This window comes from Streptomyces rimosus, from assembly GCF_008704655.1.
Taxonomy (GTDB): domain Bacteria; phylum Actinomycetota; class Actinomycetes; order Streptomycetales; family Streptomycetaceae; genus Streptomyces; species Streptomyces rimosus.
This window is the reverse complement of record NZ_CP023688.1, coordinates 4,240,125-4,354,896: the sequence shown is the minus strand read 5'-3', so window position 1 is coordinate 4,354,896 and position 114,772 is coordinate 4,240,125. Positions and strand designations below refer to the sequence as shown.

Genomic DNA, 114,772 nt, shown 5'->3' with positions numbered 1-114,772 from the left:
AAGTGCGCGGCGCAGCCCATGACGGTGCCGGTGGTGCCGGCGCCGACGAAGAGGTAGTCCACGGTGCGGATCTCGCGCAGCACGGCGGCCGCGGTGCGCGCCGCGTGCACGGCCGGGTTGGCGGGGTTGGCGTACTGGTTGAGCCAGGTCAGCGTCGGGTCGAGGTCCAGGGCGCTGCGGATCAGCGCGATCCGGCTGCCCAGGTAGCCGCCGTTGCCGTCGCGGGTGTCGACGGTGCAGACGTGGGCGCCGAACGCGCGCATCAGGGCGACGCTCTGCCGCGGTACGTGCGGGTCGGTGACGCAGGTGAAGGTGTAGCCCTTGGCCGCGCAGACCGCGCTCAGGGCGATGCCCAGGTTGCCGGAGGACGATTCGATCAGCGAGCCGCCGGGGCGCAGCACGCCGCGCCGCTCGGCGTCCTCGACCAGGCCGGTGGCGGTCTTGAGCTTGACCGACCCGGCCGGGTTGAGCCCTTCCAGCTTCAGGAACAGCTCGGCGTGCGGCAGCAGTCCGTCCAGGCGCAGGAAGAGGTCGTCGGTGACCAGGTCGTAGGCGTGGTCGACGATCATGGGCCCGCGGTCCCTCGGTCGCCCCGGGGGCCGCCGGTGGGGCACGGGCCCGCGGAGCCGCCGTCCCGGGGGTCGCCCGCCCCGGGCCCGTACGGCACCTCCATCTCCTCCGCGACGTCCGCGATGCCCGCCACCATGGGCGCGATCCGCAGCGCGTTCGCGGCGATCGTCAGCGCCGGGTTGACCGCCGCCGAGGACGGGAACCAGGAGCTGTCCGCGACCCAGAGGTTGTCCAGTTCGTGCGCCTTGCAGTCCGGGCCGACGACGCTGGTCGCCGGGTCCTCCCCGGCCACCGCGGTGCCGCACTGGTGCGAGTTGACGGCGATGCCCATCCGCCGGGTGAAGACCAGGGGGAAGCCCGCCCGGCGCATCATGGCCGTGGCGCGGCGCACCAGTTCGCGGTGCGGCGGCAGGTTCACCGGCCGCCAGTGCACCTCGACCCGCTCCCTGGGGCCGACCGTCACGCGGTTGTCCGGCACCGGTAGGTCCTCGCTGGTGAGGTAGAGGTCCATGCTGCGCCGGGTGGCGGCGGCGAGCAGCGGGCGCGGGGCCCTGGGCCACAGGCCGCCCGCCGAGGGGGCCCGCAGCTTGCCCAGGGCCTGTACGTTGCCGAGCGGGCCGTGGGTGCCGTTGCCCAGGTACCAGTCGTTGACGCCCAGCGTCTTCTGGAACACCACCTCGTCGGCGCGGCGCGGGTCGACGGCCATCAGGAACGTCGAGTTGTGCACCATGTAGTTGCGCCCGGCCTGCCCGGAGCCGTTGGCCAGGCCGGTTTCCCGTACGGGGCCGGTGCGCAGGGCGCCGGGCTCCGAACGCAGCAGCAGTGCGGCCGTGTTGACCGCTCCGCAGGCCAGCACGAAACGCCCGGCCTGGATACGCAGCTCCCTCCCCTCGTACTGGGCCAGCGCCGTGGTCACCCGCCGTCCGGACGGGCCGGTCACCAGCCGGGTGACGGTGGTCCGGGTCAGCAGCGAGACGTTGCCCGCGGCCAGCGCGGGACGCAGCGCGCACACGTCGGCGTCGCTCTTGGCCTCGACCAGGCACGGGAAGCCGTCGCAGGTGGCGCAGCGCAGGCACGCGCCGTCCGCGCGCAGATCGACGCCGGTGGGCAGCGCGAACGGCTTCAGACCCTGGGCGCGCAGCGACTCCGCGAGCGAGGCGACCGGGGGTTCGTGGGCCACCGCGGGCCACGGGTACTCGCCCGAGCGCCAGGGGTCGGTCGGATCGGCCCCGCGCGCGCCGTGCACCCGGTAGAGGCGTTCGGCGCGCGCGTAGTGCGGCTCCAGCACGCCGTACGGGAACGGCCAGCCGCGCGAGACGCCCTCCGCGTGCTCCACCGGACCGAAGTCGGCCTCCCGGAAGCGCGGCAGGGTGGCGCCGAAGACCTTGGTGTTGCCGCCGACGTAGTAGTGCACGCCGGGGTCGAAATAGCGGTCGGCGCCGGCGTCGTACCAGGGTTCGGCGTTGCGGTAGCGCCCGGCGGTGAAGACCGCGGGAGCGGACCAGTTCTGCCACTCCCGGGGGAGGAAGTCGCCGCGCTCGACGACCAGGACCCGCGCGCCGGTGCCGCGCAGGGCGTACGCCAGGGTCGCGCCGCCCATGCCGGAGCCGATGACGGCGATGTCGCAGTCCACGACGGGACCGGTGGGGCGGAGCAGGCCGCGCGGGCGGCCTTCGGCGCGGTGCCGCGCGCCGTCGGTATCAGGATGGGGTGTCGCTGTCACAGTGCCTCCTCGTGGGGACCTGAGGGGGTGAGGAGAGGTAGCGGGCGGCGATCTCGTGCGCGAAGGCCATGACCGTGCCCTGCGGGCTGAGCCCGGCCGGTCCGGGCAGCACCGAGGCGTCGCACAGCCGGAGGTTCGTGAAACCGTACGGGCGGCCGTGCTGGTCGCAGACCCCGCCCAGCGCTGACCACCCCATCGGGCAGGACGCCATGGCGTGGACGCACACCAGGTCCCAGCTGCGCGGGTCCGCGCGGACCGCGAACTCCCGTGCCGCGCTCTCCGAACGCAGTACGCTGGTACAGGGCGGGTACAGCTCCACGGCACCCGCCCGGAACAGCAGCCGCGCCGCCCGGCCGAGCGCGAAGCGCAGCAGGCCGCGGTCGTACGGGGCCATTCGGTGCCTCAACGAGCGTCCGCCGCCCGGCAGATGGCGTACGGCGACCCGTCCGCTCATCCGTACCTGCACCGTGTACACCGCGACCCGCGGCAGGTCCGCCAGCAGCGGGTTGACCACCGCGGGGCCGTGCCCGGCGAGCGCCGCCGCGAGCGATCCGGGGGTGAGGTTGGCGGGCATCACGTGGATGCCCAGGTCCTCGAACTCCCGCAGCTGGGCCGTGAAGATCGTGCCCCGCCCGGCGTGCACCGGGTCGGCGAAGCGGGCCACCAGACGGAAGTTGACGTGGAAACCCATGGCCCGCCCGGCGGTGCGGGCGTGGATGCCGCTGCGCTGGAGGAGGAGGGCGCTGCCGACGGACCCGGCGGCGAGGAAGACCGTACGCGGCCGGTAGTCGATGCGGGTACGGCCGTCCGGACCGCCGAGGGCCGAAACGCGGTGCACGGTGCGGCCGTCGTGCCGCAGCAGCACGGCCCGCGTCCCGGGCTCGATGACCGCCCCGTACCGCTCCGCCTCCGGCAGATAGCTGACCAGCATGCTGCGCTTGGCGCCGCCGGGGCAGCCGGTCGGGCAGCGGTTCAGGTGGCGGCAGCCGGGGGCGGCCCGCCGGGCGGCGGACCACCGCCAGCCCAGGGCGTCGGCCGCCTCGGCGAGCAGCCGCGAGTCCGCGTTGCCGTCGCCGTGCGGCTGCTCGCCGGCGCCGAGCCGTTCGGACACCGTGCTCAGGTGCCCGGCCAGCCGTTCGGCGCGGTAGTCGGTGGTGCCCATGACCCGCGCCCAGCGGTCCAGCAGCGCGTCCGGCGGTGCCCACAGCAGCCCGCCGTTGACGACCGTGCTGCCGCCCACGCAGCGGCCCTCGCCGTACGGGATGACCGGGCTGCCGAGGATGGGGGTCAGCCCGGCGTCGCGGTAGAGGCGGCGCAGGTTCGCGGCAGGGGCGGACGCGGCGAGTTCGGCGGTGGTCGTCCGGGGGCCTTCCTCCAGGACGACGGTGGGGTGACCGGCCCGCGCCAGCTCCAGCGCGGCGACCGCGCCACCGGCTCCGGAGCCGATGACCAGGGCGTCGCAGGAGACGGTGCGGGCGGGGGCGCGGCGGCGGGTCATGAGGCGGCGGTCCATGGGTCCGGTTCACCGTCCAGCCCGCCGTACAGCGCGAGGGAGTCGGTGACGGCCAGGAGCCGGCCGAAGCCGGGCAGCCGGTCGTATGCGGTGTGCGTTGCGGAACACATCGCCAGGACCAGCCCGGACGTACGCAGAGCGACCTCAGCCCCGACGCGGTACGCGACCGGCAGCCGCCCCAGCGACCCGCTGACATGCGCGGCAGCGCGCGCACCCGCGAGCGGGTCGGCGAGCGCCGGATAGCGGTCCGCCCAGAGGGCAGGCAGCCCGCTCGCCCGCAGGGCCCGCGCCATCCGCCCGCCGTCCACCAGGTGTCCGCCGCTCACCGCGCCACCACCTGCTCTTTGGCCTCCTTCCCCCGTACGGGTACGTGCTGCGCCAGTACGTCCTTGGCGAAGCGGGCCAGCAACCGCGCGGCCCCCTGCTCCAGCACCGAGTCCAGCGCCTGGAGGAAGACCTCGACCTCGGTCTCCTCGGCCACCAGCGGCGGTGAGGCGATGAGCGGCAGGCCGTGGTTGGAGCCGTAGTAGGCCAGGACGCCGAAGTCGCGGTAGAGGGACGCGATCACCGCGGCGGTGACGAGCTTGCGGCGGGCGCGCGGGTCCCTGGCGAAGGTCGAGGGCACCAGGCGCAGCAGCCGGTCCAGGCCGGGGTTGCCGTCCTTGAGGAACAGGCCGTGCAGCGCGCCCCGGCCGAAGGTGCCGCTCACCAGGGAGCGGTGGCGGGCGGCGAGGTCGGCGAGGCCGCCGCCCAGCCGCTCGCCGATCCGCACGGCGCGCGCCGGATAGTCGTCCTCGACGGCGATGGAGACGGCCTCCAGCGCGGTCGCGGTCTCCTCGCCGAAGCCGTAGTACGTGGTGCTGTGCAGCGTCGCGTCGGCGTGGTTGTCGTACGCGGCGCGGAAGACCGGCTCGCGCGCGGTGTAGCCGGAGATGGAGGACTTGCCGCCGCCGAACGACTTCGAGGTGGTCACCACGTCGGGGACCAGGCCGGGGTGGCGCATGAAGTGGAAGAGCGTGCCCGTCCGTCCCCAGCCCGTGTACACCTCGTCGAAGACCAGGACGATGTCCTGCTCCGTGCACAGCCTGCGGACCTCGCGCAGGAACCCCTCCGAGCACTCGCGCACGCTGGACGCGCTGAACGGCTCCAGCACCACCGCGTACACATCGCTGCCGCCGCTGCCCGTCCGGTGCCGTTCCAGGGCGAGCGCGAAGGACTCCAGGTCGTCGTAGGCGAAGTGGTCGGTGCCGGGCAGGCGGGGGTAGGGGAAGTCCACCTCGGGGGAGGCGGTGAGGCTGCCCGCGCCGAGCAGCTTGCCGTGGAAGGAGATGTCGCTGTGCAGCACCGTGCCGCGGTGCCCGCGGTGGTACTTGTACGCCAGCTTCACGGCGCCCTCGACGGCCTCCGCGCCGGAGTTGGGGAAGTAGCTGACGTTCAGGTCGCCGGGCAGCAGCCGGGCCAGGTTGTGGCTGAGCGCCGCCACGTACGGCGACAGGAAGTTCTTGTGGACCTCCATCGCGCGCCGCTCGCCGAAGCGGCGGCGGGCCGCCAGGAGCCGGGGGTGGTTGTGCCCGTGGTTGAGCACGCCGATCCCGCCGGTGAAGTCCAGGATGCGGCGCCCGTCCCGCAGCGTGATCCAGCAGCCCTCCGCGTGGTCGACCAGGTCCTGGCCGAAGCCGAAGGAGCCGAGCAGCGAGACCTGGGAGCGGCTGACATAGTGCCGGTAGAGGTCGTGCACCTGTTGGGCGGGCATGCGTTCGCAGTCCTCCGTCGTGAACAGGGGCGGTAAGGCCCGGGGGTCAGTCATGGTCCGCTCCGATCCGTGGGGCGACGTCGTGGGGCGTGGCGGTGCGGTCCGTACGGCGCGCCGCCGTACGGACGCGGTCGGCGATCAGCCGGCCGGCGTACTGCCCGCCCCGCAGCGCGTAGTTGGTGCCCCGGTCCTCCGGGAAGACCTGGGCCATCGAGGCCAGATAGAGGCCGGGTACGGCGTTCTCGACGCCGGGCACGGCCCGCGAGTAGTGCCGGGTGATGACCGGCTGCGCGTGGTCGGCGCGCCAGACGTGGTGGGCGCGCACCCAGTCGGCGCGGAACGCCGGGAACATCCGGCGCAGGTGCGGAAGGCTGTGACGGAAGACCTCCGCGTCGCTCATCCGGTAGAGCGGGGCCTGCGCCGGCAGGTAGGCGGACAGATAGACCAGGTGCCGCCCGCCGTAGTGCTCCGGCGCGTCGAGGTTGGTGTGCTCGATGACACCGACGTACGGGAAGCGCGGGTCGGTGACGTTGAGCCAGTACGTGTCCGACAGCGGCCGGTCGTTCTCCAGCACCAGGCACAGGTTGGCCAGGTACGGGATCGCACCGAGCCGGCGGCGCAGCGCCGGGACCCCGGAATGGCCGGACCCGGCGAGCAGGGCGGCGGCCGGGCCGGGCGCGCAGGTCAGCAGCGCCCGGGGCGCCTCGATGACCTCGCCGCCGCACCGGACACCGGTCACGCCGTCCGGCCCGGTCAGCACCTCCGACACCGGGCTGCCGGTCCGTATCCGTACGCCCAGCGCGGCCAGCCGGATCAGCCAGGCGTCCAGCAGGGCGCCGCAGCCGCCGTGCAGGTAGTACAGGATCTCGCGGCCCGACCGGCTGCGGCTGCCGCCCCGCAGGTGCAGCTTCGTCCACATCCAGGTGGCGCCGACCTCGGGCGCGTACGGGCCGAACTTGCCCTCCAGCAGCGGCCGCCACACCCGGTCGTACACCCGCTGCCCGCCCAGCGAGACCAGCCATTCCTCGGCGGTCAGCGCCTCCAGTTCGCGCCAGTGCCGGACGCGCCCCGCGCGCAGCACCGAGCGGCCCAGGCGCAGCCGGTCGGCGGGCGGCAGCGGCGCGAAGCGCAGCACGTCGAGCGGGGAGGACAGGCGGTGGATGCCGCCCGCGTAGTAGAAGCCGGTACGGCCGTGGTGCCGTCGCACCAGGTGGGCGCGGCCGAGATCGGCGCAGAGCCGGAAGATGTCGGTGTCGGAGGCGAACCAGTGGTGGTAGAAGCGCTCCAGCTGCCGGTCGCCGACGGTGAACGTGCCCGCCAGTCCGCCCACCCGGTCGTCCGACTCCAGGACCAGGCAGCGCAGCCCGGCCCGCGCGAGTTCCTGCGCGGCGGCCAGGCCGGTGAACCCGGCACCGACCACGATCACGTCCCAGGGCCCTCGCGCGTCCCCGGCGCTCACCGGGCGCTCCCGGCGGCCCACGCCTTGGAGTGCTCGGCCATCTCCACCGGGACCACCTCCACCGGCGTCGGCACGCCGGCCGCCCACCGCTGGCGGACCACGTACGGCGGCCGTCCGCGCACCTCGCGGTGCACCAGCAGCAGGTATTCGCCGAGCAGTCCGAGCAGCACCGCCTCGCAGCCGAAGGTCCACGCGGCCAGCGGCAGCGGGCGGCCCCGCACGGCCGAGGCCGTGGCCGTACCGCCGAGCCAGGCCAGGCCGACGACGGCGGGCACTCTGGCGGGGGCCGACGAGCAGGCGAGCAGCCCCCGCCGGGACAGCCCGGCCATCTTGCGCAGCGTGTACTTCGTCCGGCCGGCCAGCCGCGGCAGCCGCCCGTACTCCAGGCTCGTCTCGGGAAAGCCCGCCCAGCACACCGAGCCGCGCAGGTACAGCTCGCTTTCCGGCAGCAGCGAGAGCGTGCGGACGACCTCGCGGTCCAGCAGGCGGAAGTCCCCGGTGTCCAGGTTCACCGGGTGGTCGGCGACCGCGGCCAGCAGCCGGTAGAAGACATGCGCGGTGCCGGTCTTGAAGCGGCTCTCGCCCTCCCGTCCGGTACGCCGGGCGGAGACCACCGCCCAGCCCGCGCGCCAGCGCTCGACCATGTCGGCGATGAGGCCCGGCGGGTCCTGGAGGTCCGCGTCGATGGTCACCACCGCGTCCCCCGCCGCTTCGCGCAGGCCCGCGAGGACGGCCGGCTGGTGCCCGAAGTTGCGGGTCAGCCGCACCAGCCGGACCCGCGCGTCGTCGGCGGCGAGTTCGGTGAGCCGGTCCCAGGTGGCGTCCCCGCTGCCGTCGTCGACGTACACCACCTCGTACTCGCACTCCGGCAGGCCGCGCAGGACGGCGCTGAGCCTTCGGTGCGTCTCCCCGATGACGGCCGCCTCGTCGAAGCACGGCACCACGACGCTGACCAGGGGCCTGGTGGCTCTGCCGGGCAACTGCGCGGTGGTTCGGGTCGCGGGCATGAGGGTCCTTTCCTCGGGCGGGGGCGGCGGTCCGGGGGGAGGGGAGATCGGACGTACGGGGCGGGGGGTCGGCTGTACGGGGCGGGCCCGCGGCGCCGGTCAGCCGAGCACTTCGTCGGCCGTCTCGCGGAACCGCTCGGCGACCTCGGCGATCTCGTCGCCGCCACTGAAGACGTTCACCCCGAAGTCGGCGCCCAGATACGTGTCGGACAGCCCGACGGTCAGCGCCAGCGACCGGCTCAGCACATCGTCGGTACGGGGCAGCGCGCCCGCCCGCCAGCCGTCCCGGCGCCAGACCTCGGCGGGCTGGCGGAAGGGGCAGGAGGAGCCGTCCGGGGCGGCCAGCGCGGGCAGTTCGGGCAGGCCGCCGTAGTAGTGCTTGGGCGAGTGCAGCAGCGTCTTGGTGCCGAGGCGCTTGGCGACGGCCTCGGCGTCGGCCCGCTCGTCGAAGACGTACACGAGCACGGAAGCGCAGTCCCCGTCCGCGTCGTGCAGGTAGCGGCGCACCATGCCGTCCCGCTCCGGAATCTGCTCCAGCAGCTCGTCCCGCAGCCCGCGGGTACGCGCCAGCACGGCGTCCAGGCGGCCGAGCTGGGCACGCGCCACGGCCGCCGTCAGCTCCGTCATCCGCAGGTTCAGGCCCCACAGCCGGTCGCCGGGGCCATCCTCGCGCCGGTACGGGAACCAGCCGTGGTCGTGGAAGCCGTACGCGCGCTGGAAGACCCGCTCGTCGGAGGTGAGAAGGAAGCCGCCGTCCCCACCGGTGATGATCTTGAACATATTGAGCGAGAAGGCCCCCGCCTGCCCGAACGTGCCCAGCGGCCGCCCCCGGTAGGTACCGCCGCACGCCTGCGCCGCGTCCTCCAGCATCAGCAGCCCGTGCTCGCCGGCGATCCGCCGCAGGGCGGCCAGGTCGCAGGCCGCGCCGAGGATGTGCACCGGCATCAGCGCCTTGGTGCGCCCGGTGATCCGCTGCCGTACGTCGCCGGGGTCGAGGGTGAGCGACGCGTCGACCTCGGCGAGCACCGGGGTGGCGCCGCTGTAGACGATGGCCGCCAGGCACGCGCTGTACATGTAGCCGGGCACGATGACCTCGTCGCCGGGGCCGATGCCGAGCGCGGCGAGGGCGGTCAGCAGCGCGGAGGTGCCGCTGTTGACGGACAGGCAGTACGGGCTGCTCAGCCGGTGCGCCGCGGCCTGCTCGAACAGTCTGGTCTGGGTGAGGTCGCCCAGCGGGTAGGAGTGCGCCGCGGTCGTCCGCGACCAGGTTTCCAGCACCTGCTCGACGTTGTCGCGCTCCTCGTCACCGAAGAAGGCATAGCCGGGTCCGGGCATGGGGGCTCCTAGGGAAGGGTGGGTGGGGACGCGCCTGAGGGCCGTCGGGAACGCCGGAGGCGGCGGTCCGGGGGTGACCGGCTTACGGCCTCAGAACGCCATCGGACAGAACGGCGCCGGGTCGTGGCGGAAGGCGGCGGAGGCGGCGCGCAGCGCGCCCGGCCGCAGCTCGGCGACCCGGCCCGCCTGTGCCAGCTGCACCAGCGAGCCGCCGCCCAGCAGTACCGCCCCTACCTCACGGGCGGTGAGGGCGAGATCGGCCGCCGCCCCCGTCCGCGTGCACTCGGCGAATCCGTCGGCGTCCGCGGTGAGCTGCCAACGCCCCGCGTTCCAGGGGCACATGGCGTCGCTCACCTCCAGCACCACATCGACCGGCGCACTGTACGTGCGGGCGGTCAGCGCCCGGTCCAGGTCGACGGCGCGGGCGTAGAGCTGGTCGCGCAGGGTGGGCGCGGCGCTGCGCGGGTCGTCGAGCAGCGCCAGCAACGGGTCGTCGACGGGGCGGGTCTGCGCCCTGACGGTCCCGGTCAGATCGGTGTCCAGCAGCGCGCGCCACACGAAGGCGTACGCGGCCGCGTCGCGCGCGAAGAGTTCTCGTACGGTCAGTTCGTAGCGCGGCCGGGACCGCTGCCAGGCGGGCCGCATCCGGTACAGCGCATAGCCGCGGGGTTCACCGTCGGGGCCCGACGCCACCAGGCACAGCAGCCGCCCCGCGCCGTGCCGGGAGGCCGGTTCGTCCTCGACGGCGCGGCGCTGCCAGGCGGCGTCGCGCCGCAGCATGCCGGGACGCTCGGGCAGGCAGGCGTCGTAGACGGCGGCGACGGCGGCGCTCGCGTCCTCGGGTGAGAGGACCTCCGGCGTCAGGCCGTCGCCGTCCGGCTCGTGCGTGAAAGCGCGTGCCTCGGGCGGTACGGACAGTTCGACGGCCTGGGATGCCAGGCCGAACCCGAACCGCCCGTAGATGCCCGGCTCGGTCGAGTGCAGGACCGCGACCGGCTCGCCCCGCTCCTCGTGCAGCGCGGTGAGCGCCCGCCGCAGCAGCTCGCGCATCAGGCCGCGCCGCCGGTGGGGCGGCGCCACCGCGACATATCCGATGCCGGCCACCGGAACCGGGCCGCCGGGCAGCGTCATTTCCAGCGCGTATCCGGCGAAGGTGGCGCACGGGCGGCCGCCGTAACACGCGACAAGGGAACGTTTGGGTTCGAATAACGCACCGACCACGGCGCTGTGCGCGGGGGAGTGCGGATGGCCGCCGTAGGCCAGATCGATCACCGCACCGAATTCCGCCCATTCCGCGGCGGCCCGGAATTCATACCGGGCGTCCGGTCCGTTGCCGGCGGCCACCGGTACCCTCGCCCGCGAATTGATCCGCGGGTTTCGCGTCGCATCGTCCCCCGCACCTGTCCTCGACTCCTTCGGCGCTGCCACAACCCTCTCCAAAAGCCCGTCATCGGCCTCGTGCCGGGGAAGCGGTGCGGCGAGCGCGGCACGGGACGTCGTCGGCGTTCGACACAGAGGCCGTATCGGCTGCTCCGGTGCGGCATATGCGCCGCGGTACCGGAGAGATCCATGTCGCGAGGCCCGGATCGCGAATTCCTCATGCGTCGATGGTGCCGGGGCCGCCAAGCAATGGCTGCGTCCAAGGTTTGTAAGACGGCCGGGGGCTGTCAACCCCACCCGAAAAGAATCATGAAGCCCGTCGGACCTCCCGACTAGGCCCGTACGGCCCCCGGGTCAACCCTCCGAACCGGCCACCGGGCCACCACCCGTTCGCACTCCCCACATCTGGCCAACTCTGTCGAACGGCCTTGCTAATGCCCAACTTTCGGGCACAAACTGCCAGGGCCGCCGATCAGTGGATCGCCGGTCCGCATTCCGACGAGGACGCGACAGGAGCAAGCAATGCAGAACGGCAAGTTCCTTTCCGGCAGGACGGCCCCCGGCGAAGGCTGGCAGAACTATCCCGACCGCAATGGCGACGGCGTTTACCTCGACGTCGACACGAGCGAGGGCGGGTTCACCGACACGCCCGCGTATATCGCCGCCCTCACCGGCGACGACCGCATGTGGATGACCACCGGCGGAAACACCGTGTACAACGCCACCCCCACCGGCTTCCGCATCTACGTCCGCCGCGTCGACCGCCAGCCCATCGACCCCGCATACGCCGCCAAGAACGGCTGGCACATCGCCTGGATCGCCGCCGAGGTCTGACCTCCGGCACCCATGGGGTCCCGCCCCGCCGGTCTTCGCGGAAAAACCGCGGAGACCGGCGTTGTGTGCCGGACAATTCCCGGCGCGGGCGGGAAACGGGCCTTTCCCCACACCATTCGGGCACGGGCTCTCAGCCGAGGGCGGCCGCCTCGGACGCGGCGGTGCGCCGCACCGGCCGGCGCTCCGGGCCGCCGGACTGGGTGAGGTGGGCGACGACGCTCGCATAGAAGCGGTCCACGGCCTCGTCCACACTCCTGATGAAGCCGGACTCCGCGTTGCCGCGCGTACTGCCCATGCCCTTGAAGAGGGAGAGCCGGAAGCCGGTGATGGCCGCCCCGTCCTTGGGCAGCAGGTCGCCCGGTTCCGGGCGCAGCCGTTCCAGCGTGCCGCGCGGGCCCCGGTTGCCCTCCACCAGCGACTCCACATGCAGATCCGCCGGCGCCTCGGCGAGCTGCCGGACCAGGCGCTTGACCCAGCTGAGCGGGTACCCCTGCTCGGGGGCCGGGATCTCGATGGAGGTACGCAGCTTCCCGGTCCGCAGATCAGCGGTGATCGCCAGGATGCCGGGCGTCGTGTCGATGCGCAGCTCGGCGGACAGCCGGCCCTCCTCGCACAGCCGGTCGGCGAGTTCCGCGCGGCGGCTCGCCTGGTCGGTACCGCGCTTGGCCCGCTGTACGGGCAGCACCTTCTGCCCCAGCTCCCCGCCGAGCCGCAGGCAGACCTGGCGGATGAGCCGCTCCCAGCTCTCGACGACGGCCACGGCGCGCTCGTCGCCCTGGCAGAGCGTGTCCGTATCGATGCCGTTGCGGACCGGCACCCAGGCCGGGCCCATGTTCTGGAAGCCGTGGCAGCCGGAGTTCTCGTGCTGGAGGTAGTGCAGCAGCTCCTGGAGCAGCCAGGCGTGCGCCGCGTTGCCCACGCCCTCGTGCCGGATCAGCAGCTGCGCCTGGTGCGCCACCTCGGCCCAGGACAGGTGCCACAGCGACACCTTGTGCTTGCGGCGCCCGTCGGTCTTCACCTCGACCAGCGGACTGCCCTCCAGCGCCACGTCGTTGGACAGCGTGATCACGGCTTCGTAGCCGCGCCGGGCCGCGATGTCCATGTAGTCCTGGACCTGCTCCGACTTCAGCGGGTTGCCGTTGGTCTTCGTCTCGACCAGAGCGGTCCACAGCTTTCCCGCCCGCTCCACCCGGATCACCCCGTCCGGGCGCCGGGGCGTGTCCCCGTTCGGCAGCGTGACCTCGGTGAACGTCTGCATCCGGCCCGCCGGGGCGCCGAACGCCGCGGTGAGCCGCCGGCCGAATTCCGGCACCTGCGCCATCACCGCGAGCAGCACCGAGGTCGCGCGCATCTCGCGCTCCCGGTCACTCTTGAGCGTGGGCGCCGGAAAGAGCCGGGCCTGCCGCCAGGAGTCGTTCTCGGCGAGCGACTTCTTCGCCACCTTGGGGAGGGTGACCTTCTTCTTCGCCGTACGCGGGCCACGGGACCGCCGGGCCGGTTCCGCGGCCGGTTCCGGTTCCGGCCGCTGGGCGGGTACGGGGGCCGGAGCATCGGCCGCAGGCGCGGGAGCCACCACCGGGGTGGCCGGCACCGGCTTCTCCACCACCGTCTCCGCCTGCGCCAAGGGCGACGGCGGAGCCTGCGGCTCCGCGTCCTCCGGCGCCACCGGCTCCTCGTCGTCGTCCACGGTGATGCCGAAGTCCGTGGCCAGCCCGGCGAGGCCGGTTTCGTAACCCTGCCCGACCGCGCGGAACTTCCACTCCCCGCCCCGCCGGTACAGCTCCCCGAAGATGAACGCGCTCTCCGCCCCGGCGTCGTTGATCGAGAACCCGAGCAGCGGCTCGCCCGTACGGTCGGCCACCGTCACCCGCAGATCGTCCAGCTCTCCGAACCGCGCCGAACCGTACTGGCTGGCCGCCACCACCAGGCGCTCGACATCGGCGGGCACGGCCGTCAGATCGATGCCGACCCGGTCCTCGCTGCCGTTGGCCGTCGGCGTCTTGCCGAGTAACTGCACGCTGCCGTCGTCTGCGGCCGGATTGTTGTAGAAGAAGAAGTCCGCGTCGCTGCGCACCTTGCCGTCCGCGCCCAGCAGCAGAATGGAGACGTCCGCGTCGCCGTCTCCCGACGCGCTGCTCCAGCTGAGACTCACTACGAGCGAGCCGGTGTCCTCGCTCAGGGCGGCCAGACCGACGTTGCCACCCTTGACCATTTCGTGCATGGAGCCCCCACAAATGCCGCCGCATCGCGGGGCACAGCACACCCGGCAGGCTGCTCCGTGGTGACCTGCGATGCAGCACAACTCAGTGTGTACGTCGCGAAGATTAACCCCGTATCGAAGGCTTCGGGGAGGTGTCGGTACCGGTGGAAGTCCGGAACTTCCGGATCTTGGACAACCTCCGGAGGTCCACGCCCGAACCGCCCCGGTTCCGTAATGCGCGCCGGGCCCGGCGACCGAAAACCACTCGCCCCGCGCGGCCACCGCCCGCTACCCTCGGCCCCATGTCGACCCCCCGGATTTCTTAGCTCGGACACCCGCTTCCACGCCACCCGTGTGTCCTTGAGCTGTTCCGGAGTGTTCACCCATGATTACCGTTCGTGGTGCCGACGTGCGCGTCGGTGCCCGGCTTCTGCTGTCCGGCGTTTCCTTCCATGTCGCCCCCGGTGACCGGATCGGCCTGGTGGGCCGCAACGGGGCGGGAAAGACGACGCTGCTCGACACCCTGGCGGGGCGGGTGCGGCCCGCTGCCGGGGACATCATCCGTACGGGGAGCGTCGGCCACCTGCCGCAGGAATCCCGTGCGGATGACCCGGCCGTCACCGTCACCGGCCGGATTCTTTCCGCGCGCGGTCTGGACCAGGCCGTACATGACCTACGACGCGCCACGGAGGCGCTGGCCGACGCCGTGGGGGCCGCCGCGCAGGAGAAGGCGATGGCCGCTTACGCGCGGGCCGAGGACGCCTTCCAAGCGTGCGGCGGGTACGCGGCCGAGGCCGAGGCGGCGCGCGTCGCGGCCGGGGTGGGGCTGCCGGAGCGGGTGCTGCACCAGCCCGTCGGCGGGCTGTCGGGCGGGCAGCGGCGGCGGGTGGAGCTGGCCCGCATCCTGTTCGCCGGGCACGGCACGCTGCTGCTGGACGAGCCGACCAACCACCTCGACGCCGACTCGGTCGCCTGGCTGCGCGGCTTCCTGTCCGCGTACCGCGGCGGGCTGGTGGTGATCAGCCACGACACCGGGCTGCTCGCCGACACCGTCAACCGGGTGTTCCACCTGGACCCGGCGCGCGCCGCACTCGACGTGCACAACACCGGCTGGCACACCTACCTCGCCCAGCGCGCGGCGGACGAGCGGCGCCGGACGCGGGAGCGCGCCAACGCGGAGCGGAAGGCGGCGGCGCTGCACAGCCAGGCCGACAAGACGCGCGCGCACGTCGCGACGGCCGCCTCCGCGAAGAACATGGCCCGCCGCGCCGACCGCATGCTCGCGGAGCTGGAGCCGGTGCGGCGCGCCGAGAAGACCGCGCGCATCCGGCTGCCCGAGCCCGCGCCGTGCGGCCGGGTGCCGCTGGGCGCGGTCGGCCTGGCCAAGGCGTACGGGGAGCACCGGGTGCTCGACGGCGTCGACCTGGCCGTGGACCGGGGGAGCCGGCTGGTCGTGCTCGGGCTCAATGGTGCCGGGAAGACGACTCTGTTGCGGCTGCTGGCCGGGCGGGAGACCCCTGACGCGGGGCGCGTGGTGGCCGGGCACGGTCTGCGGCTGGGCTACTTCGCGCAGGAGCACGACACGCTCGACCCGTCCCGTACGGTCCGCGAGAACCTGGCCGCCGCCGCGCCGCACCTGACCGACGGCGAGGCCCGGCACGTCCTCGGCGCGTTCCTCTTCTCCGGGGACGACGCGGACAAGCCGGTACGGGTGCTGTCCGGCGGCGAGAAGACCCGGCTGGCGCTGGCCGGTCTGGTCCACTCGCGCGCCAACGTCCTCCTCCTGGACGAGCCGACCAACCACCTCGACCCGGCCTCCCGGGACGAGGTGCTGGCCGCCGTCGGCGCCTACCCCGGCGCGATCGTGCTGGTCAGCCACGACCCGGGCGCCGTCGAAGCCCTCCGTCCCGACCGGGTGCTGGTGCTGCCGGAGGGCACGGAGGATCTGTGGGGGCGGGAGTACGCGGAGTTGGTGGAGCTGGCGTGAGGAGTACGGGGCGGCCGTGACCGCCCCGTACCCCGGGCTCTCAGGCGGGCTTGCGGGCCTCGATGAGGAAGCGGGTGGAGTGGGCCACGAACGGCCCCTCCGCCCGGATCTTCGCGTCCAGTTCGCGCAGGCGGTCGCGGTAGCCGTCGACCGTGAAGCCCGGCACCATCCAGATCACCTTGCGCAGGAAGTAGATCACCGCCCCGATGTCGAAGAACTCCATGCGCAGGGATTCGGCGCGCAGATCCGCGATCTCCAGGCCGGCGGCCTCGGCGTCCCGGCTCTCGTCGTCGGGGTGGCGCTTGCGCCGCACCTCCTCGGGCTGTGGGCCGAGGAAGTACTCGACCAGCTCGAAGACGCTGGCCGGGCCGACGTGCTGGGCGAAGTACGTGCCGCCGGGGCGCAGCACACGGGCGATCTCCGACCACCACACGGTGGCCGGATGGCGGCTGGTGACGAGGTCGAAGGCGCCGTCGGCGAACGGCAGCGGCGGCTCGTCCGGGTCGGCGACGACGACCGCGCCGAGCGGGTGCAGCAGCGCGGTCGCCTTCGCGACGTTCGGCGGCCAGGACTCGGTGGCCGCCATGACCGGCGGCAAAGGACCGGCGCCCGCCAGGACTTCGCCGCCGCCGGTCTGGATGTCCAGCGCGGCGGTGGCGCCCGCCAGCCGCGTGCCCAAGGAGCGCTGGTACCCCCAGGAGGGGCGTTGTTCGGTGGCCCGGCCGTCCAGCCAGGAGAAGTCCCAGCCGGCGACGGATACGGATTCCGCCTCGGCCACCAGGTCGTCGAAGGAACGTGGGGTCATGAGGCGATCGTCTCAGGAGGGGCGTATGGTTTCTACCTATTTTGACTGGATTGCCGCGTTTGCGAGCCGAGGGGCCGGGAGTCAGGCGGCGGGAAGGGCGTCCAGGGCCGCCAGGATGTCCGCCGGTTCGGCACGCTTGACGTAGTCCGGGTCGGCGAAGGTCCAGCGGACCGTGCCCGTACGGTCGATGACGAAGGTGGCGGGCAGCGGCAGCGTGCGCGGATGCCCGCCGTTGACGCGCTGCATCTCGAAGCCGAAGGAGTCGTACACGGCGGCCAGGTCCTCGGGCAGGTCGAAGGCGATGCCGTACCGCTCGGCGACCTCGGAGCCCACGTCGCTGAGCACGTCGAAGGCCAGCTCGTGCTTCTGGGCGAGGGTCAGGGACTCGTCGGGCACCTGCGGCGAGACGGCCACCAGCCGGGCGCCGCGCGCGATGATGGCGGCGTGGTGCTCCTGGAGGGAGCGCAGCGCGAGATTGCAGTACGGGCACCACGCGCCGCGGTAGAAGGTGAGCACGACCGGCCCCTCGGCCAGCAGGCTGCTCAGGGTGACCTTCCGCCCGTCCGCCGCGGGCAGCGTGAAGTCGGGGGCCGGCGTGCCGGGACCGGGCGCCCCGGCGGCCTGCCCGGACTCGGCCAGTTCGCGTCCGGCCCGCTCCATGACCGCCCGCGCGGCGGCCGGGATCTGCGGGTAGCGGTCCGTGAAGAAGGCGTGCAACTCGGCGTTGAGGCTCATGGGTTGGCCCACCTGTCCTGGAAGGCGTGCGGGACGCACGTAACTTGGAACGGTCGTTTCAAGTTACGGGTGCGGGCCCCTCTTGCCAAGGGCTGCGCGGGGTTATCTTGGAACGGCTGATTCAAGAAGTCGGCGCGTACCGGCGAGTGCGGACGCGGACGAACGCGAACGGAAGGCGGCGGGCCCGGGCATGCCGGACATCAAGCACTTCGACCCGGACGCGGCCCTGGAGGCCGTGGTCCGGCTGTTCTGGGAGCGCGGCGTCACCGCGACCGGCATCCAGGAGGTCGTCGACCGCACCGGCGTCAGCCGCTCCAGCCTCTACGCCACCTTCGGCGGCAAGCAGGACCTCTACCTCGCCGCCCTCCGCCGGTACGTCGAACAGTGGTCGCGGCCCGCCTTCGCCCGGCTGGCGGCGGACCCCCGCGGCCTGCCCGCCGTCACCGAGTTCTTCACCGAACTGATCCGGCTGCGCTGCCACGGCCCGTACGCCCGCTGGGGCTGCCTGATCGCCAACGCCCACACCGGCCCGTCCAGCGCCGACCCCGCCGTACGCCAACTGCTCGAAGAACACCACCAGTCACTGGTCGACGCCCTGCGGTCGGTGCTCCACACCGCCGCCGCACACGATCAACTCGCCTCGGGCACAGACCCGGACGCCGTCGCCGGGCTGCTGGCCCTGCTTGCGTACGGGGTCAACTTGCGGTCGCGTACGGGGGCCGATCCTGCGGCGCTGGAGGCGACGGTTATGGGCGCGTTGGCGCTGTACGCGAAGTAGCGTGAGGCTCGGGGCCGATCCGTCAAGTGTTCCCTTGCCCCGGGCGGTCGATGCCCGCCGCCGGGCACGGCCAACTCGCCCCGGGCGTGGACCCGGACGCCGTTGCCGGGCTGCTGGCTCTGCTCGCGTACGGGGTCAACTTGCGGTCCCGTACGGGGGCCGATCCCGCGGCGCTGGAGGCGACGGTTACGGGGGCGTTGGCGCTGTACGCGAAGTAGCGTCAGGCTCGCGGCCGGTCCGTCAGGTCGGTGTTTCCCCCGCCTCCGGACGGGTCGACGCCCGCACCCGCAACTCCCACTCATGGTGGCGGACGGTTTCCGGTGCCGCCCGCCCGGCCAGGATGTCGCAGAGCAGGGCTGCGCAGGCCCGCCCGTACGCGTCCGGGCGCAGGTCGATTGCCGTCACGGGTGGCGCGCTGCCGCGCAGGGCCGCGCCGTCCACGCAGGACGCGACGAGCAGGTCCCGCCCAGTCGTCCGGCCGCTCTCGGAGACGGCTCGTAGTACGCCGATGGCGGCCCCGTCGGGCGCGCACAGCACCGCGTCCACGGCCGGATCGTCCGCCAGCAGATCCGCGGTGGCGCGTGCCGCCTCGTCCGGGGTGGCGGCGAACGGCACGGTCCGTACGGCGACGTCGCACCCGTGCGTACGGCCCCAGTCCGCCGCCGTGTCCCGCAGCGCGGTGGCCCACGCGGAGGTGCCGGCGGGCGCGAGCAGGGCCGGGCGACGGGCCCCGGCCGCACGTACATGGTCCAGCAGTGCGGTCAGCGAGGCGGCGTTGTCGCAGACCACGGCCCCGGCCGGGGCGGTCGCCGGACCGAGGTAGCGCTCGCCGGTGACCACCGGCACGCCCGCGTCGAGCAGCCCGGTCACCGCGTCGTCGGCGGCCTCGGGGTCGATCACCAGCAGACCGTCCACGCGCGAGGCGAGCCGCCCGGCGGCCCCGCCGTCGGGCGCCAGCAGTACCACGTCCAGGCCGTCCTCCTGGGCGCGGGTCACGGCGCCGAAGGCGAGCGTCATGTAGTAGTCCAGCCGGGTCGCGGTGCGCGGCAGATGCAGGCCGAGCGCGCCGGTACTGGCCCGGCGGAGGCGGCGGGCCGCGCTGTTGGGCCGGTAGCCGAGCCGGTCGGCGGCGTCGCGGACCCGGCGGCGGGTCTCCTCCGCCACCCGGCCGGACCCCTGGAGCGCGTCGGAGACGGTGCTCTTGGAGACCCCGGCGGCCCGTGCGACATCGAGCAGGGTCACGGTGCGGCGGCTGGTCACGGGGCGCAAGTTTAGAGGGCGCTTTCCCCGGGGCACCTGCACGCTCCCCCTTTGCCGGGCAGGCGCGGCGTCCCGAAGCCCGCGGACGGGCCGGCGGGAGCCCGCACCGTACGCACCCCTTGCCGGAACGTTCCGGCACTCGTACATTGCTCCCTGCCGGAACGTTCCGGCAGCCCGCGTACCCGCTCTGCCGCACCCCGGGAGCCCCGCCATGCGTGTGATCACCGCCCTCACCCCGCCCGCCTCGCCGGCCCGCACCCGCCCGGCCGAGCGCGGCCCGCTGCGCGTCGCCCTCGTACAGCAGCGGTGGCACCGTGATCCCGACGAGCACCGCGCCGCCCTCAAGGAGGGCATCCGCCTGGCCGCCGCCGAAGGCGCCCGCGTCGTCTGCCTCCAGGAGCTGACCCTCTCGCCGTACTTCGCGGTGGTCCGCAAGGACGACCACCCCGAGCCCGCCGAGCCGGAGGATCTGCGCACCGGGCCGACCGTCTCCTTCGCCGCCGAGGCCGCGCGCGAGTACGGCGTGTACGTCCACGCCTCGCTGTACGAGCGCGCCGACCCCGAACCGGGCCCGGACGGCACCGTGACGCCCGACGGCCTCGGCTACAACACCGCCGTCCTCGTCGCCCCGGACGGCACCCTCGCGGGCCGTACGCGCAAGACCCACATCCCCGTCACCGAGGGCTACTACGAGGACCACTGGTTCCGGCCCGGCCCGGCGGGCGCCGACGCCTTCCCCGTCCACACCGTCGAGCACGCCGCTTTCGGCCTGCCGACCTGCTGGGACCAGTGGTTCCCCGAACTGGCCCGCGCCTACTCGCTGGCCGGTGCCGAAGTGCTGGTCTACCCGACCGCCATCGGCTCCGAGCCGGGCCACCCGGGCTTCGACACCCAGCCGCTGTGGCAGAAGGTGATCACCGGCAACGCGATCGCCAACGGCACCTTCATGATCGTCCCGAACCGCACCGGCACCGAGGGCCCGCTCACCTTCTACGGCAGCTCCTTCATCGCCGACCCGTACGGCCGCGTCCTGGCCCAGGCGCCCCGCGACGAACCCGCCGTGCTGGTCGCCGACCTGGACCTGGACGCCCGCCGTGACTGGCTGGAGCTGTTCCCGTTCCTCACCACGCGCCGGCCGGACGCGTACGGGGCGCTGACGGAAACGAGCTGACCGGCGTTACGCCTTCTCCGCAATCAGCTTCGGCAGCGCGGCCAGCGTCTCCGGCAGCCGGTCGGCCGGCAGCCCGCCGCCCTGGGCCAGCTCGGGGGAGCCGCCGCCGCGCCCGTTCAGCAGGCGCTTGACCAGGTCCGACGCCGAGGCGCCCGCCTCCTTGCCGCTCTTGTTCAGGGCGACCACCAAGGCCGCCTTGCCGTCCGTGGCCGAGCCGACGGCCACGGCGGCGGGCTGACCGGCGGGCATCCGGTCCCGTACGGCCATGGCCAGCGCGCGGGCTTCGTCGCCGCCGTCGGCGGTGGCGGTCACCACCCGGAAGGCGCCCGCCTGTACGGCGGAGTCGGCCAGCCCGGCGGCGCGCGCCACGGTGGCCTGCTGCCGCAGCCGCTGGTTCTCCCGGTCGGTGGCCTTCAGGCGCTCCAGCAACCCGGCCACCCGGTCGGCGAGTTCGGCGCGCGGAGCCTGGACCTGCTCGGCGATCTGGGCGACCAGATCGCGTTCGCGGGCGAGGTAGCCGAAGCCCTCGATGCCGACGGAGGCTTCCAGGCGGCGCATTCCGGCGCCCACGGAGGATTCGGCGGTGAGGGCGACGACGCCGACCTGGGACGCGTGCTCAACATGCGTACCGCCGCACAGCTCACGCGACCAGGAGCCGCCGATCTCCACGACGCGCACCTTCTCGCCGTACGTCTCGTCGAAGAGCGCGAGCGCGCCCAGCTCCTTGGCCTCCGGGAGCGTCATCCACTTCACCCCCACCGGCAGGTCGCGGCGGAGCGCCCGGTTCGCGGCCTCCTCGACCTCGCTGCGGACGGTGGCGGACAGACCGCCGCGCCACGGGAAGTCCAGACGCAGGTAGCCGGGCCGGTTGTACGAGCCGGACTGGAGGGCCGTCGGGCCGAGGATCTCGCGGAGGGCGGCGTGCAGTACGTGCGTACCGGAGTGGGCCTGGCGCGCGCCGAGCCGCCACTCGGGGTCCACGGCCGCGTGCAGGGCGTCCCCCAGGGCGAGTTCACCGGCGGTGACCCGGATCTGGTGGGCGACCAGGCCGGGGAGCGGGCGCTGCACGTCCAGCACCTCGGCCTCGACCGAGGTGCCGGAGAGGCGGCCCGCGTCGCTGTCCTGGCCACCGGACTCGGCGTAGAAGGGGGTGCGGTCGAGGACGACGGTGACGATGTCGCCTTCACGGGCCACCGGCACGGGGCCTTGAGCACCGAGGACGGCCAGCACCTTGGAGTCGGTCTCCAGGGTGTCCCAGGCGCGCCAGTCGGTGGGCCCGTGCTCGTCCAGGACCGTGCGGAGCGCGGACATGTCCACGGCGCCGCCCGACTTGCGGGCCCGGGCGTCGGCACGGGCCCGCTCGCGCTGCTCGCGCATCAGCGCGGCGAAGCCCTCGCGGTCCACCTCGACGCCCTGTTCGGCGGCCATCTCCAGGGTGAGGTCGATGGGGAAGCCGTACGTGTCGTGCAGCAGGAACGCCTGCTTGCCGGGCAGCGAACGGCCGCCCTCCGCCTTGACCTTGCCGACGGCGGTGTCCAGGACGGCGGTGCCCTGGCGCAGCGTCGCGCGGAAGGCGTCCTCCTCACCGGCCGCCTGGCCGGCGATCCGCTCGTAGGACTCGGCGACCTCCGGGTAGCTGGGCGCCATGCAGTCGCGGGCGACCGCCAGCAGCTCGGGCAGCGCGCGGTCCTCGTAGCCGAGCTGGCGCATGGAGCGGACGGCGCGGCGCAGGATGCGGCGCAGGACGTAGCCGCGGCCCTCGTTGCCGGGGGTGGTGCCGTCGGCGAGCAGCATCAGGGCCGTACGGACGTGGTCGGCGACCACGCGCAGCCGTACGTCGTTGTGCTCGTCGTCGCCGTAGCGGACCCCGGCGAGTTCGGCGGCGCGGTCCAGGACCGGGCGGGTCTCGTCGATCTCGTAGAGGTTGTCGACGCCCTGGAGGAGGGTGGCCATCCGCTCCAGGCCCATGCCGGTGTCGATATTGCGGCGGGGGAGTTCGCCGAGGATCGGGTAGCCGGACTTGCCGGTGCCCTCGCCGCGCTCGTACTGCATGAAGACGAGGTTCCAGAACTCCATGTACCGGTCCTCGTCGACCTCCGGGCCGCCCGCCCGGCCGTACTTGGGCCCCCGGTCGTAGTACAGCTCCGAGCAGGGACCGCACGGTCCGGGCACGCCCATCGACCAGAAGTTGTCCTCGTCGCCGCGCGAGACGATGCGCTCCTCGGGCAGGCCGGCGATCCGCCGCCACAGGTCCCGTGCCTCGTCGTCGGTGTGGTGCACGGTGACCCAGATGCGGTCCGGGTCCAGGCCGTAGCCGCCGTCGGCGACCGGCCCGGTGGACAGCTCCCAGGCGAAGCGGATGGCCTCTTCCTTGAAGTAGTCGCCGAACGAGAAGTTGCCGTTCATCTGGAAGAACGAGCCGTGCCGGGTGGTCTTGCCGACCTCCTCGATGTCCAGCGTCCGCACACACTTCTGCACGCTGGTCGCGCGCGGCCAGGGCGCCGCCACCTCACCGGTCAGATACGGCTTGAAGGGCACCATGCCCGCGTTGACGAACAGCAGCGTCGGGTCCGGCGTCGGCAGCGGCGCGCTGGGGACGACGGTGTGGCCGCGCTCGGCGAAGAAGTCGAGGAAACGGCGGCGGATCTCGGCGGTACGCAAGGGGGGGCTCCGGGGCGGTCGGGGAGGCGGAAGGGCGGTTGCGGCGGCCGTTACGCGGCGGCCTGCGCCGCCCTGGCCACCGGGTGCAGGGCCGCGTACTCCAGCGGCGCCGACGGGTCGATCGAGAGGTTCAGCGGGGCCGGTTCGGCGCCCGCCCGGACGAGCAGGTCACCGACGGCGGCGATCATGGCGCCGTTGTCCGTGCACAGCCGCAGGGGCGGTACCCGCAACGTAATGCCCGCCGCCCGGCAGCGCTCCTCGGCGAGGGACCGCACGCGCGAGTTGGCGGCCACGCCGCCCACCACCACCAGAGTGCCCACGCCGTGCTCCTTGCAGGCCGCGACGGCCTTGCGGGTCAGCACGTCGGCCACCGCCTCTTGGAGGGAGGCCGCGCCGTCCGCGACGGGCAGTTCGTCGCCGGCGTGCCGTTCGGCCCAGCGCGCGGCGGCTGTCTTCAGGCCGGAGAAGGAGAAGCCGTACGGATCGTCGCGCGGCCCGGTCAGCGGGCGCGGGAACGCGACGGCCTTCGGGTCGCCCTCGCGCGCTGCCCGGTCGATCGCCGGACCGCCCGGGTACGGCAGGCCGAAGACCCGCGCGACCTTGTCGAAGCACTCCCCGGCGGCGTCGTCGAGAGTGTCGCCGAGGTGCACGATCGGATCGCGCGCCAGGTCCCGTACGAGGAGGAGGGAGGTGTGCCCGCCGGAGACGATCAGCACCATGCAGGGATTCGGCAGCGGGCCGTGCTCCAGGGTGTCGGCGGCGACGTGCCCGGCCAGGTGGTGCACCCCGTACAGCGGCACGCCCAGCCCGTACGCCAGACCCTTCGCACCGGCCAGGCCGACCTGGAGGGCACCCGACAGGCCGGGCCCGGTGGTCACGGCCACCGCGCCGATGTCGCCCATGGTCAGGCCCGCCTCGTCGAGGGCGCGGCGTACGACGGGCGTGAGGGAGTGCACGTGGGCGCGGGCCGCGATCTCCGGCACGACGCCGCCGTACCGCGCGTGCTCGTCCATGCTGGACGCCACCGCGTGCCCGAGCAGCCGCCCGTCCCGGACGAGCCCGGCCCCGGTCTCGTCGCACGACGACTCGATCCCCAGCACCACTGGAGAGCCTGGAGATGCCACCGCACCGCTCCTTCGTGTCCCTTGCACGCGTGTACCGGTGTACCCGCGTACCCGCCGGATTCGTTATTGCGAGCTATGTGCAATAACGGGTTCCGTCCAGGATACGGCGGTCCGTGCGCGCGGTTAGGGAGCCTGGGGTGGCGTCGCCTGCCCGGGGCCCCCGGCCGCCTGTCCGGATTTGCGGATTCCCCTCCCGGATTCCCTGGCGTCCTGCCCGAGGTTCCCGGCCGCCTGTCCGGGTTCTCGGGTCCCCTGCCCGGCTCCCTGCCCGGAGCCCCCGGCCCGCTGCCCGAGCTCCCCCGCCACCCGGACGTTCCACCGCCCGTCCCGCCCGCTCAGCGCCGTCACGGTCAGCGGCGGTACGTCCACCCGCCAGAAGGACGACGGCGGTGCCCCCAGGGCGCACACCACCGCCGCACGCACGACGTCCGGTTCCACTACGGCCACCACCCGGCCGCCCTCCGCCGCGAGGCCGGTCAGCCAGTCCGTCACCCGGCCGAGGAACCGCGTCAGCGGCTCGCCGCCGTGCGCCGCGCTGTCCGGGTCGGCGAGCCAGGCCGCGACGCCCTCCGGTTCGGCGGCCAGCACGTCCTCCAGGGCCAGTCCCCGCCAGCGGCCCATCGCGCACCCCGCCGCGCCCGGGTCCGGCGCCGCCCGCAGGCCGAGGGCTTCGGCCGTCTCCCGGCAGCGCGCGGACGGGGAGGTCAGGGCCCGGTCGGCGGGCAGCGCGGCAGCGGCGGGGCGGGCGGCGCGGGCGCGGCGCAGCCCGGCGGGCGTCAGGGCTTCGTCCGCCGGGAAGCGCACCGCGTGCAGGGCGTCGTCGAAGGACGGTGAGACCAACGTCACCCGGGTTGTCATGCGCACCTCTCCTCGTCGCGTCCTGGCCGCACACATCTGATGGCGCACAAGGGGTACGGCGGGGCGCCCGCCCGCCGCCGTGCGCCTGTCCGGGCGCCGGGGCCCCTTGGCCCGGCCGCCGCCACGCGGTACGTTCCCGATGATATTGACGATGACATGACGGAAGCCGGTGGAATTCCGGCGCGGTCGCGCCACTGTGAGCCCGGACCGGTCCCGTACGGGGCCGCCGGACGAGCCAGACCCGTCCTGTCGTGACGACCCACTGTCCGGGACGCGTGATTTCCCAGGAGGTTCTGCCATGGCCCAGTCCGTCGCGCCGCCGACCACCGGACCCGCCGCACCCGCCACCCTGCCGATCAGGACCGTCCTGCCCTGGGCGGTCTTCGGCGGGCTGCTGATGCTCGTCCTGCTCTACTTCGTCGGCGCCGAACAGGGCGCCACCTCACTGCTCTCCGGCACCGACGTGCACGAGTGGGTCCACGACGGACGCCACCTGCTCGGCTTCCCCTGCCACTGACCGGGGGCGCGCACATGAACTCCGCCACCGTCAGATCCCTCCTGGTGCGCGGCATGCTGGCCGGCCTCGCCGCCGGCCTGCTCGCCCTGCTCGTCGCCTACCTGCTGGGCGAGCCCCAGGTCGACGCCGCCATCGCGTTCGAGGACGCGCACGCCCACGGCCACGAAGACGCCGTGGAGGTCGTCAGCCGCGGCGTGCAGTCCACCCTGGGCCTGGCCACCGGCGTCCTGGTGTACGGCGTCGCACTGGGCGGGATCGCCGCCCTGGCCTACTGCTTCGCGCTGGGCCGCGTCGGCCGCTTCGGCCCCCGCGCCACCGCGCTGCTGCTCTCCGGCGCCGCCTTCGCCGCGGTCTACTTCGTACCGTTCCTGAAGTACCCGGCCAACCCGCCGTCCGTCGGCGACCCCGACTCCATCGGCCAACGCACCGCGCTGTACTTCCTGATGATCGCCCTCAGCGTGCTGCTGACCATCGCCGCGGTCATCCTCGGCAAGCGGCTCGCACCCCGCCTCGGCACCTGGTACGCCACGGTCGTCGCGCTGGCCGCCTTCGCCGTGGCCGTCGGCCTCGCCTACGCGTTCCTCCCGGCCGTCAACGAACTGCCGCACGACTTCCCCGCCCTCCTGCTGTGGAAGTTCCGCGTCTCCGCACTCGCCGTCCAGCTCGCCCTGTGGGCCGCCTTCGGCCTGCTCTTCGGCGAACTGGCCGAACATGCCGTACGGCCGCGCGAGGCCGCCGCGCCGAGCGGGCCGGATGGGGCGGCTGTGTCGTCGGTGCACTGAGCGCACTGAGCAGGGGCCTCGTCCGCGCGATACGGGGCTGCCGCCGGGGCAGCCCGCCTGCCCGAAAGGGCCTTCCCATGGAGGAGTGAGGTCTGCCCCGGCGTCGGTAGGAAGGGCGGGAGTTCCCTGGCGCCTCGGAGGAGGAAGTGTGCGGTCGCATGGGCACGAGCACGAGTCCGGTCGAGGCGGTGGGCCGGGTTCCTCGCGCGTAAGCCAGGATCCGGTCGGTCTGAATGCGCACTGGCTGCGGCATTCGCAGCGGGTCGCGTCCGGTGGTGTTACGGCGGAGGAGACCGAGGACCACGCGCAGGTGCAGCCGGCCGCCGTCGACAAGGCCATCCGGTCCGCCTCGCATCCGCTCGACGCCGCCTTCCGGCAGGACATGGAGGCGCGCGGCATTCAGCGCGCGACTCTCGACGCGATTCAGGTGCACAGCGGCCTCGAGGCCCGCGATGCGGCGGCTCTGGTGAATGCCAAGGCATTCACCACCGAGCATCACATTGTCGACGGCGGCAATATGACCCGAGCGCCTCTACCGGCCGAATGGCGTGGCCGATGCCAAGAAGTCGCTCAAGGCGGTCAAGGACATGCGTAAAAAGGGCATCGTGGTGCACGTTCTCGAGTGAGCTTGCTGCTTCCGGGCGGTGGTCGTGGGGCGTTACGTCCCGGGGCCCGGCGCTCCCGCCGCGCCCGGCCGGTGGCCGTGGACGCTACGCCCCGGGGCCTGCCGTCACGACGGAACGGCCAACAGCAGCGTCCACCACGGCCCGCGCCCGTCGGTGCCGGTGTCGATCCCCACGCCCGCGTGCCGGAACGCGCAGTCGGTCAGCACCACCCGGTGTTCCGGACTGCGGACCCAGTCCCGCACCACCTCGGCCGCCCCGCGCTGGCCGCGCGCGATGTCCTCGCCCGCGCGGCGCCAGTCGTAACCGACGGCCGAGAGCCGGTTGCCGGGCCCGGAACCACCGCGCTCCCGGTGGGAGAGCGAGTCGTCGCGGGCCATGTGCCCACTGTGCCGCTGGGCCGCCTCCGTGACCGTACGGTGCGACCGCACGGGCCGGCACCCGGCCCGCGCCCGCTCGCGGTTGACCAGCCGGATGACCGCCTGCCGGGTGGCTTCGACGTTACGGGGGAGACGGGCGGCGGCGTGCACTGCCTGTACGTCGTGGGCAGCGAGCGGCGCGCCAGGCGGGGCGGCCACGGCGTTCCCACCTGGAGGGGCGGCCATGGCACGCCCGCTCGGAGGGGTGGCCACAGTGCGCCCGTCCGGGGGAGTCGCCAGGGCGCGGCTGCCCACCATGAGCCCCGCCAGGATCAGCAGGGCCACCAGGGCCCGTACCGCGTACCAGCCCGTGCGTTGGCCTGCGGCGCGTCCGCGCCGCTCGCTCGCCGTCGTACGCCGCCCCGCTGTGCGTCCCTGCGGCTCGCTCGCCGTCGTGTCCCGGCCCGCCATCCCGCCCAATTCGGCCCCTGTTCCTCGCCTGCCAACGGCTGCGGTGACCCGTCGTCCGGCTGCTGCCGTGCCCGCCGTGCCCGCCGTACCCGATCCCGTCTCCGTCGTACGGTCCGGCTTCGTCGGACGGTCCGGCTTCGTCGTACGGTCCGGCACGGCCCGGCGGTCCGGTCACCCGCTCACAGTCTTGCCGTCCCCGCCCCCACCTCTGTCGCCCGCGGCCGATACCCGACCCGTTCGGCTGTACCGGGAGCCGCCTGGCTGACGTAACCCACGTACACCGGTCCGTTTCCGCCCGGAACGGGTACGCGCCCGCACATGACCACCAGCACGTCTGCCGCCGCTTCCGCACCCACCCCGGCCTCCGCCCCCACCGCCGTCCGCGGCCCCCTCATCCGCTTCCGCGCCGACCCCTTCCGCACCGGCAACGCCGACGCCCTCGTCCACGAGGCGGACGGGCTGCTGATCTGCGAGGGCGGCCGGATCACCGCCGCCGGCCCGTACGCGGCCCTGCGCGACCGGCTGCCGCCCGGCACCGAACCGGTGCACTACTCAGGCCACCTGATCACCCCCGGATTCATCGACGCCCACACCCACTACGTGCAGAAGGAGGCCATCGCGGCCTTCGGCGCCCAGCTGCCCGACTGGCTCGACCGCACCTATGTCACAGAGGAGCGCTTCGCCGACGGCGCCCACGCCCGCCGCGTCGCCTCCTCCTTCTGCGACGAGCTGCTGCGCAACGGCACGACCACGGCCCTGGTCTTCGCCTCTGTGCACGCCGACTCGGCCGACGCGCTGTTCGAGGAGGCGACCCGGCGCGGCATGCGCGTCGCGGCCGGCAAGGTGTGGATGGACCGCAACGCGCCCGACGCCCTGCTCGACACGGCCCAGCGCGCTTACGACGAGTCCTCGTCGCTCATCCAGCGCTGGCACGGCAAAGGCCGCAACCTCTACGCCATCACCCCGCGCTTCGCCCCCACCAGCACCCCGGACCAGCTCGAAGCGGCGGGCGCCCTGCGCGCGGCCCACCCCACCACCCTCGTACACACCCACATCTCGGAACACCGCGACGAAATCCCCTGGGTCTCCTCCCTCTTCCCAGACCGCGACGGCTACCTGGACGTCTACGACCACTACGGCCTGCTCGGCCCCCGTACCGTCCTCGCACACGGCATCCACCTCACCCCCGCCGAGCGCGACCACTGCGCCCGCTCCGGCACGGCGGTCGCCCACTGCCCGTCCTCCAACCTCTACCTGGGCAGCGGCCTCTTCCCCCTCCGAGAGGCCAAGGAAGGCGACCACCCGCTCACCGTAGCCCTGGGCACTGACATCGGCGCCGGCACCAGCTTCGCCCTCCTGCAGACCATGCGCGACGCCCACCAGGTCGCCAAGCTGCGCGACCACACCCTCGACGCGGTCAAGTCCTTCTACCTCGCCACCCGCGGCGGCGCGGAGGCCCTGGGCCTGGCCGACACGATCGGCTCCCTGACACCGGGCCAGGAAGCCGACTTCACCGTCCTGGACCCCCAGGCCACACCCCTCCTCGCCGACCGCACCACCCAGGCCGACACCATCGAAGACCTCCTCTTCGCCCTCACCATCCTCGGCGACGACCGCGCCGTACGGGCCACCTACACGGCGGGCAAGCTCGCGTACGACCGGGACGCGGAGACGCCGTTCATGGCGGACTGAGACCGGAAGCCGGCGACACCGCTCGGGGCGGGCTGAGACGGGCCACCCGCCCCACAACTGAGCACCGGCCCCGGACGACCGAGGGCCTCCCGCCTACAACCGAGGCACCTCCCGCGCATCACAGCTCCCGCGCGAAGCGAAGTAGCGACTCAGCCACGCCCGCCGCCGCTCCTCGCCCATCGAGGCGAGGCGCCGAAGGGCCCGCGCGCCCGCTTCGGACCGGGCGACGGCCTGCTCGTCACCCTGCTCCCGGGCCAGCCGCGCCCACGACGCCCGCCGCCGGTCACTGAGTCCGTTGGAGACCAGCCAGTCCCGTACGGCACTGTCCATACGATCGAATTGGGCGGCCTCACAGGCGTCACCGCGCGCGGTCAGCTCGGCCGCCGCCTCCCAGGCGAACCGCTCCGGGTCGGCCAGCTGCCCCCGTACGACGCTCTGACCTCGGAAGAGCTGCGGCAGCTGGGCCTCGTCGGGCCCGGGCGCACGACGCAGGTCCTCGAAGCGGACCGGCGCGTTCCGTACGCCCGCCAGGCGGCCCGTGATGCCGGACAGGGCCCGCGACACCTGCGGCAGCAGGTTCCTGTCCAGCGCGTTGACGCACACCCGCGGCGCCGAGTCGTCGCACACCTGGCGCGCGGCCACCGGGTCCGGCCGCCACGCGCGGTCTCCCGCCTGTACGAGGAGTACGGCTGCGCAGGCCGCGGCGGCGAGCGGAAGCAGCCCCGCCCAGCGCCGACGGGCGGCGTACGCGAGAACGGCCGCCACCGCGAGCCCGCCCGTCCACCCGGCCATCGCCACCGGCTGCCACCCGGCGGGCAGCGCCTCACCGATCCCGTCCTCCACGGACGGAATCAGGAAGCGGACGGCCGTCCCCCGGTAGGTGGGCAGGGCCAGAACCGCGTACGTCAGCCCCGCGAGCACGGGCGCCGCGGGCCGCCACCGTACGAGCCGCCCGACGACCATCGCCCCCGCCGCCGTCGCGGCCAGGAACACCGCGTCCGCCATGATCGGCAGCACGAGGGGCGGGAGCGACGGCCCGGCCGAGGCGTACGGCCATGAGGCCGCCACCGTGCCGGCCGCGGCGAGCACGTAGCCGACGACGACGGCGAGCATGACGGGCAGCGCGGCGACCGCGAACTGCGCGAGCGGGCTCCGGGCCGCGGCGATCCGGAGAGCGTCCGTACGGCACCGCCGCTCCCGGCCGCCGTGCCAGCAGCCGATGGCGGCGACGAGGGGCCCGCCGAGCAAGGTGGCAGCGGAGTGCAGCGAGATACGGGTCGTTCCCCAACTTCCCTGCCACTGGTCCGCCTTCGACACCATGACGATCGCCAGGGTGAGGAAGACGGCGATCGCGGCCCAAGGGGCGACGCTGTGGCGCGATTCGGCGCGGAGGGGACGGGGGCAGGGGCGCGGGAGGACGGTGGTGGTCATCGGCGAGCCCCCGGGGGAGTGGAGGTCGCGGCGCGGTGGGCACGGAGTACGGCCGTATAGCCGCGCTCGGCGGGACTGCCGCCCAGGTCACCTGCCCCGTCGTCCGTACCGTCCGCAGCCCCTTCCCCCGCAAGCGACTCCGGCGTACCGCGATAGACCACCCGGCCGCCTTCGAGCAGCGTGACCCCCGTGCACGCCACCGCGACGTCCTCCACCAGGTGCGTCGACACGACCACCGTCCCGGAGGTGCCCAACTCCCGCAGCAGAGCCCGAAACTCGACACGTTGCTCCGGGTCGAGCCCGTTGGTCGGCTCGTCGAGCAGCAGGATCTCCGGATCGTTGACGATGGCCTGCGCGATGCCGGCCCGCCGCACCATGCCACCGGACAGCGTCTTCATCTTCGCGTCGATACGGTCCGCCAGCCCGACCCGCGCCACGGCCCGCTCGACCGCCGCCCCGGCCCGCTCGCCCGGCACTTCCTTCAGCCATGCCACGTACGCGACGAACTCCCGCACCGTGAAGCCCGGGTAGAACCCGAAGTCCTGCGGCAGGTAACCGATGCGGCGCCGGACGGCGGTCAGCTCCCGGTGGCCCGATACCTCGCGGCCCAGAAGCATGACGCGTCCGGCGGTGGGCCGGGAAACCGTGGCCAGCACCCGGATCAGCGAGGTCTTCCCGGCCCCGTTCGGGCCGAGGAGACCGTGCACCCCTGGGGCGAGATCGAGGTCGATCCCGTCGAGGGCGATGCTTCGGCGGTGCCGGACGGTGAGGTTGGAGATGTGGATGGTGGGGGTGTTCGTACTGGGCTTGGTGCCGTGCCCGGTCTCGGGGTCATGCTCGGCCTCGGATCCGTGCCCGGTCCCGGTTCCGTGCCCGGTCGGGTCTTCTTTCTCGGTACCGCTCGCCGCGTCGGCCTGCATGGCGTCGATGCCCCCGATTCTCATATTCACGGATTCCGTGTGCGCGGATCTCGTATTCACAGGTTCTCCAGCCGATTGCGGCGCAGGAGTACGAGCCCGGCGCCCAGCACCGCGACCGCGGCCCAGCCGCCCTGCGCCGCGCCCCCGGACAGGTACCGGGCCAATTGCTCGGCGAGCGCCCGCGCCGGAAACACCCCGGCGCCTCCGCGGCCCCCGGCCTGCGCCGCGAGCACCGGCAGCAGCACGGCGGAAGCCCACCCCGCCGCGATGATCCCGGAAGCGATACGGCACCCGACATACGACCCGAGCGCCAGCGCCCCCACCGTCAGCGCCAGGCCGGGCAGCAGCCAGGCCGCGGCGCCGGGCAGTCCGGGCGTCCCCGGCAGCAGCGCGCCCACCGCCGTGAGCAGCGGCAGACTCACCCCGAGGACGGCCGCGGCCCTGGTCAGCAGCAGCCGCAGCCCGCCGGACGGCGACGCGGCGCTGATCTCGTACATCGGGTCGGCGCGCGGCCCGTACGAAAGCGCCACCCCGGCCACCGGCAGTACGGGCGCGAGCGCGAACAACAGCGGCCGTGCCCCGGCGAAGCCGCCCCCGAAAGCGAGCCCGGCGGCCACCGCGCACACCAGCAGCAGCGCCACCAGCCACGGGCCGCGGAGCGCGGGCCCGGCGGCCCAGAGGGCGCGGGTAAGGGGGGCAGCCGGTTGCCGGGGTGCGGCCGGTGCCTTAACCCCCGCAGCGCGCGCTCCTGAGGCCCCCGTCGTCTCCGCCACCACGGTTAGCAGCGTTCCCCGTACGCCCTCCAGCACGTCCCCGGCGGACGCCGTCGCCCGGACCGCCGCCGAGACCGTGCCCGCACACCGAGCACAGCCCTCCACATGCTTCTCCAGCGCCCACGCCTCGGGCTCCGGAAGCGCGCCGTCGGCGTACCGCGCGCTCGCAGCCACATCCACATGCCGACTGGCCGGGGCTGCTTGTCGACTGGCGGGGCCCCCGGGCTGACTCGCCAAGCCCACGCGCCGACTGGCCAAGCCCGCGCGCCGACTGGCGGGGCCCTCACCCATACCCTTTACGCCCGTCACGCGAGCCCTCCCATCGAACCCATCGAAACGTGGCTGCTCCGCAAGCGGTCGATCTCCGCACGCAGTTCGCGCCGGGCGCGCATGGCGCGGGTCTTGACCGTGCCCTCCGGTATGCCGAGCAGGCGGGCGGCCTCGCGGGTGGTCAGCCCGTCGACGACCGTGGCGCGCAGCACTTCGCGCAGCTCGGGCGCGATCCGGTGCAGGGCGGTGCCCACCTCGCCGTACTCCAGCCGGGACAGGACGCGCTCCTCGGCGGACGGCTCGGCCCCCGGCGGCTCGTGCCGGACGTGGCCGGCCCGCTCGGCCTGTTCGGCCCGTTCTGCCCGCGCGTACGCCCGCTGCGCGTCCACCAGCCGACGCGCGGCGATCACCCAGAGCCAGCCGCCGGACCCGCCGTCGCGCCGGGGCGCCCCGCGGTAGGAGGCCGCGGAGCGCCACACGGTGACGAACGTGTCCTGGAGGACCTCGCGTACGGTTTCCGGATCCGCGCAGCGCCGCGTGAGCCGCGCGTGCAGCCACCCGGCGTGCCGGTCGTAGTACGCGGCGAGCGCGGCCTGGTCCCCGCGGGCGACGGCGCGGAGCAGGGCGGTGTCGTCGTCATCTCGGTCTGCCCTCGCGGGGCGGAACAGTCTCACTCTCTCTCTATCGCCCCGCCGCGCCCGCGCGGTTCATGCGTACGCACACGTATGTAAAGCCCGACTTTTGGAGCCCTCCCGCCCCGGTGGCCGCAAGCTCAGGAAACCAACGCCGCTGCCAGCTCCCTCGCCTCCTCCAACCACGCCTCACGCTCCCCTTCGGTGGAGTCCGAGACCGTACGGAAGACATGCCGCCGTACGTCCGTGACCCCCACGTACGGCAGGACGCACGCTGCCCAGATCCGCTGCAACGGATCGCCGAACTCCCGCTCCTCCCGCTCGGCGGGCGTGTCGGACGTGTTCAGCACCAACGCCCGGCTGGCTGACAGCAGCCCGACGGGCTCACCGTCCGCCGTACCCAGCTTGTAGGCCACACCGGGCGCCATCACGCGCTGCACCCACCCCGTCAGTACGGCCGGCGGCATGCCCCACCAGTTCGGATGGACGAAAACCAAGGCGTCCAGCGTCGCCAGCTCGGCACGGTGCCGCGCCGTCCAGGTGTCGTGCGGATCGCCGGCCGCCCGCACCGTCTCCGTACCGTCCGCGGGCAGCAGCGGGTCGAACCCCTCGGCATACAGGTCGTGCGTGACGACCTGGCATCCCCGGTTGCTCAGCTCCGCCGCGACGGCACCGGCCAGCGCGTGGTTGAAACTGCCCGGACGCGGATGCGCGAGATATACAGCGGCCTTCATCGGCCCGCCCTCCCCCGTAGCTCGATCACTGATTCGGCTGTGCGGCCTTCAGGATGCCGTGCCCCTCACGTCTTTTCGCCGGCGGCCCATTTCTTCAGCGCCTCCCGGTTCTCGAACCGCGCCACGTTCTTGTCCACCGGCCGGTTGGCGTGCTGATGAACCAGCCATTTCCCCTTGATACGCGGCTTGCCGGGGGAGACGTAGTCGGCGATCCAGAGCCCGTCCCCGGCGTACGACGTGGTGTCGTGGCCCTTCCAGAACGACACGTTGGTGTACAGGAGCACGCGGTGATGCGGCCGCAGCCTTTTCACCTCGCGCAGGAACTCGTCCTTCTGCGCACCGCTCGCGTGCGTACCGGAACTCGTCGTCTCCCAGTCGACGGCGAGCAGTTCACCCTCCTTGGCCCCGCACTTTTCGACGAAGTACTCGGCCTGCGCGGCGATGTGCCCCGGCCAGAGGAAGTGGTAGAAGCCGACCACACACCCCGCTTCCCGGGCTTTGGCCGCCTGATCGGCCCGGTGCGGACTGGCGTACGAACGCCCTTCGGTCGCCTTGATGAACACGAAGTCCTGACCTGCGGCATCGAAGGAGGACTGATGGGCGGAGATGTCGATTCCGTGCAGCATGACGTGCCTTTCGGTGGGGAGCGAAGAAAGACGGCGGTGAGGGATGGCGGCTGCGGAATCCGTTCCCAGTTGCGGGAGTTATGCCTAGGTACGGGAAATGCGCCTACGTACGGGAGCTGCGCCTACGTACGGGAACGGCAACCGATCACGCACCAACGCGCACGTGCCCGCCACCTGCTACCCGCTGCCCTAGCTATCCCCTACCCCCGCGAATCCCTCTCCCCCCACTACCCACTTCCTCTTCCTGTCTCAAGTGGGTACACGGCGGGGCGGCGCGCGCGATCCGGTAACGGCGCCGATGCCCCACCGGTCCGCCCCTTCACCCCCATCACCGCGCTTTCCTCAATACGTTCTCCCTCTTACATTCCCCACGATCCCCGCCCTTCACCCCCCACCAGTCACCCACCCGGGGCATTCGCGCGCGCCCCCTTCTCCCACTCCGCCCCCGTCACTCACTCCGCCCCTCCCCCCTACTCCTGGTACGTCTGACCGAGCAATCGCCGCATCGATTCCGCCGCCCGTACGGCCGCGTCACCACAGCAGTTGTTGAACAGCACGTGCACCACATCGGCCCGCTCCGCCATCTCCCGCACCCGCGGTACCCATTCCCTCAACTCTTCCTCTCCGTACCGGTGCCGGAATCGCTCCTCCTTGCTCCCGGTACCCCAGGCCGCATTACGCCCATGAAGTCGCACCACCGCCAGCCGGTCATCCGTAACGGGAGCGACGGGGGGTATGGAAGCCGGCAACGCCTGTGCCATGTCCACGGCCACGGCAGCCACCCCCAACTCGCGCAACAACGCCGCCGTGTCAGCCTGCCGACCCTCGCCCCGCCACCACTCCGGATGCCGGAATTCCACGGCGACCGGCCAGCCCTCCGTACGCTCCCTGCACCGCGTAAGGAACTCCTCGGCCCGCACGCCCGGCGCGAACCACGGCGGAAACTGAAACAACAAGGCCCCGAGCCGCCCAGCCGCCCGCAACGGCTCCACCGCCGCACTGAACCGTCGCCAGACTTCGTCCAACAGCCCACTGTCCGCCCCGGCTTCGCCACCCCTCCGCCGTACGAACGCGGACCGCAAATCATCCGGCAACGCCGCGGGCCGCGTCGGGTGACCGGTCAGCAAGGAAAACGCCTTCACATCAAACCGGAACCCGTCCGGCGTCCGCTCGGCCCACAGCCGGCTGTTGCGCTCACTGGGCAGCCCGTAATACGTGGAATCAACCTCCACCACCGGAAACTGCTCCGCGTAATGCCGCAACCGCCCCTCGGCATCCCGCCGTCCAACGGGATACCACCCACTCCCCACCAGCGCCCGATCCGTCCACGAACAGGTCCCGACCAAGATTTCACCCATGGTGATGCGGGTACCCAGAGAAGGGGATGGCACCGGAGGGAGCAGCACCTGTAGGGAGCCTCGCCGCGACGCGCTCGCCGAACGCAGCCCTTGGGAGGCAGAAGGCGGGCGCCAGGCGTGAGCGAGATGACGCCCGCCAGTGCGCGCTCACTTGGAGCCTGACGCACAAAACGCCGCGACCCAGCAGCCGACCCACCGGCTTTCCCGAACCAGCCCCCGGCCCCGGACCACGACCTGACGCAATTCCGTCACCCCCCTCCGCCATCCGTTACCGCGCCTTCCGGCATCTACGGATTCCTGCCCACTGACAGGAGGGGCTTCTACGGCCGGAACGGAAAACCACCTCATCCAGTGGTCATGAGAAATTCCCGGCACCGCGGCCACTCGCCGCCCCGCCCGGTCCGGAGAACGACGAAGGCCCCGACCGGAGTGCTTTCCGTAAGAGGCCGCGCCGCGGTTTTCGTGGTGGTCAGTTGGCGATGCCGACCGGGTGGACCTGGATCTTCTCGTCGTAGGGGCCGGCGAGCTTGGGGGCGTTGGCGGGCCACTTGAGGGAGACGCTGTGGGTCTCGTTGGGCGGGGTGACGATGAGGTGGGTGGGGGTGGCGAGGTTCCCACCACTGGTGTCGACCTTGTAGGAGATGCTGAAGGTGGCGGTGTCGCCGGGCTTGAGGTTGGTGATGCGGGGCTGCTCACCGCCGCGGTGGACGGGGGCGGAGGTGCCGTCGGCGTCCTTGAGGTCGACGCCGGCGAAACCGGTCACCGAGCAGGTCCGCCCACCCTTGTTGGTCATCTGAACGGTGACATCGCCGGTCTGCTGGTCGGGGGAGCTGTCCACGGCTTCCATGGTGAGCTCGGTGGTGCGGCAGAACTTGCCCTTCGCCGCGCTCTTGCCCGTGCTCTTCCCCGCACTCTTCTCCGTGCCCTTGGCGGCGCCGTTTCCGGATCCGCCGGTGGTGTGGGACGTGGTGCCGTCGCCGGCGCCCGGCTGTGCCTCGGTCACCTGCGTGCCGGCGGCGGGGTCGTTGCCGCCGGTGTCCGCCTGGGCTGCGGGCTTGGAGGCGGCGGTGTCCGAGCCGGAGCAGGCGGTCAGGGACAGGGCGGCGGCTGCGGTCAGTGCTGCGGCGGCGGTGCGGACGATGCGGCGGCGGGTGGAGGCGGTGGCGCTCATGTGGGGTCCCCCGGAGAGAGTCGGTGTCGGGTGCGTTTCCGTACGACATCGACTGTGCGTGGGCCCGCTACCGCCCGGCTGCCGCCCCGCTAACGCCCAGCTAACACCGGCACGACCAGGACAACGGACCGGGCCGGAGAATGACGAGGGCCCCGACCGGTGATCCGGTCGGGGCCCTCGTCTGCCCTGATGGGCGGGTGCGGAGGATACGAGATTCGAACTCGTGAGGGGTTGCCCCCAACACGCTTTCCAAGCGTGCGCCCTAGGCCACTAGGCGAATCCTCCGCCGCAAACAATACAAGACGTTGAGGGGTGCTCGCGAACATGGGCTCGGGGGAGGGGGTGCGGGTGGATCTTGGGTGGGGTGGGGTCGTGTGTGGGGGGCGGAATCCGCTAGGGTTGGGCGCAGCCCCTCACGTGGCGCTATCTCACCGAACTCCCCCAGGGCCGGAAGGCAGCAAGGGTAAGTGAGCTCTGGCGGGTGCGTGGGGGGCGTTTGCGTTCCGGGGATCGGGGGCGGCCCGGTTGTCAGTGCGGGCCGATATCGTCGTATGCGTGTCGTCCCTCGCGCTGTACCGCCGCTACCGCCCCGAGACCTTTGCTCAGGTCATCGGGCAAGAGCACGTGACCGATCCGCTGCAGCAGGCCCTGCGCAACAACAGGGTCAACCACGCGTATCTGTTCAGTGGGCCGCGTGGCTGCGGCAAGACGACCAGTGCGCGCATCCTGGCGCGCTGTCTGAACTGTGAGAAAGGTCCCACTCCCGATCCGTGCGGGGAGTGCCAGTCGTGTGTGGATCTCGCGAGGAACGGGCGGGGAAGCATCGATGTCATCGAGATCGACGCCGCTTCGCACGGTGGCGTCGACGATGCGCGTGAGCTGCGGGAGAAGGCGTTCTTCGGGCCGGCCAGCAGCCGGTACAAGATCTACATCATCGACGAGGCCCACATGGTCACGTCGGCGGGCTTCAACGCGCTGCTCAAGGTGGTCGAGGAGCCGCCGGAGCATCTGAAGTTCATCTTCGCGACGACCGAGCCCGAGAAGGTCATCGGGACGATCCGTTCGCGTACCCACCACTACCCGTTCCGGCTGGTGCCGCCGGGGACGCTGCGCGACTACCTGGGTGAGGTGTGCGGGCAGGAGGACATCCCCGTGGAGGAGGGTGTGCTGCCGCTCGTCGTACGGGCCGGGGCCGGGTCCGTGCGTGACTCGATGTCGGTGATGGACCAGCTGCTCGCCGGCGCGGGCGATGCCGGTGTGACATATGCCATGGCCACGTCCCTGCTCGGGTACACCGACGGGTCGCTGCTGGATTCGATCGTGGAAGCGTTCGCCGCGGGCGACGGGGCGGCGGCCTTCGAGGTCGTGGACCGCGTCATCGAGGGCGGCAACGACCCCCGGCGGTTCGTGGCCGACCTGCTGGAGCGGCTGCGGGACCTGGTGATCCTGGCGGCGGTGCCGGACGCGGCGGAGAAGGGTCTGATCGACTCGCCTGCCGATGTCGTCGAGCGGATGCAGGCCCAGGCGTCGGTGTTCGGGGGCGCGGAGCTGGCGCGCGCCGCCGACCTGGTCAATGTCGGATTGACGGAGATGCGGGGGGCCACCTCGCCGCGGCTGCAGCTCGAACTGATCTGCGCGCGGGTGCTGCTGCCTGCCGCGTACGACGACGAGCGCTCGGTGCAGGCGCGCCTCGACCGCCTGGAGCGCGGGGCGAGCACGGCCGGGCTGAACCTCGGTGGCGCGGTGTCGACGGGCATCGGCGGACCCGAGGTCGAGTACGTACCGGAGCCGGGGCCCGGCAGCCATGCCGCCGCGCCGCCTCCCGCGGGCCCACCCGCCGGGCCGTCCGGCCCGGCCGCGGCGCGGGCCGCGGTGCGGGGGATGGGTGCGGGGAGTGCCCCCGCGTCGGCGTCCGTGGGACCTTCGGAGCCCATGGCGAGCCCGCAGTCCATGGCGGCAGGTGCACAGTCCACGCCGGCAGGGGGTCAGCCTGCGGGAGGGGGCGCAGGAGCGGGAGCGGCACCGGCGGCACCCGGTGGGCCCGGTGAGCAGGCTGCTCACGGGGCTGCTGCTGGTGCGCCTGGAGGCGGGGCGGCTCCCGGGGCTTGGCCCGGTGCCGGTTCCGGTGCTGCGTCCGGGGCGTCCGGTGGGGCGGCGGCTCAGTCCGGCGCCCAGCCCGGGGCCTGGCCTGGTGCTGGAAGCGGCCAGGGAGTCGGCCAGAGTGGAGCCGGAGCCGGGGCCGGGGCCGGGGCCGGACAGCGGCAGCCCGGTGCCTGGCCTGGGCAGCAAGGGGCCGGTGGTGCGGCCGCTGGGCGACAGCCTGGTGGGTGGCCCACGGCTGCGGCGCCCGGGCAGGGTGGTTCGGCCGGTGGCGGTGCGCCGTCCGCGCCGGGTCAGTCCGAACCCGTACAGCATGGGCAGCAGGCCCCGTACGGACAGCAGCCCCAGTCCGGGCAGCAGGCCCCGCAGGGTGGCGGCAACATGGCGCAGGGGGCCGCGCAGGTGCGGCAGCTCTGGCCGGAGATTCTGGAGGCCGTGAAGGGCCGGCGGCGTTTCACCTGGATTCTGCTCAGCCAGAACGCGCAGGTCGCCGGGTTCGACGGCACGACGCTGCAGATCGGTTTCCCGAACGCGGGCGCTCGCGACAGCTTCGCCAACGGCGGCAGCGAGGACGTGCTGCGGCAGGCGCTGGCCGAGAAGTTCAACGTGCAGTGGAAGGTCGAGGCGATCGTCGATCCTTCCGGCGGCACCAATCCGCCCGGCGGTGGCGGAGGCGGTGGCGGTTTCGGCGGAGGCGCGCCGCAGGGCGGCGGCTTCGGCGGCGGCCCCTCGGGCGCGCCCGCGCAGGGCGGCGGCCAGGGCGGGTCCGGTGGACCGTCCGGCGGGTACGACGGCGGTTCCGGGTACGACGCGGGTGGTGCCACGGGCGGCGGCCAGGGCGCGCAGATGGCGCGGCAGGCGGTCGCGCCGACGGGCGCCCCGGCCGGAGGCGGCGGTTACGGGTCCGTCGGCGTCGGCACCGCCGGTGGCGGCGGGAACGGTGGTTCGTACGCGTCCGGAGGCGGTGCCGCGGGCGGTGCCGGTCCGGAGACCGGGTATCGCGAGCCGGAGCCCGCGCCGGTGTCGATAGAGGACGACATGCCGGCCGAGGACGACCCCGACCTCGTCGACTCCGCCCTGAGCGGACACGATCTGATCGTCCGCGAGCTGGGCGCGACGGTGGTCGAGGAGTTCAACAACGAGTACTGACGACGAGCGCCGACGACGAGCGCCGACGACGAGCGCCGACGACGAGCGCCAGCGATGAGCACCGGCGATGAGCACCGGCGATGAGCACCGGCGACGAGCACCGGCGACGAGCGCCAGCGACGAGCACCGACCACGAGTACCCCCAACAAGGACTGGCCGCCTCCGGGACGGCACCGCCCACTGACCGCGGACGGACGGCCGGGCGGGGAGCCAGGCCCAGGCCGGCCACCAGGACGTGTCCGCCCCGGTGACGGTGCGTGCCGCGCCCGTACCGCCGTGCTCCTCCGTACGGCGTAGGGCGTAGCGCCGTTCGAGCACGTAGGCTCGGGCTACCGCACCAATCGTTGTCGTACGGCAGGAGTCACGTAGTGATCCCCGGTGGTCAGCCCAACATGCAGCAGCTGCTCCAGCAGGCCCAGAAGATGCAGCAGGATCTCGCGGCGGCCCAGCAGGAGCTGGCCGAAACGCCCGTCGAGGGCTCGGCGGGAGGCGGCCTGGTCAAGGCGACCGTGAACGGCTCCGGCGAGCTCAAGGGCCTGGTCATCGACCCCAAGGCGGTGGACCCCGAGGCGGGGAGCGCGGAGGAGAACGCGGAGACCCTCGCGGACCTCGTCCTGGCCGCCGTACGGGACGCCAATGCCAGCGCCCAGCAGCTCCAGCAGGAGAAGCTCGGCCCGCTCGCCCAGGGCCTGGGCGGCGGCGGCATCCCCGGCCTCCCCTTCTGAGCCACCCGGCCTCGGGCCCGGTCCGGGCCTCGGACCAGGCCCTGGCCACGGCCCCGGGCCCGTCCCGGTCACCGGGACGGGCCCGGGGAAGAGTTGGGTAAACGGGGCTCCCTTTCCGGGGAGCAGCCAACTAGCGTACGCAGCACGGCAGAAGAGAGAGAAGACGTTCCGTGTATGAAGGCGTGGTTCAGGACCTGATCGACGAGCTGGGCAGGCTGCCCGGCGTCGGTCCCAAGAGCGCGCAGCGGATCGCCTTCCACATTCTTCAGGCCGAGCCGACCGACGTACGCCGGCTCGCGAACGCGCTGATGGAGGTCAAGGCGAAGGTGCGGTTCTGCAGCGTCTGCGGCAATGTCGCGCAGGACGAGCAGTGCCGGGTCTGTCTGGATCCCCGCCGCGACCCGGCGGTCATCTGCGTCGTGGAGGAACCCAAGGACGTCGTGGCGATCGAGCGGACCCGCGAGTTCCGCGGCCGCTATCACGTGCTCGGCGGGGCGATCAGCCCGATCGAGGGCGTGGGCCCCGACGATCTGCGGATCAGGGAACTCCTGGCCAGGCTCGCGGACGGCACGATCACCGAGCTGATCCTGGCCACCGACCCGAATCTGGAGGGCGAGGCCACGGCCACGTACCTCGCGCGCATGGTCAAGCCGATGGGCCTTCGGGTGACGCGGCTGGCCAGCGGACTGCCCGTCGGGGGCGATCTGGAGTATGCCGACGAGGTCACGCTCGGGCGGGCCTTCGAAGGGAGGAGACTTCTCGATGTCTGATGCCACGCTGCACGACGCGACGCAGAACCCGGACGATTTCGCCGTACAGATCTCCGACTCGATCGAAAGCTTCATCGTCGCGGTCACCGAGGTGGCCAAGGGCGACGAGCCGGACAGTGCCGTGCCGTTTCTGCTGCTGGAGGTCTCCCAGCTGCTGCTGACCGGCGGCCGGCTGGGCGCGCACGAGGACATCGTGCCGGACGAGCGGTACGAGCCCGACGTCGGCCCGGAGCCGGACGTGGACGAGCTGCGGGAGCGTTTCGCCCGGCTGCTGGACCCGGTCGACGTGTACTCCGAGGTCTTCGACCCGTACGTACCGCGCAGCGAGCCCGTCGCGTCCCGGATCTCGGACGATCTCGCGGACATCATCACGGACCTGCGGCACGGGCTGGCGCACTACCGCGCGGGCCGGATCAGCGAGGCGCTGTGGTGGTGGCAGTTCTCGTACCTGTCGAACTGGGGGCCGACGGCGAGCGCGGCCCTGCGCGCGCTGCAGTCGCTGGTCGCCCACGTACGCCTCGACCAGCCGCTGGACGCGCTGGACGGCCTGGACACGGACAGCGGCGCGGTGGACGGCGACGAGGAGCGGCTGGCCGAGGAGGCCGGCAAGGTCATGGCGGCGGAGATCGCCGGGCCGCTGGGGCTGCGGCGGGTGTGAGACGGCCCGGTGGGCGGGTACGCGTTTCCCTGACGCGGCCCACCCGTGCGGCCGCCATGCCGGTGTGACCTGGCTTACCTTTCCGTGTGCCCCCGGGAGAAGCGGGCATGTGCTGGCCGAGCGGGCGCAACGGCGCGCCCACGCCGGTCCACGACAACGCGTGACGTGAGCCAGATGTCTCACCATGTGGTATTGGCGAGGCGGATTCCGCCTGCTCGTTAGACTGAGCCGACCGCAGTACCCCCGTGTCAGGGGGTCCGGGAGGAAACTCCCGAAGAGACAGTTGCGAGGAGCGCACGTGGGCCTTGTCGTGCAGAAGTACGGCGGCTCATCCGTTGCGGATGCCGAGGGCATCAAGCGCGTTGCCAAGCGAATCGTCGAGGCCAAGAAGAACGGCAACCAGGTGGTTGTGGTGGTCTCCGCGATGGGCGACACGACGGACGAGCTGATCGATCTCGCGCAGGAAGTGTCCCCGATGCCGTCGGGGCGCGAGTTCGACATGCTGCTGACCGCCGGAGAGCGGATCTCCATGGCCTTGCTGGCGATGGCGATCAAAAACCTCGGTCACGAGGCGCAGTCCTTCACCGGCAGCCAGGCCGGTGTCATCACCGACTCCGTGCACAACAAGGCACGGATCATCGATGTCACCCCGGGCCGCATCAAGACGTCCGTGGACGAGGGCAACATCGCCATCGTCGCCGGTTTCCAGGGCGTCTCCCAGGACAAGAAGGACATCACCACGCTGGGGCGGGGCGGCTCGGACACCACCGCCGTCGCGCTGGCCGCGGCGCTGGACGCGGATGTCTGTGAGATCTACACCGACGTGGACGGCGTCTTCACCGCCGACCCCCGGGTCGTGAAGAAGGCCCGGAAGATCGACTGGATCTCGTTCGAGGACATGCTGGAGCTGGCCAGCTCCGGTTCCAAGGTGCTGCTGCACCGCTGCGTCGAGTACGCCCGCCGTTACAACATCCCGATCCACGTCCGCTCGTCCTTCTCGGGGCTGCGCGGCACCTGGGTCAGCAACGAACCGCAAGGGGACCAGCCCATGGAGCAGGCGATCATCTCGGGCGTCGCGCACGACACCTCCGAGGCGAAGGTCACGGTCGTCGGCGTGCCGGACAAGCCGGGCGAGGCGGCGACGATCTTCCGCGCCATCGCGGACTCCGAGGTCAACATCGACATGGTCGTGCAGAACGTGTCGGCCGCCTCGACGGGCCTGACCGACATCTCCTTCACGCTGCCGAAGGACGAGGGCCGCAAGGCCGTCGCGGCGCTGGAGAAGACCAAGGCGTCGGTGGGCTTCGACTCGCTGCGCTACGACGACCAGATCGCCAAGATCTCGCTGGTCGGCGCCGGTATGAAGACCAACCCCGGGGTGACGGCGACCTTCTTCGAGGCGCTGTCCAACGCGGGCGTGAACATCGAGCTGATCTCGACCTCCGAGATCCGCATCTCGGTCGTCACCCGTGCCGACGACGTCAAGGAAGCCGTGCAGGCCGTGCACAGCGCCTTCGGTCTCGACAGTGAGAGTGACGAGGCCGTGGTGTACGGCGGCACCGGTCGATGACGTCCCCCTTCTCGGGTACGGCTACGGGCCGCGCGGGTGACCGCGCGGCCCGTAAGCCGCAGCTGGCCGTCGTCGGCGCCACCGGCGCGGTCGGCTCGGTGCTGCTCGGCATCCTCTCCGAGCGGGCCGACATCTGGGGCGAGATCCGGCTCGTGTCCTCTGCCCGCTCGGCCGGCCGGAAGCTGACCGTACGGGGCGAGGAGGTCGAGGTCCTCGCGCTGGCCGAGGAGGTCTTCGGCGGTATCGACGTCGCGGTGTTCGACGTACCCGACGAGGTCGCCGCGCAGTGGGCGCCGATCGCCGCCGCCAAGGGCGCGGTGGTCGTGGACAACTCGGCCGCCTTCCGGCTGGACCCGGACGTGCCGCTGGTGGTCCCCGAGGTCAACGCGCACGCGGCGCGGGTGCGCCCGCGTGGCATCGTCGCCAACCCGAACTGCACCACGCTCTCGATGATCGTCGCGCTGGGCGCGCTGCACGCCGAGTACGGGCTCAGCGAGCTGATCGTCTCCTCGTACCAGGCCGTCTCGGGCGCGGGCAGGGACGGCGTGGACACGCTGCGCTCGCAGCTCGCCGCGGTCTCGGGTACGGAACTGGGCACCACCCCCGGCGACGTACGGCGGGCGATGGGTGACACCCTCGGGCCGTTCCCGGCGCCGGTCGCGCTGAACGTCGTGCCGTGGGCCGGGTCGTTGCAGGAGGACGGCTGGTCCTCGGAGGAACTCAAGGTCCGTAACGAGTCGCGGAAGATCCTGGGGCTGCCCGGTCTGCGGGTCTCCGCCACCTGCGTACGGGTTCCCGTGATCACCACTCACTCGCTGACCGTGCACGCGCGGTTCGAGAACGAGGTCACGGTCGCCGGGGCGCACGAGATCCTGGCCTCCGCGCCGGGCGTCGTGGTCTGTGACGATCCGGCGCAGGGCGAGTTCCCCACGCCCGCCGATGTGGTCGGCACGGACCCGACCTGGGTCGGGCGGGTACGGCGGGCGCTGGACGACCCCCGTGCGCTGGAGCTGTTCGTGTGCGGGGACAATCTTCGCAAGGGCGCGGCGCTGAACGCGGCACAGATCGCCGAGGTGGTCGCGGCGGAGCTGACGGCGTAGGACGCCGGAGCCCGGTCCGGGGAGGACCGGTGTCCGGTAATCGGTGCTCCGTGGCCGGGAACCGTCGTCGGCGGTCCCGGTGGGCCGCTTCGGGCCGGGCTCTGACCCGATTGGTGCTGTCACTGATCCGCTCAGGAGATACCTTGTGAGTCGTGTGAAGGTCCTGTGAGCGAGTCGTTGGTCCAAACCACTTGAACTGGCCCGACGGCGTGTTCGACCATGCGCTTCCCCCCTTGCTGCAACCGGTAGTTGGGAGGGAAGCGTCTTTGTGGCCGCCCCTCGCGGGTGGCCATGGCCGTGCGGGACAAATGGGGTATTTGGGGAGCAGCTGGTACGCATGAGGGCATTTGACTCACCGTCAAAAACGGTGTCTTGCGCGTACAACCCTGATGGGGGGAAACGTGTCCAACAGGCGTGGCAGAGGTACTCGGCATCACGATCGCCCCAGGGGGCTCCGGTGGCACGGCGGTGCGGCCGTTGCGGCCCCGGCTGCCCGGGGGCATGCCGGTGATCGCCCCGTGGCCCGCCGCGCAGCCCGCGCAACCCGCGCAGCTCTCTCCCCAGCGTGGGGACACTGACGACGCGATGGCTGCGGGCACGACTGTCGACCATCTCACCGAGACCTACCGCGCGCACTACCGTTCGCTGCTGGGGCTGGCCGCGCTGCTGCTGGACGACACCGCCTCGTGCGAGGACGTCGTCCAGGAAGCCTTCATCCGGGTGCACTCCGCCCGGGGCCGGGTGCGTGACCCCGAGAAGACCCTTGCCTATCTGCGCCAGACCGTCGTCAATCTCTCCCGCTCCGCGCTGCGCCGCCGCATCCTCGGGCTGAAGCTGCTCTCCAAGCCGATGCCCGACATGGCCAGCGCGGAGGAAGGCGCGTACGACCTCCTGGAACGCGACCAACTGATCAAGGCGATGCGCGGGCTGCAGCGTCGCCAGCGCGAGGTCCTGGTCCTGCGCTACTTCGCGGACATGACCGAGGCACAGGTCGCCGAGACCTTGGGGATATCGCTCGGTTCGGTGAAGGCGTACGGCTCACGGGGTATCGCGGCGCTGCGCGTCGCCATGGAGGCTCCCGCATGAGTGGCAAGCAGTTCGGCCCGTACGACCCGCATGATCCGCAAGGCCCGCACTACCGGCAGGACCCGCACGTTTCGCACGAAGAGAACGACCCGCGCCGCTCCCAGAAGGCCGGCGACGCGGATGATCCGCGTGCTGCCCGCGACCCGCAGGGTCCGGAAGGTGACGGCTCCGGAGCCGGTTCCGGCGTAGGCGAGGACGAGCTGCGGCGGCTGCTGCGCTCCGCCGTCGACGACCTGGAGCCCGCTCCCGACGCGCTCGACCACCTGCGCCGCGCCGTCCCGGCCCGCCGCCGGCGCCGCCGCCATGCCGTGGTGGGCGCGGCCGCGGCCCTCCTGCTCGGCGGTACGTCCATCCCCGCGATGGTGCACGTGGCCAGCTTCAGCGACGGCCCCGAGGACCGCCCCGCCAACGCCGCCAGCACGCAGCGCACCCCGGGCGGCACCACGGGCTCGCACGGCGAGGGCACGGAGCGTACCGGCAAGCCGCCGACCGGCAACGGCGGCAAGAAGACGGAAGAGGGAACCAAGACCGCCGAGCCGGGCAAGGGCCCGGACAAGAACGGCAAGCAGCCCGGCACCGGCGTTGGAACCACCCCCGATCCGTCAGCCACGATGGACGTCACCTCGCCCGCCTGCTCACGTGCGCAGCTTGGCAACGGTGTCAGCCACGTCGGTCCGGCCGACTCGGCGGGCCGGGTCTACGGCGCGTTCCGGGTGGTGAACACCTCCGACACCACGTGTTCGGTCGAAGGCGGCGGCCAGGTCGGCGTCCTCGCCCAGGGCAGTACGAACAGCTCGCGCATCAGCGTCGTGGACCACACGGCGGGCGACGCGGCCCCCGGTCTGCCCGACCCGATCACGACGCCGGACCAGCTGGTGCTCAAGCCGGGCCAGGCGTACGAGGTCAAGTTCGCGTGGGTGCCGGCCGAGGGCGGCGGGGTCACCGGCTGCGCGGCGCCCCCGCCCTCGCCGTCCCCGGGCCCGTCCAAGGCGCCCGGCGAGACCTCGCCCGGCGCCTCGGCGGCCGCCACGGACGGCGGCAGCAGCGGCGGCACCACGGGCGGCGGCGGCCAGGCCGGTGGCGACGACGGCACGCCGGGCGGCGGTTCCAAGCCGCCGGGCGGTGTCGTGCTCAACCACACACCGGAGGCCGGGGAGCCCGCGGCGGCGGACGCCAAGATCCCGGACGCCTGCGCGGGCACGGTCTACCGCACCGAGGCGCTGCCCGCCAAGTAACCGGTGGTCCCTGCCGGGCGCATGGCGGTGGGGCGGCTCGGCCCCGCCGTCCGGTCCGGGTGGCTCTCCCCGTACCGTTGGCCATGTGTACCGGTTCCTGCTGACCCCGCGGTGGTGGGGAATCAACGTCTTCGCCGTACTGGCGATCCCTTTCTGCGTCTTCATGGGCAGCTGGCAGCTGAGCCGCTTCGAGGACCGCGTCGACACCCACCACCAGCAGGAGGACCGGTCCGCCGAGGCGAAGACCGCGGCCGCCAGGCCGCTCGCCGAGCTGCTGCCGGTGGACAAGGTCACCTCCGGCCGGCAGGCCACCGCGACCGGCCGCTACGACACCGCCCACCAGCTGCTCGTACCGGACCGCCGGCTCGACGACCGGCGCGGCTTCTACGTGCTGACGCTGCTGCGCACGGACGGCGGCAAGGCCCTCCCGGTCGTACGGGGCTGGCTGCCCGGAGACGCGAACGCGCCGGAGGACCGGGCGAAGGTGCCCGCGCCGCCGAGCGGTGCGGTGAAGGTGACCGGCGCCTTGCAGGCGTCGGAGAACCAGGGCACCGACGGGGTGCACGCGGGCGGCGGGCTGCCGGCCGGGCAGCTCGGCATGATCAGCGCGGCGTCGCTGGTCAACATCGTGCCGTACGACGTGTACGACGCCTGGATCACCGTGACCGAGGCGCAGGCCCCGCTGCGTGCCGTACCGCCGACGGCGGCGGAGGGCAGCGGCCTGGACCTGAAGGCGTTCCAGAACCTGGGCTACACCGGGGAATGGTTCGTGTTCGCCGGCTTCGTCCTCTTCATGTGGTTCCGGCTTTTCCGCCGGGAGGCGGAGGCGGCCAGGGATGTGGCGCTGGGGCTGGTCCCGGGGGAGGGGACGGACGGGGCGGACAGTGCTGCGTCCGGGGAGAAGGCGGACGACAGCGCGCCCGCGGAGAAGGCGGGCGAGGCGGAGAACGGTGCGTCCGGGGAGAAGGCGGCCGGGGCGCCGCGGCCCTGACCGCCCTGCCGGGACGCGTCCCGGCTACTTCCAGTGAGCCGGTCGGCTCAGGCCCGTCGGCAGCTTGGTCGCCGCGTCGCCCTTGGCCGCGTTGAGCTGGGCCTGGGTGACGAAGATCGCGCCGGTGAGGTCGGCGCCGCTCAGGTTCGCGTCGCGGAAGTCCACGCCGATCAGGTCGGCGGTACGCAGATCGGCGCCCGTGAGGTCGGCGGCGATGAGGTAGGCGCCGCGCAGATTGGCGCCCCGCAGGTTGGCGCCCGCGAGCCGGGCGCCCATCAGGTCGGCGCCCCGGTGGTTCTTCTTGCGGCCGGGCACGGCGGCCCGCACCAGTTCGCTGGTACGCAGCAGCAGCGCGTTGACCTCCTGCCGTACGGCCGCGACGTCCACCTGGGCAAGCTCCTCGGCGCTGCCCCGGGTCAGCCGGTCGGTCTCCTTCAGGGCCCGGCGGAGGTCCTTGTGGACGGGGCGGGCGGGCGGCAGCGACAGCGCCTCGGTCAGGTACCAGAGCAGCTCGTGGAGCTGGCGCATGACGGGGAACACGTCGAACATCGGCCGCGCGGTGTCCGGCGCGCTGCGCCAGTCCGTACCGCCGAAGGTGATCTGGGAGACCTTCTGGCCCGCGCCGAAGCAGTCGAAGACCGTACAGCCGGAGAAGCCCTTGTCGCGCAGGCGGGCGTGGATGCCGCAGCTGAAGTCCGCCTGGAGATTGCCGCACGGCTTGCCCGCGGGCTTGTCGACCGCGAAGTCGGCCGAGGCGGCGAAGGGCAGCGCCACACAGCACAGCCCGAAGCAGCTGCCGCAGTCGGCCTGCAGGTCGAGACGGCCGTCACCGGCCGAGGGGGCTTCCTGCTTCTGGGACACCGCGCGTGATCTCCTGCCACAAGACGAGCAGGAGCACGCTCCTGCCACACGATGAGCACCGCGTTCGCGATTGCCGTGGCAACCTGCTTCGCGACCGCCGTGGCGCCGCTTCCACGACTGCCGTCGCGATTGCCGTGCTCCGTACAAACCTCCATTGTCCCGGATGGGGAGGGGAGGCGGGGTGGGGGAGAGGGCGCGGGGTGGGGGCGGGGGGAGGGCTTGGGCGGCTGCTCCGGGGGCCCCTCCCCTCCCCCCCCCGCCCCACCCCCACCCCCGCACCCCCCTGAGTTCCTACTCCTTGAGCTCCCCATCCCCTCCCAGCCCCAGATACCGCCGAGTGAAGTCCAGCTCCAGGCGGACCTGCTTGATGCGCTCTTCGACGACCAGCGAGCCGTGGCCGGCGTCGTAGCGATAGACCTCGTGCGGGTGGTTGCGGGCCTTCAGGCGGTCGACGTAGTTCTCCACCTGGCGGATGGGGCAGCGCGGGTCGTTGACCCCGGCGGAGATGTAGACCGGCGCGCGTACCGCGTCCACGTACGTCAGCGGGGAGGACGCCTCGAAGCGCTCCGGGACCTCCTCCGGTGTGCCGCCGAGCAGCGTGCGGTCCATCGCCTTCAGGGCTTCCATCTCGTCGTGGTACGCGGTGACGTAGTCCGCCACCGGGACCGCGGCCAGGCCGAGCGCCCACGCCTCCGGCTGGGTGCCCAGTCCGAGCAGCGTCAGATAGCCGCCCCACGAGCCGCCGGACAGCACCAGCCGCTGCGGGTCGGCCAGCCCGGAGGAGACGGCCCATTCCCGTACCGCCGCGATGTCCTCCAGCTCGATCAGCCCGACGCGGTGCTTGAGCGCGTCCGTCCACTCGCGGCCGTAGCCCGTCGAGCCGCGGTAGTTCACGCGGACCACGGCGAAACCGTGGTCCACCCATGCCGCGGGCCCGGACGCGAAAGCATCGCTGTCGTGCCACGTCGGGCCGCCGTGCACCTCGAACACGGTCGGGAACGGGCCATCGCCCTCCGGCCGCTGGACCAGCGCGTGGACCGTGCCGCCGGGGCCCTCCACCCACGCGTCCGTCACCGGCACCGACCCCGGCGCCTTCGCCCCGGGCGGGTCCAGGACGACCGCCCCGCTGGTCGAGCGCACCTCCGGCGGCTGCGCGGCCGACGACCAGAGGAACTCCACCGCGCCGTCCGGCCGGGCCGTCGCCCCGGAGACCGTCCCGGTGGGCGTCTCGACGCGGGTCAGCGTCCGCGTCAGCGGTTCGTAGCGCCACAGCTCGGCGCGCGCCCGGAACTCGTGCTCCACCAGCAGGGCCGCGCCGTCCGGATACCAGTCGGCGCCCACGTCGCCCGGCAGGTCGATCGCCAGGGCGCTCTCCTCGCCCGACAGCGGGTCCCAGATCATCGGCTCCCAGCGCCCGCGCCGCTGATGGCCCACCAGCAGCCGGGAGTCGCCGTCCACCGGCGCGAAGCCCATCACCGAAAGGCCCAGCTCCTCGGTGCCGCCCTTGGTGTCGTCCAGCTCGGCGACGGTCGAGCCGTCCGGCCGTACGACGCGGATCGCGGAGTGCATCGCGTCACCGTGCTCGGTGTGCTCGACCGCGATCAGGGAGCCGTCGTGCGACAGGGCACCGACGCCCGCCGATTCGCGGTGCCGGTAGATCTCCACGGGCGGCTGCCCGGGCCGTACGACATGGATGGTGGTGCCGTCCTCGTCCGTGGACCGGCCGATCACCGCCGTGCCGTCCCGGCCGAGCGCCAGGCCCGCCGGGTACGAGGGCTCCAGACCGGGCGCGGCCGGCTCGTCCGCGCCGCCGCCGAACGGCTGCCGCATCCAGACGCCGAACTCGTCGCCGTCGGTGTCGGAGAACCACCAGATCCACTCGCCGTCCGGCGTCAGGGTGCCGTCCGTCGTGCCGTTCGGACGGTCCGTGACCTGCCGCTGCTCGCCGGTCGCCCGGTCCCAGGCGTACAGCTCGAAGGTGCCCGTCGCGTTCGAGACGAACAGCGAGCGGTCCGGGGCGTCCTCGGCCCACTCGGGCAGGCTGACCCGCGGCGCCCGGAAGCGCTTCTCCCAGTCCGGCGCGGCACCGGGGGAACCGGCCGCCCGCGGGGCGCACGCCGCCCCGGAGCTGTCAGTGTTGGCAGTGGTGGTCTCGTCAGTCATGGCCCCATTCTGCGCAGGGTCGGGAAAAATCCGCTGGCGCGGCCCCCAGCCTGTGGATAACTTCGGCGGATGCTGACACACAAGGGACCCGAGGACTGGCGTGCGGCCAACCGGGCCATGTGGGACGAGCGCGTTCCCCTGCACCTCGCCAGCGACTATTACGACCAGGACGGCTTCCGCCGGCGCCGCGATGTGATCCGCGACTTCGAGGTGGCGGAGGTCGGCGATGTCACCGGCAGGACGCTGCTGCACCTCCAGTGCCACATCGGCCAGGACACCCTGTCCTGGGTCCACCGCGGCGCCGCCCACGCCGTCGGCCTGGACTTCTCCGAGCCCGCCGTCGAGGCGGCCCGCGCGACGGCCGCCGAGCTGGGCATCGGCCCGGACCGCGCCACGTTCCTCGCCGCCGACGTGTACGACGCGGCCGAGGCCGTCGCCGCCTCCGCGACCGCCCCCGACACGTACGACGTCGTCTACACCGGCATCGGCTCGCTGTGCTGGCTCCCGGACATCCGCCGCTGGGCGGAGACGGCCGCCTCGCTGATCGCCCCCGGCGGCTTCCTCTACCTCGCCGAGTTCCACCCGCTCACCGACGCCCTGGACGACGAGAGCGGCTCGCGTATCGCGCACGACTACTTCAGCCGGGACGCGTGGGTCGACGAGAGCCCCGGTACGTATACGGACTTCTCGGCCCCCACGGTCAACAACCGCCGCGTCGAATGGCAGCACACCCTCGGCGACGTGGTCTCCGCGCTGGCCGCGACGGGCCTGCGCCTGGAGTTCCTGCACGAGCACGACATGACGATGTTCCAGCGCTTCGGCTCGCTGGAACGCGGGGACGACGGCTTCTACCGCCTGCCCGCAGGCCGTCCCCGCGTCCCGCTCATGTACTCGCTCAAGGCGACGCGCCCGTAAGGCTCACGCCGGGCCCGTGGTGCGCACCGCGCCCGGTCGTCGCCTTACACGAACTTCTGCGGCCGGTGCCACAGCGCGTCGTCCGTGCCGCGGAAGAACAGCTCCAGCCGTCCGTCGCGGTTGGTGCCGATGACCGGGTCGCCGCCGACGTTGCGTACCAGCTCGAAGTGGCCGCTCCAGTCCACGCCGTTGATCCGCGACTCCTCGGCCGCGTACATGTGGCCGTTGGTGCTGTGGTGGAAGACCACCAGCCGTCCGTCGGACGCGCGCGCGAGCGCCGGTGTGCCCTGGACGCCGCCGCCCAGGCTGGACGCGGAGGTCCAGGAGTCGTAGCCGGCCTTCTGCTGAATGTGCCACAGCTGGGTGTCCGTGCCGCGGAAGAAGACGTGGATGCGCTGGTCGGAGTCGAGACCGGCCTCGACGCCGCCGCCTATGTTGCGGACCAGTTCGAAGTGCCCGCTCCAGGAGTCGCTGGAGTCGGGGACCTTCTGCTGGTTGTCGTACAGGTTGCCGTTGGTGCTGTGGTGGAAGACCTCCAGCTTGCCGTCGCCGGCGCGGGCCACCGCCGGGTTGCCCTGCACGCCGCCGGCCAGGCTGGACGGCGCCACCCAGCTCTCGTATTCGACGTTGAGCTGGTAGACGTGCCACAGCTGGGTGTCCGTGCCCCGGAAGAAGACGTCCAGGCGCCCGTCGGCGTTCATGGCGGGGACCGGGTCGCCGCCGATGTTGCGTACGAGGACGTCGTCCGGGCTGAAGCCGACGTTGATGGCGCCCTGCCGTACGTGGTGCAGATGCCCGTCGGCACCCTTGTAGAAGACGGAGATCCGGCCGTCCACACCGCGGATCGCGTTGGGCTCGCTGCCCAGCACGCCGCCCAGGTTCTCCCAGTCGCTCCAGCCGCCGTCACGCTTCTGCCAGATCGTCCACAGGGCCTGCTCGCCCTTGCCGCGGGCGAACACCTGGAGCCGGCCGTCGGCGTTGGGGGCCACGGAGGGGTTGCCCACGATCTGCCCGTTCAGGGACGAGACCTCGTCCCAGGCCATGCCGGGCGTGGTGGGGATGTCGACCATGATCGCTCTCCTTCGTGCGTACGAGTGGAGCAGGTCGGCGCACAGGCTAGCCACGGGAACCCGGTCCGAGAACGCGGTGCGGTCGATTGACCGGAATCGCCCGCGAATACCCGGCCAAGAGCGGTATCGACGGCCTCGCGGGCGTACGCGCGCGAAGACGCCCCCGCATGCCGGCCCCGGAGCCCCCGCCCGCCTCAATCACCCCCCCGGGCCCGCTTGAACCGCGCCAAACCGTCGGCCAGATCGACCACCGGTTCCGGATAGTCCAGCTTCGCCCGCGCCGCCGCGGGCGACAGCTTCCACGGCTGGTGGACCGCCCCGCCTTCCAGGCCCGGCACGCCCGCCAGCTCCGGCACCCAGCGCCGTACGTACGCGCCGTCGGCGTCGAAACGCTTCGCCTGCGCCAGCGGGTTGAGGACCCGGTTGGGGCGCGTGTCGGTGCCGGTGCCCGCCGCCCACTGCCAGTTCAGCTGGTTGTTGGCGAGATCGCCGTCCACCAGGAGCGACAGGAAGTGCGCCGCGCCGAGCCGCCAGTCCAGATACAGCGTCTTCGTCAGGAAACTCGCGGTCAGCAGGCGCGCGCGGTTGTGCATCCATCCCTCGTGGGCGAGCTGCCGCATCGCCGCGTCCACGATCGGGTAGCCGGTGCGCCCCGTACGCCACGCCTCGGCCTCCTGCTCGTCGCGGCGCCAGCGGTCGTGCCGCGTCCGGTAGTCGGCGTGCGCCGCGGAAGGGCGCGCGGCGAGCACCTGATGGTGGAAGTCCCGCCAGGCCAGCTGCCGTACGAAAGCGTCGCCGCCCGCCCCTTCCCCGCCGGCCTTACGGGCGCGCTGGACCAGTTCGACGGCGGACAGCGTTCCGAAGTGCAGATGCGGGGAGAGGCGGGAGGTCGCGTCCCCGGCGAGATCGTCCTGCCGCTGCGCGTAGCGGTCGAGCGGGCCGCGCAGCCACGCCGTCATCCGGCGGCGGCCCTCGGTCTCGCCGCCCGCGGCCAGCCCCGGCGACACCCCGGGCACGTCGCGGCGCCGGGGCACGGGCCGCGAGCCGGCCCCGTCGGGCACCCGCAGTCGCCCCGGCGCCCGCAGCACGTCGCGGTGGCGCTCGGCCTGCCAGCGGCGGAAGTACGGCGTGAAGACCGCGAAATGGTCGCGGCCGGCCGGGGTGACCGTGCCCGGCGCGAGGGCGGTGATCACCGCGTCGTGCACGTGCAGCCGGCGCCCGTCGGCCTCCAGCGCGCGCCGCAGCCGCTCCTCCCTGCGGTGTGCGTACGCGCTGACGCCGCCCGCGATGTGCACGTCACGGGCGTCCGCCGCCGCGGCCGCCTTCGCCGTCTGCTCGACGACGTCTCCCGTACGGACGACGAGCCGGCCCCCGCGCGAGCGCAGCGCCTCGTCCAGGTCCGTCAGGCAATCGGCCAGGAAGGCACGGCGGTTGGGCGCGGCGAACCCCGTGGCCCGTACGCCGTCGTCCTCGACGAACAGTGGCACGACGCCGCCGTCGCCCTTGGAGGCGGCGTTCAGCACGGGGTTGTCGTGGACCCGCAGGTCGGAGGTGAACAGGGCGACCGAGGGGGCAGCGGGCATGTGGGGGCTCCGGGCAGAGGGGGCGGGTGGTGCAGGGGCGCTGCGGAGTGCGGGTGCTGCGGCGTACGAGCGGAGTGGCGTACGGGTGGGGCGGTGTACAGGTGGAGTGGCGTACGGGTGGGGCGTGCGGGTCATGCGCCCTGGGCGGCCCGCCCGGCCGTCGGCCACAGGAGTCCCACGACCGACAACGCGCCCCAGCCCACCGAGACGGCCACCGCCGCACGCCGCCGGGCCCGGCCCGGCAGCGTCACGCCCAGGAGGGCCGCGTCACCGAAGTCCGCCGCGATCCGGACGCAGGCGGCGGTCCGCAGGGCCGGGCCCGTCGGCGCCAGGGCCAGGGCGAGGCCGCCGGCCGCGTCACGCCAGGCCAGCGGGCGCAGCGACGTACGGGTCGCGGAGGCCACCCGCCCGTCCGCCTCCGCCAGGCCGGAGGGCTTGGCCAGCAGGGCGGGCCAGGCGGTGACCGCCAGGCCGTACACCGCCGTTGTCGCGCCCACCGCGCGCAGCAGTCCCTCGTGCATCGTCCGCCTCCTTCGTCGCGGGCTCCGGAGGCGAGCGCGGCACCGCGCTCCACCGCCGCCTCTACCGGTGCGTACCCACTCTTCCCCTTTCGTCCCGTTCCGGCGGCACAACGCGCCCGGAGGGACGGACGGCTCAGACGTCCAGCTCCGACTCGACCTGCCGCAGGCGGTCCCGCGCCGCGTCCAGATCGCCGCAGGCCCGGTCCAGGACGAGGTAGACGAAGATGCCCTGGCGGCTGCGGCGGGTGAGCGGGCGGATCAGGTGCAGCTCGTCGTCGAGCGTGATCAGGATGTCCTGGACCCGCTCCGGGCGGTACCCGAGGAGTTCCAGCGTGAACAGCTTCGCCCGCACCACGTCGGTGTCCCCGCGGGCGGCCGTTTCGAGGTCGGGCCCGGCCGGGTCGCCGACCGCGCCGAGGGTGAGGCGGCTGAAGTAGTCGACCACCGAAGCGCCGAGAACACCCTTGAGCTGAACCAGGTCCCGCAGCGTCTCATCGATGCCTGCCATGGCCACCTGCCCCGGACGCCTGGGCCCGCTCGCCTGCCGGACCACTCGCCGGCCAAACCTCTCCGCACAACAGGAGCGCGGTGTGGCGGCCCCTGACATTATCTTGGCACGGATGGCCGGAAAGTGACGTCGAATCAGCAGAGGTGGTGGGTGGGGGAGGGGGGATGGGTGGGGGTGGGGTTTCGGGGGGTGGCGGGGCGCCGAGGGGTGGCGGAGTGCCGGGTGGGGAAGAGGCGGTGGGTGGTGGAGAAGTGGGGCGTGGTGGGCAGGTGGCGTGGGAGGGCGCGTACCGATCCCATGTGATGGTGGCGGGGGTAGGCGCGTAGCGGCTCGGGGCGAGGGCGGCGTAGGGCGTGTACCGGTCCCGCGTGACGGCGCCGGACGAGGGCGCGTACCGGTCCTGGGCGAGGGTGGCGGCGTAGGGCGCGAGCCGGTCCCGCGCGACGGTGGTGCACGAGGGCGCGTACCGATCCCGTGTGATGGTGACGGGGGTAGGCGCGTACCGGCTCGGGGCGAGGGTGGCGGCGTAGGGCGCGTACCGGTCCTGGGCGAGGGTGGCGGCGTAGGGCGCGAGCCAGGCCCGCGTGACGGTGGCGCACGAGGGCGCGTCCCGTTCCCATGCGACGGCGCCGGACGAGAGCGCGTACAGGCCCTGGGAGAGGACGGCGGCGTAGGGCGCGAGCCAGTCCCGTCTGACGGTGGCGCGGGAGGAGGCGTGCCGGCCCCATGCGGCGGCGGATGAGGGCCGGTCTCGTCTGACGGTGGCCCGCAAGGGCGCGCACCGATCCCAGCCGCCGCTGCCGGACGAGGGCGCGTCCCGGCGCCGTATGACGGTGGGGCGGACGCGCCCGATGTGCTCAGTTTGCCGCCTTGGCAAGGGGTTCGTCTGTCGTTTTCAGGCGGCTGCCGTGGCGATGATTTCGTCTGCCGCGCGCTGGCCGCTTGCCACGCAGTCGGCGACGCCTACTCCGTCGTACGCGGCGCCGCACAGGCGCAGGCCCGGCAGGCGGGACAGTCCGTTGCGTACCCGCGTCACGCGTGCCGGGTGTCCGACCGCGTAGTGCGGGAGTCCGCCGATCCACCGCGTCACGTCCGTCGCCACCGGCCGCGCGGCCAGCCCGGTGGCCTCGCCCAGGTCGCGCAGTGCGGCGCCCGTTAGATCGGTGTCGTCCAGGTAGAGGACCTCTTCCTGGCCGTACCGGCCGATCGAGGTGCGCAGGACGAAAAGGTCCTTGGCTCGTTCCGACAGCCAGTCCCACTTGCGTGTCAGGAACGTGGACGCCTTGATGGTGTGCCCGTCCCCCGGCGGTACGAGGAAGCCGCACCGGCCGTCGAACGCGGTCAGCCCGGCCAGGTCGGAGCGCCGGAACGCCATCGTGACCAGCGCCATCGACGCGTAGGCCACCTCGGACAGTTCGGCTGCCGCGAGCGGCGCCTCGGCGGCGAGCAGGGTGGCCGCCGTCCAGGCCGGGGTCGCCAGCACGAGGCCGTCGCACAGCAGGGTGCGGGCGGCGGTGCGCACTTCCCAGCCGTACGCGGTACGGGTCAGCGCGAGGGCCGGAGTGTTGCGCAGGATCGCCCCGCCCGCGGCGCGTACGGCATCGGCCACGGCGCCCGCCAGGGTGCCCGCGCCGCCGTCCAGGCCCAGGTAGTCGGGCCCGCCGCGGGACAGGTCGGGGATGGTGTGGGCGGTGGCCCGGTCGCCGGCCCCCGTACGGGCGAACTCGGGGCGCGGGCGCGGGATGAGCGGCCCCGAGCGCGGCCGGTCGGCGATCCGCCGCTGCTCCGCGAGCCGCCGCTCCTCGGCGATCTCCCGTTCCAGGGTCCGGCGCCGCGCGTCCGCGGTGCGCTGTTCGGCGAGGCGCCGCTGCTGTTCGGCGGTCCGCCGCCGAACCCGCCGTACGCCGGTCAGCAGCGCCCCGTCGTGCCGCGCCGTCTCGAACAGCTGCGGTACGGCGGCGCGCAGGGACACCTCGTACGTGTCGGCCGTCCGGGTCCGGCCGAGGACGTCGCGCCCGCGGCAGCTCGGGATCGGCCGCAGCCCGCCCCGCGTCCACAGCGCGGCGTCCGTCGCGGCCGGGACCCGCAGCCGGTCACCGAGTCCCACCTCCCGCGCCAGGTCCACCGCTTCCGGCCGGGGCACGCGCAGCGCCTCGGCCCCCAGATCGACGGGCACCCCGGCGATCTCGCCGGAGCGCAGCTTGCCGCCGAGCCGCCCGGTGGACTCCAGCAGCGTCACGCGCAGGCCCGCGCCGGTGAGCCGGTGCGCGGCGGCGAGGCCCGCGATGCCGCCGCCGATGACGACGACGTGCCGGGCGAGCGCCCGCCCGGTGCCGGCCGCCCCGGCGGGGGCGTGGGTACGGGGCGCCGTGGCGCTCCCGGCGGCATCGGCACTCCGGTACGCGGGACCGGTCCGTCCGGCGGACGCGGTCGTCGGCACGCTCATGACTCGACTCCTTCGAACGCGGTGTTCGCTGCCGTCGCCGCGCCCGGACCGCCCGTCACGGCGCGCGACGACGGGCGCAGGATGTCCGAGAGCGGATCGTGCCGGATGCTGCCGGGCGGCATGCCCGCGGCGGTCAGCCGGGCCACGGTCGCCTCGACCACCGCGGTCGGGCCGCTCACGTACGCCTGGTGCCCGGACCAGTCGCCGTGCCGCGTCACGGCCTCGGCCACCGCCTCGGCCAGCGCGTCGTAGCCGTCCTCGCCCGCCCCGAAGGCGGCGCCGGTGCCGGGCCGCCGCCCGATCACGGGTGTCACCCGCAGCCAGGGCCGCCGCCGCTCCAGCTCGGACGGCGGGCCCGCGTCGTACAGGTCGGCGAAGCTGTGCGCGCCGAGGAACAGCCGTACGTTCCGGTGCCTGCGCCGCGCGGACAGGTCCTCCAGCAGCGCCTTCACCGGTGCCCAGCCGGTGTCGGCCGCCACCAGGACCAGGTCGCTCGCCAGCTCGTCGTCCAGCGTCATCGACCCGCGCGCGGGGCCGACGCGCAGCGTGTCACCGGCCCGCGTGTGCGCGACCAGCGCCTCGCTCACGCCGCCCGCGCACGTCTGCCGTACGTGGAACTCCAGCTCGCCGTCGGGCCGGGGCGCGCAGGCGATCGAGTACTGCCGCCACGCCTGCGGCAGCAGCGGCGACTCCAGGGCCGCGAACTGCCCCGCGCGGTACGGGTACGGCTCGTTCGTCCGCACCCGCAGCACCGCGAGGTCCGGGCGGCGCCGCTCGTGGGCGGTCACCTCGGCCTGCCAGTACGGCGGTTCGGCGAGGGCCGCCTCGGCGCCGCTGACCATGGCCGCGACGGCGAACCGCAGCATGCGCACCCACGCCTGCTCGACGGCGTCGGCCCAGCGCGGGCCCGCCGTGCGGCGCAGCGCCTCGCACAGCGCCGCCTCGAACGCCTGGAAGTGCACCGGCCGCACCCCGAGCTTGCGGTGGTCGCGGCCCAGCCGCCCGAAGACCTCCGCGATGTCGTCGGGCCGGTGGAGGTTCTCGATCAAGTACCAGAAGGCGCGCGCCAGATGGGCGCGCTGGAACTCCATCGACTCCGGGAACAGCGACCGCAGATAGGGCCACCGCCGGAACATCGTCTCGTAGAGGTGGGTGATCAGCTCGCCGAAGGGGGTCACGAGTTCCAGATACTCGGTGATGACCCGCTGGTCGGCGGCGCCGTCGTAGGACGCGGGGTCGAAGTCCGCCGCGCCGTAGGGCGAGGGGCCGGTGCCGGAGGCGCCCGAGGAGCGGCCGATGGCCCGCGGGCCGCCGCCCGCCCGGCCGGCCGCGAGCCCCTGCGGGGCGGCCGATTCGGTTCCGGGGGACAGGATGCGCCGCCGCAGCCGCATGGCCTCGTGGCGGGCGAGCAGGGCGTGGTAATCCTCGTTGACGGTGCTCATGAGCGGACGGCCTGATCGGGGACGGAAGCGGGGGCCGAGGGGGAGGCCGGGAGGACCGGAACGGCGCTGAGCGGCCGGGGGTTGCGGGCATACGACGCGAGGCGTGGCATGAACGGACCTCCTGAAGGGGATGGGGCGCGTCAGTATGGCACTGGGCAAAGGTGACCGAACGGCCCTATTCCCCCAGGACTTCCGGCCCTCGCGGAAGATCGCCCAGCGGGTGTGTGATGCCGTGCGCACCCCCTCGTACGCGACCCCGGCCGACAGAACGAGAGCCGAATGAACCAGCACCCCGGGCCCATCGGGCCCACCGGACCCGGCGCACCGCCCCTGCGCGTGTTCATCCTCGACGACCACGAGGTGGTCCGCCGGGGCGTGCGCGACCTCCTCGACGCCGAGGACGGCATCGAGGTCGTGGGGGAGGCGTCCAGCGGGGCCGAGGCCCTGGCCCGGGTGCCCGCCGTACGGCCGCAGGTGGCGGTGCTCGACGTACGGCTGGGGGAGCGCGGCGAGTCGGCGAACGGCGACCACGAGGGCATCGAGGTCTGCCGCGAACTGCGCGCCCGGATGCCCGACCTGGCCTGCCTGATGCTCACGTCCTTCGACGACGACGAGGCGCTGTTCGACGCCATCATGGCGGGCGCCGCCGGGTACGTCCTCAAGCAGATCAACGGCTCCGACCTGGTGAACGCGGTACGGACGGTGGCGGCCGGCAAGTCGATGCTGGACCCGCGCACGGCGTCCCGTGTGATGGCGCGGCTGCGCGCCCCGCAGCAGGCCGAGACGTCCCCGCAGTCCGAACTGGACCGGCTGGCGCCCCGGGAGCGCGAGATCCTGGAGCTGATCGGCGAGGGCCTGACCAACCGGGAGATCGCGGACCGGCTGTTCCTCGCGGAGAAGACGGTCAAGAACCGTATCTCCACGATCCTTTCCAAGCTGGGGGTCGGGCGGCGCGTCCAGGCCGCGGTGATCGCCGGGCGTATCCGGGGGCAGCAGGAGCACCAGCGCGGCGGCCGGTAGGGGCGTACGTGCGCGGACGGCGCGGGGCGGACACGGGTCCGCCCCGCGCCGTTCCCGTATATGGAGCTACGGACCGGCACCGCCAAGAGCCCCTTGCCGCGCCGCCGTTCGGCTGCCCGCCCGGTTGCTGGCCCGGGACCGTCGGCAGCCGTCCCGGCCCGCACGGCCCTATGGCCCCGCGCGCCCCGCGGCCGATGCTGGCACAGCCGGGAAGAGCCGGGTCTCTCCCCCCGTGCTGAAGGCTCTTCCCGGCCCATTGAGTTCATGCGCCAGAAATGAAGGACACACCCCGGTGGACGGTTCGGACACACGCACGCAGACAGACTCCGGGACGCACGGCGGCTCCGGCGCCCCGGACCGGCCCGTCACCGAGCCGGGCGGCCACCGGACGGTGGACGGGCACGACGGCGGGGCCGGGGCGACCACCGGCCCCGCCACCGGCATCCCGCACGCCGTCCCGGGCCCCCGTCCGATACGCCGCCGCATCCCGGTGGAGTGGCTGACCACCACCGACCACAAGAAGATCGGGACGCTCTACCTCGTCACGGCCTTCGTGTTCTTCCTCGTGGGCGGCCTGATGGCCCTCCTGATGCGCGCGGAGCTGGCCCGGCCCGGCACGCAGATCATGTCCAACGAGCAGTTCAACCAGGCGTTCACGATGCACGGCTCGGTGATGCTGCTGCTGTTCGCCATGCCGCTGTTCACCGGCTTCGCGAACTGGCTGATGCCGCTGCAGATCGGCGCCCCCGACGTCGCCTTCCCGCGGCTGAACATGCTCGCCTACTGGCTGTTCCTGTTCGGCTCGCTGATCGCGGCGGCCGGTTTCCTGACCCCGCAGGGCGCCGCCGACTTCGGCTGGTTCGCGTACGCGCCGCTGTCCGACGCGGTGCACTCGCCCGGCGTCGGCGCCGACATGTGGATCATGGGCGTGGCGCTCTCCGGCTTCGGCTCCATCCTGGGCGCGGTCAACTTCATCACCACGATCATCTGCATGCGCGCCCCCGGCATGACGATGTTCCGGATGCCGATCTTCACCTGGAACGTGCTGCTGACCGCGCTGCTGATCCTGATGGTCTTCCCCGTGCTGGCCGCGGCCCTGTTCGCCCTGGAGATGGACCGCAAGTTCGGCTCGCACATCTTCGACCCCGCCAACGGCGGCGCGCTGCTGTGGCAGCACCTGTTCTGGTTCTTCGGCCACCCCGAGGTCTACGTCCTCGCGCTGCCGTTCTTCGGCATCATCTCCGAGGTCATCCCGGTCTTCTCCCGCAAGCCCATGTTCGGCTACATCGGCCTGATCGCGGCGACGATCTCCATCGCGGGCCTGTCCATCACCGTGTGGGCGCACCACATGTACGTGACCGGCGGGGTGCTGCTGCCGTTCTTCGCCTTCATGACGTTCCTGATCGCGGTGCCGACCGGGGTGAAGTTCTTCAACTGGATCGGCACCATGTGGAAGGGCTCGCTGTCCTTCGAGACGCCGATGCTCTGGGCCACCGGCTTCCTCGTCACCTTCGTCTTCGGCGGCCTGACCGGCGTCATCCTGGCCTCCCCGCCGATGGACTTCCACGTCTCCGACACCTACTTCGTCGTCGCGCACTTCCACTACACGCTCTTCGGCACGGTCGTGTACGCGATGTTCGCCGGCTTCCACTTCTGGTGGCCGAAGTTCACCGGCAAGATGCTGGACGAACGCCTCGGCAAGATCACCTTCTGGACGCTCACCGTCGGCTTCAACCTCACCTTCCTCGTGCAGCACTGGCTCGGCGCCGCGGGCATGCCCCGCCGGTACGCCGACTACCTCGCCGCCGACGGCTTCACCACCCTCAACACCCTGTCCTCCATCGGGTCCTTCGCGCTCGGCCTGTCCTTCCTGCCCTTCTTCTACAACGTGTGGAAGACCGCCAAGTACGGCAAGAAGATCGAGGCCGACGACCCCTGGGGCTACAGCCGGTCCCTGGAGTAGGCCACCTCCTGCCCGCCGCCCCGGCACAACTTCACCTCGCTGCCCCGCATCCGCAGCGAATCCCCCGCCTTCGACCTCCACCACCCCGAGGTGGCCGCGCTCGAAGCGTCCCGCACCTGACCCTCCGCACCCCCGTCCCCACCCCCCCGCCGTCCCCCGGAATCAGGTACGCATGTCCCCCGATGTCCTGGCGCTGGGCGCCGCCGTCCTGACCGCCGCGGGCAGCGTCTGGTACCTGCCCGCCCTGCTCGACCTGCGCGCGGGCCCCGACCGTCCGCTGTCCCTGCGCATCGCCGCCGTCTCCTGTCTGATCCTGTGGTCCACCCCCGCCGCGCTGGCCGTGCTCCTCCTGCTGGCCGTCCCCTGGCCCGCGCTGGCGACCACGGCGGCCACCGGCATCGCTGCCTCGGCCACCGTCCGTATCGCCGCCGCCTGCCGCCGCTTCCGGGAACAGCGGGAGGAGGACGAACGCTGGGCGGCGCTCCATCTGGGCCACCCTCCGGGCCGGCACCCGGGGCGCTTCCGGGGCGCTTTCCGTGGGCGCCTGATCTAGAAGGGGACCGGCGGCTCGGCGGCGGGCGGTACGGACGCGGGCTGCCGGCTCCGCTCGATCTGCCCCATGACCTCGTTGACGTGATCGAGCAGCTCGGCGGTGAGCCCGCCGGCGCGCGGCGACGGGGCGCTCACGTCGCCGGTGTGCAGCGAGGTCAGGAACCGCAGCCCCTCCGCCACCTGCGCGGCGATCTCGTCGTGGTCGAAGAAGAAGGCCGGGCTGACGCCGAAGTAGTCCGCCAGCACCTCCAGCTGCCGGAACGTGGGGTTGTCGCGGTGCCCGTTGCGCAGCAGCGAGATGTACGAGTGGGAGATGACCTGCTCACCGGCCGCCGCGTTGATCGACGCGGCCACCTGCCGGTTGGACGGCGGGCTCCCGTCCGGCCCCTCGGCGCGTTCGAAAAGACAATTGAGTTTGGCGGCCAAGCTGTCGGCTCTGTCCTCCTGAGCGTGCTGCACGATGCCGGACCCACCCCTTCCTCTTCCGCGCCAAGAAATGCGGGAAATAACTGAACGCCGTCGTCCGCCGCTTCCTCGCGGCCCCCTCCGACGGCCTTCGGCCTGCTCCGATCGCGGAGCGTGGGCGACCCGGTACAGGCGGGCCGGAGGGTGGGACATCCTAGTGCGCGGCGATGACCGGAGTCAGTCCTACCGGTTCCGGTACGCAGTGTCTCGGCCAACCCGGCAAGTGCGGTGGCGATGCCTCTCTGTGATGCGCAGTCAGGTCTTGTCAGGTGCCTTTCAGCGCTGTTGACTCGCGTGAACGAGCTGGCTACCTTGGGGTCCGCACAGTCTGCCGACCGTTCCGCATCGGGGTGTTGGGGCAGGTGACAGCGGGTGCGGCGCCACTGACCGGGCGCTGCGGCCCGCGGTGGACTTGCCCTGCCGCCGAGCGCGGAAGGAGGCGGACGGAGGTGAATCGCCAACGGTTTTGTACGCCCGGGGTCCGCTCTTCGGCTCTTCGTGCGGTGTAACGGGGAATGGCTGCAAACTGACCAGGCGGCCAGGCATTCTCCCGTTTCTCGCGCAGGTGCCGACGCGGTTCCCCGTATTCGCGGCGTGACGAAATCCAAAAATCGGGGGAACATTGCAAGCAACATTTCGGGGGAGCGTTTCCGGAGCCGGCCTGCTGTGTCCGGACGACGGTCCGGAAACACCGTGGGGGCCGGGGCTGCGCGGCGCGCGCTGGGAGCCGGGAAACGCCTCCGCCATCTCCGAGGGACAGGTGCACGTCTTCTCGGTCCTGGACGAGGCGGCGGACTGTACGCAAGGGTGCGCGCGGCCGGGCGACGACGGCTTCGCGGCCGCCGGCGACTCCTGCCCGTGCGGCCTGTGGCCAGGTCGGCTGCACGCCCTGGTGGCCTGGCTGCTGGACTGCTCACCGTGCGAAGTGCGCTCAACGCGTGACGGTTTCGGCAGGTCGCGGCTGTCCGCCGGGGCGCTGGACCTGACGGTCTGCCGTGACGAGGGCGGACTGCTGATCGCCTGCGCCCGCGGCGCTTCGGTGGCGCTGAGTGTGTCCACCGTGCCGTCGTCCCTGGACGCCTGGGCGTGGCTGCCGTTCGGCGCCGCCGAGCGGGCCCGTGCCGAAGCGGCCCCGGCCGCCCACCGCGCGGCGCTGCTCACCCAGTGGTGGACGCGCAAGGAAGCGGCGCTGCGGCTCACGGGCCGCGGCGGGCTGGCGTTCGCCGCCGAGGTGGACGTCCTGGGCGCGGGGCCGAAGGGCGCGGTCGCGGTGCCCGAGACCGGCATCCTGGGCGCCGGTGGCGTCGCGTACGTACAGGACCTGCCCACCGATCCGGACACCGCCGCTTCCGTGGCGGCCTCGCAGCCGGTGAGCGAGGCCGTCGTGTGGCGGGTGCGGTGTCCGGTGCCGGTGGGGCCGTGACGGCCGGGCGCGGGCGCCGGGCGGATGCGGGCCGGTGCGTCCGGTCCGGCGTCCGCCCGGCGCCCGCGCCCTTACGGCATCAGGACCAGATGCGGGTCGGGCCCGGTGAGGTGGCCCGGGTCGCTCAGCTCGCGCCAGGTGGCCATCGCCAGCCGGTACGCGCCGGCGGCCTCGTACCCGGACGCCGCGGTACGGAAGTCGGCCTCGGCGGCCGCCTCGCGCCCGGCGGCGCGCTGGGCGCGGGCCCGGATCAGCACACAGCGGGCCTGGTCCAGCGCGGGCAGCGCCGGGGAGTCGACGGGAATGGTGCCGGCCTGCTCCAGGGCCCGTTCCGCGTCGGAGGCGCGCAGCGCGTCCAGGACCTCCAGGGCCGCGAGCCAGCTCAGCGTCTCCGGCGTGGCGAGCAGCGCGGCGGCCTGGCGGACGCGCTCCAGCAGGGCGTCGGCGCCGGGGGCGTCGCAGGCGAGGGCCAGCAGCGTACGGGCGCGGGCCAGGCGGGTGCGCTGCCGCACGTCGTCGGTGGCCGCGAGCAGTTCGTCGGCCTCGGTCAGCAGCTCGTGCGCGGCGTCCGCGCGGCCGTCCAGGTAGCGCGCGCCCGCGGCGGCCCACAGGGCGATCGCGCGAAGGCGCGCGGCACCGGCGGACGGCGCCTCGTCCAGCAGGGTGTCGGCGAGGCCCTGCGCGCGGTGCCACTCGCCGCTTTCCACGTACGCCGAGAGCAGCGCCACCTGCGCCTGCACCCGGGCGGGGCGGGCCGCTTCGACATCCGCCGCGGCGCTCTGGGCGTCCTCGGCGCGGCGTACCGCCTCGGCCAGGCGGCCCTGCCGCCGGTGCAGCTGGGAGAGTTCGGCGGCGATCTGGGAGCGCAGCAGCGGCGCGGCGGTGGTGAGCGGGTCGTCGAGCAGGGTGCGCAGGACGCGTTCGCGGTCGTCGGCGGCGCCGAGCTGGTCGAGGACGGCCGCCAGCTCCCAGCGGGCCTCCCAGCGCACCTCGTCGAGGTCGTTGTCGGCGGCCCGTCCGGCGACGGTCTCCAGCTGCCGGCGGGCGGCGGGCCAGTCACCGGCGGCCTGGCTCGCGCGGGCGGCGACGAGCTGGCCGACCAGCTCCAGGCGGTGGGTGCGCTCGCGGTCCGCGGGCCGGGGCGCGGTCAGCTCTTCGAGGGACATGCCGAGGCGCTCGGCGATGGCCTTGGCCGCTTTGGTGCTGGGGCTGCGGCGGCCGCTCTCCACCAACGAGACGTAGCTGGGGGAGACGCCGTCGCCGGCGAGGTCCCCTTGGGACATGCCCTGGGCGCGACGGATCTCCCGGACGCGTTCTCCGAACGCTGGCTGTTCGATCGTCAAGCTGTTCCTCGGCGTTCAGCTCGCTGTTGAGTAGGGGATGCATGGACAAGCTTACGGGTTGTGACCCGCGACTCTACTCGTCCGGAGGGCAGGCGGGGGCGGTTGTCACTGGCTCGTATCCGGCTCTTTACGGGCTCTTGAAGAAGCCACTTGGTCAATACCCAGTCATGCTAATGTCAATTCGCATGACAAGCCTGGGATTTCCTCGACGCCGCCGGTGGGGAATCCATGCCCTGCTGGGCGCCGTGGCGGTCAGCTCGCTCGGCGAGGCCATGATGGTCGTCGCCGTCCCCTGGTTCGTACTGAAGACGACCGGCAGCGTGGCGCAGACCGGGATCGTGGTCGCGATCGGGGCCGTCACCTCCGGAGTGGTCGGATTCGTGGCGGGCCCCCTGGTCGACCGCTGGGGATTCCGGGCGATGGCGGTGGTCGCCTACGCGGTCGGCGGCCTCGGCGCGGCCTGCATCCCCCTGCTGTACGCCCTGGACGCGCTGGACTTCCCCACCCTCGCCCTCCTGGTGGTGGCCGCCAACGCCCTCGACGTCCCCGGCGGCGCGGCGGTCACCGGCCTGGTGCCGGAGCTGAGCGAGGCCGCGGGCATGCCGCTGGAGCGCGGCAACGCGCTGCTCACCGGCATCCACCAGGTCGCCCAGCTGTGCGGGCCCCCACTGGGCGGTGCCGGCGTCGCACTGCTCGGCACCCACAGCGTGCTGCTCCTCGACGCCATCGCCTGCGGACTGGCGGCGCTGGTCTTCCTCGTCTGCATCTCGGCCGGCCGGCGGGCCGCCGAGCGGCGCCCGGCCGGTGCCTACCTCGCCGACCTGCGCTCCGGGCTGCGCACGCTGCGCCGCCACCGCCTGCTGCGCGCCGTCGCCATTTCCGGTACCGCCTTCAACGCCCTGGACAGCGGCCTGGCGGGGGTGGTCCTGGTGACGTACGCGTACCAGCACCTGGGCAGCGCGGCGAGCCTGGGCGTCCTGCTCACCTCCTTCGGCCTGGGCGCGGTGGCGGGCACGGTCGGCTACGCCGTCTTCGGGCACCGGATCAGCGGCCGGTTCCTCTACATCGGCACCGGCTTCGCCGCGGGCCTCCTGATCGCCTCGCTGGTCTCGCTCCCTCCGCTGCCGGTCGGCGCGGCGCTGCTCGCCGTGCTGGGCGCGGTGGCGGCGCCGGTGGGCCCGCTGCGTACGGGGGTGCTCCAGCGCAGCGTGCCGCGCGAGCAGTACGGGCGGGTGACGGCCGCGGTCGACACGGTCGGGCTGGCGGCGGTGCCGCTCGGCGCCTCGCTGACCGTCGCCGCCGTGGGCGCCCTCGGCCTGCGCCCCGCGATCGGTCTGATCGCCGGGGTCTACCTGCTGGTGGTGGTCTGCTGCTGGGCCGCTCCGGCGCTGCGGGAGATCGACCGGAGCGCCGCCGGTGACCGTGGTCGCGCCCCCGTATCACCGGCCATGACTGAACTTGACAAACAATGACAGCTGGCTGACGCTGGCCCTCTATGGTCGACGCCCCGAGGAGGGACACATGAGTGAGCGCAGCACCGAGCGGCGCGTGCCAGTGCAGCGTGGGTCCGCCGAGCGAGACGAGGTGCGCGCATGACCTCCGCTCCCGTCCTGCCCGCCGCGGCCACCGTGCCCGAGGGCACCACGGACGCGCGGCGCCTCGCCGCGCTGCGCGCGGTGCGGGACCTGCTGGCCGACAACCCCGGCGACGTGCACGACCTGCTGTGTGAGATATCCACCCACCGCGCCGCCGGCTACGAGATCGAGGCGACCATCGCCACGCTCGACGGCGCGCTCGCCGAGGTGGATGCGTACCGGCCGGCCCGGGTCCCGCGGCTGGCCGTCTTCATGCCCTCCAACGTGATCCTCTACTCGTACGCGCTGTACCTGCTCGTCCCCGCGCTCTACGCCGACCACCTGGTCTTCCGGCCCTCCAGCCAGGTCAAGGACCAGATGGCGCGCCTGCACCGGCTGCTGGCCGAGCACCACCGGCTGCCCATCGAGCTGACCGTCGCCAGCCAGCGCGAGTTCGTCCGCGACCACGTCCTGCCGTCCGACGTGGTGGTGTTCACCGGGGCGTACCACAACGCCGAGCAGATCCGGGCCCAGCTCAACCCGGGGCAGCTCTTCCTGTTCCTCGGCTCCGGCGTCAACCCGTTCGTCGTCGCACCCGGCGCCGACGTGGAGCGCGCCGTGCGCGACGCCGTGGAGATCCGCGTCCACAACGCCGGCCAGGACTGCCTGGGCCCGGACCTGTTCTGTGTGCACGAGGACCTCCGCGACGCCTTCCTCGACGGGCTCGTCCGCGAACTCAAGGGCCTGCGCTACGGCCCGTACACCGACCCCGACGCCGACTTCGGGCCGGTCTTCTACGACGGTGCGCTGGAGGAGGCGGTCCAGTTCCTGGCCCGTAACCGCGAGCACATCGCGTACGGCGGCCATGTCGACTTCCGCACCCGCCGGATGGAGCCCACCGTCGTCGTCGGCGACGAGGTGACCCCGCGCACGCAGGTCCCGGAGTTCTTCGCGCCGGTCTTCAACGTCGTCGGCTACCGCGACGAGCAGGCCCTCGCCGCCACCCTCACCACCGGCCAGTTCACCGAACGGGCCCTGGGCTCCAGCGTGTACGGCGACGCCCCGGACCTGGTGGCCGCGCTGCGCCGCCGCACCACCGTCACCCTCGACACCACCCTGCTGTCCATCGACGACGGCAACGCGCCCTTCGGCGGCTTCGGCCGGATGGCCAACTACATCACCGACGGCGAGGAGCTGTGGGCGGAACCCGTCCTGATCTCCAAGGCCGTCGCCGAGCACTACCCGAAGGCCCCCCGGTGAACGAACGCGCACACACCTACCCGACGGCCTGGCACGCGGTCGCCGACCACCTGCGGCACCTGGGCACCACGGCCGTCTTCGGCCTGCCCGGCGACGACATGGACCTGCTGGCCGCGCTGGAGCAGACCGACACCCGCTTCGTCATCTGCCGCGACCAGCGCAACGCCGTGTTCATGGCGACCGGTTACGCGCTGGCGTCCGGGCGCCCCGGCGTCTGCGCGGTGGGCAAGGGCCCGGCCCTGACCAACACGCTCACCGGCGTGCTGGAGGCCCGGTCCGCCGCCGCGCCGGTCGTCCTGATCGCCGGGGGCACCCCGCTGGAGCGGCTGGGCACCGGCGCGTTCCAGGAGCTGGACCAGCTGTCCGCCGTACGCCCGCTGGTCAAGTGGGCGGTACGGGTGGACCGCGCCGACCGGCTGCCCGCGGCCCTCGACCAGGCCGTGGCCGTCGCCGTCAACGGCACTCCGGGGCCGGTGTACGTCGAGATCCCCGAAGACCTCGCGAACGAGCAGGTCACCCGCACCGCCCCCTGGCGCCCGGCCGCGGCCCAGCGCCTCACCCCGGACCCGGATGTACTGGCCGACACCGCCGCCCGCATCGCCGCCGCCCGGCGCCCGCTGCTGCTCGTCGGCGGTGGCGCCCGGCACCGCAACGCGGACCGCTCGCTGGAGGCGTTCGCCGAACTCCTCGGCGCGGGCCTGTTCACCACCGCCTCCGGGCGCGGCACGGTCGCCGAGGACCACCCGCTGTTCTGCGGCGTCTCCGGCCTCTACACCGTCGCGCCGGTCGACCGGCTGTGGCAGGAGACCGACCTGGTGATCGCGCTCGGCAGCCGCCTGGAAGAGACCGCCACCTTCGGCTGGCCGGACGCGGACCAACTGCCGGTGATCCAGGTGGTGTCCGGCGAGGACGGCCTGGTGACCGCCCGGCCCGGCATCGGCGTCCTGGGCGACGTTGCGCGCACCGTGCACGCTTGGACCGGCCTGCTGGCCGGGCACACCCCCGACGCCGCCTGGACGGACCGCGTAAGCGAAGTGCGCCAGGCGCTCGCCGCGCGCGCCGACGAGCGGGCCCTTGAGGCCGACCGTACGGCCAAGGACAGCGGCGGCGTCCCGGTCAGCCGCGTCCTGGCGGCGCTCGGCCGTGCCGTACCCGAAGACCGCGTCCTGGTGCAGGAGAACGGCCTCCAGGACATGTGGTCCTACTTCCACCCGCACTGGACCTGCGGCGCGCGCGGCGGCTCGGTGGTGCCGAGCGAACAGACCCCGCTGGGCTTCGGCGCGGCCGCCGCGCTCGGTGTGGCCCTGGCCGAGCCGGGGCGCCCCGTCGTCTCGGTGGCAGGCGACGGCGCCTTCAACCTCTTCCGCAGCGAACTGCCCACGCTCGCCGACGCGGGCGCCGGGGTGCTGTACGTCGTGCTCGACAACGGCGGGTACGGCTGGCTCCAGACCAACCTCGACCGGGTGTCCGGCAGCGGCTCGCGCTTCGCGTTCACCGCCGACCGGCCCACCGGCAACGAGGGCCTGGCCGCCGCGTACGGCCTCAAGTACTGGCGCGCTGACAACCCCGGCGATCTCGATCGCGTCCTTTCCGCCGCGTGGCAGCACTGCGCGTCGGGAACCGCCGCGGCGGTGGAGGTCGGGGTCCGGCTCGCCGACAGCCCGCCCGGGATGGCCGGACCCGCCGGCGACTTCCCGTTGCGTGAGGACGAATGACCGACTCGCCGAGACCGACCGACTCGTCGAGACCAGCAGAACAGGACGCCGCATGCCCGTCGCGCTCTTCTTCCCCGGGCTCATTCCCACCCGGTTCGACGCCATCAGCCCCTTCGTGACCACCAACGAACACGCCAAACGACGCTTCGCCGAGGCCGACGAGGTCCTCGGCTACTGCCTCGCGGACGCCTACCGCGAGGCGTCGATCTACGAATGGGAAGTGTTCGAGGCCGGGTTCATGGCGCTGACCCTGGCGCTCGCCGACTGGGCCGAGGAGAAGCACGGCGCCCGCCCGGCCGCCTGCGGCGGGCAGAGCTTCGGCGCGTTCATGGCGGCGGTGTGGGCGGGCGCCCTCCGCTACCCGGACGCGCTGCGGCTGATCCGCCGCAGCGTCGCCGTCGAGACGGACTACTTCGACACCCTCGACGAGCCGCTGGGCTGCCACTTCTTCTACCGGCTGCCGCACGACAAGGTGCAGCAGCTGGTGGCCGAGGTGCACGAGCGCGGTGAGTGGGCCGAGCTGTCGGTGGTACTCGACGAGGAGGTGCACGCCGTCTCCGCGACGCTGAACACCCTGGAACGCTTCGAGCAACGGGTCCGCGAGGAAGGCGGTTTCCCCTTCTACACGATGAACCGGGCCGAGCACTGCTCCGCCGTCGCCGGGCTGCGCACCCGCCTGCACGACGAGGCGTACGGCACCGTCGAGTGGCGCACCGCGCACATCCCGGTCGTCTCCGACGTGGACGGGCGGCTGCTCACCGACGCCGAGGAGATCAAGCAGGACCTGCTGGACGGCTGGACGACACCGGTCCACTGGGCCACGATCCTGCGCGGCCTGCGGACGGCGGAGGTGGACGAGGTGTGGATACCGGGCCCGCGCAACATGTTCGCCCGGATCACCAACAACTCCTTCCCCACCAAGGTGATCACGCCGAAGATGGCGCTCGAAGCGTGAGCGCGCCCACCGACGCCCTGGGCACCCCGGCCGGCCGCCGGGTGCTCTCGGCGGCCATGTTCGCCAGCGCTCCCGCCGAGGTGCTGGACTTCCTGCTGCCGCTGTGGGCCGGATCGACGCTGAAGGCGGGCGCCTCGGTGGTCGGCGCGCTAGTCGCCGTCGAGGCGGTGCTCTCCCTGATCGTGCGGCCGCTCGCCGGGGAACTGTCGGACCGCTTCGACCAGCGGCGGGTCGCCGCCGCCGGCGCGTTCCTGTACGCCCTGTCCTTCGCCGGGTACGCCCTCGCCGACAACCTGCCCCTGGCCTTCGTCGCGTCGGGTGTGGGCGGTGCGGGCGGCGCGCTGTTCTGGGTCGGCCTGCGCGCCTGGACCGGCCGGCGGGCCACCAACCACACCAGCGCGTACGGCAAGTTGCTGTCGGCCGAGGGCCAGGGCGCCTTCATCGGCTACCTGGTGGCGTTCTCCCTGCTGGAACGCGGCGGCTATCCGCTGCTGTTCTGGCTGGGCTGCGCGGCCTGCGTATGGGCGACGGCCGCGTTGCTCAAGGGGACGGGCAGTCGGGAGACGGCCCCGGACGCGGCCGACGACGACACCGACGACACCGAAGACGCGCTACGGGACCGTAAGACCCGCCTGCGGCTTTTCCCCCTGATGGTGGTGTCCGCCGTGACGGCCGCCGCCGAGGCCGGGCTGTGGATGCTCCTGCTGCTGCGCCTGCAAGGCGACCTGGGGCTGACGCCCAACGAGATCGCCATGGTCTTCGCGCCCGGATTCGTGGTGTTCATCCTGCTGCCCGAGCACACCCACCACCTCACCGACCGGCTCGGCCGCACCCGGACCATGGTCATCGCGTTCCTGGCGAGCGCCCTGTTCGCGGCCGGGCTCGGCTTCGTGGCCACCCCGGTCGCCGTCGCGGTCCTGTGGGCGGTGGCCGCCGCCTGCTTCGCCGCGCAGATCCCGGTGGAACAGGCCACCGTCGCGGCCGCCGCCGGCAAGCGCGTCGGCCGGGGGATGGGCCTGTACGAGAGCGCGCGGCTGTCCGGCGTCGTCGTCGGGCCCGCGCTGATGGGCGTGGTCTACGAGCAGCTGGGCTGGGCCACCGCCTGCTGTGTGGCGGCGGGCGGGTCGGTCGTGGGGGCCGTCGTCGTGCCGTACGCCATCCGCGTACTGAAGCTGCCCGAGACGGTACGGGCCCCCGAGACCGGCGGGACGGCCGCTCCGGCCGCCGTCGCCGCCACGACCGATAACCCGCACGAGAAACCCGAGGAAGAGGACCGCACTGCCATGGACATGGAGAAGCAGGACACCGCGGCGCCGTCGAAGGACGGTGCCCTCTCGCCGAAGGAGCACGCCCGCAAGGAGCGGCGGGACTGGCTCATCCACACGGCGGCGTTCCTCGTGGGGAACGTGATCCTGTGGGCGCTGAAGTCCAACTGGATCGTGTGGCAGTTCACCAACGACGAGGTGCCCGACGAGCACCGCGGCCCGCTGGTGTGGATCGGCCGCATCTGGCTGACCATCTGGATCATCGACACGATCTGGTCGTGGTCGTACACGATCTGGCCGCGCGAGAAGAAGGCCAAGTCCTCCTAGGAGCCGCACCGCGTGGCCCCCGCTCCACCGCCGTACGGGCGAGAACGCTCCCCGTACGGCGGTGCCGTGTTTCCGGGCGGGAGCCGTTCACGACAGGAGCAGGGGCAGCTCGGCGTAGCCGCGCAGGGACGTCATACGGTTGCGCGGCGCCCCGGTGCCCGCGTGCGCGATCGAGGGGAAGCGGGCCAGCAGCCGGGGGAAGGCGATGGCCGCCTCCAGGCGGGCCAGTGCGGCGCCCAGGCAGTAGTGCGCGCCCGCGCCGAAGGTGAGCGAGCCGCCCGGCGCCCGGTCCGGCCGGAAGACGTCCGGGTCCCCGTGGCGCGCAGGATCGCGGTTGGCGCTGGCGAGCAGGGCCACCACTTGGGAGCCCTGCGCCACGGCCACCCCGCCCAGCTCGGTGTCCTCCCCCGCCCAGCGGGAGGCGATCTGGATGGGCGGGTCGAAGCGCAGCATCTCCTCGACCCAGGCGTCGATCCGCTCCGGCTCGCCGCGCAGCCGCGCGAGCAGGTCCGGGCGGTCCAGCAGGACGGCCGTGCCGTTGCCGATGAGGTTGCTGGTGGTCTCGTAGCCGGCGGAGTACAGCAGCACCAGGTTGGCGAGCAGTTCGCGCCGGGTGAGCCGGTCGCCGTCCTCCTCGCGTACCGCGATGAGCGTGCTGACCAGGTCGGCGCGCGGGTCCTCCTGGCGCCGGGCGGCCAGCGCGCCGAGCCGGTCCCACAGCTCCGCGGTGGCCTCGTCCGCGCGCTCCAGCGCCTCCCCGGCGAGGTTCTGCTCGATCGCGGAGGTGACGGCCTGCACGCGCGGCGCGAACCAGGCGCGGTCCTCCTCGGGGATGCCGAGCAGCTCGCCGATGACGGTGATCGGCAGCGGCAGCGCGAAGTGCTCCATCAGATCCACCGGAGCGCCCCCGGCGGCCCGTTCGGCGAGGCCGTCCAGCAGGCCGTCGACCAGCTTCTCCACCGCGGGCCGCAGCCCGGCCACCCGGCGCGGGGTGAAGGCGCGGCCCACCAGGCGGCGCAGCCGCTCGTGGTGCGGCGAGTTCTGGTTGACCATCTCGCCCATCAGGGAGAAGACGCTGAGGTGGTCGCGGCCCTCGGGCCAGGTACGGGCGAGGTACGCGTCGTCCTCGACCCGGAAGAGCGGATCGCGCAGCACGCGGTCGCAGTCGGCGTGCCGGCTGACGACGACGGTGCCGTCCGGCAGCCGGGAGACCGGCCCGTGCTCCCGCAGCACCGCGTAGTGCGGGTACGGGTCGGGGCAGCCCAGCGGGCTGAACAGCGCGCGCAGGGCCCGGCGTACCGCGGCCGGGTCGCTCATGGTGCCTCCTGGCTGGAAGGTGCGCCCCGCCCCTTCGGGGGCAGGGGCGGGGCGCACCGGTCTGGTGCGGGCCGCCGCGGCGCTCAGGCCGTCAGCTGCTTCTCGACGCGGAGCACGATGTCGGAGACCAGGCGCAGCTCCTTCAGCTCCTCCTCGGGGAGGCTGACGCCGAAGCGCTCCTCGACGGCGACGATGACCTCGACCATGGCCAGCGAGTCGACGTCCAGGTCCTCGATGAAGGCCTTCTCCTCGCTCACCTCGGCGGGTTCGACGTCGGCGACCTCGTTGAGGATCTCGGCGAGTCCGGCGATGATCTCTTCACGCGTCATGGTGGTTACCTCTCTGTGGTGTGGGGTGTGGCTCGGGGTGCGGTGGACGCGCGGGCGCGTCCGGGCGGGTCAGGAGTGCGAGGCGGTGTTCTCGGCGTTCCCGGCGGCCTCGGCGTCTTCGGCGGCGGCCGGCGTGGGCATGGACAGCGCCACGACGTGGTCCGCGAACTGCCGCTCGATGCCGATGAGGCGGAGCTGCCGGTACAGGCTCTCGATGCCGAGCTGCTTCATGGTCAGCCCCTGCGGGGCGTCGTCGACCTGGCCGCCCTCCTCGATGTTCAGGGCGATCGGCGCGGCCTGCTCGATGACCTCGCGGATGTCGTCGCCGTAGCCCTCCTTGATCCCGATGCGCAGGGCGTGCAGGCCGAAGCTGACGTGCCGGGACTCGTCGCGGGCCATCGCGGTGAAGCCGGCCTTCACCCCGGCCAGCAGCGGTACGCCGTGCAGCGAGTTGACGATGGCGCGCTGGCCGACCAGGGCGAGCACGCCCTCGGTGATCAGGTGGAAGAGCGCCACGGCGCGCAGCCAGCGCCGGTAGTCCGAGGGGTGTTCCTGGAGTTCGCGGATGACCTCGGTCTCCAGGCGGCTGAGGTCCCGGTGCGGCGGGGTGACCATGTTCCACGCCTGGACGAGCATCCGCTTGGGGTCGGAATCCAGGCCGAGCAGCTCCTCGCCGAGGCGCAGCATCAGCTGGGTGTGCCGGGTCTCGTCGGCGATCTGGGTGCCGAGGTAGAGGTGGTCGCGCTCCTCGGGGGCGCCGGTCAGGATGGGGCCGAGCAGGTCCAGGCCGGTGTACTCGCCGATGATGAAGGTGGCGATGGACTCCTCGATCGCCTTGCGCGCGGAGCGCGGCAGCCGCTTGTCGAAGTCCTCGCGGTCCGGCTCCAGTTCGATGGCCTGGGCGGACCACTGCTGCTTCTCCCAGCGCTCGTAGAGCGCCTGGGGGTGCGGCTGCTGCTCGGTGACGAGGTCCGCGTGCCGGAGTACGTCGTCCAGGGGCAGGCGGGGCATCTCGGCGAGCTTGGCGTCGTCGAGCAGCAGGGTGCTCCAGCGCGGCATATCAAAACTCCGTGACTAGTGAGTCAAGTTCATGACTTCCCATAAGTCCGGTAGTGAACAGCAATCTCTGTGCACAGTCAACGCGAGACGTTGGCTCCTTCGCGGGGCTCCAAAAGTCGTCAGTCATGTTTCTTGACTCCTGAGTCGAGGGTGTGTCAATCTTTCGTCGTCGCCAGGACGGGACGACGGCGGGCCGGACGGACGGCCGCCCCCGTCCGCGGCACCGGGGCCCCGCGCCCCACCACCGAAGACACCCACGACGTACGCGAACGGAAGGGAGGCGGGACCATGGCACCGACGCAGGACGCGAACCGGAACCCGGCCCTGACCCGGCCCGCCGGCGCGGAGCGCCGCGTGGTGATCACCGGCTGCGGCACCATCTCCCCGATCGGCCACACCGTCGAGGAGTTCTGGGCCGCTGCCACCGCCGGACAGAGCGGCATCCGCCCCATCACGCGCTACGACGTGGACGCCCTGCCCACCCGGTTCGCCGGCGAGGTCGTGGGCTTCGACCCCAAGCCGTACATGCCGAACAAGGTGAGCCGGCGCCTGGACCGCTTCGCGCAGTTCGGGCTCGCCGCCGCCCTCCAGGCGATGGACCAGGCCGGGCTGACGATCGGCGAGGAACTCGCCACCCGTACGGCCGTCCTGGTCGGCTCCGGCTACGGCCCCGGCCAGCTGATGCGCACGGCCATCCACGACCTGCGCGACCACGGCCGCCGCCGGATGACGCCCTACCTCGCTTCCGGCGGTTCCCTGGACAGCGCGGCCGGTGAGATCGCCGCCCGCTTCGGGGCCCGCGGCGCCTCCGGCGCCACCGTCACCGCCTGCGCCACCGGCGCGACCTGCGTCGGCGACGCGCTGCGCATGATCCGGCACGGCTACGCCGATGTCGCGATCGCCGGCGGCGCGGACGACGCGGTCAACCCGCTCGACCTGGGCGCCGCCGCCAACGCCGGGGCGCTCTCCCGCCGCGACGACGACCCGCACCTGGTCAGCCGGCCCTTCGACCGGCAGCGCGACGGCTTCGTGATGGGCGCGGGCGCCGGCATCGTCGTCCTGGAGGACGCCGAGCACGCGGTGCGGCGCGGCGCCACGATCCTGGCCGAGGTGGCCGGGTACGGCGCCACCACCGACGCCTACCACTCGACCCACCCGCACCCCGACGGCCTGGCCGCCCGGCAGGCGATGACCGACGCGCTCGCCGACGCGGGCCTTCGTCCCGAGGACATCGACCACGTCTCGGCACACGGCACCAGCACCCAGCTCAACGACCGCATCGAGAGCGCCGCGATCCACGCGGTCCTCGGCGGCCACGCCCCGCGGGTGCCCATCAGCTCGCTCAAGTCGATGACCGGCCACATGATCGGCGCGGCCGGCGCCGTGGAGCTGATCGCCGCCGTCCAGACGATCCGTACCGGCCTGGTGCCGCCGACGGTCAACTGCGACGACCCCGAGGACACCACGCTCGACTACGTACCGCACAAGGCCCGTGAGCACGCGGTCCGCGCGGTGCTCAGCAACTCGTTCGGGTTCGGCGGGCACAACGCCGTCCTCGTCGTCCGCGCCTGGCCCGGCGCCGCGGACACCGCGGGCCGTCAGGACCGGCAGCCGAAGGAGGAGGGCCGATGACCACCGGACCGCAGCCCGAGGCGTTCTGCCAGGCCGACCCCGTCTTCTACGACATCGCCGGCCGCCACACCGCCGACGACTCGCACGCCTTCGCGCAGACCCACGCCCCCGCCCCCGCGGGCTGGGAGCGCCGCGAGATGGACGTGTGGATCGTCCACACCCCGCTCGGCCACGCCCTGCCGCAGCAGGGCTGGAAGATCCACATCTCCGGCCTGCCGGACAACGCGCGGCACGTCGTGGACACCGCCTGGGACTACTGCACCGCGAACGGCCTGCCGTTCAAGTTCCTGCGCGGCGTTGACGTCCTGACCACCCACAGCCTCAAGTACGCGCCGCGTTCCTCCAGCGGCAAGCTCGTGACGATCTACCCGTCCGACGAGGAGCAGCTGCACCGCACCCTCGTGGAGCTGGGGCAGCGCCTGGACGGCACGGCCGGTCCGTACATCCTCACCGACCTGCGGTGGGGCGCCGGTCCGCTGCACGTACGCTACGGCGGCTTCGTCACCCGCTACTGCACCGACGACGACGGCACCGCCGTGCCCGCCATCGAACGCCCCGACGGCACGCTGGTCCCCGACCGCCGCCGCCCGGTCTTCGAGGTGCCCGAGTGGGTCGAGCTGCCCGGCTTCCTCGCCGAACAGCTCGCCGCCCGCCAGGCGGGCGGCTCCGCGTCGGACTTCCCGTACAAGGTCGAGCGCGCCCTGCACTTCTCCAACGGCGGCGGCGTCTACCAGGCCCGCGACACCGAAGGCCGCAAGGTGGTCCTCAAGGAGGCCCGCCCGAACGCCGGACTGGACGGCCTCGGCCTGGACGCGGTCGCCCGGCTGGACCGCGAACGCCGGGCCATGGAACACCTCGCCGGCCTGCCCGGCATCCCGGCCCTGCACGAGCACCGCGTGGTGTGGGAACACCACTTCCTGTCCGTGCAGCACCTGGAGGGCGACACCCTCCAAGGCTGGCTCGCCCGGCACTACCCGCTGACCAAGGCCCGCCCCGAGCCCGCGGCGCTGAGCGCGTACGTGCGCCGGGCGCAGGCCCTGGCCGACCGCATCGATGCCCTGGTCGCCCGGGTGCACGAGCGCGGCATGGTCTTCGGCGACCTCCACCCGGCGAACATCCTCGTGACCGAGACGGACGACGCCGACGAGGTCGCGCTGGTCGACTTCGAACTGTGCGTCCCCGTCGCCGAGGCGGACCGGCTCGGCATGGGCCACCCCGGCTTCGCCGGCACCGGCCGCACCGGCTACGGCATCGACCGGCACGCGCTGGCAGCGCTGCGCCTGTGGCTGCTCTTCCCACTCACCGGGCTCAACGAACTGGACCCGGGCCGCGCGGCGGCGTACGTGGACGTGGCCGAGCGCAGGTTCGCCCTGCCGGCCGGCTCCCTGGACGCGCTCCGCCACGAACTCGCCCCCGGCGAGGCGGCCCTGAACCGGGTGCCCGCGGCGCTCCGCGAACCGCTGGGCGTCCGCCTGGACACCTCGCTGCCCGACTGGGCCGCGGCACGCAAGTCGCTGGCCGAGGCGGTCCTGCTGTCCGCCACGCCGCAGCGCGCCGACCGGCTCTTCCCCGGAGACGTACGGCAGTTCACGACCGACGGCCTCAACTTCGCCTACGGTGCCGCGGGCGTCCTGTGGGCGCTGGACACCGCCGGAGCGGGCCGCTTCCCCGAATACGAGCAGTGGCTGCTGGACGCCGTCGAACGCGACCGGCCGCAGCGGCCCGGCTTCTACGACGGAGCGCACGGCATCGCCCACGTCCTCGCGGGCTTCGGCCATCTGGAGGCCGCCGGGCGCCTGCTCGACGGCTGTCGGACGGCCACGGACGCGATGGCCGAGGTGAGCCTCTTCCGCGGCATGGCGGGGGCCGGACTGAACCTGCTGGACTTCGCCGCCCGCACGGGCAGCGGCGACCACCGCGACCAGGCCCTCCGCCTGGCCGACCGGACGGCCGCCGCCGTCACGGCCGGGACCGCCCCGGGCATCGCCGCGGGCCCCGGCCGGGGCAGCCGGGCCGGACTGCTGCACGGCTGGTCGGGAGCGGCCCTGTTCTTCCTGCGGCTGTACGAGGACACGTCCGACGCGGCGCACCTCGACCTGGCCGTACGGGCGCTGCACCACGACCTCGACCTGTGCGCCACCGGCGAGGACGGTTCGCTCCAGGTGGACGGCGGGTTCCGTCAGCTGCCCTACCTGGAGGTGGGCACCGCGGGCATCGCCCTCGTCGCCGACCAGGTGCTGGCCCACCGCGCCGACGCACGGCTGGCGGAGGCACTGCCGCTGCTGGTCCGCGCCGCGGAGCCGGAGTTCACCATCGAACCGAACCTGTTCGGCGGCCGGGCCGGCCTGCTGGCCACGCTCGCCGCGCTGCGGGCCCGCGACCCGCGGCCGGAACCGGACCTCGGCGTCGAGCGGCACCTGACACGGCTGCACTGGCACGCGCTGTCCTACCACGGCCATCTCGCCTTCCCCGGCGACCAGTTGCGCCGGATCTCGATGGACCTGGCCACCGGCGGACCGGGCATCCTGCTGGCCCTGACCGCGGCCCTGGACGGGAGGCGGGACTTCCTGCCCTTCCTGGCCCCGCGGAGCGGCCGGCCCACCGGCGCGGACCACCGCGCCCCCTGAGCTTCCGGCCGGCCCCCAGGCCGACCGGAAAAACCGAACACCGAGTCAGTGGAGAGGAGGAAACACCATGTCGATCGTTCTCGACCTGCAGGGCCTCGAGGTCCCCGCCGAGGAGGCCGCGCGCGTCTCCAGCACCGTCAGCAGCCACTGCTGAACGCGCTGAGCGCCAGCTCCGGTGCCCGCCCGCGGGCGGGCACCGGAGCTCAACTCTTTTCCCGAACCATCTGTGAGGAGCCCGGATGAGCGGCCTGCTCGACGGCAAGAGGCTGGTCATCACCGGTGTGATCAGCGAAAGTTCCATCGCCTACGCCGTGGCCCGGCTGGCACAGCAGCAGGGCGCGCGGATCGTGCTGACCGCGTACGGGCGCCCCACCCTCGTCCAGCGGCTCGCCCGCCGCCTTCCCGACGAGCCCCCGGTCGTCGAACTCGACGTCACCGACGCGGACCAGCTCGCCACCCTCGCCGACCGCGTGGGCGCGCACCTCGACGGCATCGACGGCGTCCTGCACTCCGTCGCCCACGCCTCCGCCACCTGCCTCGACGGCGGGTTCCTGACGGCGCCGTGGGCCGACGTGTCCGCTGCCCTGCACACGTCCACGTACTCCCTCACCGCCCTGGCCACCGCCTGCCGCCCGCTGCTGGCGCCCGGCGCCTCCATCGTGGGCCTGGACTTCGACGCCTCGCGCGCCTGGCCCGGCTACGACTGGATGGGCGTGGCCAAGGCCGGGCTGGAGGCCTGCTCCCGCTACCTGGCGAGGGACCTCGGGCCCGACAACGTCCGGGTCAACCTCGTCGCGGCGGGCCCGCTGCGCACCCTGGCCGCCCGCGGCATCGGCGGCGACGGCCCGGCCTTCGAGAAGGACTGGGCGACGCGCGCCCCGCTGGGCTGGGACCCCGCGGACGCCGAGCCGGTGGCCCGCACCTGCCTGGCGCTGCTCTCGGACTGGCTGCCCGCCACCACCGGCGAGATCGTGCACGCCGACGGCGGCCACCACATGATCGGAAGCTGACGTGCACCACCTCGGATCGGCCTTCGGCCCGGACATCACCTTCCTCGGCGTCCCGCGCCTGAACCTGGACGACCCGCCTGCGGACGCGGACGTGATCATCCTCGGTGCCCCCTTCGACGGCGGCACCTCGCACCGGCCCGGCGCCCGCTTCGGCCCGGCCGCCATCCGCCAGGCCTGCTACCTGCCGCACAACGGCGCCCGCCGCAGTCTCGCGCTCGGCGTGGACCCGCTGACCGAACTGAAGGTCTACGACGCCGGGGACGTGCCCTGCTACTCCGGCGACATCGAGCAGAGCATCCGTACCGTGGAGGGGGCGGTACGGATGACCGCCGGGCTCGGCGCGATCCCGGTCGTGCTCGGCGGCGACCACACCATCGCGCTGCCCGACATGCGCGCCGTCGCCCGCCACCACGGCTTCGGGCGCATATCGATGCTGCACTTCGACGCGCACGCCGACACCGGCGAGGTGGAGGACGGCCCGCTCTACGGGCACGGCAAGCCGATGCGCCAGCTCATCGAGTCCGGCGCGGTACGCGGCGACCGCTTCCTCCAGATGGGGCTGCGCGGCTACTGGCCCGGCCCGGAGACGCTGCGCTGGATGGCCGACCAGGGCATGCGCTCGTACGAGATGAGCGAGATCACCGCCCGCGGCTTCGACACCTGTCTGACCGAGGCGTTCGCCACCGCCATGGACGACTGCGACGGCGTGTACCTCTCCGTCGACGTGGACGTGGTCGACCCGGGCCAGGCGCCGGGCACCGGCACCCCCGAGCCCGGCGGCCTGACCTCGCGGCAGCTGCTGGACGCGGTGCGCCGGGCGGCCTACGAACTGCCGGTCGTCGGCGTCGAGGTGGTCGAGGTGGCACCGCCGTACGACCACGCCGACATCACCGCGTACCTGGGCAACCGGATCGTCCTGGAGGCGCTGTCCGGCATCGCCCGCCGCCGGCGTGACGCCAGAGAAGGCACGACCTGGGACCCGGCGGTTCCGCTGCTGCGGCGGGACGGCCTGGGCGGCGGCAGATGAGCGTGTCGGGGGAGGAGGACGGCCGCCGGGCCGTCTTCGGCCCGTACGCGGTCGAGCGCGAGAAGATCCGCGAGTTCGCCGCGGCCGTGGGCACCGCCGACCCCGCGCACACGGACCCCGCGGCGGCCCGCGCCCTGGGCCACCCGGACGTCCTCGCCCCGCCGACGTTCCTCGCCGTCCTCGCGATCCGCGCCGAGGAACGGCTGCTGCGCGATCTCGGCGCCCCCGCCGACGGCGCGGGCACGATCCACCGCGAGGAGCGCTTCGTGCACCACCGCCCCGCGTACGCCGGGGACGAACTGCTGGTGACCGTACGGCTGAAGGACGCGTCCCGGCGCGCGGGCCGCGAGGTCGTGGTGCTGGAGAGCGCGTTCCGGGCCACCGACGGGTCACCGGTGAGCACCGTGACCTCCACCCTGCTGCTGCCGGACCGCCGCGGCAACGATGACAAAAGCTGACTCCAACTCATGGGAGCGGATCTCCGCATGACCGAAACGATGGCGCCCCCCGTCCCCGCCCCCCGGCTCGTCGGCGCGGCCGAGGGCGGCCTTTCGGGGCCGGACCTCACCGGCCGGGTGCTGGCCGCCGCCCGGGTCCTGCGCGACCGCGGCATATGCCCCGGCGACCGCGTCCTGGTCAAGGGCGACAACTGCGTCGACTACGTCGTGGCGCTGCTCGCCCTGATGCACCTGGACACCTCGCTCGTACCGGTCGACCACCGCCAGTCCGCCGCCGACGGCCGGGCCACCGCCCGCCAGGCCCGTGCCCGCTGGCTGCTCACCGACGGCACCACCGACCCCGCCTTCCCCGCCGACCGGGTGCTCGGCTACCCCGGCCTCGGCGCGGACACCGAGCCCCCCTCCGGTGAGGTCGATCTCACCGCCTGGCTCGCGCGCCCGGATGCCGTGGTGCTGTGGTCCTCCGGCACCACCGGCCGCCCCAAAGGCATCGTGAAGTCGGGCCCCGCGGTGCACGACAACACGCTGCGCACCATCCAGGCCATGGGCTACCGCGCCGACGACGTGCTCGCCCCGCTGCTGCCCTTCTCCCACCAGTACGGCCTGTCCGTCGTCCTGCTGTGGTGGCTGGCCCGCTGCACCCTGGTCGTCACGCCGTACCAGCGGCTGGACATCGCCGTCGGCCAGGCCGCCGCGCACGGCGTCACGGCCGTGGACGCCGCCCCGTCCACGTACCACTCGCTGCTCGGCGTCGTCCGCCGTCGCCCGGAACTGCGCTCGGCCCTCGCCGGGGTGCGGATCTGGGGCGTGGGCGGCGCCCCGCTGCCCGCCCCGCTCGCCGAAGCCTTCCCGGCCGCCATGGGCCGTCCGCTGCTGGACGGCTACGGCCTCAGCGAGCTGGGCAACGTCGCGCTGGCCACGCCCGAAGCGCCGACCGGCTGCGGCCGTCCGCTGCCCGGCGTACGGATACGGGTGGTCACCCCGGACGGCCGGGAGGCCGCGCCCGGCGAACTGGGCGAGATCGAGGTGGACTCGCCGGGCCTGATGGAGGGCTACCTGCTGGAGGACGGCACGCTCACGCCCGTACGCCACACGACCTGGTACCCGACCGCCGACCTCGGCCGCTTCGACGAGGCGGGCAACCTGCACGTGGTCGGCCGCAACCAGGCGGTGCACCGGCTGGGCTTCACGCTCTACCCGGAGAGCCTGGAGCGCAAGGCGGAGGCCGCCGGGCGGCAGGTGAAGGTACTGGCGGTCGAGGACAGCCGGCGCGGCAGCGCGCTGCACTTCGTCGTGGCGGACCCGGAGGGCGGCGCCCCCGCCGAGTGGCGGCGCCGGCTGGCCACACACCTGGCGGAGTACGAGCAGCCCAACGCGGTCCACGTGGTGGAGAGCTTCCCGCTGTCGGCCAACGGAAAGGTGGACGCGGGGGCGTTGCGGGGGATGGTGGGGCTGGAAAGCTGAGACCGGCGGGCGGGACATCGCGTCCCGCCCGCCGGCCGCTTTCGTCAATCCCCGCGGTTATCCAGCCTGTTCAAACGGCCCGCAGGATCAGCGAGGCGTTGTTCCCCCCGAACCCGAAGCTGTTCACCGCGGCGGTACGGGCCGACGGCAACCGCAGCGGCGCCGTCGGCAGCACCACCCGGTCCGTGTCCTCCGCCGACGCCAGCCCGGCGGTCGGCGGAACGGTCCCGGTACGCAAGGTCAGCGCGGCGGCGGCCAGGGCCGGGGCTCCCGAGATGTGCAGCAGGTGGCCGATGGCGCCCTTGTGCGAACTGACGGGCAGAGCGGAAGAGCCGGTTTCGGCGGCGATGGCCTCGATGGCCGCGAGTTCGGCGGCGTCACCCTGAGCGGTGCCGGTCGCGTGGGCGTGCACATGGTCCAGCCCGTCCACCGCGGCGTCCCCCAGCGCGTCCCGCATGCACGCGCCGATCAGCTCCGCGTCCGACGCTGCGGCCTTGGCCCCGGCCACCCGGCAGGCCGCACCGGCGACCACGAGATCGGCCACATGGCCTCGCGACCGGGCGTGCCCGGCCGTCTCCAGCACGACGGCTCCCCCGCCCTCGCCGAGCGAGATACCCGCCCGCCCGGCGTCGAACGGGCGGGCGGCGTCGCGGCCCACGGCCCGTACGACGTCCATGCTCGCGTACTCGTACCGGTTGAGGACCGACGAGCCCGCCACCACGGCGACCGGCGCGACACCCGCGCGCAGGGCCTCGCGGGCGAAGCCGACGGCGAAGACGGCCGAGGCGCAGGCGTGCGAGAGGTGCAGGACGCGGCCGGGCGCGAAGGCGGGACCGAGGGTGCCGGACGGGTCGGGGCCCAGGAACTCCTGCTCGGAGGCGGGGTCCGCGCCGGATTCCGGACCCGTGCCCGGCGCCTGGCCGACGAGGATCACCAGGGCGTCCCGCGGCACGCCCGGCAGCCCGGCGGCCTCCACGGCCTCCGCGATGGCGGACCGCGCATAGGCGCTCTTACGGGGCGTCCCGGCCGCGGGGTCCGGTCCGGGCACCTCGCCCACCGGCTCGCCCCGATAGGACGGCGCCTTGAAGCGCCGGGCCGGACGCAGCGCCGAGCGGCCTTCGAGCAGCCCCCGCCAGTAGGGCGCGACGCCCGATCCGAAGGGGGTGACCAGCCCGAGGCCGCTGATGACGATGTCGTTGACGGGGTTACTGACGGGGTCCTTCACGGGCATGTGACACTCCAGGCGGTGGCGACGGCGAGGCAGTGCACCGGGCGCGGGCCGTCGCCGGGTGAGACGAAGAGGTCCAGGTGGACGGCCGGTCCCGGCATGGCGGCCAGGGGCCAGGGCGGGCGCGGCGCGTCCGCGGCCCGCTCCGGGCCCTGTGTGTCCACCGGCAGTGGCGCGAGGAGGTAGCAGCCCCCGCGGTGCCCGGACGCGGTGGTGTAGGGGCGGACCAGCTCGGAGGTCTCCAGGCCGATCGAGTCCGAGGGCCGCAGCCGCCGCTCGGTGTCATGGCAGCGCCGTACGAAGTGGCGGGCGGCCCACGAGCTGTACGCGCCGCTCAGGACGTACAGCGGGGCGGTGGTCCGTACGGCTTCCGGCAGGGCCTCGAACGCGGTCCGCAGCGCCCAGGTGACCGCGTCCACCGGCTTGACGTGCGCTTCGGGAGCGGCGGTGAAGCCAGCCGTCCCGAACTTCCCTGCCGCGTCGGTCAGTTGACCGGCGTCGGTGGCCGCCAGGCCGGCTCCGTGACGTACGGTGCCCGGCTGCCGGCCGCTGTCGGGCCCGGTGCCCGCCCGGCCCGTCTCCGCTGTCGCCATCGGCCGCCCCGCCCCTCTACCGCCAGTCATGAGTTGTCGAATATGCTGAATCTGTAGTCATATTTTGTCAACAACGTCGTCTACGGGGGAGGGCGCCTTGCCGCGCCACATCGGCTTCGTCTCCATCGCCTGGCACGGCCATGTGAACCCGACACTCGGCCTCGTCGCGGAACTCGTCCGGCGCGGCCACCGGGTCTCCTACGCCGTCACCGAGGCGTTCGCGCCCGCCGTACGGGCCGCGGGCGCCGAACCCGTCGTCTACCGCAACCCGGTGGACGACGCGCTCACCGAAGACGGCCTGGCCATCTCTCCCATGGACTTCCTGCGCGAGGCCAGGGCCACGCTGGACGTGCTGGAGAACGCCTGGGCCACCGACCGGCCCGAGGTGATCGCGTACGACGGCATCGCCTGGGCGGGCCGGGTGCTCGCCGCGAAGTGGCGGCTGCCGGCGGCGGAGATGTGGCCCTCGTTCGTCTCCAACGAGCACTTCTCGCTGGAGGCCGAGTTCCTGGCCGACAACCCGCTGCACCCCGGCGTCCTGCGCTTCGCCCGGGAGCTGACCCGGTTCCTGGCCGCCCACGACCTGTCCGGCCGCTCGGTCACCGACTTCCTCGGCCACACCGAGGACCTGCGCCTGGTCTTCCTGCCGCGCGCGTTCCAGTACCACGGCGAGACCTTCGACGACCGGTTCGCCTTCGTCGGGCCGTGCGCCGGCGACCGCGGCTTCCAGGGCAGCTGGCGCCCGGCCGGGGACGGCCGCCCGGTCCTGCTGATCGCCCTCGGCACGGCTTGCTACGACTGGCCCGAGTTCTTCCGTATGTGCGGCGAGGCGGTCGCATCGCAGCCCTGGCAGGTCGTCATGGCCTACGGGCCGGGCATGGACCGCGCCGCCATCGGCCCGCTCCCCGGAAACGTCGAGGCCCACCCGCACGTCCCCCAGCTCGACGTACTGCGTCACGCCGACTCCTTCGTCACCCACGCCGGCATGGGCTCCACCATGGAGGCCCTGCTGCACGGCACTCCCATGGTGGCCGTACCGCAGACCCAGGAACAGACCGCCGTCGCCGAACGCATCGACGCCCTCGGCCTCGGCGTGCGCCTGGACCGCGACCACCTGGACGCGGACACGCTGCGCACCGCCCTGATACGCGTCATGACCGACGGCGGAATCCGGTCCCGGGTCGCGCGCATGCGGGACGAGGTGGGCGGGGCCGGGGGAGCGGCCGAAGCCGCCGACCGCATCGAGGCCCTGGTGGCCGGCGCCGGGTCCGCTGCCACCACGGTCCGTACGGGCTGACCGGGCCGGCCACCACAGCACCGTTACGACACCACCGCTACGACAGCACCGCGACCACGGTCCTCGCGCAGGACCGGAACGGAGAACTGATGCAGGGCAAACTCGTCCGGCTCGAACGCCCCGCCGACCAGGACTACGAGCTGATGGCCCAGTGGTTCGGCCCCGACTCGGCCGCCGCCGTGATGGCCGCCACCGAAGGCGACGTGGTCACCGCCGAGGACTTCCGCAAGCTCGACCACACCGGCGGCCTGCGGCAGTTCGCGGTGCGCGACGGCGAGGACCGGACCGTGGGCGCGGTGCACTACAAGGCACAGGGCCCGGTCGGCGGCTATGTGCTCGGCGGCGCGATCGGCGACCCCGAACTGTGGCGCCGCGGCTTCGGCGCCGAGGCGTTCGACCTGCTCATCGACCACCTCTTCCACGCACGCAACGCCCACCGGGTCACGTTCACCACCGCGCTCTACAACAAGAACGTGATGCGCCTGGTGACCGGCGTCGGCTTCACCCTCGAAGGCATCCTGCGCGAGTACTTCTACCTCGACGGCCGTCACCACGACGGCGCCGTATGGGGCCTGCTGCGGCACGAGTACTACGCGGCGGTCGAGGAACTCAAGCGCACCGACCCGACCTTCGTCCTCCCCGACACCATCCCCGAGGCCGACAAGGCCGAGGCACGCCGCCTGCTCGCCGAGTACATCACCAGCCCCACCGGCAAGACGTCGGCGGGCCTGCTGCTCGCCTCGGTCGCCGCGGCAGACGGTGCCGGACAGCCCGCCGAGCCGTCTGCCCAGCCGTGACCGCCACACCTGGCCGTGGTCCGCGCTGGACGACCGTGGTCCTCTCGCCGCACTTCGACGACGCCGCGCTGTCCGTCGCCGGATACCTCGGCCGCACCGCCGGGCCCACCGCCGTGGTCACCGTCCACGGCGGCGCCCCGGCGGCGGACCGGATCTCCTGGTGGGACGCGGGCTGCGGCTTCGCCACCCCGGAAGAGGCGTACCACGAGCGCCTGGCCGAGGACGCCCGTGCCTGCGCACTGCTCGGCGCCGAGCAGGTGACCCTCCCGAACCCGGACAGCCCGTACCGCGAGGGGGGCGACCTGGCGGGGCTGGCCGACTTCCTGACCGCACTTCCCCCGCAGACCAGAGTGCTGGTCCCCCTCGGCACCAATCAGCCCGACCACACCGCCGTACGCGACCAGGCCCTCGCGGCGCTGGCCGGACGCCCCGGCCCGGCTCCGTACGTCTACGCGGACCTGCCCTACACCGGCGGCGTCCGCAAGTGGGGCACGGACGCGGCGGTCGAGCGGCTCGCCGGCTCCGACAAGTACGGCGGCGCCTACCGCGACCTGTCCGCCACATACGAGCTGCGCGTGGCGCACGACATCCGCCTGGACGAGCGCGAATGGGCCGCGAAACGGGCGGCGGTCCTGTCCTACACCTCGCAGCTCGCGCCGGTGGCGGTCGGCCACGGGCCGTTCCTGCGGCGGCCGGGCCCGCTCCAGGCGGAACTCATCTGGGAAGCGGTCCCCGCCACCCTCGACAACGGAGAAGGGAACCGTCATGCCGGGCAGCCCCCGCACATCGGTGTCGGCTGAACACTTCGACAAGGTCTACCGGTCCAAGCCCGACCCGTGGGGAACCCTCCACAAGCCGTACGAACAGGAGAAGTTCGCCGACACGGCCGCCCTGCTGCCGGCCGGACGCTTCCGCTCGGCCCTGGAGATCGGCTGCGGCGTCGGCGCCCTCACCCGGCTGCTGGCGCCGCACTGCGACCAGCTGCTGGCCACGGACTGCTCCGCCGCCGCGGTCGAACAGGCCCGGCAGCACTGCGCCGACCTGCCCCACCTCACCTTCGGCACCCTCCGCGTCCCCGGCGAACTGGACGCCAAGAGCCTCCCGGCCCACCTGGCGGACCCGCTGGACCTCATCGTGATGTCCGAGGTCGGTTACTACCTCTCGGGCCCCGACCTCGATGTGACCGCTGCGCGGATCGCCGCCCTGCTTCGGCCGGGCGGGCACGTACTGCTGGCGCATTGGGTCCATGACGAGCCCGGCACCACGCCCGCCACGGAAGCCGCCGCGGAGATCGTGACCGGCCACGGGGTGCACAAGGTCTTCCGCGACCGGGCGGACCTCCGGCCGATCGAGGGCCGGACCAGTCACCGGCACGGCAACTCGTATCGCTTGGACCTTTTCCAACGGGTGACGTGAAGGGGAGGGGCAGCCGCCTCACGGGCGTGTGAGGCGGCTTCGGGATCGGCACCACACACCTGTCCCGTCTCCTCGCCGTCTATTCGACCTATTCGATCTCGACGCGTCCGCCGTGGCGCTCCGCGCTGTCGCCGCGGCTCTTGCGGCCGTCCGTACCGTCCCCGGAGGAGCCCTCTCCCGGGGCGCCCAGGTTGCGCCGTACGGAATCCAGGATCGTCAGCCCCTGGCCCACCAGCCCGGCCGCGATCTCGCCGAGCCCGTCCGTACCGTTCAGCACGTTCACGTTCGCGCCGGAGAGACCGGCCGCAGCCTCCTTGACGATCTGCGGCAGCTGGTCGATCAGCATCCGGTCCAGCGCCACCCGGTCGTACGAGGCGGCCGCCTCCGCCTGGATCTTCATCCGCTCGGCCTCGGCCATGGCGAGCACCCGGATACGCTCCGCGTCCGCCTCGGCCGGCTTGACGACCTCCGCCACCAGCTGCTGCTGACGCAACTGAGCCGCCCGCTCGGCCAGCTCGGTCTGCGCGTCCAGCACCTCCTGCTGCGCGTGCGCCTCCGCCAGCGGGCCCGCCTGCGCGGCCTGGGCCTGCGCGCGGTCCACCTCGGCGTTGTACTGCGCCTGTACGACGGCGGTCTGCCGCGCGTACTCGGCCTGCTTGCGCGCCGCCTCCTGCTCCGCCTCGGCCGCGGCCTGCGTCGCCTGCGCCTGGGCGATCTGCGCCTGCCGCTGGATCGCCGCCTTGTGCGGGGCCGACATGGCCTCTATGTAGCCGGTGTCCCCGTCGTCGATCGACTGGATCTGCAACGAGTCCACGTGCAGCCCGATCTTCGCCATCTCGGCCTTGGAGGTGTCCAGCACCTCGGTGGCCAGCTTCTGCCGCTCGGTGACGATCTCCTCGACCGTCATCGACCCGATGATGGACCGCAGGTGCCCGGCGAAGATCCGGCCGGTCAGCACCGACATCTGGTCCTGGTCGGAGAGGAAGCGCTGACCGGCGTTGACGATGCTCTCGACGTCGTTGCCGACCTTGAACGCGATCACGGCGCGTACCGTCAGCGCGATGCCCTGCCGCGTCACACAGGTCTCGACGACCTCCGACTCGCACATCGCCAGCGTCAAAAAGCGCGTCTTGCGGAAGACCGGCAACACGAATTTCCCGTGACCGGTCACGACACGGAACGGCGCACCCCCGAGCCCACGCCTGCCACCCGATATCAGCATCGCCTCGTCGGGGGCGGGAACGCGGTAACCGAACATCTTTCGTCGTCTCCTCAACCGGCGTCGCCGGCGTCACCGGCCAACGCGTCCAATGGATCGGCCCACTCGATCACATCGACCTGCCGGCCGCCCCGCGAGGTGACCACCAGGACGCGCGTCCCGCGGGCCAGCGGCTCGGCGGACCAGGCCAAAAACGTCTCCGTACCACCCCTGACCCGCACCAGCACCTCACCGGCCCCAGCCGCCCCCCGGGTCCCGATCACCAACTCCCCGGCACACCCCACCACAGCCTCATCCGAAACCACCCAAGCCCACCCCCTCCCCGCCCCTGCTTCCTTCGACCTTAGCCGGGTGGGGGGTGCTCGCCCATGGTGGGCGGGGGTGGGGGTGGGATCTTGACTTGATTCTGATTGGGGGGTGCCCCCACGGGTTGACGAAACCCATAGGGGCACCCCCCCGCGGGGCTCACCACCACCCCAGCCGCCACCCCTCAAAGAACCTCCGCACACTCCGCCGTACTTCCGGCACCGACACTTCCGGGGCGACGCTGCCCACCAACCCCTTCCGGGCCTCAGCCGACATCAGCCCGGCAGTCTGCAACTGCGGCACCATCGCGGCGTAATCCGTGAACACCCAGTGCGCAGCGTCCGCGAACCGCCGCTGCCGCACACGTCCGCCCGAATGGGCGCGTACGGCCGACCAGGACCGCCCCAACTCCTCCCGCCCGGCGAACCCGTCCGTACCCACCAGGAGCAGCGGCCGATCCACCCCACACCGAGCCACCGGCAACAGCTCTCCGGGCCGCCCGGACGCCCCCGGCGCCTGGTCGAGGAAGCCCTCCCAATTCACGGCCGCCCCGATACGCCGATCCTCATACATTGCCTGTGCCGCAGCCGTCCCGCCCGCCGAATGCCCGTACACCCCGACCCGCCGCAGATCCAGCGCCCGCCCGAACCCCCTCGGCACCGCCCGCCCCGCCGCATCCACCCCACGCCCCGCCGCAAAGCTCCCCAACTCATCCAACACAAACCGCACATCCGCCACCCGAGCCCCGACCATGGTCCGAAACACCCCCGCATCCGCCCTCGGATCCCCCCTGAAGACGGTCGTCCGCACCCTCTCCCGCCCGACCCTGTCCCCAGGAAACTCCACCGCCACCGCGTCCCCAGGGTGATCGACACACACCACCACCCATCCCCAACTCGCCAACTCCTCAGCAACACAAGTCCCCAAGCCCCGCGGATCCCCGCCGCCTGGGCTGTACACCAACACCGGCCACCGCCCACCCAGTACAGGCGCACCCACATACGCATGCGTAGCCGTACCCGCCCAGTTCGCCCCCACCCGAGGCAACCCCGGCCGCACCAGCGGCATCACCTCCCCGAACACTCCTGCCACTGCCGGCGAAAACTGCCGCGCCAAGGAAAGCCCCCGCACCTCACCCGCCGGATAAAACACCGACACCACCACCTCCCGCACCGCAATCCCCTCCCACGGATCCCGCCGCCGGCGATCCACCAGATACAACTCCGCAACCCCCACCGAATAGCCCCCACCAGCCCCCGGCAACTCCAACACCACCCCCTCACCACTCCCCACCCGCCCAGCCCCCACCGACCCGCCCCGTACGGCCCCCGCCCCCACCGACACGCAGCCAGCGCGGCCACGACCACCCCACCCACCCCCCACAGCCACCGCCTTCCCCCCACCCCCACCTCCACCGAACAGCGCCCCCACCCCCAACACCACCGCCTTAGCAAAACCCCGCCGCCCAGCCCCAGCCGCGACAACGCCACCCCCAGCTCCGGCACCCCGAACCTCGGCAGCCCCGGCCCCGACAACCCCGCCACAACCAGCTCCGGCACCGCCAGCTGCGACAACCCCGCCAACCTCAGCCCCGGCATCACCGGCCGCGACAACCCCGCCACCCCGAACCTCAGCACCGCCAGCCTCGACCACCCCGCTACCCCGAGCCTCGCCACCCTCGGCTCCAACAACCCCGACACCCGACATATCCATCCCCGTCCTCCGCGCTGCCATCAGTCATGAGCCGTCAGCCATCAGCCATCAGCCACCTGCCGACTGCTCTGTCTGCCAACCTGCTGCCGTCACCAGGCTGACGCCCGGAGGGAGGACCCCACGATCCTTTAGCTCCAGCCCAAAACGATGGCGCGACACCATCAGCACGATGACGAGCGACACCACCAGAGGACCAGTGCCTCACATGCCTCACATCCAGGGGGACCAGTGCTCCGCATCCACTTCACGGCCGCCGACTTCGCCCGCGTCCGCTTCGCACCCCGCCCGGCACCCCTCATCGAACTCAACACCGCCTTCATGAAGGCCACCAGCACCGACGACCCCCTCCTCTACGCCCGCTGGCGACAACGCCTCCTCCGCTCCCTCCCGCCAACCGTCCTCCCGCTCCGCGCCTTGGCCCCGGCAGGCAACGCCCCCGTCTTCCTCGACACCTACAACGACTCACTCACCGACGCCCTGGAATCCATCCGCGCGACCCACCCCACCGCCATCCGCTCCGAACTCCAACGCATCTACGCCTCAGCCCCCCACCCACCACCGCCCTGGATCCGGGCCCTCCACCAAAACGACCCCGGTTCCTGGCACCTCTTCGAACAGGCTCAACACGCGGCCTTCGAAACCGTCCTACGCCCCGTATGGCCCCTGATCCAGGACCTCCACCGCGACGAGTTCACCCGCCACGCCCTCACCACAGCCGAACACGGCACCGCCCACGCCCTGACCCACCTAGTCCCCAACTCCCGCCTCAGGGACAACACATGGGAAGTCCCCTCGCCCAAGGACCAGCACATCACCCTCACCGGCCAAGGCGTCCTCCTACACCCCACCTTCCACTGGACCAGCCACCCCCTAGCAGCCCACCACCCCGACCACCCCTTACACCTCACCTACCCAGCCGGCCCCCACCTCCCCCTCCAACCCACCACCAAGTCTCCCCACGACCCCCTAACAGCAGCCCTAGGCCCCACCCGAACCCAACTCCTCCGCCTACTAACCACCCCCCACACCACCACCGCCCTGGCCCGCAGCCTGAACGTCAGCGCCCCCACCATCTCCGCCCACACCACAGCACTACGCGCCGCCGGCCTCCTCACCACAACCCGCGCGGGACGATCGGTCATACATGAGCGAACAGCACTGGGGACGCTCCTGGCTCACCGCGGGACGTCCATATGACGGCCGGGCCGCAGATGGGGGCCCCAGCCACAGGGGCGCCCATCTTGCTCGCGCGCGGTACCTCGGCAACGCCTCTGGACAGCGCGTTCCGCGCTCGGCCGGAGCGATACGCCGTGCACACGCAAGGACATAGCTGGAGGGCCGGTACTGGATCCAGTACCGGCCCTCCAGCCTCCTATTTCTCAGTCGGGGTGGCGGGAGCTGAACCCGGAAGCTCTCCGACCCGGGCACACGCGCCTCACCTGCCAACAATGAAATCCGTGCAGGTCAGGGCGCTGGTCTCGGTCTGGGGTAACCACGCAACAATTGCGGAGAAGAACGTCTCCCAGATGCCTCCCGCCAAGGTGGGAGACTGCTGCTCGTAGCGAATCAGTTCGTCGTGGGGGAGGTGTTGGACGAGGGAACTCGGTCCTCGGATCGGTCCGGGTTAGCCTATTTCTTCGCAGGCGGCCTTGAAGTCGTCCACCACGAACACGTCCTGGGACCACTGCCCGGGCCATGCAGCAAGTACCAGGTCCTTCGGCCCGGCGTGTGCCAGCATGGCCCGCTTCTCGGTTATGCGTGTCGCCTGGGTGACGACCCCTTTCGCATCGATCCGTAAGAGGGTTACGGTCTGGCCGCGCCAGGGAAACCCACCCTCAACTGAGCTGGTGCGGCGAAGGGAAGAAGCGTCAAACTCGGGAAATCTCGGCATGTTCTGCATCTTAAAGGCGTAGGCGCGAGCCGAGTTTACTGGTCGCCCCTCCGTATCGGGCTATGGGGTGTACGCGGTTGTGGGTTCGCTGGACTCGTGAAGTAGTTGGAAGCCCTGTGCGCCGCGAGCAGCGGCCCAGCAAGCGAGGAGGGTCCAGGGCTGGCGGGGACGGCCGTGCAGTCGGCGGTGCGGTCGGTGAGTATTCACATGGAGCCGTCCGTGATCGTCGTCTCGCTCGACGGTTGTGCCAACCAGCACGCCGCCTGCCCCTATCGCGCCCCTTTGGAGGCGCACCCGCAGTTGTGACAGACGCTCTTTAGTGATGCCCTGGGGTGCCCCTGCGGTCGAGTCGGCGACTGGCCGTTCGCGAAAGTGCTGGCGCAGGTCAGTGCTATGGACGGTGCCCGATGGCTTGAGACGCCTCAGCTTCGGCAAGAGGCCCCTTCGGCCTACGCGTGTGAAGGGACGGGACCTCGCCGTGCCATGGAGGACGTCAGGTTGCAATCGGCCAGGGGCAGTAGGGCGGTTCGGAGCTGGTCTCGGGGCGGTGGTGTGCTTCCCGGTCGCACCAATGCAGCTGCCAACCTGTTCGTCTGGTCGGCGCCGAGGAACTTAAAGCACAGGCGCTCGAGGGAAGGTTCACTCGTCGGAGCCGAGCGAGGTGTCGGGGCCGAACTGGCGTACCTCCATAGAAGCTGTCCCGCCCGGTGGACTGCTCAGTACGCCACGGACCCTGACGGGCGTGCCGGTGTCGTGGCAACGGACCGCCAAGTGGTACGGCTCGTCGGCTAGGTCGATCCAGACTGTCCTGCGTCGTCGCTTGATCAACGTCTCGATGCCCACACGTCCGGTTTCCTCCTCGGGGCGGCGGCTCAAGTCGGTGATGACCCCGTAGATCACATGCTCACGGGTATAGAGCTGCGTTCTCAGGTGACGGGAGATTCGGTCCACGATGTCGATCGCATCCCGGTTGAACTCCACTTGGGCAGAGGATCCTGGCGGTGGAGCTGCTACTCGGGACCAGTTGAAAGTGATGTCGAGTGCGCCGACCGATTCCGTGTTGACCACTTTGGTCAATGCCTGGCACAACTCGTACGAGACTCCCTCGCCGACCGAGTCGGCGATCTCGCTGAGGGTGGGTTGCCGGCGAGCGCTTGCCATCTCTTCCAGTACGCCCAGGGCACGGGACATGGTGGCGGTGACGCGCCGGTCGAAGAGCGTCTCCTCAACCTCGATGTCGATGTGCTCTTGCTGCGGGGCGTACACGTCCTCGGGAGAACGGGCCTGGCTGATGATGGGCACGATGTACGAACCGCGACGTGTCTGGCCGAGTCGGACCTCGCGGGCCTGGTCTCGTGCTCGGGCAGGGAAGTTGCGGAAATGCCCTTGTCGGCGGATCGACGCAGCTGCAGATGCCACACGTAGGCGCTTGGCGGAGATGAACAGCTCGTAACCCGCCTCCAGCGGAATGGAGCCGTCACTCAGGGAGGGGTGGGATGCTCTGAGATCAGTAACATCGTGATAGACGGTGGCGATGGCATCGTGCACGGTGATAGCGTCGCGGGATTCGATGCGGCATAGATCATTCAGCAAGATGTTCGTTCGCTTCGCGAAGTCCGGTGCTCCCGGTTTCATGGGAACCAGGACAACTTCCTCAGATGAGCCGGGAAGTCGCCATAGCTCGGCCAAGTCACTGCCCGACACCGGTGACCAGCCAGCTACCTTGAGATAGCTCCGAATCTCTTCCGGGCCGAAGCCGGGGTTCATGCGCATCACTTCAGTTCACCCCTCGGCCAGCAGAGTTGGCCATACGACGCGCTGCGTCGAACATCGTGCCCATGGCTTTCACTGTGAGCGGTTGATGCTCGGGTAAGTGGATTGCTGTGGTGACGCTCCCGCTTGCACAACCCAGTCCGTGAAGCGACGCCCAGTAGCCGTGACATGCGAGGACGATCGATTCTGACTGGTGGATGACCCATCGGCCAATGTCCGGAGGGACGATCAGTAACGCGAGGTGGCCTGGGGCCGAACGGTCCGGATTGCGGAGCTTGTCGTACGTTTCCACGTCGAGGTCAAAGCTGAATCCACCGCGGACGATACGGGGACTCTGTGTGCACTTGAGCTGGATATCCACCATCCATGGGCCCGAGCGGAGGGTGACATCTACGCCGTCCTTGTCCACGTTCCAGTCGCAGAGCGTGTAGCCACCCTGCGTGGCGAGGGCATGCACGTAGGCACGGCTGACCTGTTCCTTCTGCCAGCTTGTCGCCTCTGCCGCCACAGGTGGCCCTCCCTCCCGCGTGACCGCGAGGATATGGCGGCATGAGCCGGTGGGGAATAGGGCCTGTGGGTTGTGTCTGCTGCCGCCGATGACGGTCAGGACTGCCATGAGCCGCGCCTCCCCCCCCTGCTTCGAATGCGCGATCCACTCCTGTCTTGCATAGCAGGGGGAACTGACAAGACACATGGCGGAAGGAACTGGCCATCGGAGCGCCAGCAATTGGGAGCAGGGCTGGGGCCGCCGACTGCATGGAAGCGCCGCTATTTGCAATCGACTGTGACGTGCGCCACGCGTATGTCGTGGGTGTCGTCCAGGGGGAGGCTCCAAGATCCCCTTCCAGGGGACTCCAGAAACGAGTCAGGGACCCGACCCGCTTTCGCGGATCAGGCCCCTGACCTGGTGTTCCTTCAGTCGGGGTGGCGGGATTTGAACCCACGACCTCTTCGTCCCGAACGAAGCGCGCTGCCAAGCTGCGCCACACCCCGAAGCAACGAGCTCTACTTTAGCGGACCGATCCCCGAAGGTGAAATCCGGTTCTCGGGGCGGCGGGGGTGGGGCCTGACCTGGTCGATGGTGACGAGGAGGAGGGCCAGGGCGTAGAAGGCGGAGCCGAAGATGAGGGTGTTCAGGGCGATGCCGGCGTAGCCGTGGAGGTCTACGTCGAGGAAGGGGTACGGGTAGCGGCCTTCGGTGCCGGGGGCGAGGAGGGCGCCGCGGATGAGGGCGAAGGGGAGGTAGAGGAAGGGGTAGGCCAGCCACTGGGCGGCGTGGCGCCAGCGGAAGCCGCGGGGGGCGGTGAGCAGGAGCCAGTCCAGGGCGGCGCCGATGGGGGTGACGGTGTGCAGGAGGTGGGTGGAGACGGTGCGGACGGTGTCGTGCTCCGGGGTCCCGGTCATGGAGAAGCCGCTGGAGTCGTTGGTGAGGATGACGTGGTAGACGAGGCCGGTGATGGCTATGTAGAGGAGGACCGCGCCAGTGATCCGTGGGGAGATCGGCGGGCGGGCGGCCCAGGCGCGGTATGCCGACCAGGCGAAGCAGACGGCCACGGCGATGTTCGTCTGGACGGTGAAGTAGCTGAAGAGGCGGCCCAGGTCCGGGGTGATCGCGATGTCCAGGACGAGGCCGGTCAGGGCGGCCAGGGCGATCAGCAGTCGGAAGATCGCGGCCACTGGGCGGCGCACCGGGGGGACGACCGCGGAGGCAGGGGTGTGGGCGGAGGCGAACGCCGCTCCCCGGGCGTAGCGGGAGGAGGCGTGGGAGGTGGCCTGCGATGGGCGGGAGCGGGGGACGCGGGCGCTGGTGGGCTCGATCATCCCCCCACGCTAGACGGGAGCGGGGCGGGATGGTGAAGGTGTGGTGAATCCGTAGGGGGAGGCCCAGTGTGCGTGCAGGGGGAGGGGCGGAGTATGCCGGGGGTGTGCCGGTCGGGGACGGTTGCCACCTGGGCGTGGCTGTAGGGGAGTGGGGGCGTGACTGTCTGACCGTGGGAGGGGACGTGATGGCCCGGCCGCGGGGGTGGACACGGAGGCCTGGCGGTGGGGGCGGACACCGAGGTCCGGCCGTGGGGGCGGATACCGAGGTCCGGCCGCGAGGGCGACACGGAGGCCCGGCCGTGGGGGCGGACACGGAGGCCCGGCCGTGGGGGCGGACACGGAGGCCCGGCCATCCGGGCCAGGCCGCGGTGTGAGATGCGTCGCGTCGGCTGGGGCAGGCGCGGTGCCCGTCGCCCGCTGATCAGTCGCGCGGTGTGAGGGTCAGCAGTGTCGCCTCCGGTGGGCAGGCGAAGCGGACCGGGGTGTAGCGGTTGGTGCCGCAGCCTGCGGAGACGTGGAGGTAGGAGGTGTTGCCGCCCGCGGTGTGGGTGGAGAGGCCCTTCACCCGGTCGGTGTCGATGTCGCAGTTGGTGACGAGGGCCCCGTAGAAGGGGATGCAGAGCTGGCCGCCGTGGGTGTGGCCGGCCAGGATCAGCGGGTAGCCGTCGGCCGTGAAGGCGTCCAGGGAGCGCAGGTACGGGGCGTGGACGACGGCCAGGGAGAGGTCGGCGTCGGGTTCGGGGCCGCCGGCGACCTGGGCGTAGCGGTCGCGCTTGATGTGCGGGTCGTCCAGGCCGGTCAGCGCGATTTCGACGCCGCCGGCCGAGCCGTCGAGCTTGAGGCGGCCGCGGGTGTTGGAGAGGTTGAGCCAGCCGGCCGTGTCGAAGGCGTCGCGCAGGTCTTCCCAGGGGTTGTGGACGGCGCCGACGGCGGGCGGGTTGCCGTTCAGACCGTGGCGCTTCTGGGCCTTCTCGATCAGGTAGCGGGCGGGGTTGCGCAGCTTCGGTCCGTAGTAGTCGTTGGAGCCGAAGACGTACGCACCGGGGAACTCCATGAGCGGGCCGAGCGCGTCCAGGGCCTCCGGGACGCCCTCGGGGTCGGAGAGGTTGTCGCCCGTGTTGATCACGAAGTCGGGCCGCAGTCCGGCCAGCGACTGGAGCCAGCGCTGCTTCTTGCGCTGCCCGCTGACCATGTGGATGTCCGAGACCTGGAGCACGCGCAACGGCCGCATACCGGGAGGCAGTACGGGCACGGTGACCCGGCGCAGTCTGAAGGAGCGGACTTCGAATCCGGCGGCGTAGGCCAGGCCCGCCGCGCCGACCGCGGCGATGGACAAGGGGACTCCGTAACGAGCGCGCATGGCTCCATCGTGGCAGAGGGAGGAGGGGTGGTGCGCATGGGTGTGGGGGTGGGGCCCTATGGGGGCGGATCTGGGGGGGCTCCCCGGCGGGGGCGATGCCCGTCGGTACGTGGGCTGCGTAGACCTTGGCAGGTGCCGCGCCTTCCGGGGGCGACGGGGCGTGGCACTCGGGGGTGGCCGGTACGTGGAACTCGCGGGTGGCGCTAAGTGGCGCTCGGCCCGCCCCGGCCCGTCCCCACCGCTTAATGGTGCGGCGTTAGGCGCCGCGTGCGGGCATACTCGACGTCATGACCACGCTCAAGTCGAAGCTGCAGGACGACCTCACCACGGCCATCAGGGCCCGTGACGAGCTGCGCTCTTCCACCCTCCGTCTCACTCTGACCGCCGTCCAGAAGGAGGAGGTCGCGGGCACCGAGGCGCGCGAGCTCTCGGACGCCGAGGTCGAGAAGATCATCGCGCGGGAGGCGAAGAAGCGCCGGGAGGCCGCCGAGGCGTTCGACAAGGGCGGCCGTGCCGAGCAGGCGGATCGGGAGCGTGCGGAGGGCGAGGTGCTCGCCACGTACCTGCCCAAGCCGCTCACGGACGAGGAGCTGGAGAACCTGGTCGCCGAGGCCATCGCGGAGGCGAAGGCGGGCGGCGCCGAGGGGCCGAAGGCGATGGGCGCCGTCATGAAGATCGTGAACCCGAAGATCGCGGGCCGGGCCGAGGGCGGCCGGGTGGCCGCGGTGGTCAAGAAGCTGCTCGCGGGCTGAGCGAAGCCGAGAGCAGGGGCGCGGGGGCAGGCGGAGTCCGGCGGGCCCCGGCCCGCCCACTGCGGCGGCGTAGCTGGCTGCCGTACGTACGAGCCGCACCGTGGCCGTACGGAAGAGCCGCACCGCAGCCGTACGGAAGAGCCGCACCCCCGAGCCCTGCCGCATACGTAAGGGGCGCTTCCACCACCAGGTGGAAGCGCCCCTTACGTATATCCGGCCGGCCCCCGAAGAGCCTCAGCCCCCCGTCCCCCCGAACAAGTTCGGGAACCCAGGAATCTCCCATCCCCCACCCGGCTTGTCATCGTGGCCACCGCCACCGCCACCGCCACCGCCACCCCCGCCGGGCCGATGCGGCGGACGGTGATGCCCGCCGCCCCCGCCGCCTCCGCCGCCCTTGTTGTCGTCCTTGTTCTTGCCGGAGTCGCCGATCGGGACGGTGGGCAGGGACGGGGCGGGGCGGCCGGACAGGGCGCCCGACATCGCCTGGCGCCAGATCGGGCCGGGGGTGTCCGCGCCGTACACCTTGTCGTGGAAGGTGCCGCCGATGGTGATGTCGAACATCCGGCGCTTGTGGGCGGGGTCGCCGACCCAGACCGCGCCGGCCATGTTCGGGGTGTAGCCGGTGAACCAGGCGGCGTAGCGGTTGTCGGTGGTGCCGGTCTTGCCCGCGCTGTCCCGGCCCTGGAGGCCGGCCTGCTTGCCGGTGCCGTCCTCGACCACGCCCTTGAGCAGCGCGTTGATGGTCTTGGCGGTGTTCTGCGACATCGCGCGGTGGCAGCTGGTCTTCGGTACGGTCAGCGCCTTGCCGGTCGTGTCGGTGATCGACTCGATGGCCACCGGGGTGCAGGCGACGCCCTCGTTGGCGAAGGTGGCGTACGCGTTGGCCATGGTCAGCGGGGACACCTCGGGGGAGCCGAGCGCGATGGCGGGCTTCTGCTCCACGTCGTGGCCGTTGGCCCGCTGGATGCCCATCTCCTTGGCCATCTTGACCACCGGGCAGATGCCGATGTCGCTGATCAGCTGTACGAAGTAGGTGTTGACCGACTTCGCGGTCGCCTCCTTCATGCTGTACGGGCCGACCTCGGAGGTGTTCTCGTTCGAGACCGGGGCGTGGCCCGTCCACTGCCCGGTGCAGGTGGAGACCGGGCTCGGGTACGGCATCTTGTACGGGGACGAGTACGTCTGCTCCGGGCTCTTGCCCGCCTCCAGGGCCGCCGCCGCGATCACTGGCTTGAACGTCGAGCCGGGCTGGTAGCCCGCGCCGCCGCCCATCTTCTGGTCGACGGACAGATTCATCTGGGTCTGGTTCTGACCGAAGCCGTACGGACGTGACTGGCCCATGCCCAGGATCTTTCCGGTGCCGGGCTGGACGATGGTCGCCGCGGCGGCGACCGGGTCGTTGTCGTAGACCCGGCCGGTGACGGCGGACTGGATCGACTTCTGGGTCTGCGGGTCCAGCGTCGTACGGATCGTCAGGCCGCCCTGGTTCCAGCGCTTTCCGCGCGCCTTGCGGGTCTTGCCGAAGGCCGGGTCGTTGAGCAGGACCTCGCGTACGTAGTCACAGAAGAAGCCGGCACCCGAACTTGCCGTGATGCATCCGTTCTTGGGCCGGCTGACGTCGAGTTTGATCGGCTTCTTGGCGGCGGCGTCGGCCTGCGCCTGCGTGACGGCCTTGGTGTCGGCCATCCGCTGGAGCACGGTGTTACGGCGGCGCTGCGCCTCCTTGGGGTCGTTGACCGGGTCGTAGCGGCTCGGCGACTGCACGATGCCCGCCAGCAGCGCGGACTCGTCCAGCGTGAGGTCCTTGGCGTGCTTGCTGAAGTACCGCTGGGAGGCCGCCTCGACGCCGTACGCCTGCTGCCCGAAGAAGGTGATGTTCAGGTAGTTCTGGAGGATCTTGCGTTTGCCGAGCTCCTCCTCCACCTGGATCGCGTACTTCAGCTCCTTGACCTTGCGGCCGATGGTCTGCTGCGTGGCCTGGGCGACCTTGTCCGGGTCGTCGCCGGCCTCCTCGATGAAGACGTTCTTCACGTACTGCTGCGTCAGCGTCGATGCACCTTCGGACACCCCGCCGGACCGCGCGTTCTTGTTGAGCGCGCGCAGGATGCCCTTCAGGTCGATCGCGCCGTGCTGGTAGAAACGCGCGTCCTCGATGGCGACGATCGCCTTCTGGATGTACGGCGACATGTCCTTGAGGTCGACCACGGTGCGGTCCCGCGAGTAGACCTTGGCGATCTCGCCGCCCTTCGCGTCGAGGATGGTGGTCCGCTGGCTCAGCGGCGGCGTCTTCAGGTTGGCCGGGATCTCGTCGAACCCCTCGACCGATCCCTTGGCCGCAAGGCCCAGCGCGCCGGCGGCGGGGAGGGCCAGACCCGCCAGCACCGCTCCGGCCAGCACGCTGACACCCAGGAATTTAGCGGCCTGCTGGGTCTTGGTCAGACCCCCGCCGTCGCGCTTCTTACCCATGGGGGCACCCTAAGCCTCGGGCGCGGGGTCCGGCGGGAGCGGGGCTCCGTTCGGGACGTCCGCGTACCGGGCCGCGGCCTGCCGGTCGATCCGATCCGGACAACGGTGGAAGCTTTCCGGCCAGGGGTGAACGGCCGGTCGGTCCGACTTCGTCAGATGGCTACGTTCTCAATCGCCGGACAGGGGCGCATCTGTTCGTTTAACCTGATCCCGTCCGGTGCGGCAGACGCATCACATCGATGCGTCAACCCCGCCTCCGGTCGTCGAGCGTGCCCCGTACGTCCGCATGTGTCACCGGAAACCCGCTGTGGTCCTGGCGAAGTGCCCCATGGTGCCGGAAAGGTGGCCTATGCCCCCGGCTCACTCCGTTGGGTGATCTGCCGCGTACGCATAGTCCGTTCGGGCCATTCAAGATTGGGCCCGAAGGGGGTGTTGCGCCCTGCTCGCCTTCCGTAACGTCCTCAACTGGCAACGGTGAATATGCCGCTTGCCGCCGTGGGGGAGCCTCGATTCGGGAGAGGACGGCGCCAGCATGAGCTGGGTAACCGACTGGAGTACACAGGCAGCCTGCCGCACCACCGATCCGGACGAGCTGTTCGTTCAGGGAGCGGCCCAGAACCGGGCCAAGGCGGTCTGCACCGGATGCCCGGTGCGGACGGAGTGCCTGGCCGACGCCTTGGACAACCGCGTGGAGTTCGGAGTCTGGGGCGGCATGACCGAGCGCGAGCGGAGGGCGCTGCTGCGCCGCCGCCCGACCGTCACCTCGTGGCGCCGGCTGCTGGAGACGGCGCGTACGGAATACGAGCGCAGCACGGGCATCCTGCCCGTCGACTGTGACGACGACGAAACGTACGAGAACACCTACGACAACGCGTACGGCAACCGCTACGGCGGTACGTACGACAACTACGCCGCAGTGGGCTAGGCCCGGAGTCCGTTCGCCGTGGTCCGGGCGGTCCGGTGGTGTCGGCGCGAGCCGACGCGGACCGGCGCGCGGTCCGGCGTGCCGCCGGGCAGGGCCGGGTTCGATACCCCGTTCGGTATCGGGTCCGGTGGGACCGGTGCGGTGGTCGGCGCGTGCATGGCCGACGCGGGCCGGTGGTCTTGCGTACGTGCGGTTTGCGTACGTGCGGTGTACGGCGACTGCCGACGTGTTGCCTGCGCGCGGGCCGAAGTGGGCGTGAGCGGTACGGATGGGCGTGTGAGCTGTGCGCGCCCGGAGCGTGCCGTTGGCTGCCCGTACGGCTTCGGCCGACGCGATGTCCACCGGTGCGATCTCGACCGACGCGGCTACGGTCACGGGCGCCCATGGCGCGGGCGCTTGTGGCGGTCAGCGATCAGCGGTGGCCGGTGATGACCAGCGGTGGTTGGTTATGACCAGCGATGGTTGGTAATGATCAGCGGTGATCAGCCGTTGACCGGGACGGCGGTCCGGTCGGGACAACGGTCCCTCGATCCTGCTCTCCGCGCAGTCCCACGCTCGTAACGGAACCCCCACCTTCCCCGGCTCAGCCCTCCCCGTCCTCACTCTTCTCCACCCCACGCTCCTGTACGGCCAGCCGCTCCCCGATCGCCCGCAACCCCGCCAGGTCGTGGACATCGCCGGGCAGCGCGGCGATCTCCGCCACCGGGACCTCGGGGTGCAGCGCGGTGAAGCGGTCGCGCGTGCGGCGCTCGCGCGCGAGCACATGCATGCGCTCGGCGTGCAGCCGCAGGAGGCCGGCGGCGAGACGGGCCGCCGACGGGGAGTCGTCCGTTGTCGAGGGGTCCGCCGCGGCGGGGGAGGGGCCGTCGGCGGTACGAGAATCAGCCTTCCCAGCCTCTAGATCCACAATGCCGTCTCCGCCAAGATTTTCAGACCGGGCGTCGGACGGCTCCGAGAGGGCTTCCGCCGCGGCCAGTGCCCGCTCCGCGCTGAGCTGCGCGGCGCCGCTGCCGTGCACCCGGTTCAGCACCAGCCCGGCCAGCGGCATCTGCTCGGCGGCCAGCCGCTCCACGAAGTACGCGGCCTCCCGCAGCGCGTCCCGCTCCGGCGCCGCCACGACCAGGAACGCCGTGCCGGGCGCCTGGAGCAGCCGGTACGTCGCGTCCGCGCGCGTACGGAAGCCGCCGAACATGGTGTCCATGGCGGCGGCGAACGTCTGGACGTCACGCAGCAGTTGACCGCCCATGATCTTGCTGAGCGTGCCGGTCATCATCGACATGCCGACGTTGAGGAACTTCATCCCGGCCCGCCCGCCGGCCTTCGCGGGCGCCATCAGCACCCGGATGAACTTGCCGTCCAGGAAGGACCCGAGACGCTTGGGCGCGTCCAGGAAGTCGAGCGCGGAGCGGCTGGGCGGGGTGTCCACGATGATCAGGTCCCACGCGTCGCGGGTGCGCAGCTGGCCCAGCTTCTCCATGGCCATGTACTCCTGCGTGCCCGCGAACCCGGCCGACAGGGACTGGTAGAAGGGGTTCTCCAGGATCGCGCGGGCCCGCTCGCCGTCCGCGTGCGCCTCGACGATCTCGTCGAAGGTGCGCTTCATGTCGAGCATCATGGCGTGCAGCTCGCCACCGGCCGACTCGTCCACGCCCTTGACCCGGCGGGGCACGTTGTCCAGTTCCGAGATGCCCATGGACTGCGCCAGCCGGCGGGCCGGGTCGATGGTCAGTACGACGGCCTTCCGACCGCGCTCGGCGGCGCGTACGCCGAGGGCGGCGGCGGTCGTGGTCTTGCCGACGCCGCCGGAGCCGCAGCACACGACGATACGGGTGCGCGGGTCGTCCAGCAGCGGGTCGACCTCCAGGCGGGCGGCGGGTGAGTCCAGCGCGCCGTGCCCGGGTGCGGGTGGTGCGGTGCGCCGGGACGGTGCGGTGCCGTCGTCCTGGGTGGGTGCGTCCGCGCTCATATGGGCCCCTGTTTCCGCAGGTCCCTCGCCAGCCGGTACAGCCCGGCGAGGTCCACTCCCTCCGGGAGCAGCTCCAACTCGTAGGTGGGCAGGCCGAGTCCGGCCAGCTCGGCGTGTTCGGCGCGCTCCAGGTCGACGCGCTGGGCGTGCTCGCGGGCCTCTTCGAGGAGCGGGTCGATGAGCCGGTCGGCCCAGGCCACGCCGGCCGCGCCGCGGCGGCCCCCGCCCAGACCGGCCCCGGCGAGCGCCTCGGCGATGCCGGTACGGGCGCCGTTGGCGGCGATGTCCACCTCGCCGTTGTCCAGTACCTCGGGCCGGGTCATGTTGATCACCACGCCGCCCACCGGCAGACCGGCCGCGCGCAGTTCCGCGATGCCGTCCACCGTCTCCTGGACGGGCATCTCCTCCAGCAGCGTCACCAGGTGGACGGCCGTCTCGGGGGATTTCAGCACCCGCATCACGGCCTGGGCCTGGTTGTGGATCGGGCCGATCTTCGCCAGTCCCGCGACCTCGTCGTTCACGTTCAGGAAGCGGGTGATGCGGCCGGTGGGCGGGGCGTCCATGACGACGGCGTCGTACACGAAGCGCCCGCGTTTGTCCTTGCGGCGCACCGCCTCGCACGCCTTGCCGGTCAGCAGGACGTCCCGCAGGCCGGGGGCGATGGTGGTGGCGAAGTCGATCGCGCCGAGCTTCTTCAGGGCGCGGCCGGCGCCGCCGAGCTTGTAGAACATCTGGAGGTAGTCCAGCAGGGCGCGCTCGGCGTCGATGGCCAGTGCATAAACGTCCCCTCCTCCTGGTCCCGGAGCTACCGCGATCTTGCGCTCCTCGTACGGAAGCGCCTCGGTCTCGAACACCTGGGCAATGCCCTGCCGGCCCTCGACCTCGACCAGGAGGGTACGGCGACCCTCGGTGGCCAGGGCGAGGGCGAGGGCAGCGGCGACCGTGGTCTTGCCGGTACCGCCCTTGCCGCTGACGACATGGAGCCTGCTCACGCCAAGGAGCCTAACCAGTCCGGGTACGGGCTACGCACGGGACCGCCGCCGGGTTGTGCGCCGGGGGCGTACCGGACGTGCCGCGCGCGGGGCGGGACGCGCGGCGACCGCCTCCGCCCGCCGCGTCCGCGGCCCGCCCGTACAGGCATTACGCTCGGCCTCATGACCAAGTGGGAATACGTGACCGTGCCGCTGCTGGTGCACGCGACCAAGCAGATTCTGGACACCTGGGGCGAGGACGGCTGGGAGCTGGTCCAGGTCGTGCCGGGCCCGAACAACCCGGAGCAGCTGGTGGCCTACCTGAAGCGGGAGAAGCAGGCATGAGCGCGGTGGAGGACAAGCTCGCCGAGCTGGGCCTGAAGCTGCCCCAGGTGGTGCCGCCGCTGGCCGCGTACCAGCCCGCGGTGCGCTCGGGCGCGTACGTCCACACCTCCGGCCAGCTGCCGATGGTGGACGGCGCGCTGCCGGCCGCCGGCAAGGTGGGCGCCGAGGTCAGCCCGGAGCAGGCCAAGGAGCTGGCCGCGACCTGCGCGCTGAACGCGCTGGCCGCCGTGAAGTCCGTGATCGGCGACCTCGACAAGATCGTCCGGGTCGTCAAGGTCGTCGGCTTCGTCGCCTCGGCCCCCGGCTTCACCGGGCAGCCCGGCGTCATCAACGGCGCCAGCGAGCTGCTGGGCGAGGTGCTGGGCGACAAGGGCGTGCACGCCCGCTCCGCGGTGGGCGTGGCCGTGCTGCCGATCGACGCGCCGGTCGAGGTCGAGATGCAGGTCGAGGTCGCGGACTGACGTCGGGCGGGAACTCCGCACTCCGTATCCGTACGGCACCAGGAGGCTCCGAACCGGGAGGCTCCGGCGTCCGGCGACGGCCGGGCGGGCGTTCCGTACCCGTACGAAACCGAAGAGCTTCAAGGGCCGGGCGGGCCGGGAATCCGGGCCGCCCGGCCCCGCCGTGTCCGGGGCCCCCTCGAACATCCACGCGCAAGCGCATAGCATCCGGCCATGTCGTCGACCCCCAACGGCCAGTGGTATCCGCCGGAATGGCCGGACCGCATCCGGGCCCTCGCGCAGGGCGAGCTGACCCCCGCGGCGCCCCGCCGGGCCGCGACCGTCCTGCTGCTGCGGGACACCGGCACCGGCGGCCCGGCCGTCCACATGCTGCGCAGACGCGCCTCGATGGCCTTCGCGGGCGGCGCGTACGCCTACCCCGGCGGGTCCGTCGACGCGCGGGACGAACGGCCGGTGGCCTGGGCCGGGCCCTCGCGGGCCGAGTGGGCCGCCCGGCTCGGCTTCGGGACCGGGGAGGAGGCCGCGGCGCAGGCCGTGGTCTGCGCGGCCGTCCGGGAGACGTTCGAGGAGGCGGGCGTGCTGCTCGCCGGGGCCTCGGCGGACACCGTGGTCGCGGACACGACGGGGGGCGACTGGGAGGCGGACCGCGCGGCGCTGGTCGCCCGCGAACTGTCCTTCGCCGACTTCCTGGACCGCCGCGGCCTCGTCCTGCGCAGCGACCTGCTGGGCGCCTGGGCGCGCTGGATCACCCCGGAGTTCGAGCCGCGCCGCTACGACACCTGGTTCTTCGTGGCCGCCCTGCCCGCCGGACAGCGCTGCCGGAACGCGTCCACCGAGGCCGACCGTACGGTGTGGATCCGCCCCGCCGAAGCCGCCGCCGGCTACGACCGCGGCGAACTGCTGATGATGCCGCCGACCATCTCCACGCTGCGCAGCCTGGAGCCGTACGGGAGCGCCGCCGAAGCCCTCGCCGCGGCCGGCGGGCGGGACCTGGCGCCCGTTCTCGCGCGGGCCGAGGTCAGGGGCGGCGAGATCGTCCTGAGCTGGCCGGGGCACGACGAGTTCACCAAGCACGTCGCCTCCGGGCACGCCGACCCCGAGCACATCGCCTCCGCCGAGCGCCCGGACGCCTCGGTCCCATCCCGGACCACGCCCCCGCCCATGCCCCCGCCCACGACCACGGGAGAGCCCACCGCATGACGTACGCAGCCGCCCTCCCCGGCCAGCCCCGCGGCGGGGCCATCGCCGGGCCCGCCACCGACCGCGCCCGGTGCGTGCTCGCGCCGAACCCGTCCCCGATGACCCTGGACGGCACCAACACCTGGATCGTCGCCGAGCCCGACGCGGACCTGGCGGTCGTCATCGACCCGGGCCCGCTGGACGAGACCCACCTCAAGGCCGTCGTGGACGCCGCCGAACAGGCCGGGAAGCGCATCGGCCTGACCCTGCTGACGCATGGTCACCCGGACCACGCCGAGGGCGCCGCGCGGTTCGCGGAGCTGACCGGCACGGCCGTACGGGCGCTGGACCCGGCGCTGCGCCTCGGCGACGAGGGGCTGGCGGCCGGTGACGTGATCACCACCGGCGGCCTGGAGCTGCGCGTCGTACCGACCCCCGGCCACACCGCAGACTCGCTCTCCTTCCACCTCCCGGCCGACGCCGCCGTCCTGACCGGCGACACGATCCTGGGCCGCGGCACCACCGTCGTCGCGCACCCGGACGGCCGCCTCGGCGACTACCTCGACTCGCTGCGGCGGCTGCGCTCGCTGACGGTCGACGACGGCGTGACGACCGTGCTCCCCGGCCACGGCCCCGTGCTGAACGACGCGCAGGGCGCGGTCGAGTTCTACCTCGCGCACCGCGCCAACCGGCTGGCCCAGGTGGAGACGGCGGTCGAGGCCGGTCACCGGACGCCGTCGGAGGTCGTGGCGAGCGTGTACGCGGACGTGGACCGCACGCTGTGGCCGGCGGCGGAGTTGTCGGTGCGGGCGCAGTTGGATTACTTGGGGGAGCACGGGTTGATCTGAGGGGTGGACTGATCCGAGAGCCGACCGGAGTGGGGCCTAAGCAGGATCGTCGTCCGTCGCGGGCCCCAGCTCCCGCTCGATCCCTCCGCGCAGCAGCTCGCGGGCGCGGTCCAGCGGCACCGAACCGCTCAGCCAGCGGGTGCTGAGCCCTTCCACCAGCGCGGTGAGCCGTTCGGCCACGTCGGCCACCGGGGCGTCGCGGTCGGCCGTGCCCGCGGCCTGGGCTTCCCGTACGAGGTCGGCCAGGTCGTCGGTCCACTGCCGGGTCGCCTCGCGCAACTGCTCCCGCAGTCCGGTGTCGAAGACGGCGCTGGACTGGAACTCGCCCCAGGCGGTGCTGTTCTCCACCATCTCGGGGGTGTCCTGGAGCTCGCGCAGCAGCATCTCTTCCAACTGGGCGCGCGGGCCCGCGAGGCGCACCGTCTCCGGGTCCGGCGTGGTGTGGCGTTCGGCGCGTTCGCCGATGAAGTCGAGGGTGCGGCGCAGCAGTTCGGCGCGCCCGCCGAAGTGGTAGTAGATCAGCCCGGTGGACACCCCGGCCTCGGCGGCGATCTCCTCCACCCGCAGGCCGCGTACGCCGTTTCGCGCGATGGTGCGGGTCGCGGCTTCCAGGATCTGTACTCGGCGCTCGGACACAGTCGACCACCGTACTCGGTGGCCGGTCAGCGGTAACCGGTCGCCATCGGTTCTCGCCGGTGCTACGTTCGACCCCAGGGCCCTGACTGAAATTTCAGTCAGGAAAGCAGGGCGGTCCGGCACCGTGGACGGCCCGGAAGGAGAACAGCCGGTCATGAACCGACCACGACGCCTTCTGTCGCGCCGCAGGCTGCTGGGGCTCGGCGGCCTGGGAGCGCTGGCGGGTACGGGCCTCGCGTACGCCGCGTGGTCGCCCGGGGCCTCCGGCAGTCCCGGGGCCACCGCGCCGACCGCCGCGTCCGGTCCCGCCCGGATGCCTGCCGAGTGGGGTCCCCATGCCGCCACGTACCTCGCCTGGCCGCCGGCCGACTCCCCCTGGAAGGACCAGGCCCCCGCCGTGCAGCGCGACATCGCCCGACTGGCGCGCACGCTCGCCGAGTACGAGCCGGTCGTGCTGCTGGCCGCCCCGGAGGAGAAGGCGCAGGCCCGCGCGGGGTGCGGTACGTCCGTGGAGATCGTGCCGATACCGGTCGATGACCTGTGGATACGCGATACCGGTCCGGTCTTCGTCACCCGGCCGGCTACGTCACCGGGGCCCGGCCGCGCGGGCGTCGACCTCCACTTCAACGGGTGGGGCGGCAAGCAGCGCCACCCGCGCGATGCCGGGGTGGCCCGCGGGCTGCTGGGCCACGCGGGGATCGCCCGTATCGATGCCGGGATCGTCGCCGAGGGCGGCTCCGTGGAGGTCGACGGTGAGGGAACCCTGCTCGCCACCGAGAGTTCGCTGGTCAACCCGAACCGCAACCCCGGCAGGACGCGGGCGGAGATCGAGCGGGAGCTGTGCCGCGTCCTTGGCGTGTCCCGGGTGGTCTGGCTCGCGGGCGTGCGCGGCGAGGACATCACCGACTGCCACGTCGACACCATCGCCCGCTTCGTGGAGCCGGGCGTGGTCGCCCTGAACCGCCCCTGGAAGGGGGACGGCCCGGACGTCTGGACACGGGTGTACGAGCAGGCCCGTGGCGTCCTCATGAAGGCGCGGGACGCCCGGGGCAGGCGGCTGGAGATCGTCGAGGTGGAGGAGCCCGACCCGTACGCGATCGGCGACCGGGGCCCGGCGTTCCTGGCCTCGTACCTGAACTACTACGTGGCGAACGGCGTGGTGGTCCTGCCGCGCTTCGGCGACCGGCGGGCCGACGACCGGGCCGCCGGGGTGCTGCGCGAGCTGCATCCCGGCCGGGAGATCCGGCAGGTGTCGATCGACGCGGTCGGGGAGGGTGGGGGCGGCGTTCACTGCGCTACGCAGCAGGTGCCGTGGGTGGCGTGAGGCTCTGCGGGTGCCATAGGGCGGTGGCATAGGGCCCTACGGGCTCTGTAGGGCCTGCTATGGGCGCGGGCGGGTGCCGGGGGTGCCGGGGGTGCCGGGGGTGCCGTAGGGCCGGTTGGCCGGTTTCACGCGAAAGGGTCCCGCTCCTCGGGGGAGCGGGACCCTTCCGGTGTCCGGTGTGGCGTGCGGCGCGGCGGCCGGCGCGCGTCAGCGCGAACGCTTCGCCAGGCGCTCCACGTCCAGCAGGATCACCGCGCGCGCCTCCAGGCGCAGCCAGCCGCGGCCGGCGAAGTCCGCGAGGGCCTTGTTGACCGTCTCGCGCGAGGCGCCGACGAGCTGGGCCAGCTCCTCCTGCGTGAGGTCGTGCACGACGTGGATGCCCTCCTCGGACTGCACGCCGAAGCGGCGCGACAGGTCCAGGAGCGCGCGGGCGACACGGCCCGGCACGTCGGAGAAGACCAGGTCGGACATCTGGTCGTTGGTCTTGCGCAGGCGGCGCGCGACGGCGCGCAGCAGGGCGGTCGCGACCTCCGGGCGGGCGTTCAGCCAGGGCTGGAGGTCGCCGTGGCCCAGGCCCAGCAGCTTGACCTCGGTGAGTGCGGTGGCGGTGGCGGTACGCGGGCCCGGGTCGAAGAGGGAGAGCTCGCCGATCAGCTCACCGGGGCCGAGGACGGCGAGCATGTTCTCCCGTCCGTCGGGGGAGGTGCGGTGCAGCTTGACCTTGCCCTCGGTGACCACGTACAGGCGGTCGCCCGGGTCCCCTTCGTGGAACAGGGCGTCGCCGCGGGCGAGCGTGACCTCTCCCATCGAGGCGCGCAGCTCGGCCGCCTGCTCGTCATCGAGCGCCGCGAAGAGCGGTGCGCGCCGCAGAACGTCGTCCACGAGATCTCTCCTTGTCGACATGCTCAAAGGGACCTTGGTCCCCATCATGCCGGAATGCAAAACAGTGCGATCAATCACAAGGATGCCGGACCCGTGGCGCAAGCCATACGGCAGGGGGCCGATTGGGCCCACCGGTCAGGGAGATCGGACCGGATGTCAGTGGGTGGCCTTACGCTGGCCGAGTGTCCAATACGCCGGTGAGAGCACAGGACCAGGGGGCTGAGCGAGTGAGCGCGGGCCGCGATTCCGCTGTGGGCGAACAGGCGCCCGCCGAGGCCGCGAAGGCGGCGAAAACCGGGGAAAGAGCGAAAAAGGCGACGACACGGAAGAAGTCCGCCGCAACGGCTACGACTGGGACCTCTGCCGCCAAGCAGGTCGCTGCGAAGAAGGCGGCGGCGGAACCGGCTGTCGCGAAGAAGACCGCGGCCAAGAAGGCGACTGCCAAGAAGGCGGCAGCGTCGAAGCCTGCGGCCGGGGAGACCGCGGCTAAGAAGGCCGGGGTCAAGAAGGCGACTGCCGAGCAGACGGCCGCCGAGAAGACGGCGGCGACGAAGACTGCGGCCAAGAAGACTGCGGCTGGGAAGACCGCGGCCAAGAAGGCCCCCGCCAAGAAGGCAGCCGCCGAGAAGGCCACTGCCGGAAAGTCGGCTGCCACGAAGACGGCCGCCAAGAAGACCGCCCCCGCCAAGAAGGCCGCCAAGGCCACCAAGCCCGCAGCCTCCACGCAGCCCGCCGCCAAACAGCCCGCCCCCAAGTCCCCCGCCAAGCCCGAGTCCCGTGCGGCCATGGTGCGCCGTGCCCGCCGGATGAACCGCGAGCTGGCCGAGGTCTATCCGTACGCCCATCCCGAGCTGGACTTCCGCAACTCCTTCGAGCTGCTCGTCGCCACGGTCCTGTCCGCGCAGACCACCGACCTGCGGGTCAACCAGACCACCCCCGCCCTGTTCGCCGCCTATCCCACTCCGGAGGACATGGCCGCCGCCGAGCCCGAGCGGCTGGAGGAGCTGATCCGGCCGACCGGCTTCTTCCGGGCCAAGGCCAAGTCGCTGCTCGGCCTCTCCACGGCGCTACGGGACCGTTTCGACGGCGAGGTCCCCGGCCGCCTGGAGGACCTGGTGACGCTGCCGGGCGTCGGCCGCAAGACCGCCAATGTCGTCCTGGGCAATGCCTTCGGCGTCCCGGGGATCACGGTCGACACCCACTTCGGCCGGCTGGTCCGCCGCTTCCGCTGGACCGAGCAGCAGGACCCGGAGAAGGTCGAGGCGGAGATCGCCGAGATCTTCCCCAAGAGCGAGTGGACGATGCTCTCGCACCGCGTGGTCTTCCACGGCCGCCGCGTCTGCCATTCCCGCAAGCCCGCCTGCGGCGCCTGCCCCATCGCCCACGACTGCCCGTCGTACGGCGAGGGCGAGC

General features: G+C 72.5%; 100 protein-coding genes, 2 tRNA genes, 1 other RNA gene and 1 pseudogene (2 of these 104 only partly in view). 49 read left to right on the top strand and 55 right to left on the bottom strand.

Annotation, left to right across the window (positions count from 1 at the left end; translation table 11 throughout):
• The 9 genes from sbnA to CP984_RS18200 all read right to left on the bottom strand — a co-directional run.
• A protein-coding gene (sbnA, locus tag CP984_RS18240) for a 2,3-diaminopropionate biosynthesis protein SbnA (protein ID WP_003983342.1) crosses the window boundary here: on the bottom strand, nt 1-569 show its 5' portion. It extends 442 nt beyond the left edge of the window; only the first 569 of its 1,011 coding nucleotides appear in the window; its start codon is at nt 567-569; the stop codon falls past the left edge of the window.
• Nucleotides 566-2,293 (bottom strand): FAD-dependent oxidoreductase, encoded by a 1,728-nt coding sequence (locus CP984_RS18235; RefSeq protein WP_003983341.1) that lies wholly within the window; start codon nt 2,291-2,293, stop codon nt 566-568. The genes sbnA and CP984_RS18235 overlap by 4 nt, the downstream gene beginning before the upstream one ends.
• A complete protein-coding gene (locus CP984_RS18230; RefSeq protein WP_003983340.1) occupies nt 2,271-3,806 on the bottom strand; it encodes a GMC family oxidoreductase in 1,536 nt (511 codons plus the stop codon). The genes CP984_RS18235 and CP984_RS18230 overlap by 23 nt, the downstream gene beginning before the upstream one ends.
• Nucleotides 3,788-4,132, bottom strand: a complete 345-nt coding sequence (locus CP984_RS18225) for a hypothetical protein (protein ID WP_003983339.1) — start codon at nt 4,130-4,132, stop codon at nt 3,788-3,790. Before CP984_RS18225 ends, CP984_RS18230 begins: the two co-directional genes overlap by 19 nt.
• The gene (locus CP984_RS18220; protein ID WP_003983338.1) at nt 4,129-5,559 is read right to left on the bottom strand and encodes an aspartate aminotransferase family protein; all 1,431 of its coding nucleotides are present in this window, start codon (nt 5,557-5,559) and stop codon (nt 4,129-4,131) included. Before CP984_RS18220 ends, CP984_RS18225 begins: the two co-directional genes overlap by 4 nt.
• A gap of 46 nt (nt 5,560-5,605) precedes the next feature.
• Nucleotides 5,606-7,018 (bottom strand): NAD(P)/FAD-dependent oxidoreductase, encoded by a 1,413-nt coding sequence (locus CP984_RS18215; RefSeq protein WP_197049378.1) that lies wholly within the window; start codon nt 7,016-7,018, stop codon nt 5,606-5,608.
• The gene (locus tag CP984_RS18210; protein ID WP_003983336.1) at nt 7,015-8,025 is read right to left on the bottom strand and encodes a glycosyltransferase family 2 protein; all 1,011 of its coding nucleotides are present in this window, start codon (nt 8,023-8,025) and stop codon (nt 7,015-7,017) included. The genes CP984_RS18215 and CP984_RS18210 overlap by 4 nt, the downstream gene beginning before the upstream one ends.
• 99 nt (nt 8,026-8,124) lie before the next feature.
• Nucleotides 8,125-9,360 (bottom strand): DegT/DnrJ/EryC1/StrS family aminotransferase, encoded by a 1,236-nt coding sequence (locus CP984_RS18205; RefSeq protein ID WP_003983335.1) that lies wholly within the window; start codon nt 9,358-9,360, stop codon nt 8,125-8,127.
• A gap of 90 nt (nt 9,361-9,450) precedes the next feature.
• Nucleotides 9,451-10,704 carry a GNAT family N-acetyltransferase gene (locus tag CP984_RS18200; RefSeq protein WP_003983334.1) on the bottom strand — a complete coding sequence of 418 codons (1,254 nt, stop codon included), beginning with the start codon at nt 10,702-10,704 and terminating at the stop codon, nt 9,451-9,453.
• A gap of 558 nt (nt 10,705-11,262) precedes the next feature.
• Between CP984_RS18200 and CP984_RS18195 the strand changes: the two genes are divergently transcribed.
• On the top strand, nt 11,263-11,574 hold the full coding sequence (locus CP984_RS18195; protein WP_003983333.1) for a hypothetical protein: 312 nt from the start codon (nt 11,263-11,265) through the stop codon (nt 11,572-11,574).
• A 130-nt stretch (nt 11,575-11,704) separates the two neighbouring features.
• Here CP984_RS18195 and CP984_RS18190 read toward each other — a convergent pair whose 3' ends face one another.
• On the bottom strand, nt 11,705-13,786 hold the full coding sequence (locus CP984_RS18190; RefSeq protein WP_003983331.1) for a TerD family protein: 2,082 nt from the start codon (nt 13,784-13,786) through the stop codon (nt 11,705-11,707).
• 373 nt (nt 13,787-14,159) lie between these two features.
• Between CP984_RS18190 and CP984_RS18185 the strand changes: the two genes are divergently transcribed.
• Complete coding sequence (locus tag CP984_RS18185; protein WP_003983330.1) at nt 14,160-15,761, top strand: ABC-F family ATP-binding cassette domain-containing protein; 1,602 nt, start codon at nt 14,160-14,162, stop codon at nt 15,759-15,761.
• Nucleotides 15,762-15,801: 40 nt separating this feature from the next.
• Here the strand turns inward: CP984_RS18185 and CP984_RS18180 are convergent, their stop codons facing one another.
• Nucleotides 15,802-16,566, bottom strand: coding sequence for a class I SAM-dependent methyltransferase (locus tag CP984_RS18180; RefSeq protein WP_003983329.1), 765 nt, complete (start codon nt 16,564-16,566; stop codon nt 15,802-15,804).
• Between the two features lie 81 nt (nt 16,567-16,647).
• A complete protein-coding gene (locus CP984_RS18175) occupies nt 16,648-17,301 on the bottom strand; it encodes a peroxiredoxin-like family protein (protein WP_003983328.1) in 654 nt (217 codons plus the stop codon).
• A gap of 190 nt (nt 17,302-17,491) precedes the next feature.
• On the opposite strand from CP984_RS18175, the gene CP984_RS18170 reads away from it, so the two are divergent.
• Together CP984_RS18170 and CP984_RS18165 are read left to right on the top strand one after the other, a co-directional pair.
• Complete coding sequence (locus tag CP984_RS18170) at nt 17,492-18,079, top strand: TetR/AcrR family transcriptional regulator (protein WP_003983327.1); 588 nt, start codon at nt 17,492-17,494, stop codon at nt 18,077-18,079.
• Nucleotides 18,080-18,129: 50 nt separating this feature from the next.
• Nucleotides 18,130-18,297, top strand: a complete 168-nt coding sequence (locus CP984_RS18165) for a hypothetical protein (protein WP_391870150.1) — start codon at nt 18,130-18,132, stop codon at nt 18,295-18,297.
• Between the two features lie 22 nt (nt 18,298-18,319).
• Here the strand turns inward: CP984_RS18165 and CP984_RS18160 are convergent, their stop codons facing one another.
• Complete coding sequence (locus tag CP984_RS18160) at nt 18,320-19,339, bottom strand: LacI family DNA-binding transcriptional regulator (RefSeq protein WP_003983326.1); 1,020 nt, start codon at nt 19,337-19,339, stop codon at nt 18,320-18,322.
• A gap of 211 nt (nt 19,340-19,550) precedes the next feature.
• Here CP984_RS18160 and CP984_RS18155 point away from each other — a divergent pair, with 211 nt between their 5' ends.
• Entirely contained in the window at nt 19,551-20,510 is a 960-nt protein-coding gene (locus CP984_RS18155) for a carbon-nitrogen hydrolase (protein WP_003983325.1), read from the top strand.
• A 6-nt stretch (nt 20,511-20,516) separates the two neighbouring features.
• On the opposite strand, the gene alaS is transcribed toward CP984_RS18155, so the two are convergent.
• The 3 genes from alaS to CP984_RS18140 form a co-directional block, all read right to left on the bottom strand.
• Nucleotides 20,517-23,171, bottom strand: coding sequence for an alanine--tRNA ligase (alaS, locus tag CP984_RS18150; RefSeq protein ID WP_003983324.1), 2,655 nt, complete (start codon nt 23,169-23,171; stop codon nt 20,517-20,519).
• 50 nt (nt 23,172-23,221) lie between these two features.
• Nucleotides 23,222-24,274 (bottom strand): tRNA (adenosine(37)-N6)-threonylcarbamoyltransferase complex transferase subunit TsaD, encoded by a 1,053-nt coding sequence (gene tsaD, locus CP984_RS18145; protein ID WP_003983323.1) that lies wholly within the window; start codon nt 24,272-24,274, stop codon nt 23,222-23,224.
• 144 nt (nt 24,275-24,418) lie between these two features.
• Nucleotides 24,419-25,153, bottom strand: a complete 735-nt coding sequence (locus CP984_RS18140; RefSeq protein ID WP_063604279.1) for a histidine phosphatase family protein — start codon at nt 25,151-25,153, stop codon at nt 24,419-24,421.
• Between the two features lie 298 nt (nt 25,154-25,451).
• Between CP984_RS18140 and CP984_RS18135 the strand changes: the two genes are divergently transcribed.
• The 3 genes from CP984_RS18135 to CP984_RS18125 all read left to right on the top strand — a co-directional run bounded on the left by CP984_RS18135 (nt 25,452) and on the right by CP984_RS18125 (nt 27,047).
• A complete protein-coding gene (locus CP984_RS18135; protein ID WP_003984672.1) occupies nt 25,452-25,670 on the top strand; it encodes a CbtB domain-containing protein in 219 nt (72 codons plus the stop codon).
• 14 nt (nt 25,671-25,684) lie between these two features.
• Nucleotides 25,685-26,452, top strand: coding sequence for a CbtA family protein (locus CP984_RS18130; protein ID WP_003984671.1), 768 nt, complete (start codon nt 25,685-25,687; stop codon nt 26,450-26,452).
• 148 nt (nt 26,453-26,600) lie between these two features.
• Nucleotides 26,601-27,047 carry an eCIS core domain-containing protein gene (locus CP984_RS18125; RefSeq protein ID WP_003984669.1) on the top strand — a complete coding sequence of 149 codons (447 nt, stop codon included), beginning with the start codon at nt 26,601-26,603 and terminating at the stop codon, nt 27,045-27,047.
• A gap of 135 nt (nt 27,048-27,182) precedes the next feature.
• Here the strand turns inward: CP984_RS18125 and CP984_RS18120 are convergent, their stop codons facing one another.
• Nucleotides 27,183-27,905 (bottom strand): CAP domain-containing protein, encoded by a 723-nt coding sequence (locus tag CP984_RS18120; protein WP_050498919.1) that lies wholly within the window; start codon nt 27,903-27,905, stop codon nt 27,183-27,185.
• Nucleotides 27,906-28,223: 318 nt separating this feature from the next.
• Between CP984_RS18120 and guaD the strand changes: the two genes are divergently transcribed.
• Complete coding sequence (gene guaD, locus CP984_RS18115; protein ID WP_003984667.1) at nt 28,224-29,597, top strand: guanine deaminase; 1,374 nt, start codon at nt 28,224-28,226, stop codon at nt 29,595-29,597.
• 93 nt (nt 29,598-29,690) lie between these two features.
• Here guaD and CP984_RS18110 read toward each other — a convergent pair whose 3' ends face one another.
• The 9 genes from CP984_RS18110 to CP984_RS18070 form a co-directional block, all read right to left on the bottom strand.
• A complete protein-coding gene (locus CP984_RS18110) occupies nt 29,691-31,028 on the bottom strand; it encodes a hypothetical protein (protein ID WP_003984666.1) in 1,338 nt (445 codons plus the stop codon).
• A complete protein-coding gene (locus tag CP984_RS18105; RefSeq protein WP_030183933.1) occupies nt 31,025-31,807 on the bottom strand; it encodes an ABC transporter ATP-binding protein in 783 nt (260 codons plus the stop codon). The genes CP984_RS18110 and CP984_RS18105 overlap by 4 nt, the downstream gene beginning before the upstream one ends.
• A 197-nt stretch (nt 31,808-32,004) precedes the next feature.
• A complete protein-coding gene (locus tag CP984_RS18100) occupies nt 32,005-32,901 on the bottom strand; it encodes a zf-HC2 domain-containing protein (protein ID WP_030183931.1) in 897 nt (298 codons plus the stop codon).
• A gap of 125 nt (nt 32,902-33,026) precedes the next feature.
• On the bottom strand, nt 33,027-33,665 hold the full coding sequence (locus CP984_RS18095) for an RNA polymerase sigma factor (protein ID WP_003984663.1): 639 nt from the start codon (nt 33,663-33,665) through the stop codon (nt 33,027-33,029).
• A 98-nt stretch (nt 33,666-33,763) separates the two neighbouring features.
• Nucleotides 33,764-34,357: an NAD(P)H-dependent oxidoreductase gene (locus tag CP984_RS18090; RefSeq protein ID WP_003984661.1), complete on the bottom strand. Its 594-nt coding sequence runs from the start codon at nt 34,355-34,357 to the stop codon at nt 33,764-33,766.
• 65 nt (nt 34,358-34,422) lie between these two features.
• Nucleotides 34,423-34,983, bottom strand: a complete 561-nt coding sequence (locus tag CP984_RS18085; RefSeq protein WP_003984660.1) for a glycoside hydrolase family 25 protein — start codon at nt 34,981-34,983, stop codon at nt 34,423-34,425.
• Nucleotides 34,984-35,453: 470 nt separating this feature from the next.
• Complete coding sequence (locus CP984_RS18080; protein ID WP_030183927.1) at nt 35,454-36,341, bottom strand: DUF72 domain-containing protein; 888 nt, start codon at nt 36,339-36,341, stop codon at nt 35,454-35,456.
• A 469-nt stretch (nt 36,342-36,810) separates the two neighbouring features.
• The gene (locus CP984_RS18075) at nt 36,811-37,512 is read right to left on the bottom strand and encodes a DUF4232 domain-containing protein (RefSeq protein WP_003984658.1); all 702 of its coding nucleotides are present in this window, start codon (nt 37,510-37,512) and stop codon (nt 36,811-36,813) included.
• 200 nt (nt 37,513-37,712) lie between these two features.
• Nucleotides 37,713-37,797 (bottom strand) — tRNA-Ser (locus tag CP984_RS18070).
• A gap of 119 nt (nt 37,798-37,916) precedes the next feature.
• Between CP984_RS18070 and ffs the strand changes: the two genes are divergently transcribed.
• From ffs to CP984_RS18020, 10 genes are all read left to right on the top strand, one after another.
• An RNA gene (ffs, locus tag CP984_RS18065) (signal recognition particle sRNA small type) lies at nt 37,917-38,015 on the top strand.
• Nucleotides 38,016-38,067: 52 nt separating this feature from the next.
• Nucleotides 38,068-40,761 carry a DNA polymerase III subunit gamma and tau gene (locus CP984_RS18060; RefSeq protein ID WP_030183924.1) on the top strand — a complete coding sequence of 898 codons (2,694 nt, stop codon included), beginning with the start codon at nt 38,068-38,070 and terminating at the stop codon, nt 40,759-40,761.
• A gap of 368 nt (nt 40,762-41,129) precedes the next feature.
• Nucleotides 41,130-41,486: a YbaB/EbfC family nucleoid-associated protein gene (locus CP984_RS18055; protein ID WP_003984656.1), complete on the top strand. Its 357-nt coding sequence runs from the start codon at nt 41,130-41,132 to the stop codon at nt 41,484-41,486.
• A gap of 170 nt (nt 41,487-41,656) precedes the next feature.
• Nucleotides 41,657-42,256: a recombination mediator RecR gene (gene recR / locus CP984_RS18050; protein ID WP_003984655.1), complete on the top strand. Its 600-nt coding sequence runs from the start codon at nt 41,657-41,659 to the stop codon at nt 42,254-42,256.
• Nucleotides 42,249-42,914: a DUF5063 domain-containing protein gene (locus CP984_RS18045; protein ID WP_003984654.1), complete on the top strand. Its 666-nt coding sequence runs from the start codon at nt 42,249-42,251 to the stop codon at nt 42,912-42,914. Before recR ends, CP984_RS18045 begins: the two co-directional genes overlap by 8 nt.
• Nucleotides 42,915-43,212: 298 nt before the next feature.
• On the top strand, nt 43,213-44,484 hold the full coding sequence (locus CP984_RS18040) for an aspartate kinase (RefSeq protein WP_003984653.1): 1,272 nt from the start codon (nt 43,213-43,215) through the stop codon (nt 44,482-44,484).
• Nucleotides 44,481-45,584, top strand: a complete 1,104-nt coding sequence (locus CP984_RS18035; RefSeq protein WP_003984651.1) for an aspartate-semialdehyde dehydrogenase — start codon at nt 44,481-44,483, stop codon at nt 45,582-45,584. Before CP984_RS18040 ends, CP984_RS18035 begins: the two co-directional genes overlap by 4 nt.
• Nucleotides 45,585-45,998: 414 nt before the next feature.
• The gene (locus tag CP984_RS18030) at nt 45,999-46,670 is read left to right on the top strand and encodes a SigE family RNA polymerase sigma factor (protein WP_391870155.1); all 672 of its coding nucleotides are present in this window, start codon (nt 45,999-46,001) and stop codon (nt 46,668-46,670) included.
• Nucleotides 46,667-47,905, top strand: a complete 1,239-nt coding sequence (locus CP984_RS18025) for a hypothetical protein (protein ID WP_003984649.1) — start codon at nt 46,667-46,669, stop codon at nt 47,903-47,905. Before CP984_RS18030 ends, CP984_RS18025 begins: the two co-directional genes overlap by 4 nt.
• Before the next feature lie 85 nt (nt 47,906-47,990).
• The gene (locus tag CP984_RS18020; RefSeq protein WP_003984648.1) at nt 47,991-48,896 is read left to right on the top strand and encodes an SURF1 family protein; all 906 of its coding nucleotides are present in this window, start codon (nt 47,991-47,993) and stop codon (nt 48,894-48,896) included.
• A 24-nt stretch (nt 48,897-48,920) separates the two neighbouring features.
• Here CP984_RS18020 and CP984_RS18015 read toward each other — a convergent pair whose 3' ends face one another.
• Both CP984_RS18015 and CP984_RS18010 read right to left on the bottom strand, forming a co-directional pair.
• Nucleotides 48,921-49,757 (bottom strand): pentapeptide repeat-containing protein, encoded by an 837-nt coding sequence (locus CP984_RS18015; RefSeq protein ID WP_003984647.1) that lies wholly within the window; start codon nt 49,755-49,757, stop codon nt 48,921-48,923.
• Nucleotides 49,758-50,048: 291 nt separating this feature from the next.
• Nucleotides 50,049-51,920: a S9 family peptidase gene (locus tag CP984_RS18010; protein WP_003987240.1), complete on the bottom strand. Its 1,872-nt coding sequence runs from the start codon at nt 51,918-51,920 to the stop codon at nt 50,049-50,051.
• Between the two features lie 69 nt (nt 51,921-51,989).
• On the opposite strand from CP984_RS18010, the gene CP984_RS18005 reads away from it, so the two are divergent.
• Nucleotides 51,990-52,835: a class I SAM-dependent methyltransferase gene (locus CP984_RS18005; RefSeq protein WP_003987239.1), complete on the top strand. Its 846-nt coding sequence runs from the start codon at nt 51,990-51,992 to the stop codon at nt 52,833-52,835.
• A gap of 44 nt (nt 52,836-52,879) precedes the next feature.
• Here CP984_RS18005 and CP984_RS18000 read toward each other — a convergent pair whose 3' ends face one another.
• The 6 genes from CP984_RS18000 to CP984_RS17975 form a co-directional block, all read right to left on the bottom strand.
• On the bottom strand, nt 52,880-53,905 hold the full coding sequence (locus CP984_RS18000; protein ID WP_003987238.1) for a hypothetical protein: 1,026 nt from the start codon (nt 53,903-53,905) through the stop codon (nt 52,880-52,882).
• 194 nt (nt 53,906-54,099) lie between these two features.
• Complete coding sequence (locus CP984_RS17995) at nt 54,100-55,488, bottom strand: cryptochrome/photolyase family protein (protein WP_030185798.1); 1,389 nt, start codon at nt 55,486-55,488, stop codon at nt 54,100-54,102.
• Between the two features lie 131 nt (nt 55,489-55,619).
• Nucleotides 55,620-56,009, bottom strand: a complete 390-nt coding sequence (locus tag CP984_RS17990) for a hypothetical protein (protein WP_003986497.1) — start codon at nt 56,007-56,009, stop codon at nt 55,620-55,622.
• Between the two features lie 133 nt (nt 56,010-56,142).
• Entirely contained in the window at nt 56,143-56,517 is a 375-nt protein-coding gene (locus tag CP984_RS17985; RefSeq protein WP_003986498.1) for a hypothetical protein, read from the bottom strand.
• An 895-nt stretch (nt 56,518-57,412) separates the two neighbouring features.
• Nucleotides 57,413-58,963 (bottom strand): protoporphyrinogen/coproporphyrinogen oxidase, encoded by a 1,551-nt coding sequence (locus CP984_RS17980; protein ID WP_094777495.1) that lies wholly within the window; start codon nt 58,961-58,963, stop codon nt 57,413-57,415.
• Nucleotides 58,960-60,405: a globin domain-containing protein gene (locus tag CP984_RS17975; protein WP_003986500.1), complete on the bottom strand. Its 1,446-nt coding sequence runs from the start codon at nt 60,403-60,405 to the stop codon at nt 58,960-58,962. The genes CP984_RS17980 and CP984_RS17975 overlap by 4 nt, the downstream gene beginning before the upstream one ends.
• A gap of 279 nt (nt 60,406-60,684) precedes the next feature.
• On the opposite strand from CP984_RS17975, the gene CP984_RS17970 reads away from it, so the two are divergent.
• From CP984_RS17970 to CP984_RS17960, 3 genes and pseudogenes are all read left to right on the top strand, one after another.
• Nucleotides 60,685-61,425, top strand: coding sequence for a response regulator (locus CP984_RS17970; protein WP_003986501.1), 741 nt, complete (start codon nt 60,685-60,687; stop codon nt 61,423-61,425).
• A gap of 442 nt (nt 61,426-61,867) precedes the next feature.
• Nucleotides 61,868-63,508 (top strand): annotated as a pseudogene (gene ctaD, locus CP984_RS17965) (aa3-type cytochrome oxidase subunit I).
• A gap of 52 nt (nt 63,509-63,560) precedes the next feature.
• Nucleotides 63,561-63,941: a hypothetical protein gene (locus CP984_RS17960; RefSeq protein WP_003986503.1), complete on the top strand. Its 381-nt coding sequence runs from the start codon at nt 63,561-63,563 to the stop codon at nt 63,939-63,941.
• On the opposite strand, the gene CP984_RS17955 is transcribed toward CP984_RS17960, so the two are convergent.
• Nucleotides 63,938-64,399, bottom strand: a complete 462-nt coding sequence (locus CP984_RS17955; protein ID WP_050505943.1) for a helix-turn-helix domain-containing protein — start codon at nt 64,397-64,399, stop codon at nt 63,938-63,940. The two genes, CP984_RS17960 and CP984_RS17955, sit on opposite strands and share 4 nt — an antisense overlap.
• 766 nt (nt 64,400-65,165) lie before the next feature.
• Here CP984_RS17955 and CP984_RS17950 point away from each other — a divergent pair.
• A complete protein-coding gene (locus CP984_RS17950; protein ID WP_003986505.1) occupies nt 65,166-65,828 on the top strand; it encodes a hypothetical protein in 663 nt (220 codons plus the stop codon).
• Nucleotides 65,829-65,899: 71 nt separating this feature from the next.
• On the opposite strand, the gene CP984_RS17945 is transcribed toward CP984_RS17950, so the two are convergent.
• Nucleotides 65,900-67,171, bottom strand: a complete 1,272-nt coding sequence (locus CP984_RS17945) for a helix-turn-helix domain-containing protein (protein ID WP_030191443.1) — start codon at nt 67,169-67,171, stop codon at nt 65,900-65,902.
• A gap of 185 nt (nt 67,172-67,356) precedes the next feature.
• Here CP984_RS17945 and CP984_RS17940 point away from each other — a divergent pair, with 185 nt between their 5' ends.
• From CP984_RS17940 to CP984_RS17920, 5 genes are all read left to right on the top strand, one after another.
• A complete protein-coding gene (locus CP984_RS17940) occupies nt 67,357-68,643 on the top strand; it encodes an MFS transporter (RefSeq protein ID WP_157849121.1) in 1,287 nt (428 codons plus the stop codon).
• Nucleotides 68,644-68,763: 120 nt separating this feature from the next.
• A complete protein-coding gene (locus CP984_RS17935) occupies nt 68,764-70,005 on the top strand; it encodes an aldehyde dehydrogenase family protein (RefSeq protein ID WP_003981569.1) in 1,242 nt (413 codons plus the stop codon).
• Nucleotides 70,002-71,720 carry a thiamine pyrophosphate-binding protein gene (locus CP984_RS17930; RefSeq protein WP_003981568.1) on the top strand — a complete coding sequence of 573 codons (1,719 nt, stop codon included), beginning with the start codon at nt 70,002-70,004 and terminating at the stop codon, nt 71,718-71,720. The genes CP984_RS17935 and CP984_RS17930 overlap by 4 nt, the downstream gene beginning before the upstream one ends.
• Nucleotides 71,721-71,772: 52 nt before the next feature.
• Nucleotides 71,773-72,675: an ACP S-malonyltransferase gene (locus tag CP984_RS17925; RefSeq protein WP_003981567.1), complete on the top strand. Its 903-nt coding sequence runs from the start codon at nt 71,773-71,775 to the stop codon at nt 72,673-72,675.
• On the top strand, nt 72,672-74,267 hold the full coding sequence (locus tag CP984_RS17920; RefSeq protein WP_003981566.1) for an MFS transporter: 1,596 nt from the start codon (nt 72,672-72,674) through the stop codon (nt 74,265-74,267). The genes CP984_RS17925 and CP984_RS17920 overlap by 4 nt, the downstream gene beginning before the upstream one ends.
• 87 nt (nt 74,268-74,354) lie before the next feature.
• Here the strand turns inward: CP984_RS17920 and CP984_RS17915 are convergent, their stop codons facing one another.
• The 3 genes from CP984_RS17915 to CP984_RS17905 form a co-directional block, all read right to left on the bottom strand.
• Nucleotides 74,355-75,584 (bottom strand): cytochrome P450, encoded by a 1,230-nt coding sequence (locus tag CP984_RS17915; protein ID WP_003981565.1) that lies wholly within the window; start codon nt 75,582-75,584, stop codon nt 74,355-74,357.
• Between the two features lie 83 nt (nt 75,585-75,667).
• Nucleotides 75,668-75,913, bottom strand: a complete 246-nt coding sequence (locus CP984_RS17910; protein ID WP_003981564.1) for an acyl carrier protein — start codon at nt 75,911-75,913, stop codon at nt 75,668-75,670.
• Between the two features lie 69 nt (nt 75,914-75,982).
• Complete coding sequence (locus CP984_RS17905; protein ID WP_003981563.1) at nt 75,983-76,972, bottom strand: ribonucleotide-diphosphate reductase subunit beta; 990 nt, start codon at nt 76,970-76,972, stop codon at nt 75,983-75,985.
• A gap of 288 nt (nt 76,973-77,260) precedes the next feature.
• Here CP984_RS17905 and fabF point away from each other — a divergent pair, with 288 nt between their 5' ends.
• The 7 genes from fabF to CP984_RS17875 all read left to right on the top strand — a co-directional run bounded on the left by fabF (nt 77,261) and on the right by CP984_RS17875 (nt 85,190).
• Nucleotides 77,261-78,604, top strand: a complete 1,344-nt coding sequence (fabF, locus tag CP984_RS17900) for a beta-ketoacyl-ACP synthase II (RefSeq protein ID WP_003981562.1) — start codon at nt 77,261-77,263, stop codon at nt 78,602-78,604.
• Nucleotides 78,601-81,231, top strand: coding sequence for a class III lanthionine synthetase LanKC (gene lanKC / locus CP984_RS17895; protein ID WP_003981561.1), 2,631 nt, complete (start codon nt 78,601-78,603; stop codon nt 81,229-81,231). The genes fabF and lanKC overlap by 4 nt, the downstream gene beginning before the upstream one ends.
• 67 nt (nt 81,232-81,298) lie before the next feature.
• Nucleotides 81,299-81,385, top strand: a complete 87-nt coding sequence (locus CP984_RS43025; protein WP_191094851.1) for a class III lanthipeptide — start codon at nt 81,299-81,301, stop codon at nt 81,383-81,385.
• 85 nt (nt 81,386-81,470) lie between these two features.
• Complete coding sequence (gene fabI / locus CP984_RS17890; protein WP_003981560.1) at nt 81,471-82,241, top strand: enoyl-ACP reductase FabI; 771 nt, start codon at nt 81,471-81,473, stop codon at nt 82,239-82,241.
• Nucleotide 82,242: 1 nt separating this feature from the next.
• Nucleotides 82,243-83,268 carry an agmatinase gene (gene speB / locus CP984_RS17885; protein ID WP_003981559.1) on the top strand — a complete coding sequence of 342 codons (1,026 nt, stop codon included), beginning with the start codon at nt 82,243-82,245 and terminating at the stop codon, nt 83,266-83,268.
• Nucleotides 83,265-83,726, top strand: coding sequence for an FAS1-like dehydratase domain-containing protein (locus tag CP984_RS17880; protein ID WP_003981558.1), 462 nt, complete (start codon nt 83,265-83,267; stop codon nt 83,724-83,726). The genes speB and CP984_RS17880 overlap by 4 nt, the downstream gene beginning before the upstream one ends.
• Before the next feature lie 27 nt (nt 83,727-83,753).
• Nucleotides 83,754-85,190: a class I adenylate-forming enzyme family protein gene (locus CP984_RS17875; RefSeq protein WP_003981557.1), complete on the top strand. Its 1,437-nt coding sequence runs from the start codon at nt 83,754-83,756 to the stop codon at nt 85,188-85,190.
• Between the two features lie 70 nt (nt 85,191-85,260).
• Here the strand turns inward: CP984_RS17875 and CP984_RS17870 are convergent, their stop codons facing one another.
• Together CP984_RS17870 and CP984_RS17865 are read right to left on the bottom strand one after the other, a co-directional pair.
• A complete protein-coding gene (locus tag CP984_RS17870) occupies nt 85,261-86,421 on the bottom strand; it encodes a beta-ketoacyl synthase N-terminal-like domain-containing protein (RefSeq protein WP_003981556.1) in 1,161 nt (386 codons plus the stop codon).
• Complete coding sequence (locus CP984_RS17865) at nt 86,412-87,011, bottom strand: hypothetical protein (RefSeq protein WP_003981555.1); 600 nt, start codon at nt 87,009-87,011, stop codon at nt 86,412-86,414. The genes CP984_RS17870 and CP984_RS17865 overlap by 10 nt, the downstream gene beginning before the upstream one ends.
• A 97-nt stretch (nt 87,012-87,108) precedes the next feature.
• On the opposite strand from CP984_RS17865, the gene CP984_RS17860 reads away from it, so the two are divergent.
• The 4 genes from CP984_RS17860 (at nt 87,109) to CP984_RS17845 (ending at nt 90,521) form a co-directional block, all read left to right on the top strand.
• Nucleotides 87,109-88,308: a macrolide family glycosyltransferase gene (locus CP984_RS17860; RefSeq protein ID WP_003981554.1), complete on the top strand. Its 1,200-nt coding sequence runs from the start codon at nt 87,109-87,111 to the stop codon at nt 88,306-88,308.
• A gap of 89 nt (nt 88,309-88,397) precedes the next feature.
• Entirely contained in the window at nt 88,398-89,105 is a 708-nt protein-coding gene (locus CP984_RS42070) for a GNAT family N-acetyltransferase (protein WP_003981553.1), read from the top strand.
• Nucleotides 89,102-89,905 carry a PIG-L deacetylase family protein gene (locus CP984_RS17850; RefSeq protein ID WP_043980212.1) on the top strand — a complete coding sequence of 268 codons (804 nt, stop codon included), beginning with the start codon at nt 89,102-89,104 and terminating at the stop codon, nt 89,903-89,905. Before CP984_RS42070 ends, CP984_RS17850 begins: the two co-directional genes overlap by 4 nt.
• Nucleotides 89,871-90,521 (top strand): class I SAM-dependent DNA methyltransferase, encoded by a 651-nt coding sequence (locus tag CP984_RS17845; RefSeq protein WP_003981551.1) that lies wholly within the window; start codon nt 89,871-89,873, stop codon nt 90,519-90,521. Before CP984_RS17850 ends, CP984_RS17845 begins: the two co-directional genes overlap by 35 nt.
• 88 nt (nt 90,522-90,609) lie before the next feature.
• Here CP984_RS17845 and CP984_RS17840 read toward each other — a convergent pair whose 3' ends face one another.
• The 3 genes from CP984_RS17840 to CP984_RS17830 all read right to left on the bottom strand — a co-directional run bounded on the left by CP984_RS17840 (nt 90,610) and on the right by CP984_RS17830 (nt 93,114).
• Complete coding sequence (locus tag CP984_RS17840) at nt 90,610-91,779, bottom strand: SPFH domain-containing protein (protein WP_003981550.1); 1,170 nt, start codon at nt 91,777-91,779, stop codon at nt 90,610-90,612.
• A 14-nt stretch (nt 91,780-91,793) separates the two neighbouring features.
• Nucleotides 91,794-92,045 carry a hypothetical protein gene (locus CP984_RS17835; RefSeq protein WP_003981549.1) on the bottom strand — a complete coding sequence of 84 codons (252 nt, stop codon included), beginning with the start codon at nt 92,043-92,045 and terminating at the stop codon, nt 91,794-91,796.
• 160 nt (nt 92,046-92,205) lie between these two features.
• Nucleotides 92,206-93,114, bottom strand: coding sequence for an alpha/beta hydrolase (locus CP984_RS17830; protein WP_237526571.1), 909 nt, complete (start codon nt 93,112-93,114; stop codon nt 92,206-92,208).
• An 873-nt stretch (nt 93,115-93,987) separates the two neighbouring features.
• Here CP984_RS17830 and CP984_RS17825 point away from each other — a divergent pair.
• Complete coding sequence (locus tag CP984_RS17825) at nt 93,988-94,956, top strand: ArsR/SmtB family transcription factor (RefSeq protein ID WP_003981546.1); 969 nt, start codon at nt 93,988-93,990, stop codon at nt 94,954-94,956.
• A 427-nt stretch (nt 94,957-95,383) separates the two neighbouring features.
• Here the strand turns inward: CP984_RS17825 and CP984_RS17820 are convergent, their stop codons facing one another.
• The 6 genes from CP984_RS17820 to CP984_RS17795 all read right to left on the bottom strand — a co-directional run bounded on the left by CP984_RS17820 (nt 95,384) and on the right by CP984_RS17795 (nt 100,604).
• Entirely contained in the window at nt 95,384-95,659 is a 276-nt protein-coding gene (locus CP984_RS17820; protein ID WP_226048669.1) for a hypothetical protein, read from the bottom strand.
• Nucleotides 95,660-96,289: 630 nt separating this feature from the next.
• Nucleotides 96,290-97,423 (bottom strand): hypothetical protein, encoded by a 1,134-nt coding sequence (locus CP984_RS17815; RefSeq protein WP_086026226.1) that lies wholly within the window; start codon nt 97,421-97,423, stop codon nt 96,290-96,292.
• Between the two features lie 4 nt (nt 97,424-97,427).
• Nucleotides 97,428-98,039, bottom strand: coding sequence for a DUF4365 domain-containing protein (locus CP984_RS17810; protein ID WP_226048668.1), 612 nt, complete (start codon nt 98,037-98,039; stop codon nt 97,428-97,430).
• A gap of 303 nt (nt 98,040-98,342) precedes the next feature.
• Nucleotides 98,343-98,416, bottom strand: a tRNA-Pro gene (locus tag CP984_RS17805).
• Nucleotides 98,417-98,428: 12 nt separating this feature from the next.
• Nucleotides 98,429-99,244: a Pr6Pr family membrane protein gene (locus CP984_RS17800; RefSeq protein ID WP_003981543.1), complete on the bottom strand. Its 816-nt coding sequence runs from the start codon at nt 99,242-99,244 to the stop codon at nt 98,429-98,431.
• 421 nt (nt 99,245-99,665) lie between these two features.
• Nucleotides 99,666-100,604 (bottom strand): metallophosphoesterase, encoded by a 939-nt coding sequence (locus CP984_RS17795; RefSeq protein WP_030183776.1) that lies wholly within the window; start codon nt 100,602-100,604, stop codon nt 99,666-99,668.
• Nucleotides 100,605-100,891: 287 nt separating this feature from the next.
• Here CP984_RS17795 and CP984_RS17790 point away from each other — a divergent pair, with 287 nt between their 5' ends.
• Entirely contained in the window at nt 100,892-101,356 is a 465-nt protein-coding gene (locus CP984_RS17790; RefSeq protein WP_003981541.1) for a GatB/YqeY domain-containing protein, read from the top strand.
• A 234-nt stretch (nt 101,357-101,590) separates the two neighbouring features.
• Here CP984_RS17790 and CP984_RS17785 read toward each other — a convergent pair whose 3' ends face one another.
• Nucleotides 101,591-103,822 (bottom strand): transglycosylase domain-containing protein, encoded by a 2,232-nt coding sequence (locus tag CP984_RS17785; protein WP_003981540.1) that lies wholly within the window; start codon nt 103,820-103,822, stop codon nt 101,591-101,593.
• A 532-nt stretch (nt 103,823-104,354) separates the two neighbouring features.
• On the opposite strand from CP984_RS17785, the gene CP984_RS17780 reads away from it, so the two are divergent.
• Nucleotides 104,355-104,747 carry a WhiB family transcriptional regulator gene (locus CP984_RS17780; protein WP_003981539.1) on the top strand — a complete coding sequence of 131 codons (393 nt, stop codon included), beginning with the start codon at nt 104,355-104,357 and terminating at the stop codon, nt 104,745-104,747.
• A 583-nt stretch (nt 104,748-105,330) separates the two neighbouring features.
• Here the strand turns inward: CP984_RS17780 and CP984_RS17775 are convergent.
• Nucleotides 105,331-106,713, bottom strand: coding sequence for an ArsA family ATPase (locus tag CP984_RS17775; RefSeq protein WP_003981538.1), 1,383 nt, complete (start codon nt 106,711-106,713; stop codon nt 105,331-105,333).
• Entirely contained in the window at nt 106,710-107,705 is a 996-nt protein-coding gene (locus tag CP984_RS17770; RefSeq protein ID WP_003981537.1) for an ArsA family ATPase, read from the bottom strand. The genes CP984_RS17775 and CP984_RS17770 overlap by 4 nt, the downstream gene beginning before the upstream one ends.
• Before the next feature lie 162 nt (nt 107,706-107,867).
• Between CP984_RS17770 and CP984_RS17765 the strand changes: the two genes are divergently transcribed.
• The 4 genes from CP984_RS17765 (at nt 107,868) to CP984_RS17750 (ending at nt 110,517) form a co-directional block, all read left to right on the top strand.
• The gene (locus CP984_RS17765) at nt 107,868-108,029 is read left to right on the top strand and encodes a DUF4177 domain-containing protein (protein ID WP_003981536.1); all 162 of its coding nucleotides are present in this window, start codon (nt 107,868-107,870) and stop codon (nt 108,027-108,029) included.
• Nucleotides 108,026-108,490, top strand: coding sequence for a RidA family protein (locus CP984_RS17760; RefSeq protein WP_003981535.1), 465 nt, complete (start codon nt 108,026-108,028; stop codon nt 108,488-108,490). The genes CP984_RS17765 and CP984_RS17760 overlap by 4 nt, the downstream gene beginning before the upstream one ends.
• Before the next feature lie 213 nt (nt 108,491-108,703).
• Nucleotides 108,704-109,690 (top strand): NUDIX hydrolase, encoded by a 987-nt coding sequence (locus CP984_RS17755; protein WP_003981534.1) that lies wholly within the window; start codon nt 108,704-108,706, stop codon nt 109,688-109,690.
• Nucleotides 109,687-110,517, top strand: coding sequence for an MBL fold metallo-hydrolase (locus tag CP984_RS17750; protein WP_003981533.1), 831 nt, complete (start codon nt 109,687-109,689; stop codon nt 110,515-110,517). The genes CP984_RS17755 and CP984_RS17750 overlap by 4 nt, the downstream gene beginning before the upstream one ends.
• Nucleotides 110,518-110,553: 36 nt before the next feature.
• On the opposite strand, the gene CP984_RS17745 is transcribed toward CP984_RS17750, so the two are convergent.
• Nucleotides 110,554-111,153 carry a TetR/AcrR family transcriptional regulator gene (locus CP984_RS17745; RefSeq protein ID WP_003981532.1) on the bottom strand — a complete coding sequence of 200 codons (600 nt, stop codon included), beginning with the start codon at nt 111,151-111,153 and terminating at the stop codon, nt 110,554-110,556.
• A gap of 154 nt (nt 111,154-111,307) precedes the next feature.
• On the opposite strand from CP984_RS17745, the gene CP984_RS17740 reads away from it, so the two are divergent.
• A complete protein-coding gene (locus tag CP984_RS17740; RefSeq protein ID WP_003981531.1) occupies nt 111,308-112,477 on the top strand; it encodes an agmatine deiminase family protein in 1,170 nt (389 codons plus the stop codon).
• A gap of 207 nt (nt 112,478-112,684) precedes the next feature.
• On the opposite strand, the gene CP984_RS17735 is transcribed toward CP984_RS17740, so the two are convergent.
• Nucleotides 112,685-113,359, bottom strand: a complete 675-nt coding sequence (locus CP984_RS17735) for a Crp/Fnr family transcriptional regulator (protein WP_003981529.1) — start codon at nt 113,357-113,359, stop codon at nt 112,685-112,687.
• Between the two features lie 251 nt (nt 113,360-113,610).
• Between CP984_RS17735 and nth the strand changes: the two genes are divergently transcribed.
• Nucleotides 113,611-114,772 carry the 5' portion of an endonuclease III gene (gene nth / locus CP984_RS17730; RefSeq protein WP_078575514.1) on the top strand. Its footprint extends 119 nt past the window's final position, so only the first 1,162 of its 1,281 coding nucleotides appear in the window; the start codon lies at nt 113,611-113,613; its stop codon lies off the right edge, out of view.

Coding starts and splice junctions, on each gene's coding strand:
- CP984_RS17985 (WP_003986498.1), bottom strand. CDS start 56,517: ATGGCAGGCATCGATGAGACGCTGCGGGACCTGGTTCAGCTCAAGGGT.
- CP984_RS18080 (WP_030183927.1), bottom strand. CDS start 36,341: ATGGGTGAAATCTTGGTCGGGACCTGTTCGTGGACGGATCGGGCGCTG.
- CP984_RS17980 (WP_094777495.1), bottom strand. CDS start 58,963: ATGAGCGTGCCGACGACCGCGTCCGCCGGACGGACCGGTCCCGCGTAC.
- CP984_RS18130 (WP_003984671.1), top strand. CDS start 25,685: ATGAACTCCGCCACCGTCAGATCCCTCCTGGTGCGCGGCATGCTGGCC.
- CP984_RS18090 (WP_003984661.1), bottom strand. CDS start 34,357: ATGAAGGCCGCTGTATATCTCGCGCATCCGCGTCCGGGCAGTTTCAAC.
- CP984_RS42070 (WP_003981553.1), top strand. CDS start 88,398: ATGCAGGGCAAACTCGTCCGGCTCGAACGCCCCGCCGACCAGGACTAC.
- CP984_RS18205 (WP_003983335.1), bottom strand. CDS start 9,360: ATGCCCGGACCCGGCTATGCCTTCTTCGGTGACGAGGAGCGCGACAAC.
- fabI (WP_003981560.1), top strand. CDS start 81,471: ATGAGCGGCCTGCTCGACGGCAAGAGGCTGGTCATCACCGGTGTGATC.
- CP984_RS17870 (WP_003981556.1), bottom strand. CDS start 86,421: ATGCCCGTGAAGGACCCCGTCAGTAACCCCGTCAACGACATCGTCATC.
- CP984_RS18155 (WP_003983325.1), top strand. CDS start 19,551: ATGCGTGTGATCACCGCCCTCACCCCGCCCGCCTCGCCGGCCCGCACC.
- CP984_RS17840 (WP_003981550.1), bottom strand. CDS start 91,779: ATGTTCGGTTACCGCGTTCCCGCCCCCGACGAGGCGATGCTGATATCG.
- CP984_RS18110 (WP_003984666.1), bottom strand. CDS start 31,028: ATGACCACCACCGTCCTCCCGCGCCCCTGCCCCCGTCCCCTCCGCGCC.
- CP984_RS18035 (WP_003984651.1), top strand. CDS start 44,481: ATGACGTCCCCCTTCTCGGGTACGGCTACGGGCCGCGCGGGTGACCGC.
- CP984_RS18010 (WP_003987240.1), bottom strand. CDS start 51,920: ATGACTGACGAGACCACCACTGCCAACACTGACAGCTCCGGGGCGGCG.
- CP984_RS17975 (WP_003986500.1), bottom strand. CDS start 60,405: ATGAGCACCGTCAACGAGGATTACCACGCCCTGCTCGCCCGCCACGAG.
- CP984_RS18175 (WP_003983328.1), bottom strand. CDS start 17,301: ATGAGCCTCAACGCCGAGTTGCACGCCTTCTTCACGGACCGCTACCCG.
- CP984_RS17790 (WP_003981541.1), top strand. CDS start 100,892: ATGACCACGCTCAAGTCGAAGCTGCAGGACGACCTCACCACGGCCATC.
- CP984_RS18185 (WP_003983330.1), top strand. CDS start 14,160: ATGATTACCGTTCGTGGTGCCGACGTGCGCGTCGGTGCCCGGCTTCTG.
- CP984_RS18190 (WP_003983331.1), bottom strand. CDS start 13,786: ATGGTCAAGGGTGGCAACGTCGGTCTGGCCGCCCTGAGCGAGGACACC.
- CP984_RS18135 (WP_003984672.1), top strand. CDS start 25,452: ATGGCCCAGTCCGTCGCGCCGCCGACCACCGGACCCGCCGCACCCGCC.
- CP984_RS17935 (WP_003981569.1), top strand. CDS start 68,764: ATGACCTCCGCTCCCGTCCTGCCCGCCGCGGCCACCGTGCCCGAGGGC.
- CP984_RS18000 (WP_003987238.1), bottom strand. CDS start 53,905: ATGGTCGACATCCCCACCACGCCCGGCATGGCCTGGGACGAGGTCTCG.
- CP984_RS17880 (WP_003981558.1), top strand. CDS start 83,265: ATGAGCGTGTCGGGGGAGGAGGACGGCCGCCGGGCCGTCTTCGGCCCG.
- CP984_RS17830 (WP_237526571.1), bottom strand. CDS start 93,114: ATGCCGCTGGTGCGGCCGGGGTTGCCTCGGGTGGGGGCGAACTGGGCG.
- CP984_RS18220 (WP_003983338.1), bottom strand. CDS start 5,559: ATGCCCGCCCAACAGGTGCACGACCTCTACCGGCACTATGTCAGCCGC.
- CP984_RS18005 (WP_003987239.1), top strand. CDS start 51,990: ATGCTGACACACAAGGGACCCGAGGACTGGCGTGCGGCCAACCGGGCC.
- CP984_RS17960 (WP_003986503.1), top strand. CDS start 63,561: ATGTCCCCCGATGTCCTGGCGCTGGGCGCCGCCGTCCTGACCGCCGCG.
- CP984_RS18085 (WP_003984660.1), bottom strand. CDS start 34,983: ATGCTGCACGGAATCGACATCTCCGCCCATCAGTCCTCCTTCGATGCC.
- CP984_RS17995 (WP_030185798.1), bottom strand. CDS start 55,488: ATGCCCGCTGCCCCCTCGGTCGCCCTGTTCACCTCCGACCTGCGGGTC.
- CP984_RS17775 (WP_003981538.1), bottom strand. CDS start 106,713: ATGAGCGCGGACGCACCCACCCAGGACGACGGCACCGCACCGTCCCGG.
- CP984_RS17780 (WP_003981539.1), top strand. CDS start 104,355: ATGAGCTGGGTAACCGACTGGAGTACACAGGCAGCCTGCCGCACCACC.
- CP984_RS18025 (WP_003984649.1), top strand. CDS start 46,667: ATGAGTGGCAAGCAGTTCGGCCCGTACGACCCGCATGATCCGCAAGGC.
- CP984_RS17910 (WP_003981564.1), bottom strand. CDS start 75,913: ATGACGCGTGAAGAGATCATCGCCGGACTCGCCGAGATCCTCAACGAG.
- CP984_RS17915 (WP_003981565.1), bottom strand. CDS start 75,584: ATGAGCGACCCGGCCGCGGTACGCCGGGCCCTGCGCGCGCTGTTCAGC.
- CP984_RS18230 (WP_003983340.1), bottom strand. CDS start 3,806: ATGGACCGCCGCCTCATGACCCGCCGCCGCGCCCCCGCCCGCACCGTC.
- CP984_RS17970 (WP_003986501.1), top strand. CDS start 60,685: ATGAACCAGCACCCCGGGCCCATCGGGCCCACCGGACCCGGCGCACCG.
- fabF (WP_003981562.1), top strand. CDS start 77,261: ATGGCACCGACGCAGGACGCGAACCGGAACCCGGCCCTGACCCGGCCC.
- CP984_RS18170 (WP_003983327.1), top strand. CDS start 17,492: ATGCCGGACATCAAGCACTTCGACCCGGACGCGGCCCTGGAGGCCGTG.
- CP984_RS18165 (WP_391870150.1), top strand. CDS start 18,130: ATGCCCGCCGCCGGGCACGGCCAACTCGCCCCGGGCGTGGACCCGGAC.
- CP984_RS17925 (WP_003981567.1), top strand. CDS start 71,773: ATGCCCGTCGCGCTCTTCTTCCCCGGGCTCATTCCCACCCGGTTCGAC.
- CP984_RS17875 (WP_003981557.1), top strand. CDS start 83,754: ATGACCGAAACGATGGCGCCCCCCGTCCCCGCCCCCCGGCTCGTCGGC.
- CP984_RS17810 (WP_226048668.1), bottom strand. CDS start 98,039: ATGGCAGTCCTGACCGTCATCGGCGGCAGCAGACACAACCCACAGGCC.
- CP984_RS17990 (WP_003986497.1), bottom strand. CDS start 56,009: ATGCACGAGGGACTGCTGCGCGCGGTGGGCGCGACAACGGCGGTGTAC.
- CP984_RS18045 (WP_003984654.1), top strand. CDS start 42,249: ATGTCTGATGCCACGCTGCACGACGCGACGCAGAACCCGGACGATTTC.
- CP984_RS17755 (WP_003981534.1), top strand. CDS start 108,704: ATGTCGTCGACCCCCAACGGCCAGTGGTATCCGCCGGAATGGCCGGAC.
- CP984_RS17820 (WP_226048669.1), bottom strand. CDS start 95,659: ATGCAGAACATGCCGAGATTTCCCGAGTTTGACGCTTCTTCCCTTCGC.
- CP984_RS17815 (WP_086026226.1), bottom strand. CDS start 97,423: ATGCGCATGAACCCCGGCTTCGGCCCGGAAGAGATTCGGAGCTATCTC.
- CP984_RS17845 (WP_003981551.1), top strand. CDS start 89,871: ATGCCGGGCAGCCCCCGCACATCGGTGTCGGCTGAACACTTCGACAAG.
- CP984_RS17760 (WP_003981535.1), top strand. CDS start 108,026: ATGAGCGCGGTGGAGGACAAGCTCGCCGAGCTGGGCCTGAAGCTGCCC.
- CP984_RS43025 (WP_191094851.1), top strand. CDS start 81,299: ATGTCGATCGTTCTCGACCTGCAGGGCCTCGAGGTCCCCGCCGAGGAG.
- CP984_RS17795 (WP_030183776.1), bottom strand. CDS start 100,604: ATGCGCGCTCGTTACGGAGTCCCCTTGTCCATCGCCGCGGTCGGCGCG.
- CP984_RS17765 (WP_003981536.1), top strand. CDS start 107,868: ATGACCAAGTGGGAATACGTGACCGTGCCGCTGCTGGTGCACGCGACC.
- CP984_RS18180 (WP_003983329.1), bottom strand. CDS start 16,566: ATGACCCCACGTTCCTTCGACGACCTGGTGGCCGAGGCGGAATCCGTA.
- CP984_RS17750 (WP_003981533.1), top strand. CDS start 109,687: ATGACGTACGCAGCCGCCCTCCCCGGCCAGCCCCGCGGCGGGGCCATC.
- lanKC (WP_003981561.1), top strand. CDS start 78,601: ATGACCACCGGACCGCAGCCCGAGGCGTTCTGCCAGGCCGACCCCGTC.
- CP984_RS17785 (WP_003981540.1), bottom strand. CDS start 103,822: ATGGGTAAGAAGCGCGACGGCGGGGGTCTGACCAAGACCCAGCAGGCC.
- CP984_RS17940 (WP_157849121.1), top strand. CDS start 67,357: ATGACAAGCCTGGGATTTCCTCGACGCCGCCGGTGGGGAATCCATGCC.
- CP984_RS18195 (WP_003983333.1), top strand. CDS start 11,263: ATGCAGAACGGCAAGTTCCTTTCCGGCAGGACGGCCCCCGGCGAAGGC.
- CP984_RS17905 (WP_003981563.1), bottom strand. CDS start 76,972: ATGCCGCGCTGGAGCACCCTGCTGCTCGACGACGCCAAGCTCGCCGAG.
- CP984_RS17865 (WP_003981555.1), bottom strand. CDS start 87,011: ATGGCGACAGCGGAGACGGGCCGGGCGGGCACCGGGCCCGACAGCGGC.
- CP984_RS18210 (WP_003983336.1), bottom strand. CDS start 8,025: ATGCCCGCGACCCGAACCACCGCGCAGTTGCCCGGCAGAGCCACCAGG.
- CP984_RS18120 (WP_050498919.1), bottom strand. CDS start 27,905: ATGGCGGGCCGGGACACGACGGCGAGCGAGCCGCAGGGACGCACAGCG.
- CP984_RS17740 (WP_003981531.1), top strand. CDS start 111,308: ATGAACCGACCACGACGCCTTCTGTCGCGCCGCAGGCTGCTGGGGCTC.
- CP984_RS18075 (WP_003984658.1), bottom strand. CDS start 37,512: ATGAGCGCCACCGCCTCCACCCGCCGCCGCATCGTCCGCACCGCCGCC.
- guaD (WP_003984667.1), top strand. CDS start 28,224: ATGACCACCAGCACGTCTGCCGCCGCTTCCGCACCCACCCCGGCCTCC.
- CP984_RS17800 (WP_003981543.1), bottom strand. CDS start 99,244: ATGATCGAGCCCACCAGCGCCCGCGTCCCCCGCTCCCGCCCATCGCAG.
- CP984_RS18140 (WP_063604279.1), bottom strand. CDS start 25,153: ATGACAACCCGGGTGACGTTGGTCTCACCGTCCTTCGACGACGCCCTG.